Annotated in this window: 86 protein-coding genes, 2 tRNA genes and 3 pseudogenes (1 of these 91 only partly in view); 58 read left to right on the top strand and 33 right to left on the bottom strand. The window is 55.8% G+C overall.

What is annotated here, in order from left to right:
* A protein-coding gene (locus tag C7476_RS11740; RefSeq protein ID WP_425373968.1) for a mechanosensitive ion channel family protein crosses the window boundary here: on the bottom strand, nucleotides 1-2189 show its 5' portion. Its footprint begins 259 nt before the window's first position; only the first 2189 of its 2448 coding nucleotides appear in the window; it begins with the start codon at nucleotides 2187-2189; the stop codon falls past the left edge of the window.
* A 186-nt stretch (nucleotides 2190-2375) separates the two neighbouring features.
* A complete protein-coding gene (locus C7476_RS11745; RefSeq protein WP_114430106.1) occupies nucleotides 2376-2843 on the bottom strand; it encodes a DUF992 domain-containing protein in 468 nt (155 codons plus the stop codon).
* A 239-nt stretch (nucleotides 2844-3082) separates the two neighbouring features.
* Here C7476_RS11745 and C7476_RS11750 point away from each other — a divergent pair, with 239 nt between their 5' ends.
* The 15 genes from C7476_RS11750 (at nucleotide 3083) to C7476_RS11820 (ending at nucleotide 20592) form a co-directional block, all read left to right on the top strand.
* A complete protein-coding gene (locus C7476_RS11750; protein WP_114430107.1) occupies nucleotides 3083-3592 on the top strand; it encodes a two pore domain potassium channel family protein in 510 nt (169 codons plus the stop codon).
* Nucleotides 3593-3901: 309 nt separating this feature from the next.
* Nucleotides 3902-5572: an arylsulfatase gene (locus C7476_RS11755; RefSeq protein ID WP_114430108.1), complete on the top strand. Its 1671-nt coding sequence runs from the start codon at nucleotides 3902-3904 to the stop codon at nucleotides 5570-5572.
* A 96-nt stretch (nucleotides 5573-5668) separates the two neighbouring features.
* Entirely contained in the window at nucleotides 5669-6676 is a 1008-nt protein-coding gene (locus C7476_RS11760) for an HAD family hydrolase (RefSeq protein WP_114430109.1), read from the top strand.
* Nucleotides 6677-6733: 57 nt separating this feature from the next.
* On the top strand, nucleotides 6734-9031 hold the full coding sequence (locus tag C7476_RS11765; RefSeq protein ID WP_114430198.1) for a tetratricopeptide repeat protein: 2298 nt from the start codon (nucleotides 6734-6736) through the stop codon (nucleotides 9029-9031).
* Between the two features lie 150 nt (nucleotides 9032-9181).
* Nucleotides 9182-9271, top strand: a tRNA-Ser gene (locus tag C7476_RS11770).
* A gap of 296 nt (nucleotides 9272-9567) precedes the next feature.
* The gene (locus tag C7476_RS11775; RefSeq protein WP_147274645.1) at nucleotides 9568-10356 is read left to right on the top strand and encodes a hypothetical protein; all 789 of its coding nucleotides are present in this window, start codon (nucleotides 9568-9570) and stop codon (nucleotides 10354-10356) included.
* A gap of 254 nt (nucleotides 10357-10610) precedes the next feature.
* Nucleotides 10611-11678, top strand: a complete 1068-nt coding sequence (locus C7476_RS11780; RefSeq protein WP_210207790.1) for an LCP family protein — start codon at nucleotides 10611-10613, stop codon at nucleotides 11676-11678.
* 203 nt (nucleotides 11679-11881) lie between these two features.
* Entirely contained in the window at nucleotides 11882-12694 is an 813-nt protein-coding gene (locus tag C7476_RS11785; protein ID WP_245426281.1) for an ABC transporter permease, read from the top strand.
* Nucleotides 12695-12725: 31 nt separating this feature from the next.
* Nucleotides 12726-13475 carry an ABC transporter ATP-binding protein gene (locus C7476_RS11790; protein WP_114430112.1) on the top strand — a complete coding sequence of 250 codons (750 nt, stop codon included), beginning with the start codon at nucleotides 12726-12728 and terminating at the stop codon, nucleotides 13473-13475.
* 359 nt (nucleotides 13476-13834) lie between these two features.
* Nucleotides 13835-15664, top strand: coding sequence for an SARP family transcriptional regulator (locus C7476_RS11795; protein ID WP_114430113.1), 1830 nt, complete (start codon nucleotides 13835-13837; stop codon nucleotides 15662-15664).
* Nucleotides 15665-15700: 36 nt separating this feature from the next.
* Nucleotides 15701-16660: a phosphatase PAP2 family protein gene (locus C7476_RS11800; RefSeq protein WP_425373972.1), complete on the top strand. Its 960-nt coding sequence runs from the start codon at nucleotides 15701-15703 to the stop codon at nucleotides 16658-16660.
* A 52-nt stretch (nucleotides 16661-16712) separates the two neighbouring features.
* A complete protein-coding gene (locus C7476_RS11805) occupies nucleotides 16713-18416 on the top strand; it encodes a S8 family serine peptidase (RefSeq protein ID WP_114430115.1) in 1704 nt (567 codons plus the stop codon).
* A 492-nt stretch (nucleotides 18417-18908) separates the two neighbouring features.
* On the top strand, nucleotides 18909-19145 hold the full coding sequence (locus tag C7476_RS11810) for a hypothetical protein (protein ID WP_147274646.1): 237 nt from the start codon (nucleotides 18909-18911) through the stop codon (nucleotides 19143-19145).
* A gap of 47 nt (nucleotides 19146-19192) precedes the next feature.
* Nucleotides 19193-19948: a response regulator transcription factor gene (locus tag C7476_RS11815; RefSeq protein WP_114430117.1), complete on the top strand. Its 756-nt coding sequence runs from the start codon at nucleotides 19193-19195 to the stop codon at nucleotides 19946-19948.
* A gap of 338 nt (nucleotides 19949-20286) precedes the next feature.
* Nucleotides 20287-20592 carry a hypothetical protein gene (locus C7476_RS11820; RefSeq protein ID WP_114430118.1) on the top strand — a complete coding sequence of 102 codons (306 nt, stop codon included), beginning with the start codon at nucleotides 20287-20289 and terminating at the stop codon, nucleotides 20590-20592.
* Between the two features lie 8 nt (nucleotides 20593-20600).
* Here the strand turns inward: C7476_RS11820 and C7476_RS11825 are convergent, their stop codons facing one another.
* A complete protein-coding gene (locus C7476_RS11825; protein WP_181872419.1) occupies nucleotides 20601-21290 on the bottom strand; it encodes a pentapeptide repeat-containing protein in 690 nt (229 codons plus the stop codon).
* 119 nt (nucleotides 21291-21409) lie between these two features.
* Complete coding sequence (locus tag C7476_RS11830) at nucleotides 21410-22861, bottom strand: DHA2 family efflux MFS transporter permease subunit (RefSeq protein ID WP_114430120.1); 1452 nt, start codon at nucleotides 22859-22861, stop codon at nucleotides 21410-21412.
* 389 nt (nucleotides 22862-23250) lie between these two features.
* On the opposite strand from C7476_RS11830, the gene C7476_RS11835 reads away from it, so the two are divergent.
* The 7 genes from C7476_RS11835 (at nucleotide 23251) to C7476_RS11865 (ending at nucleotide 30159) form a co-directional block, all read left to right on the top strand.
* Nucleotides 23251-23838, top strand: coding sequence for a thioredoxin family protein (locus tag C7476_RS11835; protein ID WP_114430121.1), 588 nt, complete (start codon nucleotides 23251-23253; stop codon nucleotides 23836-23838).
* Between the two features lie 13 nt (nucleotides 23839-23851).
* Nucleotides 23852-25483 (top strand): FAD-dependent oxidoreductase, encoded by a 1632-nt coding sequence (locus C7476_RS11840; RefSeq protein WP_114430122.1) that lies wholly within the window; start codon nucleotides 23852-23854, stop codon nucleotides 25481-25483.
* Nucleotides 25480-25809, top strand: a complete 330-nt coding sequence (locus C7476_RS11845) for a 4Fe-4S binding protein (protein ID WP_112527140.1) — start codon at nucleotides 25480-25482, stop codon at nucleotides 25807-25809. The genes C7476_RS11840 and C7476_RS11845 overlap by 4 nt, the downstream gene beginning before the upstream one ends.
* A gap of 12 nt (nucleotides 25810-25821) precedes the next feature.
* Nucleotides 25822-26658, top strand: coding sequence for an ABC transporter ATP-binding protein (locus tag C7476_RS11850; RefSeq protein ID WP_114430123.1), 837 nt, complete (start codon nucleotides 25822-25824; stop codon nucleotides 26656-26658).
* A 19-nt stretch (nucleotides 26659-26677) separates the two neighbouring features.
* Complete coding sequence (locus C7476_RS11855; RefSeq protein ID WP_114430124.1) at nucleotides 26678-27544, top strand: ABC transporter permease; 867 nt, start codon at nucleotides 26678-26680, stop codon at nucleotides 27542-27544.
* Between the two features lie 34 nt (nucleotides 27545-27578).
* Nucleotides 27579-28607: an aliphatic sulfonate ABC transporter substrate-binding protein gene (locus tag C7476_RS11860; protein ID WP_114430125.1), complete on the top strand. Its 1029-nt coding sequence runs from the start codon at nucleotides 27579-27581 to the stop codon at nucleotides 28605-28607.
* Nucleotides 28608-28722: 115 nt separating this feature from the next.
* On the top strand, nucleotides 28723-30159 hold the full coding sequence (locus C7476_RS11865) for an MFS transporter (protein WP_114430126.1): 1437 nt from the start codon (nucleotides 28723-28725) through the stop codon (nucleotides 30157-30159).
* A gap of 7 nt (nucleotides 30160-30166) precedes the next feature.
* Here C7476_RS11865 and C7476_RS11870 read toward each other — a convergent pair whose 3' ends face one another.
* Complete coding sequence (locus C7476_RS11870) at nucleotides 30167-30592, bottom strand: OsmC family protein (RefSeq protein ID WP_114430127.1); 426 nt, start codon at nucleotides 30590-30592, stop codon at nucleotides 30167-30169.
* Nucleotides 30593-31232: 640 nt separating this feature from the next.
* On the opposite strand from C7476_RS11870, the gene C7476_RS11885 reads away from it, so the two are divergent.
* The 5 genes from C7476_RS11885 (at nucleotide 31233) to C7476_RS11905 (ending at nucleotide 35836) form a co-directional block, all read left to right on the top strand.
* On the top strand, nucleotides 31233-31772 hold the full coding sequence (locus C7476_RS11885; RefSeq protein WP_114430130.1) for a tetratricopeptide repeat protein: 540 nt from the start codon (nucleotides 31233-31235) through the stop codon (nucleotides 31770-31772).
* Between the two features lie 57 nt (nucleotides 31773-31829).
* Nucleotides 31830-32456: an RNA polymerase sigma factor gene (locus C7476_RS11890; RefSeq protein ID WP_425373969.1), complete on the top strand. Its 627-nt coding sequence runs from the start codon at nucleotides 31830-31832 to the stop codon at nucleotides 32454-32456.
* Nucleotides 32456-33250 carry an anti-sigma factor family protein gene (locus tag C7476_RS11895; protein ID WP_245426283.1) on the top strand — a complete coding sequence of 265 codons (795 nt, stop codon included), beginning with the start codon at nucleotides 32456-32458 and terminating at the stop codon, nucleotides 33248-33250. The genes C7476_RS11890 and C7476_RS11895 overlap by 1 nt, the downstream gene beginning before the upstream one ends.
* Nucleotides 33251-33560: 310 nt before the next feature.
* Nucleotides 33561-34313, top strand: coding sequence for a transporter (locus C7476_RS11900; protein WP_245426299.1), 753 nt, complete (start codon nucleotides 33561-33563; stop codon nucleotides 34311-34313).
* A gap of 89 nt (nucleotides 34314-34402) precedes the next feature.
* Nucleotides 34403-35836 (top strand): DUF1254 domain-containing protein, encoded by a 1434-nt coding sequence (locus C7476_RS11905; protein ID WP_114430133.1) that lies wholly within the window; start codon nucleotides 34403-34405, stop codon nucleotides 35834-35836.
* A gap of 190 nt (nucleotides 35837-36026) precedes the next feature.
* Here the strand turns inward: C7476_RS11905 and C7476_RS11910 are convergent, their stop codons facing one another.
* Entirely contained in the window at nucleotides 36027-36875 is an 849-nt protein-coding gene (locus tag C7476_RS11910) for an alpha/beta fold hydrolase (RefSeq protein ID WP_114430134.1), read from the bottom strand.
* 150 nt (nucleotides 36876-37025) lie between these two features.
* Nucleotides 37026-37385, bottom strand: a complete 360-nt coding sequence (locus tag C7476_RS11915; RefSeq protein ID WP_114430135.1) for a COG4315 family predicted lipoprotein — start codon at nucleotides 37383-37385, stop codon at nucleotides 37026-37028.
* A 189-nt stretch (nucleotides 37386-37574) separates the two neighbouring features.
* Between C7476_RS11915 and C7476_RS11920 the strand changes: the two genes are divergently transcribed.
* Entirely contained in the window at nucleotides 37575-38006 is a 432-nt protein-coding gene (locus C7476_RS11920) for a GFA family protein (protein ID WP_114430136.1), read from the top strand.
* 7 nt (nucleotides 38007-38013) lie between these two features.
* On the opposite strand, the gene C7476_RS11925 is transcribed toward C7476_RS11920, so the two are convergent.
* On the bottom strand, nucleotides 38014-40560 hold the full coding sequence (locus C7476_RS11925) for an autotransporter family protein (protein ID WP_114430137.1): 2547 nt from the start codon (nucleotides 40558-40560) through the stop codon (nucleotides 38014-38016).
* A gap of 354 nt (nucleotides 40561-40914) precedes the next feature.
* Here C7476_RS11925 and C7476_RS11930 point away from each other — a divergent pair, with 354 nt between their 5' ends.
* Nucleotides 40915-41160 (top strand): hypothetical protein, encoded by a 246-nt coding sequence (locus C7476_RS11930; protein ID WP_114430138.1) that lies wholly within the window; start codon nucleotides 40915-40917, stop codon nucleotides 41158-41160.
* Nucleotides 41161-41349: 189 nt separating this feature from the next.
* Here C7476_RS11930 and C7476_RS11935 read toward each other — a convergent pair whose 3' ends face one another.
* Complete coding sequence (locus C7476_RS11935) at nucleotides 41350-41883, bottom strand: flavin reductase family protein (RefSeq protein ID WP_114430139.1); 534 nt, start codon at nucleotides 41881-41883, stop codon at nucleotides 41350-41352.
* Between the two features lie 369 nt (nucleotides 41884-42252).
* On the opposite strand from C7476_RS11935, the gene C7476_RS28120 reads away from it, so the two are divergent.
* Complete coding sequence (locus C7476_RS28120) at nucleotides 42253-42396, top strand: hypothetical protein (protein ID WP_181872411.1); 144 nt, start codon at nucleotides 42253-42255, stop codon at nucleotides 42394-42396.
* A 194-nt stretch (nucleotides 42397-42590) separates the two neighbouring features.
* Nucleotides 42591-42749: a hypothetical protein gene (locus tag C7476_RS28125; RefSeq protein WP_181872412.1), complete on the top strand. Its 159-nt coding sequence runs from the start codon at nucleotides 42591-42593 to the stop codon at nucleotides 42747-42749.
* Nucleotides 42750-43022: 273 nt separating this feature from the next.
* On the opposite strand, the gene C7476_RS11950 is transcribed toward C7476_RS28125, so the two are convergent.
* Entirely contained in the window at nucleotides 43023-43472 is a 450-nt protein-coding gene (locus tag C7476_RS11950; RefSeq protein ID WP_114430142.1) for a baeRF12 domain-containing protein, read from the bottom strand.
* 417 nt (nucleotides 43473-43889) lie between these two features.
* Complete coding sequence (locus tag C7476_RS11955; protein ID WP_114430143.1) at nucleotides 43890-44075, bottom strand: hypothetical protein; 186 nt, start codon at nucleotides 44073-44075, stop codon at nucleotides 43890-43892.
* A gap of 143 nt (nucleotides 44076-44218) precedes the next feature.
* Between C7476_RS11955 and C7476_RS11960 the strand changes: the two genes are divergently transcribed.
* From C7476_RS11960 to bfr, 7 genes are all read left to right on the top strand, one after another.
* Nucleotides 44219-44584, top strand: a complete 366-nt coding sequence (locus C7476_RS11960; RefSeq protein WP_114430144.1) for a putative quinol monooxygenase — start codon at nucleotides 44219-44221, stop codon at nucleotides 44582-44584.
* Between the two features lie 243 nt (nucleotides 44585-44827).
* Entirely contained in the window at nucleotides 44828-45058 is a 231-nt protein-coding gene (locus C7476_RS11965) for a hypothetical protein (protein WP_114430145.1), read from the top strand.
* 77 nt (nucleotides 45059-45135) lie between these two features.
* A complete protein-coding gene (locus tag C7476_RS11970) occupies nucleotides 45136-45447 on the top strand; it encodes a hypothetical protein (RefSeq protein WP_114430146.1) in 312 nt (103 codons plus the stop codon).
* Between the two features lie 289 nt (nucleotides 45448-45736).
* A complete protein-coding gene (locus C7476_RS11975; RefSeq protein WP_112527107.1) occupies nucleotides 45737-45982 on the top strand; it encodes a hypothetical protein in 246 nt (81 codons plus the stop codon).
* A gap of 143 nt (nucleotides 45983-46125) precedes the next feature.
* The gene (gene rirA / locus C7476_RS11980; protein WP_114430147.1) at nucleotides 46126-46587 is read left to right on the top strand and encodes an iron-responsive transcriptional regulator RirA; all 462 of its coding nucleotides are present in this window, start codon (nucleotides 46126-46128) and stop codon (nucleotides 46585-46587) included.
* Between the two features lie 661 nt (nucleotides 46588-47248).
* Nucleotides 47249-47560 carry a (2Fe-2S)-binding protein gene (locus C7476_RS11985; protein ID WP_114430148.1) on the top strand — a complete coding sequence of 104 codons (312 nt, stop codon included), beginning with the start codon at nucleotides 47249-47251 and terminating at the stop codon, nucleotides 47558-47560.
* Nucleotides 47526-48011, top strand: coding sequence for a bacterioferritin (gene bfr, locus C7476_RS11990; protein ID WP_114430149.1), 486 nt, complete (start codon nucleotides 47526-47528; stop codon nucleotides 48009-48011). The genes C7476_RS11985 and bfr overlap by 35 nt, the downstream gene beginning before the upstream one ends.
* Before the next feature lie 70 nt (nucleotides 48012-48081).
* On the opposite strand, the gene C7476_RS11995 is transcribed toward bfr, so the two are convergent.
* From C7476_RS11995 to pcsA, 6 genes are all read right to left on the bottom strand, one after another.
* Nucleotides 48082-49149, bottom strand: a complete 1068-nt coding sequence (locus C7476_RS11995) for a BMP family ABC transporter substrate-binding protein (protein ID WP_114430150.1) — start codon at nucleotides 49147-49149, stop codon at nucleotides 48082-48084.
* A gap of 49 nt (nucleotides 49150-49198) precedes the next feature.
* Nucleotides 49199-50119 carry an ABC transporter permease gene (locus C7476_RS12000; RefSeq protein WP_181872413.1) on the bottom strand — a complete coding sequence of 307 codons (921 nt, stop codon included), beginning with the start codon at nucleotides 50117-50119 and terminating at the stop codon, nucleotides 49199-49201.
* A 1-nt stretch (nucleotide 50120) separates the two neighbouring features.
* Nucleotides 50121-51212: an ABC transporter permease gene (locus tag C7476_RS12005; protein WP_114430202.1), complete on the bottom strand. Its 1092-nt coding sequence runs from the start codon at nucleotides 51210-51212 to the stop codon at nucleotides 50121-50123.
* Nucleotides 51212-52765: an ABC transporter ATP-binding protein gene (locus C7476_RS12010; protein ID WP_181872420.1), complete on the bottom strand. Its 1554-nt coding sequence runs from the start codon at nucleotides 52763-52765 to the stop codon at nucleotides 51212-51214. Before C7476_RS12010 ends, C7476_RS12005 begins: the two co-directional genes overlap by 1 nt.
* A gap of 129 nt (nucleotides 52766-52894) precedes the next feature.
* Nucleotides 52895-53872: a quinone oxidoreductase family protein gene (locus C7476_RS12015; protein ID WP_114430152.1), complete on the bottom strand. Its 978-nt coding sequence runs from the start codon at nucleotides 53870-53872 to the stop codon at nucleotides 52895-52897.
* The gene (gene pcsA / locus C7476_RS12020; protein WP_245426285.1) at nucleotides 53872-54624 is read right to left on the bottom strand and encodes a phosphatidylcholine synthase; all 753 of its coding nucleotides are present in this window, start codon (nucleotides 54622-54624) and stop codon (nucleotides 53872-53874) included. Before pcsA ends, C7476_RS12015 begins: the two co-directional genes overlap by 1 nt.
* Nucleotides 54625-54776: 152 nt before the next feature.
* Here pcsA and C7476_RS12025 point away from each other — a divergent pair, with 152 nt between their 5' ends.
* Nucleotides 54777-55976 (top strand): UbiH/UbiF family hydroxylase, encoded by a 1200-nt coding sequence (locus C7476_RS12025; protein WP_114430153.1) that lies wholly within the window; start codon nucleotides 54777-54779, stop codon nucleotides 55974-55976.
* A 37-nt stretch (nucleotides 55977-56013) separates the two neighbouring features.
* On the opposite strand, the gene C7476_RS12030 is transcribed toward C7476_RS12025, so the two are convergent.
* A complete protein-coding gene (locus C7476_RS12030) occupies nucleotides 56014-57360 on the bottom strand; it encodes an Nramp family divalent metal transporter (protein WP_114430154.1) in 1347 nt (448 codons plus the stop codon).
* A gap of 128 nt (nucleotides 57361-57488) precedes the next feature.
* Nucleotides 57489-58433, bottom strand: a complete 945-nt coding sequence (locus C7476_RS12035) for an AEC family transporter (protein ID WP_114430155.1) — start codon at nucleotides 58431-58433, stop codon at nucleotides 57489-57491.
* 98 nt (nucleotides 58434-58531) lie between these two features.
* Here C7476_RS12035 and hspQ point away from each other — a divergent pair, with 98 nt between their 5' ends.
* Nucleotides 58532-58864, top strand: coding sequence for a heat shock protein HspQ (gene hspQ, locus C7476_RS12040; RefSeq protein ID WP_114430204.1), 333 nt, complete (start codon nucleotides 58532-58534; stop codon nucleotides 58862-58864).
* A 69-nt stretch (nucleotides 58865-58933) separates the two neighbouring features.
* On the opposite strand, the gene C7476_RS12045 is transcribed toward hspQ, so the two are convergent.
* The gene (locus C7476_RS12045; protein ID WP_114430156.1) at nucleotides 58934-59557 is read right to left on the bottom strand and encodes an invasion associated locus B family protein; all 624 of its coding nucleotides are present in this window, start codon (nucleotides 59555-59557) and stop codon (nucleotides 58934-58936) included.
* Between the two features lie 284 nt (nucleotides 59558-59841).
* Between C7476_RS12045 and C7476_RS12050 the strand changes: the two genes are divergently transcribed.
* Both C7476_RS12050 and C7476_RS12055 read left to right on the top strand, forming a co-directional pair.
* On the top strand, nucleotides 59842-61659 hold the full coding sequence (locus C7476_RS12050) for an extracellular solute-binding protein (RefSeq protein WP_114430157.1): 1818 nt from the start codon (nucleotides 59842-59844) through the stop codon (nucleotides 61657-61659).
* Nucleotides 61660-61667: 8 nt separating this feature from the next.
* Nucleotides 61668-62333 (top strand): DsbA family oxidoreductase, encoded by a 666-nt coding sequence (locus C7476_RS12055; protein ID WP_114430158.1) that lies wholly within the window; start codon nucleotides 61668-61670, stop codon nucleotides 62331-62333.
* On the opposite strand, the gene mfd is transcribed toward C7476_RS12055, so the two are convergent.
* Nucleotides 62334-65834: a transcription-repair coupling factor gene (mfd, locus tag C7476_RS12060; protein ID WP_114430159.1), complete on the bottom strand. Its 3501-nt coding sequence runs from the start codon at nucleotides 65832-65834 to the stop codon at nucleotides 62334-62336.
* 7 nt (nucleotides 65835-65841) lie between these two features.
* Nucleotides 65842-66129, bottom strand: a complete 288-nt coding sequence (locus C7476_RS12065; protein WP_114430160.1) for an FAD assembly factor SdhE — start codon at nucleotides 66127-66129, stop codon at nucleotides 65842-65844.
* A 120-nt stretch (nucleotides 66130-66249) separates the two neighbouring features.
* On the opposite strand from C7476_RS12065, the gene recG reads away from it, so the two are divergent.
* The gene (gene recG, locus C7476_RS12070; protein ID WP_114430161.1) at nucleotides 66250-68358 is read left to right on the top strand and encodes an ATP-dependent DNA helicase RecG; all 2109 of its coding nucleotides are present in this window, start codon (nucleotides 66250-66252) and stop codon (nucleotides 68356-68358) included.
* Here the strand turns inward: recG and glmS are convergent, their stop codons facing one another.
* The 3 genes from glmS to C7476_RS12085 all read right to left on the bottom strand — a co-directional run bounded on the left by glmS (nucleotide 68359) and on the right by C7476_RS12085 (nucleotide 72491).
* Nucleotides 68359-70182 carry a glutamine--fructose-6-phosphate transaminase (isomerizing) gene (glmS, locus tag C7476_RS12075; protein WP_114430162.1) on the bottom strand — a complete coding sequence of 608 codons (1824 nt, stop codon included), beginning with the start codon at nucleotides 70180-70182 and terminating at the stop codon, nucleotides 68359-68361.
* Nucleotides 70183-70288: 106 nt separating this feature from the next.
* Nucleotides 70289-71650 (bottom strand): bifunctional UDP-N-acetylglucosamine diphosphorylase/glucosamine-1-phosphate N-acetyltransferase GlmU, encoded by a 1362-nt coding sequence (gene glmU, locus C7476_RS12080; RefSeq protein ID WP_114430163.1) that lies wholly within the window; start codon nucleotides 71648-71650, stop codon nucleotides 70289-70291.
* Between the two features lie 94 nt (nucleotides 71651-71744).
* Nucleotides 71745-72491, bottom strand: a complete 747-nt coding sequence (locus C7476_RS12085) for a cytochrome c biogenesis CcdA family protein (protein WP_114430164.1) — start codon at nucleotides 72489-72491, stop codon at nucleotides 71745-71747.
* A gap of 272 nt (nucleotides 72492-72763) precedes the next feature.
* Between C7476_RS12085 and C7476_RS12090 the strand changes: the two genes are divergently transcribed.
* Nucleotides 72764-72839, top strand: a tRNA-Lys gene (locus tag C7476_RS12090).
* Nucleotides 72840-72942: 103 nt separating this feature from the next.
* Here C7476_RS12090 and C7476_RS28130 read toward each other — a convergent pair.
* Nucleotides 72943-73404, bottom strand: a complete 462-nt coding sequence (locus C7476_RS28130; protein ID WP_114430165.1) for a hypothetical protein — start codon at nucleotides 73402-73404, stop codon at nucleotides 72943-72945.
* A 331-nt stretch (nucleotides 73405-73735) separates the two neighbouring features.
* On the opposite strand from C7476_RS28130, the gene C7476_RS12100 reads away from it, so the two are divergent.
* The 5 genes and pseudogenes from C7476_RS12100 (at nucleotide 73736) to C7476_RS12120 (ending at nucleotide 77890) form a co-directional block, all read left to right on the top strand.
* Nucleotides 73736-74068 carry a hypothetical protein gene (locus C7476_RS12100; RefSeq protein WP_114430166.1) on the top strand — a complete coding sequence of 111 codons (333 nt, stop codon included), beginning with the start codon at nucleotides 73736-73738 and terminating at the stop codon, nucleotides 74066-74068.
* Between the two features lie 180 nt (nucleotides 74069-74248).
* A pseudogene (locus C7476_RS12105) lies at nucleotides 74249-76165 on the top strand (PAS domain-containing protein); the annotation flags it as partial.
* Nucleotides 76162-76827 (top strand): response regulator transcription factor, encoded by a 666-nt coding sequence (locus C7476_RS12110; RefSeq protein WP_114430168.1) that lies wholly within the window; start codon nucleotides 76162-76164, stop codon nucleotides 76825-76827. The pseudogene C7476_RS12105 and the gene C7476_RS12110, both read left to right, overlap by 4 nt.
* Complete coding sequence (locus tag C7476_RS12115) at nucleotides 76806-77180, top strand: response regulator transcription factor (RefSeq protein WP_114430169.1); 375 nt, start codon at nucleotides 76806-76808, stop codon at nucleotides 77178-77180. Before C7476_RS12110 ends, C7476_RS12115 begins: the two co-directional genes overlap by 22 nt.
* On the top strand, nucleotides 77180-77890 hold the full coding sequence (locus tag C7476_RS12120; RefSeq protein ID WP_114430170.1) for a response regulator transcription factor: 711 nt from the start codon (nucleotides 77180-77182) through the stop codon (nucleotides 77888-77890). Before C7476_RS12115 ends, C7476_RS12120 begins: the two co-directional genes overlap by 1 nt.
* A gap of 65 nt (nucleotides 77891-77955) precedes the next feature.
* Here the strand turns inward: C7476_RS12120 and C7476_RS12125 are convergent, their stop codons facing one another.
* Nucleotides 77956-79176 carry an MFS transporter gene (locus C7476_RS12125; protein WP_114430171.1) on the bottom strand — a complete coding sequence of 407 codons (1221 nt, stop codon included), beginning with the start codon at nucleotides 79174-79176 and terminating at the stop codon, nucleotides 77956-77958.
* An 878-nt stretch (nucleotides 79177-80054) separates the two neighbouring features.
* On the opposite strand from C7476_RS12125, the gene C7476_RS12130 reads away from it, so the two are divergent.
* The 4 genes from C7476_RS12130 to C7476_RS27840 all read left to right on the top strand — a co-directional run bounded on the left by C7476_RS12130 (nucleotide 80055) and on the right by C7476_RS27840 (nucleotide 82755).
* Nucleotides 80055-80876: an alpha/beta fold hydrolase gene (locus C7476_RS12130; RefSeq protein WP_210207792.1), complete on the top strand. Its 822-nt coding sequence runs from the start codon at nucleotides 80055-80057 to the stop codon at nucleotides 80874-80876.
* A 160-nt stretch (nucleotides 80877-81036) separates the two neighbouring features.
* Nucleotides 81037-81789 carry an SDR family NAD(P)-dependent oxidoreductase gene (locus tag C7476_RS12135; RefSeq protein WP_114430172.1) on the top strand — a complete coding sequence of 251 codons (753 nt, stop codon included), beginning with the start codon at nucleotides 81037-81039 and terminating at the stop codon, nucleotides 81787-81789.
* Between the two features lie 51 nt (nucleotides 81790-81840).
* Nucleotides 81841-82044 (top strand): hypothetical protein, encoded by a 204-nt coding sequence (locus C7476_RS12140; protein ID WP_181872415.1) that lies wholly within the window; start codon nucleotides 81841-81843, stop codon nucleotides 82042-82044.
* A 54-nt stretch (nucleotides 82045-82098) separates the two neighbouring features.
* On the top strand, nucleotides 82099-82755 hold the full coding sequence (locus C7476_RS27840) for a hypothetical protein (protein WP_147274647.1): 657 nt from the start codon (nucleotides 82099-82101) through the stop codon (nucleotides 82753-82755).
* Between the two features lie 287 nt (nucleotides 82756-83042).
* On the opposite strand, the gene C7476_RS29220 is transcribed toward C7476_RS27840, so the two are convergent.
* Both C7476_RS29220 and C7476_RS12155 read right to left on the bottom strand, forming a co-directional pair.
* Complete coding sequence (locus C7476_RS29220; protein ID WP_181872416.1) at nucleotides 83043-83336, bottom strand: hypothetical protein; 294 nt, start codon at nucleotides 83334-83336, stop codon at nucleotides 83043-83045.
* A gap of 298 nt (nucleotides 83337-83634) precedes the next feature.
* A pseudogene (locus tag C7476_RS12155) lies at nucleotides 83635-83850 on the bottom strand (sugar transferase); the annotation flags it as partial.
* Nucleotides 83851-84387: 537 nt separating this feature from the next.
* On the opposite strand from C7476_RS12155, the gene C7476_RS12160 reads away from it, so the two are divergent.
* Complete coding sequence (locus C7476_RS12160; protein ID WP_245426287.1) at nucleotides 84388-84828, top strand: hypothetical protein; 441 nt, start codon at nucleotides 84388-84390, stop codon at nucleotides 84826-84828.
* Between the two features lie 96 nt (nucleotides 84829-84924).
* Here the strand turns inward: C7476_RS12160 and C7476_RS12165 are convergent, their stop codons facing one another.
* A complete protein-coding gene (locus tag C7476_RS12165) occupies nucleotides 84925-85146 on the bottom strand; it encodes a hypothetical protein (RefSeq protein ID WP_114430176.1) in 222 nt (73 codons plus the stop codon).
* Nucleotides 85147-85986: 840 nt separating this feature from the next.
* Between C7476_RS12165 and C7476_RS12175 the strand changes: the two are divergent.
* Nucleotides 85987-86199 (top strand): annotated as a pseudogene (locus C7476_RS12175) (DUF982 domain-containing protein); the annotation flags it as partial.
* 467 nt (nucleotides 86200-86666) lie between these two features.
* Here the strand turns inward: C7476_RS12175 and C7476_RS12180 are convergent.
* Entirely contained in the window at nucleotides 86667-87167 is a 501-nt protein-coding gene (locus C7476_RS12180; protein ID WP_114430179.1) for a hypothetical protein, read from the bottom strand.
* A gap of 667 nt (nucleotides 87168-87834) precedes the next feature.
* On the opposite strand from C7476_RS12180, the gene C7476_RS12185 reads away from it, so the two are divergent.
* Together C7476_RS12185 and C7476_RS28665 are read left to right on the top strand one after the other, a co-directional pair.
* On the top strand, nucleotides 87835-88146 hold the full coding sequence (locus C7476_RS12185) for a hypothetical protein (RefSeq protein WP_114430180.1): 312 nt from the start codon (nucleotides 87835-87837) through the stop codon (nucleotides 88144-88146).
* Between the two features lie 346 nt (nucleotides 88147-88492).
* Complete coding sequence (locus C7476_RS28665) at nucleotides 88493-88621, top strand: lipoprotein (RefSeq protein WP_114430181.1); 129 nt, start codon at nucleotides 88493-88495, stop codon at nucleotides 88619-88621.
* 274 nt (nucleotides 88622-88895) lie between these two features.
* On the opposite strand, the gene cax is transcribed toward C7476_RS28665, so the two are convergent.
* Nucleotides 88896-89987 (bottom strand): calcium/proton exchanger, encoded by a 1092-nt coding sequence (gene cax / locus C7476_RS12195; RefSeq protein ID WP_114430182.1) that lies wholly within the window; start codon nucleotides 89985-89987, stop codon nucleotides 88896-88898.
* Between the two features lie 48 nt (nucleotides 89988-90035).
* The gene (locus tag C7476_RS29375; RefSeq protein ID WP_425373973.1) at nucleotides 90036-90110 is read right to left on the bottom strand and encodes an ion channel; all 75 of its coding nucleotides are present in this window, start codon (nucleotides 90108-90110) and stop codon (nucleotides 90036-90038) included.
* Between the two features lie 415 nt (nucleotides 90111-90525).
* Between C7476_RS29375 and C7476_RS12205 the strand changes: the two genes are divergently transcribed.
* Nucleotides 90526-91439 (top strand): AI-2E family transporter (locus tag C7476_RS12205; protein WP_114430183.1); only part of this gene is annotated, 914 nt, incomplete at its 3' end.

A 91439-nucleotide genomic window follows, 5' to 3' on the forward strand; every position in this document is an offset into this window, starting at 1 on the left:
AACGGTTCCGGGTTCTTCAAGACAAGCGGGTGACCGCGGGCAATTTCCGTCAGGATGGCATGCACACGACGGGGGTCGACCTTATGAGAAACGCCGATCGGGATGTCGACGCGGCCGAGCTTGTTGCGATGCGTCCAGTTGCCAACACTGCCGTTGATGAAGGATGAGTTTGGAATGATCAGGGACTGGCGCTGAAAGGTTTCAACCTCCGTTGCCCGGACGCTGATCTTCTTGACAATGCCGCCGACGCCGCCGGTCTCGATCCAGTCGCCGACCTTGAACGGACGTTCCGCAAGCAAGATAAGACCCGAAACAAAGTTCGAGACAATCGCCTGCATACCGAAACCGATACCAAGCGACAGACCGCCGGCGACCAATGCCAGACTGGAAAGGTTGATGCCGGCCGCCGAAATGCCGATGACGCCTGCAATGCCGAGGCCAAGATAGCCAACTGCGGTGCGGATCGAATTGCGTACACCTGAATCGAGCCTGCCGCGCGCCATGACCCGATTGTCAAGCCAGCCCTGGAACCAGCGCGTAAATCCGTAGAAGAGCGCGAACAACAGAACGCCGATTGCAATCGAAACCAGTGAAATATTGACCGAACCAATCTGGAAACCCGTCGCGATCGCCACGAACCAGGCCGACATTTCGCTCCATTGGAATCCCCACAGCAGGAGGATTATCGGAATACCAAGCGCTACGACGAAGATATTGATAACGATGCTCAACACCAGACCGAGCTGGTCGAGAGCAGTCTCATCCAAACCAAAACGGGTCTGCACCGCCCGTCCAAGCTTGGTCCCCGTCAGTGCATTCTCATCGGATACCGCGCGAGCCGTCAGGAAGCCGAGGTACATCGTGACGACCACGGCGCCGTTGATAACAATCTGCTGCGACACGAAGCGTGCCAGTCCGATATAACCGAGAAGCGCCGCGACGATAGGCACAAGACCGATCGTATAGAGGAAGAGCCGCATGGCCCTTGGCCAAGGCTTGATATTTCCGGTCTCTTCGTCTTCCAGCGGCCTCAACGACGCCATGGCGATGATGAGGAGGCCCATCAGAACGGTGGCAAAGAGACTCTTCGCAACGGTCAATGACAATGGTGAACCAGCGATCTGATTGACCGTATCGGCGATGTAGTCGAGCCCGGTGATCGTTGCTGTGGCCGTGATCAGTACCATCAGGATCCGGCCTGGTCGCGGCGCTATCCGCACCAGACGCCAGTTGGGTGCACCCGGACAGATCACCGCCTGCGCCAGGGCGTGGACAAAATACACGATGCCAATAACGCAAAAGAGCATATAGATAAGTGATGCAATATCTGGTCGCAACACGTTGAAATAATTAAGAAATAAGTAGGTAGTGACAAGGAAGACAACCACCGTCAGCGACCGCATGAGCGTCGACCAGAACGCGACAGCGAGGCGGCTGAGATAGGATGGCGATTCAATAGTCGCGTCACGCAGATAAAGATGGCCGAGTGTCCGCTGACCGCCTATCAGCAAAACGAGCGCTGCAATCGCCGCAAAAAAAGCAGCGGCCAGCATGGATTGCCATTTGAAGGAAACGACGAACCGCCACCAGGATGAAACAACCTGATTCATCGTTCGGATTTCCTGGCCGTAGGCTTCGGCGACTTCGCTACCGAGCGAATAATTGATGTTGACGCGCTGCGAAAGCGTGTTCGTGAACAATTCACGCCGTGCATCCACGGTTCGCTCAATCATCTTGTTGGCCGCGATCAACTGATCCTCGGTCTCGCCGAGGACCGCATTGATTTCGGCCTTCTCGGTGATCAGCTTCGCCCGCTCATCGGTGACGATCTGGGCTTCCGGGGGCTGGCCTTGGGCTGGTGGAGGACCGAGCTGATCCAGCCGCGAATTGATTTCCGTGACACGCGGTCTGAATGACACGCCGATATCCAATAGTTTTTTGGCGCTGGCCTCCAGATTGAGGCGCAGATCCGCCAATGCTGCGTCGGTGTCGGCCTTCTCCATTTGTTGGGCATAATCTGTGATTTGCTTCTTCACGGCATCGATTGCCGGGCGCTGTTCCGCGACGATGCCCGTGACAGGAGCTTGTGCAGGCGCAGGCGCTTGCGCCGCCGCCGCATGTACCGCACCGGCGAGAATCAAAACCGTATAAATCGCCAGAAGCATCTGCCGGACGGAGGAAGGAATCACAGGGCCAAATCCACGTAAAAACAATTTTCAGCGCACGATTGCCCGTTCATGTCGGCACAATCAAGGCATTTTACGCTTTATATTGGCAGGCGGACGAGCTGTTGCCGTTCCGATATGGCGCCTGCGCTTGTCCTCCGGCTTTACCAACAAACATTCTCGCCGCCCGGCTGGACGCGCCCATGCCAATCAAGGTGCCGGATTTAAAGTGACAGTCGTAACCCCTCCGGCGAAGTTGATGCCCTCCTGGCCCTCCACCGAAACGGGCTGCAAGGAAAATGCTCTGCCCGTGCCGCCTACAAGTATGTTTGCACCCGCGCCGGGCCCGACCGAGGCGTTTGCCCCGACACCGGCATAGGTACCTGCGAGCGCTCCCGCTGGAAGTCCGCTCGTCGCTGCAACCACACCCCAGACCAGATGCCCCGACGCAACTTCTCCGATTGCAATGCCAAATTCGTCGATTGATCCGGTGTAATTGTCGGTGTTACCCCCTTTGTCTTGCTTGAATGTGCAGGAAAGTTTTTGCTTCTCCACGACAAACATACCTATCCCTTTGGACACATCGCAGGCGAGCATTCCGATCTGGGTGGATTGCGCACCTGCATCAAAAGGAATGAAAACGGCGGCACACCCAAGAATCCTATGGAAAAAAGTCATTCGCAACTCCTATTGTTCGATCCGTTGGAAACAACGTTGGGCGGTTTCGAGCGATACACTGAAACCCCATAGGTTCGCTGCAGACCGAAGAAGTGAAGTACGTAACAGTTACAGGGAGGCTGTCCGAAGAGCATTCGACGCCCGAACGTCGCACCTGACAACACCACCGGGGCTGACAACACCACCGGGGCGGATAGAACCGGGGCTGCAACTCTTCTTGGACTCATAAGGATAAAAGGATGGACGAACTTTCAACCACCACGCCTGTTCTGGAAATTGCGGTTGGCACGCTGATATTGATCATTGTCATTTTCGTCCACGGCGCGGGCATCAGAGTCATAAATCGACGCTTCAGCAGATCCTGGATTCATATGACAAGAAGCACGCCACATTGGCGCCCAAACCTGCTGCTCGCAGTCACCATCGCGTCCCTGGCAACGTTGCATTTTGCCGAGACCCTCATCTGGGCCATTCCGATTTCTGCGCGAGGTTTAATTCCCTCGATGCGGGACAGCTATTATTTCGTATTGGAAAACTACACCACGCTCGGCGAAGGCACCATACGGCTGCCCGATCAGTGGCGGTTGCTCGGACCAGTCATAGCAATATCCGGTTTGTTCACCTTCGGTTGGACAGGTAGCGTGCTTGTAAGCATCATGACAGAGTTTGGCAGGCTGGACAGGGAGCGAGCCAAGGGATTGGATGATGGCGCTTCTTCGGAAGATTCCGGTAACCGGAATAGTTCCTGACGTCCGTACAGAAGTTGAACAATTAAAACTTTAGGGGCCTGCCGAGAATATCCGCGTTTGTAACTGTTACGTACTTCACTGGCAGCTGATCCGACAATAATTTGAAGTAGCAGACATACCTTCGAGTAAAATACTTAGTCGGCGTTTAAACGGAGGACACCTCACGGCTGCGGATCTGCGTAATTTGCTCACCATCGAACACCCAATCAGCATTGCTCGGATCATTGTTTCGTACAGCCGGGAGGGACGTTTCAGCCCTCCGTGATCTCGTTAAGAATGAATACGCAATATCAAACGGAGAAGCTAAAAATGACCGGGAGAACCCTGAAGTTCAGTCTTGGTGCTTTGGTAGCCGGGACGATGTTATGCGGTGTGCTCGCGCCCGCCGAGGCGCAGGACGCGCAAAAGAAGCCCAACATCCTATTCATCGTATCCGACGACACTGGCTATGGCGACCTCGGTCCTTATGGCGGCGGTGAAGGGAGAGGCATGCCAACGCCGAGCATCGACAAACTGGCCAGCGAGGGCATGAGCTTTTTTTCGTTCTACGCGCAGCCCAGTTGCACGCCTGGCCGTGCCGCCATGCAGACAGGCCGCATTCCGAATCGTAGCGGCATGACGACAGTAGCGTTCCAGGGACAGGGCGGAGGACTGCCGGCGGCCGAATGGACGCTTGCCTCGGTGCTGAAGCGAGGTGGTTATCACACCTACTTCACCGGCAAGTGGCATCTCGGTGAAGCCGACTACGCGTTGCCCAATGCCCAGGGCTACGACGAGATGAAATACGCCGGCCTCTATCACCTCAACGCCTATACATACGCGGACCCGACCTGGTTCCCTGACATGTCTCCAGAACTGCGCGCCATGTTCCAAAAGGTGACGAAGGGCGCGCTGTCCGGCAAGGCTGGGGGGCCGGTGACAGAGGAATTCAAGATCAACGGCCAATATGTCGATACCCCGACGATCGACGGCAAGGAAGGCGTGGTCGGCATCCCGTTTTTCGACGGCTACGTCGAGAAGGCAGCGATCGAATTCCTTGATGCAGCATCACAGAAGCCGGACGAACCTTTCTTCATCAACGTTAATTTCATGAAGGTGCATCAGCCGAACATGCCGGCACCGGAGTTCGAGCACAAATCACTGTCAAAGAGCAAATATGCGGATTCGGTTGTCGAACTCGACACCCGCATCGGTCGGATCATGGACAAGCTACGTGAGACGGGCATGGACCGGAACACGCTCGTTTTCTACACGACTGACAATGGCGCGTGGCAGGATGTCTATCCGGATGCCGGCTACACGCCTCTCCGCGGCACCAAGGGCACCTTGCGCGAAGGCGGCAATCGTGTCCCGGCGATTGCGGTATGGCCCGGCAAGATCAAGCCCGATACGAAGAATCATGACATCGTCGGCGGCCTCGATCTCATGGCCACGTTCGCCTCGGTTGCTGGTGTTCCGCTTCCCGACAAGGATCGCGAAGACAAACCCATCATCTTCGACAGCTATGACATGTCGCCTATTTTGTTGGGTACAGGCAAATCCGAACGTAAATCCTGGTTCTATTTCACCGAGAACGAGCTTTCACCCGGCGCTATTCGCGTTAACAACTACAAGTTCGCGTTCAATCTTCGTGGCGATGACGGAGCCTCGACCGGCGGACTGGCAGTCGATTCGAACCTCGGCTGGAAGGGCGCGGAAAAGTATGTCGCCACGGTACCCCAGGTGTTCGACCTGTGGCAGGACCCGCAGGAACGCTATGATATCTTCATGAACAACTTCGCAGAGCGGACCTGGATGGGTGTGGTCATGGGCGAGGAACTTCAGAAAATCATGAAAACTTATGTTGAGTATCCGCCCCGCAAGATGCAGAGCGTCGGCTACACAGGACCCATCACGCTTTCGAATTATCAGAAGTTCGAGTGGGTGCGGGACTCGCTCGCGAAGGAAGGCGTCACTATTCCACTGCCAACCGGCAACTAATACTCAAATGAAGCCCCTGGTTTTGAACCGGGGGCTCTCTCACTCGCTCTGCCTGCACGTTGGGCGCGCGTAGTTGGCATTGGAGGATTTTGCATCATGCTTGCAGCATATCTTGTTAAAGTCGCCCGCGTTGCTGTGGTGAGCATCGCGACCGTATTGCTCGGCACGGTCCAGGCGTTGGCGCAAAACGATCCGCTGCCGTCGTGGAACGATACGGCCCCGAAGGCGGCCATCGTCGCTTTCGTCGAGAAGGTGACTAGGGAGGGCTCAACCGACTTCGTCGCGGAACCAGAACGCATCGCCGTTTTCGACAATGACGGCACTTTGTGGGTCGAGCATCCGATGTACACCCAACTTGCCTTCGTCCTCGATCGCGTCAAGGCCGAAGCCGCATCCCACCCGGAATGGAAGGACACCCAGCCATTCAAGGCGGTGCTCGAGAGTGATATGAAGACGCTGGCCGCCCTTGGAGAAAAGGGTCTGGTGGAACTCCTGATGACCACACACTCCGGAATGACGGCCGAAGAATTTCAAACGATAGTGACCGACTGGATTGCAACGGCGCGTGACCCGCGGTTCAAGAAACCTTACACCGAGCTTGTCTACCAGCCGATGCTCGAACTGCTTGCTTATCTGCGCGCCAACGGCTTCAAAACCTTCATCGTATCGGGTGGCGGCATCGAGTTCATGCGGCCGTGGACGGAGAAAGTCTATGGCGTTCCGCCCGAACAGGTCGTCGGCTCATCGATCAAAACACAGTTTGAGATGAAGGATGGCGCGCCAACGCTGATGCGCCTGCCGCAAGTCAACTTCATTGATGACAAAAGCGGCAAGCCGGTGGGAATCAATGAACACATTGGCCGCCGCCCGATCGCGGCGTTCGGCAATTCCGACGGCGACCTCGAGATGCTGCAGTGGACGACTTTGGGCGAAAAACCGGGATTCGGGCTGATCGTCCACCACACGGATGCCGAGCGCGAATATGCCTACGACCGGAACACGGAATTCGGCCGCCTAGATACGGCGCTCGATGCGGCGGCTGTGAACCAGTGGACCGTCGTCGATATGAAGGCCGACTGGAAGCAGATCTTTCCAGAGAAATAGGACGGACAGCCGGGTAAACGATTGGATGCGGGTGCGGGTAAAGTTGTGCTGACTGAAATGCGAAACATCCGGTTGCGCGCTCGTCATACCGCGCTTTGGACGGCACTTTCGCTTACCGTTCTGCTCGTGTTCGCCGGGCAGGCTATTACCGCCGAGAATGTCCCTGCTCCCAATACTGATCCCATGATCTCCATACATGAGGGATTCGTAGACGAGAAAACCTGCACATCATGCCATGCCAATGAGGCGGCGGCATTCGCCAAATCGAATCACGCCAAGGCGATGGCCCTCGCCAACGACAAGACGGTGCGGGCGGATTTCAACAATGTCCGCTTCGAGCACGATGGCCTTGTTTCAACGTTTTTTCAGCGAGACAAGCGCTTCTTTGTTGGCACCGAAGGACCTGACGGCAAGCAGGCGGAGTTTGAGGTCAAGTATACTTTTGCCTACGAACCGCTGCAGCAGTATCTCGCCGACACTGGCAGCGGCAAGCTGCAGGCGCTCGACATTGCCTGGGACACGGAAAAACAGCAATGGTTCTGGCTGGGCGAAGGCAAGCCGGCAAAACCGGGTTCCACCTATCACTGGACGGGCTCGTTCTATCGCTGGAACCGCACCTGCATCGACTGTCATTCAACCGATCCCCAGACCAACTTCCAGCCAGGGACGAAGGAATACCGGTCAACCTATGTCGCGACCAGCATCGGCTGCCAGTCCTGTCATGGCGGCGGCGCGAAACACGTCGAATGGGCCGAGGCTAAGGCGCGACCTGCTCTGACGACCGTGGGCCCTGATCCAGGACTTTCGAGGCCTGACGCGAGCGCTTGCTTTGGCTGTCACTCGCGGCGGACCAGGCTTCTCGGCGGCCAACGGGCCGGGCAGCCGTTTCTCGACCAGTTCTCGCCGGCGCTACTCCGGCCTGACCTCTATTTCCCCGACGGGCAGATACTCGACGAGGTGTTCGAGTACGGCTCCTTCCAGCAGAGCAAGATGGCAAAAGCAGGCGTCACCTGCCTCGACTGCCATACGCAACATGAAGCCAAACTCAAGGCGCAGGGCAACGCCTTGTGCACGCAATGCCATACGAAATTGGCGCCGGAGCGCTTTGTGAAATACAATCCTGGTGGCGACTTCGACACTCCCGCCCACACGCATCACCCGGTGGGGTCGACCGGAGCGCAGTGCACCAACTGCCATATGCCAGAGCGTACTTATATGAAAGTCGACCCTCGGCGCGACCACTCCTTCGTCATTCCACGTCCTGACCTGTCGGCCGCCTATGGTACGCCGAATGCCTGCACAACCTGTCATGAAGGCAAGACCAACGTCTGGGCGACCGACACCATGGACAGGTGGTATGGCAGGGCCTGGCGTGAGCGCAAAACAACTGCCCATGCTTTTGCAGGGGCAGCACAGAACCATCCGGAATCGATCGAGGCATTGCGCAAGATCGTCGCCGACAGCGAACAGACGGGCATCGTCCGAGGCAGCGCGGTTGCCGCCATGAGCCGCGTCGGCGGCCAAAATATCGGTGCTGACATAAGGACAGCAGCGGAAGATCCCGAGCCACTCGTCCGGCTTGGGGCAGCAGAGGGGGCCGCTAATCTGCCACCGGAACAACGGCTGGATGCAATAGGGCGGCTTCTTGCCGACGACACGCGCGCCGTGCGCGTTGCCGCTGTCACCGCTCTCGGCAGCACCCCCTCGCTCGATTTACTTGGCGATGCGAGAAAGAACTTCGACAAAGCCGTCGAAGATCTGCGTGCCTATGTCCAGGCCAATGCCGACGTTGCCGAGACACAGAACAATTTTGGCACGTTCCTGTTCGGCCAGCAACGTGCGGGCGAAGCCGAAGAAGCCCTCCGCCAGGCAATCGACCTCGATCCGGCGCTTTCAGGTGCACGCATCAACCTGGCCGAACTCTACCGTGCGACGGGCCAGAACGAAAAGTCCGAACAGGCCTATGCCGAGGCGATCGCAGCGTCACCCGATCAGGCTGATCTTCGCTATGGTCACGCTCTGTCGCTGGTTCGCCAGAAAGCCCTGCCACAAGCAATCGGGGAGCTGGACGAGGCTGTCCGGCTTGATCCTGGCAACAGCCGGTACAAGACAACGCTCGCCATCGCACTCGATTCGGCCGGGCGTACAGGGGACGCCCTCGCGTTGCTCGATCTTGCGGTTGCAGGTGGAGAAACCGATGTCAGTCTTCTTGGCACTGCCATCCAGTATGGGCTGAAGCTTCGCCGCTATCCCGAAACGTTGAGATATGCCGGTGCACTGGCTCGGCAGCGCCCGGATGACCCGCAACTAGCCGAGCTGATCAAGCAGTTGCGCGCTGCAACTGGCGCCAACTGAGATCAACAACAATGAATGCAGGCGAACGCAGCAGAACAGGTTGACGCTGCAATCCGAAAGGCTATAAAGGCCTCCGAATAAACATTCGGTAGCAAACCGCTTATTGCCGAAATGATCATGAACCGGATCATCAAGTTTTTTCAACAGGTTGGAGGGGTGGCCGAGCGGTTTAAGGCACCGGTCTTGAAAACCGGCGTAGGTGAGAGCCTACCGTGGGTTCGAATCCCACCCCCTCCGCCATTTCATCACCCATCTACCTGATTTTTAACAATAGAATATATGCCCCAATCTCTAGTACATTTGTACCTACGATGAGCAAACGCCCCATCGGAGCAAATCACAGCAGGGCGCGCTATTGCCGAGCTCAAACTGCCGGTGCCGCGTTGATTTGCCTCTACTCAATCAGCTCCGGGCATATCCACTCCCCCTATCCGCCAGACGGCTATCGCGTGGCGTCCAGCGAATAACCGCCGGGTCTCTATATTTGCCAGGTTCCGCTATTTGTGAGCTTATGTGCATTAGTCGGGGGGCTAGCTATGAAAACGATAACGCGCGGATCGTTCGTGTTTATTCTCGTATTAGGAGGATGCGGCACCCTACCAATACTCCCAGTGAAATATCCGGTAGAAGTTTCCGATGTTGTCAATCACGTTCGATGTGAGTTGCAAGAAGCGTCGCGAGCGTCAAATTTTGTGACAGACGGACCTGGCTGGAGTGTCGCTATAGGGCTCAATCTGAAGGTTCTCACGGACGCGGGCATTGGCGCTGATGCCTCAATTGAATCACCCGTCTCGTCAGGAAGTGTGATCGTTGGTGGAAAAGCTAGTCTGGCCTCAACTGCTAGTCGTGAGGCCGCGCTATCAATTGTTGAAAACCTTGATGAGCCGGACAAAATGTCCTGTGTAGTGCGGCCAACGGGAGTTCGGCTTTTAGGAGATCTAGGCGTCAAAGAGTGGATTAGTGATCTCCAAACTGCGATCTCCAGCACTAAAATGGATATGGAAGGTTTTAGCTATACCGTAGAGTTCACGATCGAAAAGAGACTGTCAGACGTCGGTCCAGATTTCTCACTTATACCCTTCCGCAGAAATACTATCGGCGGAGGCTTTGGTTTGTCGGGGGGACGGAAGGACACCCACTCGTTGGTACTCACATTCACGAAGAACGAAGTGATCAAAGTGGTAAAATTCAAAAAGGTCATAGGAAAAGATGGAGTACCGGTGAGAGTCCCCAGTGTGGTACGTGGCGCGACCAATGTTCCAGAATTATTGAACAAACTCGATAGCCTGAGACTTCAGAATGCTCTCCAGCGAAGTCTTCGGTGAGGCTTGGCGTTTCCAATCCGTTTTTGAAGTAGGAAGTTCCGCTTCGTCTCCACTCGATCTATGCATCGGCGTTGGTTCGATGTCTCTTGGCCAAAATGATGCCTGGACGAGCTGTAACCGCCTGCTTCGAGCTACGGCTGCGTCGCCCCTTGCGTTCTGGATGAGTATGAATAGAATCTTTTCTGGCAGGATATATCGGGTTCGGGCAGGCCCCGCCAGGAGCGGTTATCGTCCAACCCATCCCGGAGAAACATGTGAGCGGTGGGTTGATCGACGAGCAGCCGGCAACCGGGGACAAGCCCCCACGCCGCCCCTACCTGCGGTGGCCATTCATTGTCATCATCGTCGGGCTGGCCCTGCCTGCCGCCATTTACGCGAAGCTCACCAGCAATGTCAGGCACATCGAAGTCACCCGCGAGGATCTCGGCGACGCCCGCCCTGCCAAGGCACCAACCGCTGCGCTTAATATCCTGGTCGTCGGGTCGGACCAGCGAGACGACAAGTACGCCGGGAAACGTGCGGACATTATTATGCTCGTGCACATGTCCCCCACACGCAACGAGGCGGCCGTGATCAGCTTTCCGCGCGACTCGTTGGTGGAGCTTCCAGCCTGCCGCTCCCGGGAAAGGCGGCCGGGTCAGCAGCGGCGCATCGGCATGATAAACTCGTCATTCAGCTCCGGCGGTATCGGCTGCACCTGGAAGACCGTGGAAACGCTCACCGGCATCCATATCGACCATTTCGTCACGGTTGATTTCATCGGTTTCAAGGGCATGGTGGATGCGATTGGCGGCGTCAACCTCTGCATCCCTGAGCCTATCCGCGACGAATACGTCCAGTTAGACCTGCCCACCGGGTGGCAAACGCTGCTGGGAGAACAGGCGTTGGGATACGTCCGGACCCGCCATAGTATCGGCGACAGGTCCGACATCGGCCGGATCCAGCGCCAGCAGGATTTCGTCGCGGCCATGGCGAAGAAGACGCTGAGCAGCTGGACGCTGATCAACCCGGTGCGGTTGTTTGGCTTCCTCAACACGGCCACCAAGTCTATCACCGCCGACCCCGGCCTTACACTCGGCGTGATGTTGGACCTCGCGCTTACTACCCGCAGGCTGTCGTCCGACAAGGTTCACTTCGTCATCACGCCATGGCGTTACTCCACGACCTACCCCGGCCGGGTGGAATGGCTTCAGGGGCCGGCCAAGAAACTGTTCCGGTTGATCGCCGCCGACAAGCCCCTCACCGGGACCAAGATCAGGCCCAGCTCACCCGAGGCGCCGCCGGCAACGGCACCCTGCCCGCCAGTGAATTCCGTCCTGTAAGCCAAACTCCCGCGCCAAACACAGCGGCATGACGGCCTTCCCGCTATTATCGAGTGCTTGAGGGCTTTCAGAGACTGCCCTCTTCATGCTACCGCCACTTTTCGTTGTTGTTGGTGGAACTTGATGCCGCATAGAACCCCCGGGGCATTAAGTATATAGCCCATCGTTCAACACCACCTTGTTACGATCCAGAGAAAGACCACATGCCCATGACGATAGCGAACTCCCAAAAAATAACCGCGTGGGAAGACGTCACGGCCGCGGTGGGTAATTTCCGTCTCGCTGCGCTTCTCGGTTGGCAAGATGTGGCGCAGCGCTATCGCAGATCGAGTGTGGGAGCTTTCTGGCTCACTATCAACATGGGTGTCCTCATCGGTGCACTGGGTCTCATTTTTGGAACGATTTTCAGGTCGCCGATGTCTGAGTTCCTGCCGTTCATCTGTGTCGGCCTGATAATGTGGGGCTATTATTCCCAGTTGATCAATGAGGGCTGCCTAAGCTTCATTTCCAATACGGAAACCATGCTTCAACTGCCCTTGCCGTTTTTCACATACATTCTCAGGACATGGTGGAGAAACTCGATAATATTATTCCATAATATCGTCATTTTTCCCGTAGTTCTTTTGATATTCGGTAAGTTTATAAGCTTCAATTCCTTGCTTGTTATTCCAGCATTCTTTCTGGTTTCTCTGAATATGCTGTGGATGATGGTTATTTTGTCTGTCATATGCACTCGTTATCGCGATTTGACACAAATCATACAGAACATTATGCAAGTTGGTATGTACGTTACACCGATCATGTGGCAGCCTCATCAACTACCCGCCGACAAATCAATTTTGATACTTGATTTCAACCCGTTTTATCATCTGATCAGCGTCATTAGAGATCCCTTGCTTGGCGGGACTGGTACACTTCTCAATTGGGGTGTCGTCGTCGTCATGGCACTTGCCGGATGGACCGCTGCTCTCCTCTTCCTCAACCGCTTTCGCTCACGCGTTACCTATTGGTTATAAAAAACAGCCCAACGATTTCGCGAAGGTGATCATGACTTCAATGACTCTCGAAGATGTCACTGTAGATTTTCCTATCTACAATGCAAAAAGCCGCTCCCTCAAGAATCAGGTGATGAGCCTGGCAACCGGAGGGACGATTGGGTCCAACGCTGACGGTCATGTCGTCATCAGAGGGCTGGAATCGATCAATATCTCTCTCAACGATGGCGACAGGCTGGGGCTGATAGGTCACAACGGCTCTGGAAAGACCACGCTTTTGCGGGTGATGAGCGGTGTTTATTATCCTTCGGGCGGACGCATATCGATTCAAGGAAAATGCACATCCTTGATCAATATTTCGCTGGGAATCGATGCCGAGGCGACGGGCCGCGAAAATATTGGGATTCGCGGCGCTCTCCTCGGGTTCACCAAACGCGAGATGGCGGAAAAGCAGGCCGAAATCGAAGAATTCTCGGAACTGGGCAACTTCCTCGACATGCCCGTCAGGACATACTCGACGGGTATGCAACTTCGCCTGGCATTTTCTATCTCGACCGTCATACAACCGGAAATCCTGATCATGGATGAATGGCTGGCCGCGGGTGATGAAGGATTTCAGCACAAAGCAAACGAACGCCTGCACGAGCTCGTCAACAAAACCAAGATTTTGATTATCGCCAGCCATTCTAAAGACCTGCTTGTAAAGAACTGCACCCGGATCGTTTGGCTCGAGCACGGAAAAGTCAAAATGGATGGCGACGCCGAGACGGTTGCCAACGCCTATTTCGGCCATCATAGCTAGGACTGGCGCGCGCTTCGCCGTCGAAGGTCCGGCAGGGGTAGCCGGTTCGCGCCGGACCGGCCGTTCAGGATTGTTCCGAAAATCCGCGCCTACCTATTTTTTTGACCATAATTCACGCTGGTTTCACGCTGGAATGACACACGGGTTGTATGTCCCTGTAATCCAGCCAGCCCATCTGGCTCCAAATTGGGAGCAGAATAGTGTACAACTTCCCGGGAATAAGCGTTCCTGTTTACCCGCGAGGGCTGCCAATACACGCAGACATGTTGCCAAAGTTGCTTTTTGTGCCAAACTTGGAACGGGAGCCTAAGCGTAAACAAGATAAAGCAACTCACGAGGCTCCTCGGGGACTAACTCTGATGGACCGCAGTCAGCAGAGCGAAGCGGCTTATCGCATGTACCTTATTGGACCCTTCGCGATCACTGATCCGGAGGGGAAGGTTCTGACGCCTAAATCCCAGAAGTCTCAAGCGATCCTTGCTATGCTGGCTGTCTCCCTGAGGGGATCCCGTTCAAGAGTATGGCTCCGTGACAAACTTTGGAGCGACCGCCCGGAGGACCAAGCGTCCGCCAGTCTTCGCCAGGCGCTGCTCGATATCCGTAAATGTCTGGGTAATGCACGCGATATCCTCGTGGCTGACAAGAACACCGTCTCGCTTCGCATGGACTGCATACGGCTGGATATCGATGACATCCTTTCCGAGCGCCACACAGCGGGAGATGACGAGGTCGCAGCAGAACATTTTCTCGAAGGCGTCGACGTCAGAGACCCTGAATTCGAGGAGTGGCTGACATTGGAACGTCAGGTCTGGCAGCGTCGTTGCGATGAAGGGCAGCTTCAGCATAAATTCGAACCAAAGCTGGAGTTTGCGCGTGAACAGCGGGCACCAACTCCCCTCGTTCCTTTGACGGCCAGCAATCGGGGTAAGGATAGTGGGGCTGCCAATGGGCCGTCGGACGATGCGACTGGTGGTTCGGGTTCCAACGTCAGTTCGAGACAATGGGTGGTCGCGATCTTGCCCTCGCGCATCGCCGGACAAGGCGAAAATGGGCCGATTCTGGCATCGGAGGTTACGAGTCTCATCGCAAAATCACTCGTCGAGGGAACCGATATCCGTGTCACTGACTTTTCCTTCGGCGGCGGGCCTTGGGCGAACTCGTCGAACGGTGTTGGACCGGGCAGCGAAATTGCACTGGCAACGCCCATCGGCATACAGCTTGAACTGACGCTCACCAATCAAACTGTTCTTATCGTGGCGAGTATCCTGCGTTTGGCTGATCATAGTCTGATCTGGAAAGATAGTTGCGTTGTCGATAAGCGACTGCTCGAAAGAGGCGAAAGCAACCAGTTACATGCGCTCATCAATCACCTGATCGATGAAGTCCATGGCAGCTTTCTCTTCCGGGCTGAAGGCGGGAGACTGGAGCGCGAAACAACTTTGGTCGAGGCGGTCAACTCTATTTTTCGATTGTCCCGGGAGGATCTTGATAGAGCGGAACGCATCCTTCATAAAATTGCTGCTGATCGGCCCTCTTCCTCTGTCTATGCATGGCTTGCCTTTATCAGGACCTTTCGTGTTGGGCAGCGTTTCAGCCCTTATGACTCGACAATAATCGAAGAAGCCGAATTTTACGCCCGCAAGGCATTGGAGCTGGATGTCAACAATTCCGTTGCGCTTGCTCTCGTTGGGCACGTCCATTCATTCTTGTTTTGCGAATACGATTATGCGGCCGGACTGTTCGAAAGAGCGATAAGGATCAACCCCGCTCAACCACTCGGTTGGGATCTTTACTCGATGTTGCATTGTTACGCTGGGCAGCCTGAAAAGGCGATGGCCATGGCAAACTGGGTCCAGAACCTGGGGTTCTACAGCGTGCACAAATATTATTTCGACACGACCAAGTGCATCAGTGCGGCTCTGGCCGGCGATCACGCAGCCGCCATTGCTGCTGGTGAAGACGCGCTTAGGATGCGTCCGGATTTCAATTCTCTCTTGCGCTATATGGCGGCAAGCCATGCACATCGGGGTGAGATGGAATTGGCGGGAAGGTATGTAGAACGCCTCGAGGCTGTCGAACCGAATTTCTCGATCGAGTCCCTCAAGGACAATCGCTACCCGCTGTTAAAAACTGGGGGAGGCAAAATGCTGATCGCCGGGCTTACCAAGGCCGGTGTCAAGCTCCGGTAGTTCTTCCTCAATCAGAATTCGGTTCGAAGATGAAGGATACGCGAAATGGTCGACGTTGCTAAGCAATCACCGCTGATACAGTTCCTGAACAGTTTTCGATTTGAGGTCGATGCCGATCACGTATCGCCCTGCCCTCCTTTGCCGTCCATCACAATTGACCCGCAATCGCGCCAGCCTGCAGCAGTTGGAGCGGGTGTCGCTAGCCCGCAGACGCCGTTGGCAGGAGCCGCTTTTGGGAGCGGCGGCGTTGCCAACAAGACGGTGTTGAACAAGTCCTCGCTGAACAAGAACAAAAACAAGAACAAAACCTCATTCGGCGGAATCAGCACCGGCAATGCACAGTTGATACCGGCGTTCCAGTTGCGCAGGTTGCACCAGCAACCTTCCCGGAACGCCTTTACTGCTGCCGCTCGGTTCACATGGGAAATGCTCGACATTACGCCGCCACCGGGACCGGATTTCAGTCGCCTGGAAACCAAAGTGCTTCTGTCGATGCAGAAGCGCGACCGCGAACGAGCCAGACGACTTCCGGATATTCAACAGGAAGCCTCGCTATCGGTCGCCGAGTTTACGCGGCCTCTTTCTATCGAGAACATAGCCGGGTTCGAACAGACCGAGGGGCTTTTTCAGAATATCCTGACCGCGTGCGAGTATGTTGGGCTCATTTACAAGAATAAGTTCAATCGGTTGCGGCCCAGTCAGTTTGAACCGCGCCTGCGGCCGCTCCTGCCAGTTCCAGCGCACGAATCCTTCCAAAGCAATCATGCATTCCAATCCTTTTCTATTGTGTTTGCATTCAACACCATCCTTCCCGAGCATCCCGCGACCGAAGAATTGGCGCGAATTGCCCAAAATGTCGCAGAAAATCGTGAATGGGCCGGCCTTCATTATCCGAGCGATACGAAAGCAGGACGTGATCTGGCCCGCCGATTCGCTCCCTATCTGAGAGATGCGTTCGCCGCGACGTATAATGCGGTGCACAAGGAATGGGTGTGAAGAAGGTGCATTCAGCTTCAGTGATTTCTCTAGAGTGTAAATGAGGTTACAGATGGCGCTCCTCCAATCAGACAACACAAAGCCTGCACCCGTCGGCTATTATTATCTCTGGCATTTGGCTGCTTTGGGCGTGATTACCGCGGACTTCGGATCCTCGAGTAGTCCGATACCATCCAATAATGAGAGTGCCCTGCGCGCCACGCCTTCTCCTGTTATTTCCGGTTCAGTTTGGGACACAATTGCCAACCTGGCTGCGGTTTCACCCGCGAGAGTGGCTCTCATTGACGTCGGGATATCTCCAGATCATCCGAACCTGACAACTCGAATCGATCAAACTGCTTCCATCGACCTGGCAACGCACAAGTACGGTGCGCGTGCGTTGGACATCCTCGACGATACAGACAGTACCTACAAGGAGGAGAAAGAGGCATTCTTCGCCGAACTGGATATATCCGGACTCGGAAACCTTGGACTGTCAGTTGATGACAAGGAATATCTCGACGATATTGTGGCCGAGTATGCCGCCTCGTACGGCGTCTTGCGCCGGATACTGGATTCGAGCACGATGTTCGCAGCTCACGGCACCGCCTGTGCCGGTTTGATCGTGGCCGAGCCTGCCGCCTTGCCATCGGAGGGCGGCACAAACCCATCTCCACCAGAAGACATCTTTACGAATACCGATTCGACCGAAACCCATCCCAACAAAAATCCCAACCTGTTACCTTACTTTGGCGCTGATCCTTTTTCGCGCCTCGTTAACATTACGACGTCGTTCGAAGAAAATGCTGTACAGTTCATAGCTGCGTTCCTTTATGCATATTCGCAGAACGTTGACGTCATCGTCATGCCCCGCGGCATACCCGATCCGAAACGAAGCGCCATTGAGCCGAAGAACGAATTGAAGGCCGACCTGGAGCGCTGGGCCAATCGTGATGCTGCGGACCTATTTGCGCGTATCGCCTTGGCGGAACAGGGACCAGTGGAACTCGAGCCCAGGGCAACGCAGTTGGGTTCCAACCCGGACCGCATGTGGAATATCCTGAAACAGCTGATTATCGGTGTGAGCCGAAAGATTCCGGTGATTTGCGCTGCCGGCAATAGCGGCGAAAGCCAGCTAATCTATCCAGCGAGCCTCGCGGCTCCCGACAACGGGATTATCGCCGTCGGTGCAGTCACGGCTGAAGGCTTCCGGTCCGGCTACAGCAACTATGGCGAAGGCCTGACTCTAGTTGCACCTTCTGATGACGGCGAGGTATTCAATCGCCATCAATTGCGGATCAATCGTCTATCGCCCTTGATCGCCAAGCATCAGTATAGCCCGGATACCGGGAAAGAATATTGCTATTCCCACCTCAGTCTATTGAGCACGGATCTTCCAGGAGTTTTTGGTTATGATGAGGGAAAGGCCCCTTGGTCCACACTGCTCCCCTCCGCAAATAATCCCGGCGTTGGGGGTGGTTACTACACCAGCTTTGGCGGCACGTCTGGAGCTGCAGCCTTGGTCGGGGGCGTTGCAGCTCTCGTTCAACGGGCCCATCGTGCCGTTCACGGTGGATCAGGTAAATTAGACGGCATAGCCGTCAAGTCCATCCTCGAGGAGGCGTCCAGCCGAAGCAGCGATGTCGGCCCGGGTATTCGTCCTCTGACACCTGACTGCATGAATGGGGACCACGAAGATGTCATCGATCCCAGATACTTTTTTGGAGCGGGACTGCTCAATGCAGCCAAGGCCGTCGGTGCAGTGCTGAACAGTTAACGCGAGCTCGACAAAAACACCCAAAAAGGACCCGCTCGCGGGTCCTTTTTACGTTTTGCCCTGCATTTTTGACGGTGCCTTGACGGTCAGACAGCGCTCTGGAGACGCCTCCCCGGTAATATTCTCTCAATACTCCGGCAACCCAATCGATCCGGAGATCAAAGACTGCAGGAGGGAAAACCGATGTCAACAATTCTTACAAGAAAATACCGGTGGCCATCGTTTGCCAGATTGATCAAGCGACCGAGACTGCCGACCGGTCTTCGCCTTTCTTACACGAGGCTGAAAGCAACAGTGGAGCAGGAGATCCGTATTATTCATCTTTCGATCTTAGCTCCGGTGCACAAGCCTGCTTTTCAACCGTGTCCGATTGTCAATGACCCGAAGGGACAATCCCGTTCGCAGCGGACCTGCCGCGGCAGTTCCCGCTATTTTCGATGAGATCGTAACGGCGGCAAGGTATCGCCGGACAATTCATGGAGCTCGACGAACATGGTTTTAATGAGTGAGCTATCGACAGACGAATGGGAAGCACTGAAACGCCTGTCGCAAGGCGAAACCGCCCGGCGAATAAACGAAAAGACGGTAAAACGCCTTGCAGCCATCGGCGCCCTGCAAAGTAAGAGGGGTGAAATGGAACTCTCTTACGCTGCAATACAGCTCTTGATCGAACGCATGGCGCGCATCAGCCGCGCGCGAACCAGCAACAGTCAAACGTGGTGCAATTGAGATTCAATGTTGCGAACCTGTGTCAATGAGAAACTGGGGATAAGAAAATGTCAGGAATTATGTATGAACGAATACCGGAAGCTGATCATGCCGTTTACAATCGGCATGCGGCGGCCCGCCGTGCAGCGTTCCACATTGCATCGACAGAACTCCGTCCACAACGGACCCTTGCCATCATTGACGGACGTACCGTTGCTCGAGAGCACCTTTCGCGAGGACTTCTATCCAATGGGCTCGGACTGCGCATGGCCGCATATAGCTCGGTCGAAGATATAGAGATATATGAAGCCGAGGCTTTTTCGGTCATCCTTCTATGCGTCGGCGACTCCCGATTCATGGATAATTCCATCGTGCTCGAAATCGGCGCGCTTGTTCGCAGATTTCCGAAGGTCCCGGTCATTGTGCAGGCAGAACTCTGCGGACTGCAGCAAATCTTGGGCGTTCTCCAGCAAGGTGCACGTGGCTACCTTCCGGGCAACGCCGGAATATCCGTGTGCATTGAAGCAATATCGATGGCGTTGGCAGGAGGTGTTTTCGTCGCGGCTGAAAACCTGAACGATATTCAACGCATCTTCGGGGCCAGACGTCATCAGTCCAAGCGTCTGGAAATGTTCACGCGACGGGAACATCAGGTCATTGACGTCCTGCGGCAGGGAAAAGCAAACAAGACGATTGCTTATGCCCTTGGGCTTGCTCCAAACACGGTGAAAGTTCACATGCGCAATATCCTAAGAAAGGTTCGGGCGACGAACCGGGCAGAAGCGATCTACAAAATCAACGCCCTGTTTGAGGAAATTTCTTAAAGCGTCGTTTAGCAAATAGAACGCTGTTAGGGGCGACGGGGGCCGCTCCTACAACTGACCCTCCCTCTTGTGGAGGGTCCTTTTTTGAATCTCGCACGGATGGGCAAATTTCATAATATTTTGGAACCATCGGGAGCGGTACGCGTTGTATCTCTGCCAGGATGGCATTGGACAAGTTCCAAAAAGTATCCTGACACGAGGCTCAGTATAGTCCACCAAAATGGGCTACCTGGGCCTCACCTGTCATCACGGGCAATGTGGTTAGGATTAATTCCTCTAAAATTGGATCGAACAGCGCTTCCAGACGTTGAGCGAATTCAACCAGAAGGACGTCAGCTATGAACGCAGCCAATCTGCAGATCGAAGGTCTCTGTCTCGCCATTGCATCGATAAACCGGTTGCTCGTGGCCAAGGGGCTTGTTTCGCAAGACGAGTTGGACGTCGCGTTTCAGAAAGCCGAGGCGACTGCCCATGGAGATAATCGTTTTGCCGAAGACCTGTCCCCGTCCAACCGGGACGCTGTATGTTTTCCCATCAGGGTCCTCCAGGTCGCCAACGATACCGGAGCGGAAAAACCTTGGTCCTTCTCGGAATTGGCCAAACTCGTTGGGGAAACCAAAGAACCTTACAATGATCAGCTCTAGGTAAGTTCTTAATCGGCCGTACAGGGCCAACTGCCGGGCGTAGATAAACCGGCCGGTAGTCTCGTTGACGTGTCACCACACGCAAGATCGATTTGAGACTGCTGCAGGCCTTGCGCCGCGGACAAGTCCACCCCCTCTATTCTGGTGCGGAACATGAATGCACCTTCGAACACTGGCTTGCCCCCCATCGTGGCCCCTGTCAGGTCCGCGCGCGAAAGGTTGGCAAGGAAAAACCGTGCGTCTGTCAATACTGCCTTTTGGAAATTTGCGCGCCCAAGCTCTGCCTTCTCAAAGTTTGCTTTCTTCAAGCTTGCTCCGCTGAAATCGCCGCGCTGAAATTCCGCACTGGCGAAAGATGCGCCATCGGCAGAAACATTGGTGAAATTTGATCGATAGGCTTCAACCCTGGAAAAATTGGCATTCTCGGCTTTGGCACCCGCCAAGGACGCCCGCATCAAACTGGCCTTTTCGAAATTTGCTGAGTTGACGTTGGAATTGCCCAGATCCGTTGCATTGAAATCGGTTCCGGTCAGATTAGCTCCTTCCAGATTGCTCCCCGGAATGATGATGCTTTTCTTGTTGCACTCACTCCAGTCAAGGCCTGGCGAGGCCATGCTGCCGCAATCCGCTGCCGCGGCCGCCCCACACCCATATGTAGACGCGGCGGTTGAAACAACCAACACGAAAGCCAGGGACATAATTGTTCGCATTGCTGAAAAGACTCCTCGTTAATCGGGAGAATGGCGCCTTGCCGACTGAAATTCAATTCGGATAATTGCGCGGCGCAGATATTGTGTGATGCGGCTCGACTGAACCCCTAGGCCTGATGCCCGCTTATGTCAGAGCCCGCGTTGGGCGAGAAGCGCCTGTTCCAGATCGTCGCGGTGAGCGAGATTGCAGTCACGACGAGAAACGCCACGGAAAAGTCGCCAAGCTTGGGGTCGGTGTGATCTTGCACAAGCATCGATGTGTTCAGGGCCAATGCGCCGACGCAGATGCCGAGCGAAAGCATCAATTGCTGGAAGGTCGTATAGAAGCTCGTTGCCGAACTCATTCGTTCCCGATCGATCTGGTCATAGGCGACGATATTGTAGGCCGTGAACTGGAACGACATGAAGAACCCGCAAAAGAACAGGATCGTGAAGATGAGCCAGATTGGCCAATCCGGACGAAAGAACGCACAGAGCGCGTAGCCGAGCGTCGAAATCCAGCCAATGACAGTCAGACTGTTGCGGAAACCGTATCGTCTCAGGATTTTGCCGGCTGTCGCCTTCATCAGCATCGATCCCAGCGCCGTTGCAACCACGATGCCACCAGCCGAAGCGGCCGAAAGCCCGAACTGCAGTTGCAGCATGAGTGGCAATAGAAATGGTTGTGCGCCCTGCGTGATACGGGTCAGCGAACCAGCCATGACCGACTCCTTGAAACTTGGAACCCGCATCAGGGAAAAATCGAGGATCGGTGACGGGTGGTTGCGCGCATGGCGCAGGTAGGCGGCACCGAAGACGAGACCGATGGCGATCAGAAGAATGGACGTCCCCGCCTCGCCGCTTCGACTGGACATTTCGAATCCGAACAGCAGCGAACCGAGCGAGACACCGGAAAGAAACAGTCCGAAGGTGTCGAACTTGCCCTTCGATTCACCCTTGAACTCCTCGATGTATATCGAAACCAGGATGAACCCGAGAATGCCGATGGGAACGTTGATGTAGAAAATCCAGCGCCAATCGAGATAAGTGACGATCAAGCCGCCAACTGGCGGTCCGAGGATCGGGCCTATAAGCGCGGGCACAAGCAGCCATGACATGGCCGCAACGAAGTCCTTGCGCTGGACGCTGCGCATGAGGACGAGACGCCCGACCGGCATCATCATGGCGCCGCCAAGCCCCTGGATGAGCCGGGCAAATACCAGAAATGTCAGGTTCGGCGCTTGGGCACAGAGAATCGATCCAAGCGTGAATACGGCGATCGCCGTGCGAAAAACCGTGCGGGATCCAAACCGGTCTGCCACCCGGCCGCTGGCAGGAATAAAGATCGCCAGGCTCAGGAGATACGACGTCAGCGCGATACTCATCGATGGCGGGCTGACGCCGAAATCCCGCGCCATTGTCGGCAGCGCGGTCGCAAGGACTGTTGCGTCGAGCTGCTCCATGAACATGGCGCTGGCGATGATCAGGGCGATCAGTCGAAAATTTGGAGCCGGTTTTAGAGTCGTCCCAATGGGAGCGCTCGGCTGGCCGGTAGCGACCTGACAAGTCTGGTCTGACATCGCTGGAATAGCTCTCGATGGCACGGTTGGATCGAGATGGACGCAACCGTAGATAGTAAGCACTTAGTGGCTTGGATGAGGGGGATATAATCCTCGACGCTGGCCATGGCCATATGTCTTTTCGCTTTTCTGCATGGCGCGACAAAAAAGCCTCAGGTTGAATCAAGCTCGTTGTCACAACCCCCGAGCCCAGTTCGCGGGAAATTTCGCTTACGGATATTTTCTGGTCTCTCATTTTCATCGGGTCCGGTGCCGGCAGGACAATAATTTTCAAAAATCCGCCATCTCCAAAATAATATGCCTCTTAATACACGACCAATTCAGTAGAGTATTGGTGCCAGGCAGCCATATGAGCTCTGCCGACAAGTCTTGATCAATGGGAGCGCACAATGCCTAAGACAGAATCAAACGCCATTACGCTCGGCACAAAAGCCGCTGACTTCATTTTGCCGGATGCGGACGGCAAGCTCTACGAGCTTTCGAGCTTCTCCGAAAAACCCGCTTTGCTCGTCGCTTTCATCTCCAACCGCTGTACGTTCGTTGTGTTGCTGCGCGAAGCGCTGGCAGAGTTTGCGCTCGAATATGCGCCGAAAGGATTGCAGATCGTCGCCATCAACAGCAATGACGCGAAGGCGCATCCGGAAGAAACGCTCGCGCGCATCGGTGAGGAAGCCGCCAACTTCGGCTATTCATTCCCGTATTTGAAGGACGAGTCACAGACCGTCGCCAAGGCCTATCGCGCCGTCTGTACGCCCGATCTGTTCCTTTTCGATGCGGAGCGCCGCCTGGCCTATCACGGCCAGTTCGATGATGCGCGTCCCGGCAATGGCAAGCCTGTCACAGGCGCGGATATCAGAGCTGCGGTCGATGCTGTCCTCCTTGGCCAGAAGCCATCTGATAAGCAGGTCGCATCCATCGGCTGCAACATCAAATGGCTGGAAGGCAATGAGCCGGCCCCCCTCTCCCACGCTGCCTGAGAATTCCGAACGCATGTCATCTGATCGGGTAAAATCCACCAGCAATGATCCACTGCATTTGCAAGCGGATGTGCTGGTCCTTGGCGGCGGCCCTTCCGGCGCGTGGGCGGCGCTGGCTGCTGCCGAAGATGGAGCTCGTGTTGTCCTTGCTGACAAGGGCTATCTTGGTACGAGCGGCGCCACGGCTCCGTCCAACACCGGAACCTGGTGCGTACCGCCGGGTGAAAATCGTGCTCAGGCTGTCGAGCGGCGCTGGCAGCGTACCGGCGGGCTTGCCGATCAGCGCTGGATGCTGCGCTGCGTCGATCAGGCTTACGAAAATCTGGTGAAGCTCTCCGAATGGGGCTACCTGTTTCCGCAAGAAGATGACGGCCGGCTCTATATCGCCAACCTTCGCGGTCCGGACTACATGCGTTTCATGCGACGGCGGGTGCTGAAGGCGGGCGTTACCGTGCTTGACCATCACCCTGCCCTTGAACTTCTGTCGAATGGCGATGCGATCACAGGGGCTTCCGGCGTTGACCGGCAGCGCAACCGCGACTGGAGCATAGAGGCAAAAGCCGTTGTCCTCGCAACCGGCGGATGTGCTTTCCACGAGCGTATCCTCGGAGCAACCGGCCTCACCGGGGATGGCTACCTGATGGCTGCGGAAGCCGGGGCGCATCTTTCCGGCATGGAGTTCACCGGGAAATACACGCTTGCCCCTTATGAAACGTCGCTCAACAAGGGACTGCCCTACAGATGGGCCACATTCTACCGCGAGGACGGCTCACCTCTCCTTGACGCAAATGGCGAGCAAGTTTCCAACGGCATTGGCGAGCGCGAGAGGGATATTGCGAAGGCACTGATAGACGGTCCGGTTTTTGCCCGTCTCGACCATGCCGAGCCCGCCTTGCAGGATTGGCTACGCCGCGGCCAGCCTAATTGCTTCGTGCCACATGACCGCGCTGGCATCGATCCGTTCAAGGACTTGTTCCGCATCACATTGCGGGCTGAAGGCACGGTACGAGGCACAGGCGGCATCATGCTCGCGACCGCCGATTGCGGCACCGGTGTTCCCGGGCTCTACGTCGCAGGGGACGCAGCCAGCCGCGAGAACATGACAGGTGCGGTGTCGGGCGGCGGCGCGGTCAATTCATCCTGGGCTATCGCCAGCGGCTGGTGGTCAGGCAAAGGGGCTTCGACCCACGCGCGCAAATCGGCACGGAACGCCTTCCGTTCCATCTCGAAACCGCTTGGCGAAGCGGGACTGCGACCGGCTGGAAACGCTCGCGCGAACCTGCGCACCGCTGAAATCATCGAAGCTGTTCGCGCCGAAGTCATACCGCTCGAAAAGAACTATTTTCGCGACGGTACGACCTTGCACACCAGTAGCGAGCGGCTGGAGAGCCTGTGGAATGATGTGCGTCAACACCTTCACGCAGAAGGTGTGGACCGCGTGCGCAGTCGCGAGACCGCATCGATCACAGCCTCGGCGCGCTGGTCGCTTGCCTCCGCGCTCGCGCGCAATGAAAGCCGCGGCATGCACCGGCGTGGCGACCGTCCCGGTAATGATCCAGCATTCGCCCGGCGCATCCTCGTGAGCGGGGTCGATGCTATCACCATTGGCGAAGCGCAAATCAGTCGCGAGGGCATCGCGTCATGATTGAGATTGTCTCCGCAAGCCGTTGTATTGAATGCGATATATGCGTCAAGGTTTGCCCAGCGAATGTGTTCGACGCGGTGCCGGATTCAGCACCCATTATAGCGCGCCAAGACGATTGCCAGACTTGCTACCTCTGCGAAATCTATTGTCCCGTCGATGCGCTCTACGTCGCGCATCGCGCGGAAGGCCACTTTCCGATCACAGAAGCCGAGGTCGAGGAACGCAATCTGTTTGGCAGTTATGCGCGCGCGCTCGGCTGGAAACGCGGCAAGGCTGGTGGAACCGAACATGATCCGACGCATCGCATTCGCGTCGCGGCAGTTTGAAGGAGAATGCAAATGGACCGAATTGTCGTCTCCGGCATCAGAAAAACCTTCCAGCTCAAGCCGGGTCAATATGTGACTGTCGACGGCGAGGAGACTGATCGCGTCACTGTCCTCGATGGCGTCGATCTGAACATCCGCAAGGGCGAGTTCATCACGCTTGTTGGTCCGAGCGGCAGCGGCAAATCCGTACTGCTCGATATCATCGGCGGGTTGACACAGGCGAGCAAGGGCATCGTGCAACTGGATGGCACCACCATCACCAGGCCCGATCCCAAGACGGGTTATGTGTTCCAGCAATATGCGCTGTTTCCTTGGCGCACCGCCCTGTCGAACATCGAATATGCCCTGGAGGTGCGTGGTGTGCCAAAACGCGAACGGACTGATCGCGCGCGATATTTCCTCGCTCTGTTCGGATTGTCCGGCTTCGAAGACCGCTATCCCAATCAGCTTTCCGGTGGAATGCAGCAGCGCGTGGCCATCGCACGCGCCTTGGCAAGCAATCCTGAAGTGCTGTTGATGGATGAACCGTTCGCAGCGCTCGATGCGCAGACGCGCGAAATCCTGCAAAGCGAACTTCTCAAGATCTGGGAGAAGATCAACACGACCGTCATCTTCGTCACGCACTCCATCGATGAGGCGATTTATCTAGCCGACCGCATCGTTGTGATGACCGCTCGTCCCGGCACGGTGAAGGAGATTATCGATATCGATCTGCCGCGCCCGCGCGATGGCGACATTCGATCCAGCACGGAATTCAACGCGCATCGCGCCCGCGTTTGGAAAGCACTGCGCGACGAAGTCAACAAGGCGCAAAAGGATTGGGCGTTGTCGCCTGCCTACGCCAACTAAAGATCCAGGGAACGGAAACATGGCCTACATCAGCGAAAAACCAGGCATCGGCGTCAGGTTGCCATCCATTGCAGCGGGCAGTGCTACCCGGCCCGCCCGCAAGCACAAGACGGCGCGCGGTGATGGCACATTCAGCTATGGCCTGCCCTTGCTCATGCTGTTTTTCCTGCTGTGGGAAATCGCACCGCGTCTCGGCTGGCTTAATCCGATCTTCTTCCCCCCGCTCAGTGATGTCTGCCGCTCATGGTTCGGCTTGGCAGAAAGCGGCGTCCTCGCCAAGCATATCGGCATCAGCCTGCAGCGGGCAGCGATCGGCTTTGGATTGGCGACGATCGTCGCTGTTCCGCTCGGGTTCCTGATGGGGCGTTATTCGCTCTTCGAAAAGATTTCCGATCTGCTGGTTCAGACCCTCCGCAACACATCGCAGTTTGCCCTGTTACCGGTCTTCATTCTGCTCCTCGGTATAGGCGAAGCGTCCAAGATTGCGATCACCTTCTATTCGTCGGTGTTCTTCCTGCTGGTGAACACGATCAGCGGCGTCAAGGCAGTCGATCCGCTGCTGTTGAAAGCGGCCCGCTCGATGGGAACATCAGATGTCGATCTGTTCCGCAAAGTCATCCTTCCGGCGAGCATTCCCTCGATCGTTGCCGGTGCGCGTCTCGCGGTGAAATCATCCATCTTCGCGGTTATCGGTGCCGAGATGCTCGCTGCCAAATCTGGCCTCGGTTACCTCATCCAGCAATCGCAGCTGATGATGGAAACCGGCGATATGTATGCCGGCATTCTGACCATGACACTCATCGGGCTGATCGTGAATTACCTGCTGGTCTGGTTTGAGCGTTGGGCGACCTCGTGGAAGGGCCAATCCGACACCTCACCTCACTGAAACCTCTGCTAAACGCCAATGAAGGAACCATATTATGACAATTTCAAACAACGGCGTTTTGCGCCGGACTCTGATAAAGACCATCGCCGCCGCGCTGCTTGGTTTGACAAGCTTCGCCCTGCCCGCCATCGCACAGGAAAAGCCGGATGTCATTCGCATCGGCAGTACCGCACCTGGCCATCTGAAATTCATTCTCGCCCAGCATGATGGCTGGCTGGAAAAGGAATTCGCCAAGGACGGCATCAAGGTTGAGCTCGTGAGCTTTACTGGCGGCGGCTCTGAGGCAACCACCGCCCTCGCCACTGGCGCTATCGAGGTCACCTACACTGGCAACAACCCTGCCCTGCGCGTCGCTGCATCGGGTGCTGATGTCAAGCTGATCGGCATTTCCAGTTTCGTTAAAACAGGCGGCTCGGCCATCATCGTTCCAACGAACTCGCCGCTGAAGACCGTCGCCGACTTGAAGGGCAAGAAGGTTGCATATCTTGCCGGCACAGTGCGTCACTCGAACTTCAGCAAGGCGCTGAAAGCCGCCGGCTTGAAGACCGACGATGTGGAATCACTCAATCTGCCGTTCGAGGCGTCAGGCCCTGCGCTGCTGCGCGGTGATATCGACGCAATCGTGGAGACGGACAGCACGGCGGCAAAACTCGTCGACACCGGCCAGGCTCGCATTCTTCTCGATGGATCGGAGCACCCCGAATGGGCCGTGCCGAACGTCATTTCGGTCAATGGCGCCTTTGCGGAAAAATATCCCGATCTGGTCAAACGCCTGCTGAAGGTAGATATCCAGATTTCGCGCTGGGCCGACGCGCACCCGGAAGACACGATCAAGATTTTTGTCGACGAAACAAAGTCCTCGGAAAAATCCGTACGCAAGACCTATAAGGATGGTGTGTTCTATCAGGACCCGAAGATTACCGACGAAGCGCTCAATTCGCTCAAGGAAGAAGAGAAGTTCATGGCAGAGGCAAAGCTTCTGAAAGGAACGATCGATTACAGCAAATGGGTCGATACCAGCTATCTCGACGCTGCCTACAAGCAACTCGACGCCAATCAATAATCCGCGAGTGACGTTGACAAATCCGGTTGCCGGGCCTGAATTGCGGGCCCGGCACTTTGATATTGGGCTGCGCAGCGCCGCGGCCATCCTGCATGAAATATACTGAGGTTATGAAATGACGACTGCACTATCGGACGGCGAGGAAACAGCCGTCACAGCGCGGCAACCGCGTCTTGTCGCTCTCGTTGTTGCAGTCGCCTTCTTCATGCAGATGCTCGACGGGACGATCATCACCACCTCCCTGCCCCAGATGGCGCTTTCATTTGGCATCGAGCCCGTGGCGATGAGCATCGGCATCACCGTCTACATGCTATCCATGGCCGTTTTCATCCCGATTTCGGGCTGGATGGGTGATCGCTTCGGCGCTCGCAATGTCTTCATTGCTGCCATCGCCATTTTCACGATCGCCTCGCTTGTCTGCGGTCTCTCGGAAACGCTTTGGCAGTTCGTCGGCGCGCGTGCCGTTCAGGGCGTGGGCAGCGCCCTGATGACGCCGGTCGGGCGCATGATCGTGCTACGCAATGCGGAGAAATCCGAGCTTGTCTCAGCTATCGCGCTCATCACATGGCCTGCGCTGTTCGCGCCGGTCATCGGCCCTGTCCTTGGCAGCTTCATCACCACCTATTTTAGCTGGCACTGGAACTTTCTCATCAATATACCGCTCGGTATCCTTGGTATTCTACTGGTCCTCAAATTCGTTCCGGACCAGCGTGAAATATCGGTTCCGCAGTTTGATTTCAAAGGTTTCGGGCTCTCTGCGGCCGGTTTGGCGCTTGTCCTCTCCAGCCTTGAATCCTTCACGCACGGTATCCACGAGTTCTACATTGCCGCCGCCATGCTTGTCGGCGGTTCGCTGTTGTCGGTCGTGGCGGCAAGACATTTTCTGCGCGTCAAAAACCCGCTGCTCGATCTGTCAGTCTTCAAGGTCCACACATTTGCCATCGCCACGGCAGCATCCGGAACGGCAGGGCGCGTCTCGATAAACTCCGCCCCATTCCTGTTGCCGCTGCTGTTTCAGGTTGGCTTCGGCTTCAGCGCCATCAGGACGGGCACTTTCATCCTCGTGTATTTCATCGGCAATCTCGGCATGAAGGTCGTCACGACGCCGCTACTCAGGCGGTTTGGCTTTCGCACGATCCTTTGTTTCAACGGTTTGATCGCAGCGCTGTCCCTCGCTGCCTGTTCGCTTCTATCCGCTGAAACGCCCGAGATCATCTCGTTTGCGCTCCTGCTCGTCGCGGGCCTCTCGCGTTCGATGCAGTTCACGGCGCTCAATACATTGACCTTCGCAGACATCAACGCCTCACAGCGCAGTTCTGCCTCGACGCTTTCCAGCATGCTTCAGCAGATGTCGATGCTGCTTGGCGTTGCCATCGCCGCAATAGTCCTCAACGTTTCGCAAATGGTTCACGGCAATGTCACCACATCATTGACGGATTTTCGCATGGCATTCGTCGTCGTCGGTCTTATCGGCGTCGTGTCTGCACTTCGTTTTCTGGAATTGCCATGGAACGCCGGAGCCGAAGTCTCCGGCCACACAAGAAAGACCTGACGCCGCTTCAGTCGGCCAGCTTCGTGACGAAATCGGCATTGCCGCGCAACGTATTGCTGACGGTACAGATTTCTTCGGCAGCCTCGACGATCTCGTGCTTCGTTGCGCTGTCTAAATCGCCATCGATCTCGATGGAAATATCGAAGCGGGCGATGCGCGACGGCCCGTCATGTGCCTTTTCGCCCGTCACGTGCACCCGGACTTCGCCGAGCCTGTCGGCAACGCCGAGCCGGCTGGCGGCAGTACGAGCGCTCAATGCAATACACGCCGACAGCGAGCTATACAGCAAATCGATCGGGCTGAAGCCGGGTTCGGAAACCGAGGTAACAACCCCGATCTTGCCTCCCGTCTCCGACGTGACGAGTGGCAATTCCTTTGGCTGGAGTACGGACGTAGCGCCCACGGGGCGGGTCCTGATCTTGAGTTCCGACATTGGATGATTCCCGACAACATATGCCCTGACCCTAGTCAGCGCGCGTGCGAAACGCTACCGCTTTGTTCTTTCTCGAGGGCTCTCATCGCCGCGAATAGCACTTCCCGATCCCGCTGATGCGCCTCAAACAGAGCTACGAAGGCAGGATTGGTGATCTCGTGCGGTTTCGGAGCTGCCTTTGCACGAAGCAAACTATTGTCAGCGGCAAGCCTTGCGGCTGCAACGCGCTGCTTCGCCAAGTCAACTGGAGAGCCGAGCTGCGGCTTTCGACGCGACGGCGCGGTTGATCGAGCTTCGGGTTCTGCAACTAATGATTGCAAGAACTGTCCGCTGTGCTTATCAACTGGCTCCACTTGTCTGTCCATTTTAGGTTACGCTTTTCGTGGCAGATATTGTCTCAAGCATAAATCCTTGTTCCTCCAGGCAGAACGTACCGGGACTCAAAATTCTTGCCGATATGAGTAAACAATTCCAGTTTTTGGCCGCTTGTAGAAAACCAATTGCGGCAACGCTGTTCAGTGCTTGCTGCAGGGCGATTCTCCTCCCGATCAGCCGTCTCGAAATATTCGGCCCGATCTTCGAATAAATCGCCGTGCGGCGTGTTCTCCACATGTCAGATTGTCATTCGGAGACAGAACTCATGAAACATTCGATCACATCCACCCTGCTTGGCGCCAGCTTCGTCCTTGCTGCTTTTTCCATGCCGGCTTTTGCCGCAGGCGGCGGCGGTAGCGACGATTCCGCCACGACGCCCACCTGTCCCAAGGGCCAGGTCTGGAGTTCCAAGGCCAAGAAATGCGTCAAGAAGACCAGCAGCGCCGTTCCGGACAAGGACCGCACCGAGTACGCCTACACCTTGGCCAAGGCCGGACGCTACCAGGAAGCACTGGAAATGCTCGATACGTTGAAGGACCCCAACACCAAGGAAGCGCTCAACTATCGCGGTTATGCCACGCGCAAGCTCGGCCGCACTGATGAAGGCATCTCCTGGTACAAGAAGTCGCTCGCGCTCGATCCGAAATACGCAAAGGTTCGCGAATATCTCGGCGAAGCCTATGTCATCAAGGGCCAGCTCGATCTCGCCAAGGACCAGTTGATGACGATCAAGTCGATCTGTGGAACCACTTGCGAAGAATATCGCGATCTCCACGAGGCGATTGAAAAGCCCTCGAAGATCTGACGCGGCTATCGCCCGGCTGAAAAGCGGTTGTGATTTGTTCACAAAGAAGGGATCAAGGTGACCATCGCTCATCACCAACTTTCTGCTTATAGTCGGGCGACATCAGAAGCGTCGTCAGCACCGGATGTCCGCAGTGGACTTGTCTGGATGGAGGCAATCATCGCGAGCGAACACGAAATCCGGGCGAGCCTTGCCCAGTATCTCGGCCGGCTCTGGCGGTACGGTATTGTACTGTCCCGCCAGCGCGACGTTGCCGATGATCTCGTGCAGGCGACCTGTGTTCGCGCTCTCGAGCGCGCGAGCCAATTCATGAGCGGGACAAGGCTTGATCGGTGGCTGTTCTCGATCATGCATTCGATCTGGCTCAATGAGATCCGCTCGCGCCGCATACGCATGGGTAACGGTTTCGTCGATGCCGACGTAACACTTTCCTTCGACGGCGAGCATGAAACCGAAACGCACGTCATGGCCAATCAGGTCTTGCGGCAGGTGAATGAATTGCCTGAGGCGCAGAGAACCGCGGTGTTCCTCGCCTATGTAGAGGGTCTGTCCTATCGCGAAGTCGCGGAGGTTCTCGACGTACCAATCGGCACGGTCATGAGTCGCCTTGCAACGGCCCGCGCTAGGCTCGCCGAACACGCCGATCCGGACGTGAAGGCCAAACAGATGAAAGGAGGGAAATAATGGTTGATCTGAAACACGCCGAAATGCCCTCCGACGAAATGTTGGTCGCGTTTCTCGATGGCGAACTCAATGGCGAGGATCGCGCACGGATCGACAGGCTGATCAAGATCGATGAAGCTATCGCCGCACGATATGAATTTCTTTCACGCAGCGAAATGGCCTTTTACGATGCGTTCCAGCCGCTGCTTGAAAACGCTCCTACGGCAAAGCTGGAAGCTATTCTTAACGACCTCCCCGCTTCGATCACCAGTGAACCCGCTTCAAGGGGCATGAGCCGCCGCGGTTTCATGGCCGCTGCCATCGGGCTCGTTTTCGTCGGCGTCGCTGCCGATCGAGGCTTCATGGCGTTCAAGCAAGCTTCCAGCGATCATGAGGACGACTGGCGGGCGGTTGTTGCCCAATACCTGTCGCTTTACACGCCCGACACACTCGCCAATCTCGATAGCAACGAGCAATCGCAGAGCGCGCAATTACAGAACGTAGGTGACGCGCTTGGCCTCTCCCTTCCCCTGCGGGCGGTGTCGTTGCCGGGCATCCCGTTCAAACGCGCGCAAGTTCTGCAGTATGATGGCAAGCCGCTTGGGCAGATCGCCTATCTCGATCCCGAGCACGGACCGATGGCTCTGTGCATCGTTCAGTCGTCGACTGGTCCACGGTCACCGCTGACCGAGCGGCGACACGGTATGAACGTTGTCTATTGGTCGGATCAGGCCCATGGGTACATGCTGATCGGCCGCAACCCAGCGGATAAATTGAACGATTTGGCAGAAGGCGTGCGAACCGCGCTCGCATGAGCCTCTATAAAAGCCGGTGACCGTTCCACAGCGACTGGAAGGCAGTAGCGCGGCTCAGCGATGGCGCGAAACCGGTCTGAAAACGTTGGGGGTTGATTCAGATCGCTGTTGGATCATGGTGCGCGGGCGGCCGAATTCCCGATGTTACAGTAACGTACTTCTTTCCGTCAGAAGGTCTTGCGACCATCTGAAATGCGGGAGTGTGGGGAACCTCTCGCCGATCAGAAGTAGTGAAACTGTTTTGGGGAACACAGTTATGGCCATACGTCGTACTGCATTTGTGTCCGCTTCAATAGCGGTCGTTGCGTCCATGTCTTGCGCGCATGCTCAGGAGAGTGCCGAGGACCTGGCCAAAAAGCTTTCCAATCCCATTGCTTCGCTCATCAGCGTACCATTTCAAGGCAACTATGATGGCGGCTACGGCCCGGATGATGGCAGCAAATACACCATCAATGTGCAACCCGTCATTCCGTTCACCCTGAATGAGGACTGGAATATCATCTCTCGCACCATCGTGCCGATCGTCTGGCAGAACGACATTGCCGGGCCATCCGGAGATCAGTTTGGTCTGGGGGATACAACGCAAAGCTTGTTCTTCTCGCCAAAGAAGCCGACCGCTTCAGGCATTATCTGGGGCGTGGGACCTGTCTTCCTTCTGCCGACCGCAACGGACGATTTGCTTGGCGGCGAGAAGTGGGGCGCGGGACCGACGGCCGTTTTCCTCAAGCAATCCGGCCCCTGGACCTATGGTGCATTGGCCAACCACATCTGGTCGTTCGCGGGTGACAAGGATCGTCAGGACGTGAATTCAACGTTCCTGCAACCCTTCATTTCCTACACGACACCGAAAGCGTGGACGTTCGCGCTGAACACCGAGAGCACCTACAATTGGGAGACCGAAGACTGGTCCGTTCCCATCAACTTCACGGTCGCAAAGCTGGTGAAAGTCAACAAGCAGCCAATTCAGTTGACTGCAGGTGTGCGTTATTGGGCCGAGAGCCCTGCCAACGGCCCTGACGGTTTTGGAGCACGCCTGGCCGTAACATTCCTGTTTCCAAAATGAGAAAGACAAGCGCCCGCCTGCAAGCACCAAACTTGAGCAGACAACCCTGACACGCACGAATTTGACAACTCATCCTGGGGGTACGACAAATGTTGACGAAACGAGACTTACTTCGCTCCGCCGCGGTGATCGCCGCGGGCGCCGCGATTGCGAGACCAAGCCTGCTGATGGCGCAGAGCTATCCCGGCATCATCGAGGCCAAGGACATTGCCGAGGAAGGCTTAATCTACGGCCTGCCGCTGGTGATGTACTATGCGGTTATGCAAGAGTTCGCCGTTGACAAAAACTCTGGCCAGTTCAAGGCACCGTTCAACGAAATCAACAATCAGCACCATGTTGCCACTCCCGAGGATACGGCAGTCATTACGCCGAACAGCGACACCCCTTACTCGTTCGTCTGGCTAGACCTGCGGGCGGAGCCGGTGGTCCTTTCGGTACCGGTGGTCGATCCGAAGCGCTACTACTCCGTCCAGCTCATCGACGGCAATACGTACAATTTTGGCTATATCGGCACGCGCGCCACTGGGAGCGACCAGGGCGACTACCTGGTGGTTGGTCCCGATTGGAAAGGTGACACGCCCATTGGGGTCAAGAAGATCTTTCAATCAACGACGCCGTTCCCACTCGCACTTATCCGCACTCAACTCTTTGACCCCAAAGATATGCCGAACGTTGAGGAAATTCAGGCCGGCTATAAGGCGCAACCGCTTTCTGGCTTCCTTAAACAACCCGCCGCGCCCGCCGCGCCTAAGATCGAGTTCCTTCCTGCCACCACTGCCGGGATCAAGGACAACTTCTTTCAATACCTCGACGCAGCTCTGGAATTCGTCCCCGAGACGTCAAGGGACATGGCGATTCGCGCGAAATTTGCGAAGATTGGCATCGGTCCCGGCAAGACCTTCGAGTTTAAGGATCTATCGCTCGAACATAAAGCCGAAATCCTGGTGGCCATGAAGCAGGGTGATGACAAGGTCGACAAATGGCTGGCCAGCGGAAACAAAAACATCCACGGCTGGAACGTCGGCTCGTTCTTTGGCGACGAGGGCTTCTACAATGGCGATTGGGTGATGCGGGCAGGCGCCGCCAAGGGCGGTCTCCTGGGCAACGATGCCGGAGAAGCAATGTACCCCTATACCCGAACGGACGCAAAAGGCGAAACACTCGACGCCAGCAAGCACAACTACACCATCACGTTTCCCGCCGGGCAACTCCCGCCGGTGAACTCCTTCTGGTCGGTGACGATGTACGACGGCAAGAGCCAGCTCCTGATCAAGAACCCGATCAATCGCTACCTCATCAACTCGCCGATGCTGCCGGGTATGAAGAAGAACGAGGATGGTTCGCTCACCCTCTATATCCAGAAAGACACCCCCGGCGCGGACAAGGAGGCAAATTGGTTGCCTGCGCCCAACGGCACAGTCTATCTCGTGATGCGCCTGTACTGGCCGAAGAACGAAGCGCCTTCCATACTGCCGGCGGGCGAAGGGACGTGGCAGCCGCCAGCGATCGTGGCGGCGAATTAGCGTTTTGCCGACCGCCGGAGACGCGATGCTCGACACGCCGAAGCTATCCGCGCGCCGACAGCCAGGGTTATCCGTCTCCCGCCGCCGAAGCCGCACGGACGGCTCGGCGACGGTCTATTTCAGCCCGACGCAGCCTGATGGTGTTGGGCGTGCCCGGTGAATCTCGAGTAACATTCCGCAACCTGCTGGATCAGTTGTCGATGAAGTCACGCACGGCTTTGTTGTAACCTTCCGGGTCCTGCAGCATGGCGAAATGACTGGCGTTGTCGAGGATGACCAACTTGGCCCCCGGGATCGTCTTTGCCATGTATTCCGTATGCTCCCGGGTAATGGCTTCATCATGATCGCCGAGAACGATTGCCACTGGCGTCTTGATCTTCTTCAGATCGTCATCGCTCCAGTTCGGTTGGCTTGCCCACATGGCACCGATCTGCTCGACGAAGGCATCATACTGGTCCGGCGTCGGCGAAATCTTCTTGTACACCTCTCCTGATTTATCAATATATGCTGAGAAAACCTTGTTTTTCATTACATCCGGATTGACGCCATCGACCTTGGAGTTGGCTGCTTGCGCGAAGAGCTTCGTCAGCCTTTCCGGGTGCTTCATGGCAATGTCGAGACCAATTATCCCGCCGTCGCTCCATCCAACCAGTGCCGTCCTGTCGACCTTGAGGAAATCGAGGAGCGCCAGATAATCAGACGACATCAAATCATAGCTGTAAGGGTCGGCGTTGCGGGTCGACCGCCCATGGCCACGGCTGTCAGCAACGATCACCATATGGTCTTTTGCAAGGTCGGCCACCTGCGCACCCCAGACGTCAGCGTAGCCGAGGCCGCCATGTATGAGAAGCACAGGCGCACCCTTGCCATAGACCGCATAATACATCTTGATGCCGTTGACTGGAGCCATGCCGCTTTTCTCTGCCGCGGGCATTGGTTCGGGCGGGGGAAGCTTTTCCCAGCGTTCGGCTGCATGCACACCTGTACCAGCCAATGCGAGTATCAGGACAAGAGAGTAAGCCAAAGACTTGAGGACCATGATGTCTTCCTCCGAAAGACGCGGAATGCGCCATCCGGCATCCTAGTCAAAATCATCATGGTTGGCGAATGTTCGCGACGTTTTCAATCATGCAGGTGCAATAGAAAAGGCGGCCCGGAAGCCGCCCTCATAAAACATCCTGCTGTGGTTTCATTTGGCAACGTGCCAGACACCGCCGACGCCATCTCCGGTCATATCCCCGGCTTTCTTGTCCTTGACGTACGTATAGAGCGGCTTGCCTTCATAGGCCCACATTTCCTTGCCCGTCGTGTCCTTGACCAGCGTCCATTCACCTTCGGCCTTGGCCCCTTTGCTGGCGTGGAATGCCGGCCAGTTCTTCAGGCATTTTTCATCGCAGTTCGATTTGCCGTCCTTGTCCTTGTCGAATGTGTAAAGGGTCATGCCCTCCTCCGTGGTCCACATGTCGCCCATCTTTTTCGCAGGTTCTGCGGCGAAAGCAGACAGGCTGGTGGCGGCGAGAAATCCGATTGCAATCAACATTGCCTTCATTGTTTTCACTCCCTCTTCGGGATTGCCAGCGGGGCGCTGACAGTGCCCGTTCTTTAGCGAACCAAGGCGCTCGCATCGGGGAACAATGTACCATATTCTGATCTGAATTGAGGCGAATTCAACGCTCTGATTTGATACATCTGGACCTGATTGCTAGGAATTCGACAACCAGCATTCAGGAGCGGACAAATGGATATCGATATCAGCGAAATTGACGGCGCCTGCCACTGCGGATCAGTACGCTTCCATGTCAGACTATCGAATGGTCTCCACACGGCGCGCCGTTGCACCTGCAGCCTTTGCCGGATGCGTGGTGCTGTGGCGGTATCGGCGAAAGTCGGTGATCTTGATATTCTGGCTGGTGAAGAGAAGCTCAGCGTCTATCAATTCAACACGATGACGGCCAAACATTACTTCTGTTCAGAATGCGGTATCTACACGCATCATCAACGCCGCTCAAATCCGGAGGAATACGGCGTCAATGTTGCCTGTCTCGAAGGGATCAGCCCTTTCGATTTTGACGAAGTACCCGTGAGCGACGGAATCCACCATCCGTCGGACAGCAAAAAAGCCAACAAGACTGGTCCTGTCGGCTTTTTGCGATTTGTGCGCGCGGACTAGATCCCGTTCACCACTTGACGGTCAGGCCGATATTGCCCTCGAATATCTTCTGCTCGGCACCCTCGACATCGAACGTGTAGTCCGCCACGGCAAACGCGCTGACCTTTTCGGTAAAGTCGTGCACGATACCCGCGCCGAGTTCCAGCGAAGTCGACTCACTTTCGGTGGTGATTGCATCCGGCCCGAAGAGCACTGAGTCCGTGGTGCTGAAACCGTGCCACAGATTGGCCTTGACGTAGGGTTGGAACAAACCGGCCGAGGTCTGATATTTTCCCTGCACCCGGAAACCGAGCCGGCCCGTGAAGCCGTCATCATTGTCGAATCCGACATCGGAAAAGGCGTCCGATTGATCGTCCAGCGAGACGTTCTGCCATATGATCTGTGCCTGCGGTTCGATAGTCCAGCTTTCCGACAGCGGGATCGGGTAACCGCCTTCCAGCGACGCGGTAAAGCCCGTGCCGTCGATATCGATGCCGGTACCGCGTTCGGAGGTCGCATCGCCGCCAAACCACGATCCCATCAAAACGCCATCCAGGTACCATCCGCCGGGGCCGATATGCGTCCAGTAGCCGCCGAAGCTCGTCGTATCAAGATTGAGGCTGCCGACATTGACACCATTCCACCCGACCGCCTGGCCTTTGACATCCGCGTCGAGATTCGAATAGCCGAAGAACAGACCGGCTATATCGCGATGTCCGTTGTCGTGCTCCCAGCCGATAACATCGAGACCGGCCTGTATGCCGTAGAGGTTTCCATCAATGGATGGATCAACGGTTCCATCCCAGCTTTGCTCTGTCGATTGCCCGAAAGCACGGCCCCAGGCGGCGGAGAAGTTCTCGCGCGAATTGACAACGCCCTGCTCGCCCCGTCTTTCGTGGAATGTCCCGAGCGTTGCCAGCGCGGTTTGACGCGCAGCCGGCGGCAAAGCCGAATAGAGAGGAACCTCTTCACGGTAGAGCGGGATCGATTCACCCGGATCAGCCTCGACAGCTGTTGCGCCAGTATTGGGTGGTTCCACACCCGGTCCGGGCGGTGAGATGATCTCTTCAGGTCCGGACTCGCTTACTGCAGCAGGAATGCTGCCTGGTAAAAGCGATGACCGAAGATACCAGTTCTCCGCCGATCCCGCGGACACACCGCCCTTGAAGAGCGCGTATTCGAAGGCACCTGCCGCTACCGAATTGCTCAGGCTGAATGCAGATGCATCGGTGGTTGCGCCGTTGACAGCCTCAACAACGAGAATGCCGTCCTGTACGGTGCTGGCGCCGGCTCCGTCTAGATTGGTTATCGCTAGTCCGGTCGTCCCGGCCGCCGTGCCGCCGGAAATCACGAATTTGTCGGAAGCTGATGAATCATCGCCAAGCACCGTCTGCAGCCGGATCGCGCCGCCACTGCCCGTATAATTGCCAAGGACTGTAAACGTGTCGGTTGCGCCGCTCGAACCATTGGTGAGATCGATCGTCCCTGCATTCGTCACATTGACGAGTTGCCCTGCCGCGAAAGGCGCAATTGCGGCATTGACGCCGTTGCCCGCCAACAGGGTGCTTGTTCCATCGATCGAAAAGCTGCCGGTTCCAGTTCCGCTGTCGCCAACCACGAAATTGCTGTCGAGCGTGAAGGCGGAACTGTCCGTGAGCGCTACGTTTTCCCAGTTCACATAACGGCCGGACGCGGTAGCAGTCGTATTGGCGAAGGTCAGCGTGTCGGTGCCGGCTTCGCCGTTGATTGATGGTGTCGTGGAAAGCGTTGCCTCGGTCAGACTCTGCAATGTACCGGTATCATTGCCAGCACCGAGATTGATCGCTCCCGCGATCGTGCCCGCTGCATCCCAGGTAAATTGGTCATTGCCGCCTGTCGTCGTCACGGTGCTGCCGATTGAGCCGCCGCTGATAAAGATTCGGTTGTCGCCACTGCCGAGGTTGACAAACCCGCCAATCTGGCCGCCGGTGAGGATGAAAAGATCACGCCCCTGCGTCGCAATGACAAAGCTGTCGACGACACCGCCGGACATGCGCATTTCGTTGTTGGCCTGCTCGAGGTTGACTTCGCCGATCTGCCCGCCCGTCATCGTGAAGAAATCGCCGGCAAAGAACTGACCGATGATCCGGCCGCCGCTGACTGTTGCCGTGTCGAGTTCGCTGCCCTGCTCCACTCTTTGAACCACGCCGCCGGTCATGACGAAATTGTCGACGCCACCATTCTGGAAAATCGTGCCGTTGACCGTACCGCCGTTCACCTCAAGGCTGTCGTTGCCGCCGCCTTCGATGAGGTTGCCGTTGATTGTGCCGGAATTGATGACGACTGCATCGACGCCGGTACCGAATGTGACCGGCCCCGTGATCGTGCCCGTGCCCCCCGTGGGAAGTGTAAGCGAATTGTTTCCGCCGGTATCCGTCAACGGTCCGCCGGTCCCGCTGTCGCAAATATAAACATCGTTTCCTGCTGTAGGGACGAGGTTGCAAGCTGCAGATGCGGGTTGATTGGTTATGGAGAGTGTTATGAAGGAAACAGAAGAAAGCCAGAAGATACGTGCATAAAGCTTGGACGACTTCATGTAATTCCCCCTATAGCGAGCATGTGATAAGGGATTGCCAATTACCCAAAGCAGTCCCCGCGACCAAACAACGATATCGGCAAGTGCAAGCTAGTTTCACATCGAAGGAGGTGCAACCCACGGTTTAATGTAAACGCACCGAACTTTATCAGTGTGGTAAATTGGCCTCACTTTTGTACACCAGAAGACTTTAATCTTGGCATTCGGCAACAAAATATTCTTTTTGTATTACGAATTTTGGCTCCGATCAGATCAGCTCGAGTGCAAGTTGGCGCTTTTGTTTCCGATTTGACTGCCTGTTGATATTCCGTTGTAATCGAAATAGAAGCGCATGGACTGACCGGAGAGCACACGATGGACCGCTACGAAACCTTCGCGACCTGGATCTTCATCGTCTTCGGTGCACTCATCATTGCCGGGCTGATGGCCTTCGCGATTACTACCACTGACAAACCTGCTTTTCTTTTCGCGCTGGCTTCCGCATGCGCTGCTTTTTTCCTTGGCTTCGCCGTGATTTTCGATCAGCCCCGGCTTTACGGATTGATTTTGTTTGTGTCGGTGGCGTTGATCGCGGCCTCAATCACGGCGATCGTGACCTGACGCACTGGGAAGCAATTACCTCAAGCGTCATTTCTACAAGATTTGAGTCTACGACCCAGGAGCTGTTAAAATTCGAGCTCTGACGCGGCGAAAATGGTGGTTTTCGAGTACCGGAGCGCAGCGTACTTCAAGGTACGTGAGCACCGGAACGCAGAAAAACGCCATTTGCAGGCCGTCAGAGTGTGAATCTCAACAGCCCCTAATCTGGCGATAGGCGCCATGCCAGTAGATCAGCGGTTCGGCATTGCGGCGCAGCGTCACCGCCCTGACCCTGCCGATCAGGATGCCATGCGAATGCCGCTCTATAGCATCGTCGAGTTCGCAATCGAGCACTGCCAGCGCATCGACCAGCGCCATCGTCCCTGTGCTGAGTTCCCGCCACTCCGCACCCTGATAGCGCTCCGCCCCCTTTTGACCGTCCCTTCCAGAAAAACTGTCGGCCACATGGCGCTGATCGTGCGCCAGCATATTGACGCAGAAGCTGCCATGCCGCTGCAGGACTGGCCAAGAGGAGGAGGCGCGATTGAGGCTGACGATCACCGAGGGCGGATCTATGGCCAATGACGAGACTGACGTTGCAGTGAACCCCGTCCGGTCGGCGCCACGTCCAACTGTAATGACGCTCACAGCTGCCGCCAGGTGCCGCATCGAATCCTTGAACAGGTCGGCGTCTACGGTCAGCTCGTGGTGGGCCAAACGCGCCACGCTTGGAAAAATGGACATTCATTTCCTCGTTCATTGGATTGCCGCAAACCGGCGGCATGCGAAGCAAGACTCTTGTCCTGCATTGCAACACATCAGGCGTGCCTCGAACCAGACCGCTTTTTGCTCCGGATCGCCGCATTTGGCGATTTTGTTTTGCGCTTTTTGCACATTTCCAGAAATCGAATTCAACTGAGGCGAGCGCTGGATATCATTTGCAGCTAACTGGGGAGCCGTCGTGTTTCGTAATTGAGCAGCTTGTGGAAAATTGTTCCGTGTCCTCTTGCTTCAGCGCAAAACTTTACCTGTTAGGCATTGAGAATTGTAATCTCTATAGTGTTAATCGTGTATGGAATGTCGGAAGATGATCCCTCAACGAGGATAATCCTGATGGCTTCAGCAGATTACACCAGCACGCGCAATTCGCCCGAGGGTATTCGCCGTTCCATGAGGGGTCGCGCCCTTGGTGTGGTACTGTTTTTGACCGCCTTTGGGTTTCATGTAGCGGTCCTTTTCAATCTGCTGCCATCATAGTTCCCGCCCCCTGGTAATCCCTGTCCTAATAATCTTGCTGGCAACCGGAACCAACGTACACTTGAAACATTTCTGTATGACTGGTCCCAAACCAGTCTTGGCTTAACCCACAAGCCAACATGACCCAATCCTCATGCCCCTTGAGGATTGGGTTTTCTGCATGAGCCGAACAGCAATCGTGAGTGGAGAAAACAATGTCGATTGAAGATGCCAAACATGCGATCGAAGCAGCCATTCATAGCGGTGATTTCAAAAGTATGGGCGTGGCTGTCTTCAAGGCAATCAATGCTTTGGAGGCAAGAATCAAACGGCTTGAGGAAGATAACGAACGCAACAAGGCGAAGCTTCGCTAGACTTTTGCCATCTGAACCTTGAAATTTTCGCGATATGTGCTAGCATTTTTACAGGTTGAGTGTAGCGGTACCTTGAGCCTGCGCCGCACTGAAACGATGCGCGATATTCTTATCCAGAGTCCAGTTTGTTAGAGCCAAATCAAGCCTCAACTCGCGAAACCCCTACCGGTCCCGGCAGGGGTTTTGCTTGTGTGCTGTGCAGCGGTTATCAAGGATATTTACCCGACTAATCAATCTTTGCTCGTGCCACGGCCGATATTGTCGCTCCAGGCTCTAACTTGCTGTCAGCATCGCCTGGATATCGGTGATCGGGTGATTGGTCAGGGTTTTCGGGATTTCGCTCACGATCCTGTCGGAGACTTCCTTGTGGAACTCCTGGCGCATTTCTCCGAGCACCGTCGGTGGAGCGATCACGACCAGCCGTTCAAAACCTCCCTTATGTGCGTAACCATAGAGTGCGTCGGCCACTTCCTTGGCAAATCGTTTCTTGGAAATCTCATGCCAATCGGTGTCCTCGACAGCACTGCGGTGCGGGCTTGGTCCGTCACTGAAACGGCCGGGCCTGTCGCTCCCCTGTTCTCGTGTCGCGGGATTCGAGTGATGCATTTCATGGATGGTGCTGAGTTGGACATGCTTCATATCGTTTTCATTACGGAGAAACAGCGCCTTTTCCCCATCGGCGACGATTACCCATGTCTTTTTGTTCAAGACGATGTTGGCCATCTCAAGCTCCCCTCGCCACACGTATATCAAAGGCTTTTTTCATGGGAGCTTCCTTTCATTTTCAACTTGTCGTTCAGCGACAATCAGATCGCAATTGCTGCGACCACGATAAAAAAACAACGCTGGCGAATACGAGAGGTTCCGATTTTCATGGGGATCGTGACCCCCTAGGGCCAGGACTCATTAATCTGGTCGAATGGTATGAGGCTTTTCGTTCGGATGCGAGGAGCAGAGGCGATGGAAATGTTTATCAATTTTCGAGCCTTTGCGACAAAGTAGCCGGGCGAAAAGACCATATCCTCCGGACGCCGAAACGGCTGCAAGCTGCAGGGTCGAACCGCTCGGCCGGGGGAAAGACCCCGCCCTTCACGCTTCTCCTCGCATCTTCGTGCCGTTTCAGGCGCCATTTCGATCATATTAATGAGTCCTGACCCTAACATAATAAAGAAGTCCCGCGCCAATCGCGATGGTCAGCAGCCCTATGACGGTCCATCGTGTTTGACCGACCATGAAACTACCGCCGAGAACATTGAGACCCTGCAGCGCCCAGATTGCTCCCATGATGATAAGAAGGACGGCAACGACAGACAGGACGCTTTTCATGGGTCAACCTCTTTTTCAGTTGCTGCGGGATGGTTTCATTCTCGCACCATCAAGGCGGGATTAAAACACTTATGAAACAGGCGCTGGATTTGTCGATTGGCGACTGTTAGACCTCGTTGCAAAAGCAGGGAGTTTGAATTTCTATGACTGCATTGACGATCATCGTTGAATTCGAAACGCATGAAGGCCGCGAAGCGGAATTCATTGCACTAATCCGCGAGCATGCCCGCAAGACGCTAGAGGAAGAACCCGGTTGCCTGCGGTTCGAGGTCATCAAACCCATCGAGCGCAATGGAACACCCATTGCCAACAAGGTCATGGTCAACGAACTCTACGCAAATGAAGCGGCAGTCACGGCCCATGAGAACAACCCGCGCCTCGTTAGGGTGCGGGCTGCCAATGCGCCTTTGCTCAAGTCCAGCAGGTTGATCCTGGCACAATCATTGACCGGCAAGGCAATCGAGGAAGGCTTGACGCCGCAGCAGCTGAACGCCAGCAATGACGACTAGGTTTGGACGAAAGTTCAATGACATCATCGTGCAAAATGTGCGATGACTGTTCAGCGCCATTCAACAGCAACCCTTGGAGCTTGACTGAAAATTCGTCAGGGCGTGGCGAAAATGGTAATTTGCGAGCACCGAAGCGGAGCGTACGTTGCGTACGTGAGCATCGGAGCGCAGCAAAGCGCCATTTGCAGCCGTCCTTGGCACATTTTCGATCGGCTCTATCAAGCCGGACCGGAAGAATAGAAGATGAAGAGATTGGCTCTGGCTTTCCTGCTGCCTTGCATCCTTGGGATGTCTGGTTGCGGCGCAATGCGCTGGATGAGCGAAGCGCCGCAAAACGCGTCCAGCTGTGCCGGCTGGAACAAGATCAGGATCAAGCCGGAAACCGCAGTCTATCTTGTGAAGAACGATTTTTCCGCCAGCATAGATATCGATTCGCACAATCTCAATGGCCAGAGAAACGGCTGTTGGAAGTAGCCCGCACGGCGTGTAATCGGAACAAAATCCCATAAACCACGTTCCTCCTTTCTCCACTCAAGGAAAGGATTACTGAAATGGCAACGAATACAACCAAAGTTCAGGCTATGGCTGAAAAGGATCTGGAAAATCAGGTCGCTGCGTTGCGCAAGCAGCTGGCAACAATCAGCAAATCGCTTTCCGAGCACGGCTATGAACTTTATGAAAATGGCGGTAGCTCTGCCTACGAGGCGGTGAAGAAGAACAGCCGAAAAGCAGCTCGCTTCGTTGGCGAGGAAGCGCACATGGTTAGTGAAAAAGCCAGAGAGAACCCGATGACCGCGGTCGCAATCGTTTCCGCCGTCGCTGGCATAGGTCTCCTTGCAGGCTTAAGCGCGTATCGGCGTTAGAGAGACAGGCCTTGAAATCCAGCGGCACGCTTCATATATCAGTTTCAGAAATTCGTTTCCGCTTTTGACCACGGATGTACTGGCACTGGCGTTTGAGGCGAATTCGGAAAGGTCGGGAATTCCCGGCCTTTTTGTTGCCTATAGCACACATGGGCCTGCCAATCGCGGTGCGGCAGTGTCTCAGGTTGCTTTCCGGGGCGCGAACAGTCTATGTAGGGCTCACTATCTGCCTGATCATTCATCAGGTTACGGACATTCTGTTATGCGTTCTGAGAGTGAGCTGCCCCGAATGGATAATTTTGAGAAGTACGCCCTGGCTCTGATGGTCGTATTCGGCGCCCTTATCATTGGCGGTCTTATGGCCGTCAATATTGCATGGGCCCACAAAGCAGGCTTTCTCTATGCTCTCGGCGCGGCCGTGGTGGTTTGGTCTGCCGGTTTCGCGGTCCTTTTTGACAAGCCCCGGGTCTACGGTCTCCTGTTGCTGTGCGCGATCGCTCTCATTACGGCCTCTATCGTTGTTATCGTTCGATAAAAAATCGGATCGACATTTAAGCGTGAGATCTGGATAATATGAAACTGGCTTTCATATTATCGTTTACTTTATCAAGAATAATTCTAAACTGCGCCCAGATTTGAATATGCAGGCCTGGTTTTCAGGTTGAAAGAGATATTCCCATGCGACTGACCAGACAGACGAACTACGCCATCCGAATTCTTATGTACTGTGCCGCCAATGACGGCAATCTCAGCAGAATCGGTGAAATTGCCCAAGCCTATACGGTCTCGGAACTTTTCCTGTTCAAGATCCTTCAACCATTGGTCGAGAACGGTTTCATCGAAACCGTGCGCGGTCGCAATGGCGGCGTGAAGCTTGGCAAACCGGCCAAGGACATTACCCTCTTCGACGTAGTGCGCGTGACTGAAGAGAACTTCGCCATGGCGGAGTGCTTCGAAAACGATGCCGCCGATTGCCCGCTGATCGATAGCTGTGGATTGAATTCAGCATTGCGCAAGGCACTCAATGCATTCTTCGAGGTGCTCGCCCAGTTCACGATCGAGGACATCGTCGATAAGCGCGATGTGCGTGCTCTGCTGGGGATCGACATACTCACTCCGCGCCTCGCGACCGCCAGCTGAAGCGAGTTTACCGTACTGCACAGTACGGTAAATTGCCGTGATTTCGCCGATACAAAAAACGCAACGATTCTTGAATCGAGCCGTCTTTTCCGGCGGAGTTCTCAAACGAAAATACGCGAATCTTGCACACAAAGCATCGAATCTCATGCAGGAAGTGCCGATTCCGGGATGCTTTTCTGCACCCTGCGTTGCAAATTGGTTGTTCTCAGTTGTGAAAAACGCTGAACCCCTCGACCTCAACATGTCCATCACGAGCTTGTGAGACGTTTTGACACATGTTGAGCCGGCACTATTTTTTTGCTTTCAACATGCCTGCGAGGGCAAACATGATTGAAATGGTTATGTTATTTGCCTAGTTTAGAATTATTCTAACTAGTTGAAATCATGACATAATATCACCATATGCATTTGACAGGTTCTCAACAAACCGGCTTTATAGCTGGAGCGTTGAATGAACGCATGACCTTTAATGTTTGGGCCTTGAACCCTTGCGATTGGAGGAACCATTGTCTGGTTCGAAAGTATCACCCGGTTTCGGGATAGTATTTTGTGGGTCTAGCGTACACAACGCAGTCGGATCAGCAATTGATTCAAGTTTAGGTGCCTTCCCGGCATTAGATGTCGCGGATGCGTGTTCTTGTGAGTACGGCGCCTATATAAAATGCTAGTTTGCCATTGCAACATAATTACCCAAAAAGAGATCGAGAGTTCCATTATTGAACTTCTCGATGCTGACCCGTGGCAGCTCGTTGTTCCTGCCAAAGTTTACCATGCCATGAAGAAACGCGGCCGCTGCTGCGGTTGCTTCCCAAATGTCGTTGAAACCATCATAAAGGTGACGGAAGAATATCATCTCCGGCATCGTTCAGACGATTCTGATGCAGTTTCGTTCATCGACCGTGTCCGGTCACTGCGTCACGAATACGGGAGTTCACGACATGAAGGGCGAACCAAAGGTCATCGAGCGGCTTAACGAGGCATTGTTTCTCGAATTAGGCGCCGTCAATCAATATTGGCTGCATTATCGCCTTCTGGACGATTGGGGCTTCACGAAGCTGGCCAAGAAGGAACGCGCGGAATCCATCGAAGAGATGCATCACGCCGACAAGATCATCCAGCGCATCATCTTCCTCGAAGGTCATCCAAATCTGCAATCCGTCGGCGCGCTGCGCATCGGCCAGAACGTCAAGGAAGTGCTCGAGGCGGATCTTGCCGGTGAATACGATGCGGTGAAATCCTACAAACTTTCCCGCGAGATTTGCGATCAGCTTGGTGATTATGTCTCCAAGGAATTGTTCGACGAACTGCTCAAGGACGAAGAAGGACATGTCGACTTCCTCGAGACGCAGATCGATCTGCTTAATTCAATCGGTGCAGAACGTTATGGGCTGTTGAATGCGGGGGCTGCTGACGAAGCAGAGTGATCCATTTCAATAGTGACAGCAAAAAGGGCGCCAGTGGCGCCCTTTCCTTTTCAACATAGGTCGCTTGTTGTCATTTCGGCAGCTTGTCGTCCACACCGGCGACGTAGAAGTTCATGCTCAGAATGGTCTTGTCGTCCGCTGTCTCGCCAGCTTTCAGCCATTCGGAACCATCCTGCTTCTTGATCGGGCCGGTGAAAGGCTTGAGTTCCCCTGACGTGATCTTGGCCTGGGTTTCTTCGGCCAGCTTCTTCACATCGTCCGGCATGTTCGTGTAGGGCGCCATCACGACAAGCCCTTCTTTCATGCCTTCGAACACATTGTGCGATTTCCAGGTTCCATCCAGCACCGCCTTGGCGCGTTCGATATAGTACGGGCCCCAGTTGTCGACGATCGACGTCATCTGGGTTTCCGGGCCAAACTTGATCATGTCCGAAGCCTGGCCGAAAGCCTTGATCTTGCGTTCCGCCGCAACCTGCATCGCAGCAGTCGAGTCCGTGTGCTGGGTGATAATATCCACGCCCTGATCGATCAGTGCCTTGGCAGCATCAGCTTCCTTGGCCGGGTCAAACCATGAGTTCGCCCAGATCACCTTGATCTTGAAGTTCGGATTGACGGTTTGAGCACCCAGGATGAACGAATTAATGCCTTGGACAACCTCGGGAATGGGAAACGACCCGATGTAACCAGCGACGCCGGTCTTGGACATTTTTGCAGCGATCACGCCCTGCACATAGCGGCCTTCGTAGAAGCGCGAATTATAGACCGAGACGTTTTCAGCGGTCTTGTAGCCCGTCGCATGTTCGAATTTGACGTCCGGAAATTTCTGCGCAACCTTGATCGTCGCGTCCATATAGCCGAACGATGTGGTGAAGATCAGCTTGTTGCCAGCACGAGCAAGACGCTCGATTGAGCGTTCCGCATCGGCACCTTCAGGCACGTTTTCAAGAAAAGTTGTCTCGACCTTGTCGCCCAGCTCTTTCTCGAGCTCCTTGCGGCCTTGATCATGCTGGTAAGTCCAGCCGAAGTCACCCGGCGGTCCGATATAAATAAAGCCGACCTTCAATTTTTCGGCGGCCAAGACGGGCCCTGCCACAGCAAAGCTGGCGGCTACCGTTAGCGCCATCATCAGTTTTTTCATTGCGTTCACCTCTTCTGTTAAAGCGTTCAAATTGTCTTTGTGTCGTATTCTAGCGGTCAGGCACGAAGGGTTTGCCGAGCGATGTCGGGGTGTTCATCAATGTCAGGCGCTTGTTGCGTGAAATCAGTACCAGTACGACAATTGTCGCAAGATAGGGCAGCGACGACATGAATTGGGATGGAACGCCGATGCCGAGCGCCTGCGCGTGCAGCTGGCCGATGGTTACAGCACCAAAAAGATAGGCCCCGGCAAGGATACGCCACGGGCGCCAGGACGCGAAAACCACCAGCGCCAGCGCAATCCAGCCCCTGCCCGAAGTCATGTTCTCCACCCATTGCGGCACGTAGACGAGTGAGAGTTGCGCGCCAGCCAAGCCAGCACAGGCACCGCCGAATATCACGGCAAGGTAGCGAATGCGAACGACGGGCACACCAAGAGCGTGCGCCGATGTGTGATTGTCGCCGACTGCGCGCAACGTCAAACCGGCACGCGTCCTGAACAAAAACCAAGCCACGCCAATCGTCAGCAGGATGGAAATGTAAAAAATGGGGTCTTGTCCAAACAAAAACCTTCCGACATAAGGAATGTCCGTAAGCCCTTGTATATAAAACGAATTCATCCGTATGCCGGGTAGACCGACAAAGCTTTCACCAATCATCGCGGAAGCCCCAAGCCCAAGCAGCGTGAGTGCGAGGCCTGTCGCCACCTGGTTGGTGATCAGCGTCAGGGTCAGGAAACCAAACAGCAATGAAAAGGCAGCTCCGGCAAGGATCGCCGCAAACATGCCCAGCCAGGCCGAACCGGTGTATTGCGCAACCGCAAACCCGGTCACGGCACCCATCACCATCATGCCTTCAACACCCAGATTGAGCACCCCGGACCGCTCGACGACGAGTTCGCCCAACGCGGCAATGAGCAGCGGCGTCGCCGCTGTTGCCACTGTCAGGAGTATGGCTTCGAACATCGTCATTTCACGCGCCCTTCAACGCTGTGTCGCTCAAGCGCGACACAATCCGGATGCGATAATAAATCAGACTGTCACTGGCGAGGACAAAAAACAGGATGATGCCCTGAAAGATACGGGCCGATTTTTCCGAAATACCCAATGAAATCTGTGCTGCCTCGCCTCCCAAATAAGACAAAGCGAGCACCAGTCCCGCGGCAATTATCCCCAACGGATTGAGCCTTCCGAGGAACGCGACGATAATTGCAGTGAATCCATAGCCCGGTGAAATACTCGTCCGCAGCTGCCCCACGGCGCCCGAGACCTCGGCGATGCCAGCCAGGCCGGCTAATGCTCCCGACACGAGAAAAGCAAAGAAAGTAAGCCGGCCGGCGCTGAAACCGGCAAACCTCCCTGCCCTGGAACTACGGCCAAGCACCTTGATCTCGAAGCCATTCAACGTGCGTGACAGCATGAACCAGACAAGCACCGCAGCGATTATGGCGAGAGCAAAACCCCAATGCGCGCGACCCGAATCTGGCCATATCGCCGGCAGAACGGCACTATCGCTGAACTGTACCGTCTCGGGGAAATTATACCCTTGAGGATTGCGCCACGGGCCCCGCACCAGCCAGTCGAGAAAGAGCTGCGCCACGTAAACCAGCATCAGGCTGGTGAGAATTTCATTCGTATTGAAGCGGACCTTCAGGTACGCCGGTATTGTCGCATAGGCCATGCCTCCCGCCATTCCCAGCAGCAGCATGATCGGCAATACGTACCAGCCTTGGAAATCCGGGAAAACAACCGGCAGGATTGACCCTGCAATACCGCCTGCGATGAACTGTCCCTCAGCGCCGATATTCCAGTTATTTGAAAGAAAACAAACGGAAAGCCCTACCGCAATGAGGATCAGCGGTGCCGCTTTCACCAGCAATTCGTGGATCGACCAGACCTCGGTCAAAGGCTCAACGAAATAGGAATCGAGCGCTGAAATCGGGTTCTTGCCGAGTATGGAAAACAGGATCGCGCCAGCAATCAAAGTCAGGAACAGCGCGATGAATGGCGACAAGGCGCTGAACAAAGCTGAATGCTGCGGACGTTTGACGATTTCGATCCGCATCATGCCGCCCCTGCAGCAGCGTCCGCGCCGCCCATCATCAGTCCGACGCGCTCCATCGTCATTGCCTCGATTGGCACGGATTCGGAAAGACGGCCATGCACCATTGCGGCGATGCGGTCGGAGATTTCGAACAATTCATCGAGGTCCTGGCTGATCACGATCACAGCGGAACCGCTGCGGGCAAGGTCGACCAATGCCTGGCGGATATGCGCTGCCGCCCCCGCATCGACGCCCCACGTTGGCTGGTTGACGACGATCACGGATGGGTTGCGATCCAGCTCCCGCCCGATGAGAAACTTCTGCAGGTTGCCCCCAGAAAGGGCTGATGCATCAGGGTTTTCTGCACTCTTGCGCACATCCATTTGCGTGACGATACGTTTCGCCGCTGATGCAAGGCTGGATTCCGATACAAGCTTCAGCACGCCGCCGGTCAGGAACATTTTACGATCCGTTGAATGGCGTGACAGGAGCAAATTGTTGGTTAGAGACATATCCGGCACTGCGCCGTGCCCAAGCCGCTCCTCAGGCACAAAAGCTGCGCCAAGCTTGCGCCGGGCCGATATACCGATTCTCCCGGCATCTGTGCCGCGGATGCGTACGACTTGTGGACGTTCCTGCAGTACTTCGCCGGAAATCGCCTCGAAGAGTTCACCTTGGCCATTGCCGGCAACCCCGGCGATACCAAGAATTTCTCCGCCATTGATCGACAGAGAGATATCATGAAGCGCTACCGAAAACGGCCCGCGCGGTCTCTGTGACAGGCCGTTCACCTCAATAAGCGGTATCCGGTCCGTCCATTCTGCCGGAAGCCTTTCAATGACATGGATGTCATTGCCGACCATCATTCGCGCCAATGAAGCTGCAGTCTGCGTGCGTGGATCACATTGACCGACAACCTTACCGTGCCGGAGTACCGTTGCGCGGTCGCAAAGCCTGCGCACTTCCTCGAGCCTGTGACTGATGTAAAGGATGGATTTTCCTTCCGAGCGCAAACGCTCCAGTGTCACAAACAGAAGATCGGCTTCCTGCGGAGTGAGCACCGATGTCGGCTCGTCAAGGATGATCAGATCAGGGTTTTGCAACAGGCACCGAATGATCTCGATACGTTGCCGCTCGCCAACCGAAAGATCACCGACAAGCGCGTCAGGATCGACCGGCAGGCCATAGGTCTGGCCGATCTCGCGGGCGCGTGCGGCGATCGTGTCGAGCGGCGACTTCTCGTCCAGCGACAGGGCAATATTCTCGGCAGCGGTCAGCGCATCGAACAAAGAAAAATGCTGGAAAACCATACCGATACCCAGCGATCTTCCCATAGCAGGGCTGGCAACGTTAACACCCTCACCCTTCCATGCGATATCCCCGGAAGTTGGCTGCAATGCACCGAATAACATTTTGACGAGGGTGGATTTGCCCGCGCCATTCTCGCCCAGGAGCGCGTGAATCTCGCCGGTTCCGATCTTCAGATCAATCCCGTCACAAGCCTTGAGTGTCCCGAAAATTTTGGTGAGCTTTTCGGCTTCCAGTAACGGTATTTCAGAGCCGTCTTTTGTTATTGTGCCTGTCATAATTCCCCGCGGCCAAGACCGTTTCTCGATCCTATGTCAGGCCCACCAAATTTGGAAAGTGCAAAACGTATGGTAGCGGCCATTTGCGCACAATATTCGGGCATCGGTGACGGTGGCTTAAGGAATGAGCACTGTCGTACCGGTGGTTCTCCGCCCTTCCAGGGCACGATGAGCCGTTGCAACGTCCTTCAGCGCGTAGGTCTGGCCGATCTCTATGCGGATGATGCCTTTCGAGACCAGATCGAAGAGTTCGCTTGCTCCGTCCACCAGAGCCTCGCGCGCGGCAATGTATACAAACAAGGTAGGCCGCGTCAGATAAAGCGATCCCTTGCGCGACAGAATACCAAGGTCAAACGGCGGAACCGGTCCGGAAGACTGACCGAAACATACGATCATCCCGCGCGGGCGCAGACAATCCAGCGAGCCGTCAAATGTATCCTTGCCGACCGAATCGTAAACGACATCGACGCCTTTGCCGCCGGTAAGTTCTTTCACCCGTTCGACAAAATTCTCGGTCTTGTAGTTGATGACGTGATCGTAGCCATTGTCCAGCGCCAGCTTGACCTTTTCGTCAGACCCGGCGGTGCCGATGACCGTCGCACCAAGATGTTTTGCCCACTGCCCAGCGATCAGGCCAACGCCGCCAGCCGCAGCGTGAAAGAGGACAGTATCACCTTGCTTGACCGGAAACGTCTGCCGCAGCAGATATTGCGCGGTCAGGCCTTTCAGCATCATCGAGGCTGCCTGTTTCAACGGAATGCCATCAGGCACTTTGACAAGCCGATTTGCCGGAATGAGCCGTTCTTCGGCATAAGCGCCGATCGGATTGGTATAGGCGACACGGTCGCCAACCTTAATGTCCTTGACGTCAGGCCCCACTGCCAGCACGACGCCAGCACCTTCGTGGCCAACAATGAGCGGCAGTCCGCTTGGCGACGGATAGAGGCCAGTCCGGTAATAAACGTCAAGGAAATTGAGCCCGATGGCTTCATTACGGATGCGCACTTCCCCGGGTCCGGGGGCGCCGAGGGAGATGTCTTCATAGGTCAACACTTCAGGCCCGCCGACCTGATGAATGCGAACAGCTTTGACCATCAAACTTTCTCCCTACGACCGAGATTGGGGAACGCCTGCATCACGGCGCCAATGAAGAAAAGATAGATGCCCGTCACCGAAATGCCAATCCGCACCCAGAGCGGCGAATCTAGTTCCTGAAACAGTGAATATGCGCCAAAGGCACACCACAGGAAGAATATCGCAAGATTGAGTGGTCGCAAGCGCTGCACACGAACTGGGTGCAGGAAATAGATCGGCAGGAACGAGACGATCGCCGCAACGAGAACGATGGCGAAGGCCACCCATTCTCCGGGGCGCACGATGAACAACGTAAAGACGATCATGTTCCAGACGACCGGAAAGCCCTTGAAGAAGTTCTCCTTGGTCTTCATGCCAGTGTCCGCATAGTAGATTGCGCTGGAAACCACGATGATCGCTGCTGCCAGGAAGGAAAGCCCCTCGCCCATAAAGCCGCGCTGATACAGCGCAAAGGCTGGAATGAGCACGTAGGTCATATAGTCGATAATGTTGTCCAGAAGTTCGCCAGACCAGTTCGGCAGGACATATTTGACGTCCAGCTTACGTGCAATCGGCCCGTCGATACCGTCGACAAAAAGCGCCAGTCCAAGCCACCAGAACATCGCTGTCCAGCTTTCCTCACTGGCCGCAACCACAGAAAGAAACGCCAGAAAGGAGCCGGACGCCGTGAGAAGATGGACGGAAAATGCTTTGGCTTGCGGTGCCGTTACCTTCTTGGGCGTTATGGCCTTGGGCAATATCGGTTTTTTCACGGTCCGTGCCAATCTGCTGCATGATGTTAATGCGTTCGCTGTTGTACCTTAGCGATAGCGAACGATTTGTGAGCAGCTTTTCTTGAAAAATGCCCAAAGTGCAAGCAATTAGGCTAATATAAACTGTTGAAAGCGCGAAGCGGAGACAAACGATGACCAGTACCAGAACCGATCCGATTATTGTTGCGGGTGCAGGTCATGTGGGGCTGATTGCTGCTATTGCACTTGCGCAAAGTTTCGACAATGTCATCAGCCTTGGGGTTCTCCCGGAGGGTTCCGACAAACGCACAACTGCGCTGATGGTGCCTGCAATCAAGTTTCTCGAAAGGATTGGCTTGTGGGCAAGCATCGAGCCACATGCTGCGCCTATTGCCACAATGCGCATCCTCGATGGAACAAGCCGGCTTATCAGGAGCCCGGCGGTAACCTTCGAGGCGAGCGAAATTGACGAGCCGGCCTTCGGCTACAATATTCCCAATGTCACTTTGACGTCAGTCCTGAGCGACGCGCTGAAGAATTCGAAGGTGAACCATGTCGCTGCCTCGGCCACCCACTATCACCCGGCTGAAAATGCGATTGCTGTCGAAGGCAGCGACGGTTCTATGTACACCGCCAATATCGTCATCGCTGCCGATGGCCGCTCCTCGCTGGCGCGCGAAGCCGCTGGAATATCGGCGCGAACCTGGAGCTACAATCAGACTGCCATCGTTCTGAGCTTTAGCCATACGCGTGATCATCATGATATTTCAACGGAATTTCATACGGAGCATGGTCCTTTCACGCAGGTGCCCTTGCCCGGCAAGCGTTCAAGTCTTGTCTGGGTGACAACCCCGGCTCAGGCTGTGGAGTTGCTTGAACTTTCCCGCGACCAACTGGCGACGCGGGTTGAAGAGCGCATGCAATCCATGCTCGGCGCCATAACCATCAATGTCGATCCTCAGAGCTGGCCACTATCCGGCCTGGTACCCAGTTCATTCGCTCGCAACCGCGTGTTCCTGGCTGGCGAGTCGGCCCATGTCTTCCCGCCGATCGGTGCACAGGGTCTCAATCTCGGTGTTCGTGATGTCGAGACCTTGCTGGACACTCTGCCGGTCGATGGTATGGATCTGGGCGCAGCCAGCGTTTTGACAACCTATAATCGCAAGCGAAGCCCGGACATTCTTGCACGGACGGGTGCTGTTGACGCGCTGAACCGTTCGCTCCTGTCGGATTTTCTGCCGGTTCAGATGGTTCGCAGCGGCGGCCTTGAGCTCTTGCGAGCCTTTTCGCCGCTGCGTGGCTTTGTCATGCGCGAGGGCCTGCGCCCAGGCAGCGGCTGGCGATTTTCGCACAAGGAGGCCGGCAGACATTAGCGCCTCGGGCAACAATATTGGTGCCCGAAGCTCTAATTCACGCCAGCACGAAGTCGCTTAGCAATTTCACGTTCAGCAGCGCAATGACCACTGCTATAAACATCGCGAATGCCGAGAGCCAGCGCGGTGAAACGAGGGCGCCCATCTTTGCCTTGCTTGCCGTAAACATGACCAGCGGGAATACGGCAAACGATAGCTGAAGGCTGAGAACCACCTGCGTCAGAACCAGCAGCTTTGCCGTGCCGCTTTCACCATACCAGACCGTAACGATGGATGCCGGAATGATGGCGATACCGCGTGTGATCAGCCGCCGCAGCCACGGCGCAAGCTTGATATGGAGGAACCCCTCCATGACGATCTGCCCGGCCAGCGTTGCCGTTACGGTCGAATTTATACCGCAGCAAAGCAAGGCGATGCCGAACAGCGTCGGTGCTATCGCCAAGCCCAGAAGCGGCGCGAGCAGCGAATGCGCCTCCCCGAGTTCCGCGACGTCCGTCTGACCCGTCTTGTGGAATGTTGCAGCAGCAAGAATGAGGATCGACGCGTTGATCAGGAGCGCGAACATGAGAGCCAAAGTGGAATCGATCGTTGCATATTTCAGTGCAGAACGTTTTTCCGGCAACGTATTTCCGTAATCGCGGGTCTGCACAATACCAGAATGCAAATACAGATTGTGCGGCATCACCGTCGCCCCGAGAATACCCAGCGCAAGATACAACATCTCCGGATTGGTCACGATCTCAGTGGTTGGTGCAAAACCCTTGATGACAGCGCCCCATTCCGGATCCGCCATGAAAATCTGGATCGCGAAACAAACGGCTATGACCCCGAGTAGCGTAATAATGAGCGCCTCGACCCAGCGGAAGCCAAGCTTCTGCAGATAAAGAATGAGGAATACGTCGAGCGCTGTGATGAGTACGCCAATTTCAAGCGGAATACCGAAAATCAGGTTGAGGCCGATGGCCGTGCCGATAACTTCGGCGATATCGGTAGCGATGATGGCAATTTCCGCGAGAAACCATAGCGTATAGGCAACCGGTTTCGGAAAAGCATCGCGGCATGCCTGTGCCAGATCCCTGCCCGAACCTATGGCGAGCCGCGCGCAAAGAGCCTGCAAGACAATCGCCATGATATTGGAAACGAGCGCCACGACAAGAAGCGTGTAACCGAATTTCGATCCCCCGGCGAGCGATGTCGCCCAGTTGCCCGGGTCCATGTAGCCCACGGCGACGAGATAACCTGGACCGACGAAAGCCGCCGCACGACGCCAACCCGGTCCACTCGTCCGCACGGCAATCGAACGATGCACATCCGACAGCGATGCCTCGCCCCTTGCGTGTCGCCAGCCCTTAGGCGTGTCGACCGCCCGCCCTAGTTGATCCATGGAATACCCCAATCGCAATTGCAAATCATTCGCAACTATATATACAGAAAATCGACAGCCGCAAGGGCTCAGCTGATCGAAAGAGCCAAGCGGGCGATTATCTTGGTAACAAAGACGTTGACGGCGTGTCAGGGAATGAGACCATGCGTCATGAAGTAGAGCCACAAGGTCAGGGTCGCGATTGAAAACAAAGTGGTCGCCAGAATGCTGCTGGAGGCCCGCTCGACCCACACGCCATAATGTTGAGCGATGACAAAGACATTGGTTGCTGTGGGCAATGCGGCCATGAGCATGGCCGTATAAATCCACACAGGCGGAAAATTCCCCGCAAGATTCAGTACCCAATAAATCAGTAACGGCTGAACCAGCAGCTTGATCGGGACAATGAGATAAAGTTCCTTCGGTACGCGCCTCAGTGGACGTAGTGCAAGCGTTGCGCCCATAGCGAAAAGCGCACAAGGCGCTGCCGCCTTGGCTAGGAGATCGATCATGCGGTCGATTGCGACAGGTGGCTCGACACCGAGGATCGCGGCACCAACACCCATGATCGTCGCGATGATGAAAGGATGGCCGAAGATTTTGCGAAGGACGCTGATAGTGACATCGCGCGTAGAACGCTTGTCATTGCCTGAAAGCGCCATCAACAGCGGCGCCATGACGAAGTGCAGCGTGTTGTCGAAGCAGAATATCAACGCTACAGGCACGGCTGCCGACGCACCGAAGGCGAGAATCGCCAGTGCCGGCCCCATGTAACCGATATTGCCATAGGCTCCAGCAAGCCCTTGAATTGTGCTTTCATCGATCTTCCGCGTCCGCGCGAAGGCGATCAGAAATATCGTCAGGAAAATAGCAAATGTTGACAAAGTGCACCCGAGGATAAAGTTCCACTGGGTTAATTCCGCCACGGGCGTTTTCGAAAGTATCTGGAAAAACAAAGCCGGCAGCGCCACATAAATGATGAACGTATTCATCCATCCCAGCGCCTCTAAAGGCTGGTGGTTAATTCGTGCCACGAAAAAGCCAAGGAAAATCAGTCCAAAGAATGGAAGTACGAGATTGAAGACACTGAGCATGACGGACTTTTTGAATTTATGGCGGGATAGAGTGATCGCAGGAACCATTTAGGCTCGCGAGCTTTGATAGAAACAGATACCTACTACGAATGACGATGATGACACAGATACGCCATGCAAAATTTCAGATCGGCCAGGTGGTGAGCCACAGGATCTTCGCATTCCGGGGCGTTATCTTCGACGTGGATCCGGAATTCAACAATACGGAAGAATGGTATAGATCCATTCCCGAGGATATAAGGCCGCGCCGCGACCAGCCCTTCTATCACCTTTTTGCTGAAAACTCCGAGAGCGAATATGTCGCCTATGTTTCGGAACAGAACCTTGTTGCCGATACGACCGGTGTGCCCCTGAGGCATCCGCAGATCGGGAACATGTTTGAAACGCCGGAAAACGGCGTCTATCGCGTGAAGAAGCCTCACATAAACTAGTGCACCAACTTCGTGCGCAATAAAAAAGGACGCTCGAAGCGTCCTTTTTTGCTTTTCGGTGCCGGTTGATCAGTTGCCGGTTTTGGCCTTTTGTTGCTCAGCCTTCATCTTCTCCTCGAATTCCTTCTGACGCTTCTGGACTTCGTCCTGAAGCGTCTTCTGACGCTGTTCGAGCTCGTTCTGCTGCAGGCCGGGACCGTCATAAGCCTGGGTGAAACCGGTTAGCGCGACGTTGATCGGATTTGGCTTGTTCTGGAAGTTGACTGAAGTCATCGTCAGCTGATTGCCTTTCTTGAAGGCAGCAAGCAGGTCATCGGACAAGGCAACTTCGGAGATGCAACGATCCGGGAAGCAGATGGCGTAATCAACCTTCTGTGTCTTGCCGCCATTGATCTGGAGGCCAACACCCGGAGCGATGAGACGGCCGGTCGGGACGGAAACCTGGAAGATCTTGCGATTGATCTTACCCTTGATCTCGATGAGATTGACGGCGGTCAGAAGCTGGCCGCTATCGGCCGTCACGATATTCTGCGTATTGCAGATGTCATTGTCTTCCTGTTTCGAGCAAACCTTGAACCAACCCTGAGGCGCTCTTTGCTGTTGCTGGGCGGAGGCTGGTACTGCCGCGGCGGCAAGTAATGCAACGGCGCCTGCGAGAGATGCGGTTGCAGCGAAAGTCTTTCGGGTGGACATGGTCAACTTGTTCCTTTCAGCGCACTTATCCGAAGTGTGGCTTGGTCACTTGTATTTGCTTGTCTGGCTTTGGTCACTAAATGCGGCAACAGAGTGACCCTAGCGCCAGATGCAATATCGAACGCCGTGTTACACTGCATGCCGATGCAAATCCAGACTACTTTTGGCTGGTCTATGAATTCAGATGCCACATAACGCGTCTTCCGCCGCAGAATCGTCTTCAAATGATAGTCTTTGGCACGAATCAGGGTAAATCGCGTCCCTAAAGGCGCAAGGTTGAGACGATGTTGAAGAAAAGTTTGCAGATTCTGGCGCTCATGATCGCCGCATGTTCGGCAACGGACGCTTCTTATGCAGAACCAACCTATGGAATCGCCATGCACGGCGAGCCAGCCCTGCCCGCGGACTACAAGAACTTCCCCTATGTCAATCCGGCCGCGCCAAAGGAAGGTTCCATTACCTATGGTGTGGTCGGCACATTCGACAGCCTCAATCCCTTCCTGATCAAGAGCATGCGGACGACCGCACGCGGCATGTTCGGCGATTCCGAATTTGGCAACCTGGTCTACGAATCGCTGATGCAGCGAAGCACCGACGAACCATTCACCATGTATGGTTTGCTCGCTGAAAAGGTTGAAACCAATGACGAGCGAACCTGGGTCGAATTCACGCTCAATCCGAAGGCGAAATGGTCTGACGGGCAGCCGGTGACGCCCGATGATGTAATCTTCACGTTCGATGTTCTTACCAAAAAGGGACGACCGCCCTTTAGCAGCCGCATGAAATTGATCTCAAAGATCGAAAAGGTTGGAGAACGCGGCGTAAGATTTACGTTCAACGAGCAGGCGAACAGGGAGTTTCCGCTCGTCCTGGCACTTATGCCGGTCCTTCCGAAACATGCGATCGACATCGACAAATTCGACGCTTCGCCCCTGGCCATCCCGGTCGGCAGCGGGCCCTACATCGTTTCGAAGGTTCAGCCGGGCCAACGTATCGTTTTCAAACGAAACCCCGACTACTGGGGCGCTGACCTGCCGAGCAGGGTCGGGTTCAACAATTTTGAAACGGTAACTGTCGAGTATTTCCGCAACGATCAGGCGCAGTTCGAAGCATTCAAGAAAGGCGTGTTCGACGTCTTCATGGAAGGCGATCCGAACAAATGGGCGACGTCCTACGATTTTCCTGCGGTCAAGGATGGCCGGGTCATCAGGGAGACGTTCCGGTCAAGATCACCGGCAAATATGTTCGGCTTTGTCTTCAACACGCGGCGCCCCTTGTTTCAGGACAAGGCCGTGCGGGAAGCACTCGCACTCATGTTCGATTTCGAGTGGACCAATCGCAATCTCTACGCCGGCCGCTACCAGCGACTGGGCAGCTACTGGCAGGGCTCGGAGTTGTCGGCCCTTGGCAGACCCGCAGATGCGACAGAACGCGCGCTAGTAGCTCCTTATCCCGGTGCGGTGCTGCCGGAAGTGATGGACGGAACCTACGAGCCTGCCAAAACGGATGGAACAGGGCGCGATCGCAAGGAAATGAAGCGCGCCTATGACATTCTCGTCAGCCGGGGCTACAAGATCGAGAACGAACAGATGCTCGACCCGCATGGAACGCCCCTCACATTCGAAATTCTGACGCGCTCCGTTGGCGAAGAGCGTCTTGGCCTCGCCTATAAACGCACACTTGAACGTCTTGGCATTGGGGCAAGCATCCGTACGGTCGACGATGCACAGTATCAAAAGCGCCTGCAGACATTCGACTACGACGTTATCCTGGGCGCCTATTCGAACTCTCTTTCGCCAGGATATGAGCAATTCAGCCGTTGGGGCAGCCAGTCAAAAGTAGTTGAAGGCAGCTTCAATTATGCGGGGGTGGCCGACCCCGTCATCGACGCGCTACTGGACAAGATGCTGGCCGCCCGCGGCGACGAGGAATTTACCAGCGTTGTGCGTGCCCTCGACAGAGTCCTGATCTCCGGCCATTATATGGTCCCGATCTATTACCAGCCCGAACAATGGGTTGCCCGCTGGGCGCATGTGCAACATCCGGACAAGACGTCCATGGTCGGTAACCAGCTGTCCACGTGGTGGTCCGATAAACGATAGGAATAGCCATGACCGATAAGAAGTTCACGATCGACGTGGTGTCGGATGTCGTTTGTCCCTGGTGTTTTCTCGGACGAAAGCGTTTGGAAAGCGCGCTCGCGCTAAATCCCGACCTGGACGTAATTGTGAATTGGCGACCATTTCAACTCGATCCGACGATTCCACCGCAGGGAAAAGATCGCAATCGATACATGCAGGAAAAGTTCGGCAGTTCCGACAAGATCTTTGAAATTCATCAACAATTGACTGAACTCGGCAAGGAAGCTGGCATCGAGTTTGACTTCGAGGCCATCGAAGTAAGCCCTAATACGCTAGACGCACATCGTCTTATCCGCTGGGCATCTCAGGCCACGCCCAACGTTCAGGATGAGATGGTTGGTATCCTTTTTTCCTACTATTTCGAGCAGGGAAAGAACATCGGCGATCACCAGATATTGCTGGAGGCCGCGCAAGAGGCCGGCATGGACGTTGCCATCGTTGCCAGCCTGCTTCCAACCGACGCCGATACACTCGGTGTGCGGCAGGAAATCGACACCGCCAATCAGATCGGGGTGCGCGGCGTTCCCTGCTTCATCCTCGATCAGAAATACGCCGTCATGGGCGCGCAATCTGCAGAGGCTCTGGCAGATGCCATCCGCCAGGCCGCAGATGGGTTTGAGCCGCGCCCCGTCTGACTATGCGGCCTCAGCGAGCTTCGCCAACTGTGTCATGACGACCGCAGCACCGTTCAACCGTTTCTCCGCCGTCGGCCAGTCGCGCACAAAGACGATACTCTGATCGGGCCTGATCTTCGCCATCGAACCCTGCTCGCCGATCATCTGGACCAGTGCAGCGGGATTGTTGAACGTCTTATTGCGGAACTGGATGACAATGCCCTTTGGACCTGCGTCGAGCTTGTCCACATTGGCGCGGCGGCACAACGCCTTGATGTAGACGATCTTCAACAGGTGCTGAACTTCTTCCGGCAGCGGTCCAAAGCGATCGATCATTTCGGCACCAAAGCCGTCGATGTCCTGCAACTCCTCCAGATCGGCCAGACGGCGATAGAGGCCGAGGCGCAATTGCAGGTCCGGCACATAGGTTTCAGGGATCATGACGGCGGTGCCGATCGCAATCTGCGGCGACCAGTGCCCGTCCTCGACTTCGCCAGTACCCTTGATCTCCGCAACCGCTTCTTCCAGCATCTGCTGATAAAGCTCGAAGCCGACCTCGCGAATATGCCCCGACTGTTCCTCCCCGAGCAGATTGCCCGCGCCGCGGATATCCATGTCATGGCTTGCCAGCTGGAAACCGGCACCTAGCGTGTCGAGCGATTGCAAGACCTTGAGCCTGCGTTCTGCCGTCTGCGTCAGCAGCTTGTTGGCTGGTAGTGTGAATAGCGCATAGGCACGCTGCTTCGATCGCCCGACGCGTCCGCGCAACTGATACAACTGCGACAGGCCAAACATATCAGCGCGATGGATGATCAGCGTGTTGGCGGTCGGGATATCGAGCCCGGATTCAACGATCGTCGTCGACAGCAGCACGTCGTACTGCCCGTCATAGAAAGCATTCATGATGTCGTCGAGCTCACCAGGCGCCATCTGGCCATGGGCAGTCGCAACTTTCAGTTCTGGCACCTGAGCATCAAGGAACTCCTTGATGTCGCTCAAATCGGAAATGCGCGGGCAAACATAGAAACTCTGCCCGCCGCGGTAGCGCTCGCGCAACAGCGTTTCGCGGATGACAAGTGCATCAAACGGCGAGACGAAGGTTCGCACAGCCATACGATCCACGGGTGGTGTGGTAATCAAGGAAAGCTCGCGAACACCCGTCAAGGCAAGTTGCAGGGTGCGCGGTATCGGCGTCGCGGACAGGGTTAGCACATGCACATCCGATTTCAGTTCTTTCAGCCGCTCCTTGTGCTTGACGCCGAAATGCTGCTCTTCGTCGATGATCAGCAGGCCGAGATTCTTGAACTTGATGCCGTTTCCGAGCAGCGCATGCGTGCCGACGGCAATATCCACCTGTCCCTCGGCAATGCCCTTCTTGTTTTCAGCCAGCTCCTTCGAGCCCACGAGCCGCGATGCTTGCGCCACATTGACAGGCAGGCCCTGAAAACGCTGGGTGAAGGTCTTGAAGTGCTGGCGCGACAACAGCGTCGTCGGCACCACAACGGCAACCTGGACGCCATTTAGCGCCGCAACGAACGCGGCGCGCAGCGCTACTTCAGTCTTGCCGAAACCGACATCGCCGCAAATCAGGCGGTCCATGGGTTTGCCGAGCGATAGGTCGTCAATAACCGCGTCGATGGCGCGATCCTGATCTTCCGTCTCGTCATAGGGGAATCGTGCTGCGAACTCGCCATAGAGGCCGTCTGGTGGCAACAGGATCGGCGCGCCGCGCATCTGCCGCTCGGCTGCAATGCGTATGAGATGGCCGGCAATGTCGAGCAGGCGTTTCTTCAGCTTGGCCTTGCGGGCTTGCCAGGCGCCGCCACCGAGCTTGTCCAACACGGCAGTCGAAGTTTCCGAGCCAAACCTGGATAAAAGCTCGATATTTTCTACCGGCAGGAACAGCCGGTCATCACCCGCATAGTGCAGTTCAAGACAGTCATGTGGTGCACCGGCGGCCGTGATTGTCCTCAGACCGATGAAGCGGCCAATACCATGATCCACGTGCACGACGATGTCGCCGGCGTTCAGCGCAGCAACCTCGCTGATGAAATCCCGGTCGCGCTTGCGGCGCTTGGAATGGCGGATCAGCCGGTCACCAAGGATGTCCTGCTCTGCAACAACGACGAGTTCGCCAGCATCGAAGCCTGTTTCCAGCGAAAGGATGCCCGCAGTAATTTTGTCGCGAGCGAGCGCCTTGACCGTTCTTAGGTCATCGACAAACTCGATCTTTTCGAGACCATGTTCATTCAGAACCTGCATCAGCCGGTCGCGTGTACCTTCGCTCCATGCAGCAAGCAGCACCTTCTTGCCTGCAGCGCGCTCATCGGCAATGTGTTTTACAACACTGTCGAAGACATTCGTGTCCTTGGCGGTCCTCTCCTCAACGAATGTGCGCCCCCGATGTGCACCGGCATGGATAACCGCTCGCCCTGTGACGAACGGCGCATCGAAAGGCGTGAAATCGATGCGCATGCCTGAGTTGATTGCCGACGCCTCGACCTGTTCAGGTGTCAGATACAGCGAACCCGGCTCGACCGGCTTGTAAGGGATAGTATCGCCCGGCTCTTTGCCATCGGATTGCCTCCTGCGCGCCTCATAGTGGTCCAGGACCATCTTGTGGCGTTCAGCCATGGATTCGTGCGCGAGGTGATCGAAGACCACCGGCATGTCGCCGGCATGCTCAAATATCGTCTCAAGCTTGTCATAGAACAGTGGCAACCAATGTTCCATGCCGGCAAAGCGGCGCCCCTCCGAGATGGACTGATAAAGCGCATCATCGCGCGATGGTGCCCCGAACTTCTGCACATATTGCGAACGGAAATGGCTGATGAGTTCGGGCGAGAGCGTGATTTCGCTCATCGGCTGCATCGAGAATTCTTTCTTTTGGCTCGACGTTCGCTGCGACGCCGGATCAAACGTCCGGATCGTCTCCAGGGTGTCGCCAAAGAAATCCAGGCGCAGCGGCTCCTCAGCACCTGGAGCAAATAAATCGAGAATACCGCCGCGCACCGCATATTCGCCGACATCACGCACTGTTGGAACACGCTCAAAGCCATTGTTTTCAAGGCGTTGCACCAGCGCATTCATGTCGATTCTATTGCCCGGCTTCGCCATGAATAGCTGCTCTGCGAGGATTTTTCGCGGCGGCAGTTTTTGCAGAACGGCATTGGCCGTCGCCAAAATAACGCCCGGGTGCTTATGTTCGCGTAAGGCTGCAAGACCGGCGAGCGCCGCCAGGCGGCGTGCAGAGGTATCGGCTCCGGGCGAGACGCGATCATAAGGAAGACAGTCCCACGCCGGCAATTGCAGCACCGGCAAATCCGGCTGGACGAAATTCAGCACCTGTTCGATATCGGCAACGCGATTACCATCACGCGCGATGAACAGCACGGGACCACCTGCCCCGGCTTCAGCTACCACTTTTGCCAAAGCAAAAGCTTCATAGCCATCGACAACACCGTCGATGACCACGTGTCCATTGACGTCAGATTTCAGTCCGAGTTTGGTAAAGGCAGTCATTTCGATTTCAGAATTTCATTCTCTGGCGGGATGCGACGACCCTGTGGAAGATCGGCGTATCGAATTCGGCGGGAACGGCAGCCTCCCCGGTGACCCATTTCAACAGGTCCCGGTCGAGTGCTTCCATCAGTGCTTCATATTGGTCAAGTTCATCATCGGACAAGGTGTCGATGTTGACGTCGGCAAACTGCCCAAGGATCAAATCCATTTCACGCATACCGCGATGCCAGGAGCGAAACAGGATTTTTCGCTGTCTCGGCTGCAGATCGGCAGTGGTGCGACTGCTTCCAGTCATGAACGAGCTCCGTTTATATATCGATGAAATGGTTCTGACGTGATTGATGCGGCTGGGTATAGCCTGCCTTGTAACGTCTGTCAGCCTTGCAACGCACATCGAACGCGTTAAACGTTGCGTATGCGTCCGTCATTGCTCGATCCCCTCTTTGCCTCCGTTCGTTCGCTTTCCGGCATAGGTCCGAAAGTGTCGGGCCTGCTTGGCACATTGCTCGGCACGCAGCCGCCGGGCACGGAGCCACGCGTCGGCAATCTGGTCTACCTGCCGCCGCACAGTGTGATCGACCGGCGCAACCGGCCGGGTATCGCCTACGCCCCGGAAGGCGCGATCGTCACGCTGGAAGTGCGCATCGACCGCCATCAGCCATCGCCCAGTGGGCGAAGCAACGTTCCTTACCGTGTCTTCGCGCATGACGATACCGGGGAAATCGGTCTCACCTTTTTCCACGCAAAACAGGCCTGGCTTGAAAAAGTCATGCCGGTTGGCGAAACAGTTATCGTCTCCGGCACCATGGAGTGGTTCAATGGCCGTCCGACGATGGTTCACCCAGATCATATCGCCAGTATCGAAGATGCCTCATCGCTGCCACTGGTCGAACCTGTTTATCCGCTGACAGCAGGCCTGTCTCCAAAAGTGCTGGCGCGGGGTATTCAGGAAGCGCTGGCCAAAGCACCGGATATGCCGGAATGGATCGAACAGCCAGTACTCGAAAAGTATGACCTGCCATCGCATCGTCAGGCACTGCAGGTCCTGCACAGTCCTCAAGATCCTAGTGACATTGCACTTGATCATCCTGCCAGACAGCGGCTTGCCTATGATGAATTTCTCGCCGGTCAACTGGCACTGGCGCTGGTGCGCTTGAAAACACGTCGTCTTTCCGGCCGCAAGCTCGAAGGCGACGGCCATCTCATGGCGAAAATCATCGCAGCCCTGCCCTATTCGCTGACGAATAGCCAAAGCCAAACGATCAAGGAAATCATCGCCGATTTGCGGGAACCAGACCGGATGTTGCGCCTGTTGCAAGGCGATGTCGGCTCCGGCAAGACCGTCGTCGGTCTCCTCGCCATGGCGCATGCCGCCGAGGCTGGCGGACAATCTGCCCTGATGGTGCCGACAGAAGTGCTGGCGCGCCAGCACTTCGCCACAATCGCCCCTCTGGCCGAGAAGGCAGGGTTGCGCACGGCGTTGCTCACTGGACGCGAAAAGGGCCGCGAGCGCGAAGATATCCTGGAGGGTCTGCGGACGGGCGCCATCCACATTATTGTTGGCACGCACGCGCTCTTTCAGGAGAAGGTCAGCTATCACGATCTGGTGCTGGTTATTGTCGATGAGCAACATCGCTTTGGGGTACATCAACGCCTGCTTTTAACCTCCAAAGGCACGGCGCCGGATATGCTCGTCATGACTGCAACACCCATCCCGCGCACGCTCGTATTGACCGCGTTCGGCGATATGGATGTTTCGAAGCTGACGGAAAAACCTGCCGGCCGCCGGCCGATCACCACCGCGATCCTGCCGATGGAACGGTTGAGCGAGCTCGTTGATCGCATGCGTACTGCAATCACCGATGGGCAGAAAATCTATTGGATTTGCCCTCTGGTCGAGGAATCTGAACTGGTCGATCTCGTTTCGGCCGAAGAACGGTTCGAATCGCTGAAACCTCTGCTCGGCGACAGGATCGGGCTGGTTCATGGCCGTATGAATGGACCGGAGAAAGATGCTGCCATGCTGGCGTTCAAGAACGGCGAGACACGATTGCTAGTGGCTACCACAGTCATTGAAGTCGGCGTCGACGTTCCGGATGCGACGATCATTGTCATCGAACATGCCGAACGCTTTGGTCTTGCGCAATTGCACCAGCTGCGCGGGCGTGTCGGGCGTGGGGACAAACCTTCAACTTGTCTCCTGATCTACAAGGGACCACTTGGCGAAATCGCGCAGGCGCGGCTCAAGATCATGCGAGAAACTGAGGATGGTTTCAGGATCGCCGAAGAGGACCTGAAGTTGCGGGGCGAAGGCGAGTTGCTTGGCACTCGGCAATCCGGCACGCCTGGTTTCCGGCTCGCCAGCATCGAGGCGCATCAAGAGTTTCTGGAGATCGCCCGCAAGGACGCCCGGTATATTCTGACGCGGGATCCCGAATTGCAGAGCACGCGTGGCGAAGCGTTGCGCATCCTGCTTTATCTGTTCGAACGTGACGAAGCTGTGCGACTGCTTCGCGCTGGTTGATTATTCCACAGTCACAGACTTTGCCAGATTGCGCGGCTGATCGACGTCCGTGCCCATGAAAACTGCTGTGTGATAGGCTAGCATCTGGATCGGCAGCGTGTAGACGATCGGTGTAATGACCTCAGGCATCTCCGGCAGAACGATCGTATGCCACGTCTTCAATGTGCTGGCTGCTGCGCCTTTCTCGTCGGTGATGAGAATGATCTTGCCGCCACGCGCCGCCGCTTCCTGCATATTCGATATGGTTTTCTCGAACCAGCGGTCATGCGGAGCAATGACAATGACCGGCATGGATTCATCGATCAATGCAATTGGCCCGTGCTTCAACTCGCCGGCCGCATAACCCTCCGCGTGAATATAGGAAATTTCCTTGAGTTTGAGCGCGCCCTCGAGCGCGAGCGGATAACTTGTGCCACGCCCCAGATAAAGCACGTGCTTGACCTGGCTGAGTTCCCGGCTGATGCCTTCGATCTGGGCTTCGAGCTTCAACGCCTGCGTTGCATAGCGCGGAATTTCGGATAGTTCGCGCACAAGCCGGCGCTCTTCTTCGTCAGTGATCGTACCGCGCATTTTGCCGGCCGCTACAGCCAACGATGCCAGAACCGATAATTGGCAGGTGAAAGCCTTGGTCGAGGCAACACCCACTTCTGGACCCGCAAGGGTCGGAAATACGGTGTTGGATTCGCGCGCCATCGTCGATTCCTTGACGTTGACGATAGTTCCGATGCTCAGGCCCTGCTGCTTGCAATAGCGCAAGGAAGCCAACGTATCCGCGGTCTCGCCAGACTGCGAGACAAAGAGCGCAAGGCTATTTTTGGAAAGCGGCATTTCCCGATAGCGAAATTCGGACGCTACATCGATATCGACTGGCAGCCGGGCAATGTGCTCGAACCAGTACTTTCCAACGAGCCCTGCATAATAGGCCGTGCCGCAGGCCGAAGCGGCGATACGGTCTACCTTGGAGAAGTCGACCGGCGCTGCACCGGCGCGGATCATTCCCTTGGAAAAATCGAGATAGTTTGCCAGGGTGTGCGAGATGACTTCCGGCTGTTCATGGATCTCCTTCTCCATGAAATGCCGGTGGTTGCCCTTGCTGACCAGAAACGCGGTGCCCGCCGATTTCTGAACGGGGCGGTCTACGATTTCGCCGCTTTCATCATAAATGATCACGCCACTACGAGTGAGCACCGCCCAATCCCCATCTTCGAGATAAGACAAATTATCGGTGAACGGAGCGAGAGCGATCGCGTCGGAGCCCAGATACATCTCGCCTTCGCCATAGCCGACAGCAAGAGGTGGACCATTGCGGGCGGCGATCAACAGATTGTCTTCGCCTTTGAACATGATCGCGATGGCAAAAGCACCGCGCAATTGCGGCAGCGTCTGGCGAACTGCCTCGACCGGCGCAAGGCCGCGATCGAGCGCGCGTGTGACCAGATGCGCGACCGTCTCCGTATCGGTTTCCGTCTCGAAGACGTATCCATCCTTTTCAAGCATTGCGCGCAATTCGGCAAAATTCTCGATGATGCCATTGTGGATCACCGCAAGCCGAGGCGTGGTATGCGGGTGTGCATTGCGGACGGTAGGCGCGCCGTGAGTCGCCCAACGTGTGTGGCCGAGACCGATGGTGCCGCCGAGTGGATTTTCCTTCAGCAGCTTGTCGAGATTGCCAAGCTTGCCCTCGGCCCGTCGGCGATCGAGCACGCCAAAATCGAGGGTAGCAACGCCGGCTGAGTCATAACCGCGGTATTCCAGCCGCTTCAGTGCATCCACAAGCAGCGGCGCTACCTGCTCACGCCCGATAATTCCAACGATCCCGCACATAAACGACTCCAATACCCCGAATAGTTTCCAGCTCTTGGCTAGCTCAGATTCATTGACACAGAAAAACACTTTCTGTGTCAGAATCCCACACGAACAAAAGACGTGCCTAGTCAGCCTTCTTGGCTAATTTCTGCGCCGCATAGCGTGCCCGCAATTGCACCGCCCGTCCTTCTTTTACCTCCTGCCGCGCCCTGCCGAATGCAAGCGCGTCCGCTGGCACATTGGCTGTGATCACACTACCGGAGGCGACATAAGCATTGTCACCAATGGAAACCGGGGCCACCAGCGAACTATTGGAGCCGATGAATACGTTGGCACCGATCTCGGTCAAATGCTTGTTGTAGCCGTCATAGTTGCAGGTGATGGCACCGGCACCGATATTCGCCGCCGGACCCACGATCGCGTCACCGATATAGGTCAGGTGATTTACCTTCGCGCCGACCCCGACCTTCGCGTTTTTCACCTCAACGAAGTTCCCAACCTTGGATTTTGCTGCCAGATCCGCACCGGGACGAAGCCGGGCAAAGGGGCCGACATTGGCGTTCGCGCCAATCTTCGCGCCTTCAAAATAGGAGAAAGCGTGAATGACGGCTCCGCTCGCGATCGAAACGCCCGGGCCGAAAATGATATTCGGTTCGAGAATTGCATCTGCTTCCACCAATGTATCATGCGCGAAGAAAACAGTTTCCGGCGCCTGCATGGTAACGCCCGCCAGCATCGTGTCGCGGCGTTTGCGCGTCTGCCAGATGGCCTCGGCCTCGGCGAGTTCAACGCGCGTATTGATGCCGATCACATTGTCGGGTGAAATCTCGATGGCAACGACGGATTTTCCATCCGCATTGGCGATCTCCACGACATCGGTGAGATAGAATTCACTGTTGGCATTGTCGTTCGTGATCTTGTCCAGCAACGCAAGCGCGGACTGCCCGCGCAGCGCCATCAGCCCGCCATTGCAGAAGCCGATTTTTTTCTCGGCCTCACTGGCGTCCTTCTCCTCGCGGATCGCGATCAAACGGCCATCTTGCTCGATCAGGCGGCCATAACCATTCGGCACTGCCGGCCGGAACCCCATGACCACGACATCCGCACCGTCTGCGAGCTTGGCGCGCGCCTGATCGAGAGCGGCGGTTTCGATCAGCGGCGTATCGCCAAAGACAACGAGAATATCGTCATAACCGCGTGCAATGCTGTCGCGCGCCGCAAGCACGGCGTGGGCAGTCCCAAGCCGTTCTGTCTGTTCATGCACGTTCACGTTGGAAACGATCGAACGGACGGCTGCCTCTACCTGATCGCCCCCTTTGCCAACGACCAGCGCGATGTCGCGGACGCCTGCGCCATGCACGGCCTTGGCGACGTGGGCGACGATCGGGAGACCCGCAATATTGTGGAGTACTTTCGGCAGGGAGGATTTCATGCGCGTGCCCTCACCGGCAGCGAGAATAACCGTGAGGCAGGAACGTGGTGTCATGTCGGACTTCCGGATCAGTTGGGCTAAAGGTAAAGGCAACATCGTGCCTAATCGTGACACGCTATTGGTTTCCAATATGGAAACTTCCGTCTGTTTAGCCGAGTTGGCCGAGGATGGGAAATGTTTCGAGAAGCCAGAACGAGAATGTCTGCAAGCCGCCTGTCAGAAACAGGATGCCGGTCAGCACCAGCAGGCCGCCCATCAGCTTTTCCACCTTGCCGAGGTGCATGCGGAATCGCGCTAGAAAACGCATGAACATCCCGGAAAACAACGCGGCGACGATGAACGGTATCCCGAGACCGAGCGAATAGACGGCGAGCAGCAGTGCACCATCGGCAACGGTGTCGCGAGCCCCAGCCAGCGCCAGTATAGGTCCGAGCACCGGCCCGATGCATGGCGTCCATCCGAATGCAAAGGCCAGCCCCATGACATAGGCAGCAAACGGGTTGGCTGGCGCTCCCTGGGTCTGGAACCTCGCCTCCCGCGAGAGAAATGCAAGGCGGAATACGCCGAGAAAGTTCAACCCCATGAGAATGATGACGATGCCTGCGGCGATGGCGATTTCCTGTTGCCACATGCGCAGGAAGCCGCCGATGGTGGATGCGCCTGCGCCGAGCAGCACGAAAACGGTCGAAAAGCCGAGAACAAAACAGAAGGATGACAGAAGCAGCGCCTGCCGGACCGGCGAGATTCGCGCCGCGGCTTTATCCGAGCGGAAATCCTCAACCGTCACACCGGCCATATAACAGAGATAGGGCGGGACGAGTGGCAGGACGCAAGGAGAAAGGAAAGACAGAGCGCCGGCGCCGGCAGCAGTCAGGTATGAAACATCAAGCGCCATCCGCGCTCCTTCACTGGCATTTTTACTTGTGGCGGTGGATTAAGCCGAATCTCCCCGAAATTCCAATCACCTTTTCGCCAGTTTGGCAGCAAAGCCTATCCTGTTTATACTCTTTTCCGCCCAGCCGAACGTGCTTTCGGCCAAAAATTACAAGAACGGCGGAAAACAAGGCTTTTTGTTGCGAAAATCGTGCACATTAGTTGTTGACCGATTAGCAAGTCGCACCTATGTTCCGCCGCACTTCCCGAGGCCACCGAGCTGGCTTCGTTTGGGAGCGCGTAGCTCAGCCGGTAGAGCAACTGACTTTTAATCAGTAGGTCCGGGGTTCGAACCCCCGCGCGCTCACCATAATACCCAATTAGAACAAGGATTTAGCGAAACGCCAAACGGCGATTTTGCTTTTTTTGGATTGGGGGAGGTAAGGGGGAATCGCCCTTCCCCCGAAATTCACTCAGTTCTCAATCCTTCGCTGCCATGCTGGCGGCATGACTGACAAACCGCCCCACTTTGCATTGCCTTCCTCCGCCCGTTTAAATCGACGCGGCGGCAGCAGCGGCTGGGATCGCGACCACCATCCTTGCTTGTGCGCTACAGCTCTGGGCATTTCCGGAGCCCCCACCGACTTCGGCATCATCGCCATCCTTGCTAGCACTGGAGCGACGTTCTTTTGCTTTCCGCTTAGTACTGCACAATCGCCCAGCGTCGCTATCGATCCAACCGCACCTCCATCGTCCGTTCTTTTGGGCAGCCTTAGCGGGTACGTGTTCGGAAGCGGTTTTGTTCTTGAGATAAGCTTCCAGATCATCTTTTTCAGCGCGGAGCTTGCCGCGTTCAGGATATCGCGGCCTGCACACAAAAGGTGGTGATCGCTAAACCTTTCCACCGTTGGAAAGGTTTTCACAAATGGAATCATTCACGACCTTAACGGCGACGGCCCGATCTTCGCTTTGACAAATCTTCAATACGCTGGATGGTCAAGATCGGCGCTGTGACCTCGCCGGCGATACACCTTGCGTGGGCGCGTGATAGTCCGCACTGATTCGCGATCTCATTTCGCGCGACACTGCGGCTTGCAGGCAATCAACGAGGCGAATTGATCGGCGTTGGAGGGCATGGTTTCTTGGATGCACCCGGAAGCGCTGCAGTTGCAAGGGCCCCTGCCCGATAATGAACTGATTGTTCTGCCACAACCTGAGGCAGAGGAAGAACAGCAATCGCTGCCGCTCTGATCGGAGGATTGAGCCATGCCATGGAAAGTCAGGTTCCGCGACAAGGATTTCATTGGAATTGAAGGCTGGGATCCGGAGTTTGAATTTGAGGTCAGGGAGGCGTTGACGGATGCGCAGGAGCTTTCAGGTTCTGCAGAAATAATTATCCATGTGAAGGGCGAATCTGTTGACGACGTGACCGTTCACGAATCCTCAGATCCTAACGAGTTCCCGTTTAATGGCGTCCACGGTTATCATCCTGAACTTGGTGGAAATGGGAGGCATCGACTGAGCCTCCTGCTAGTCCTCTTGTACAGGTCGCAAGTTTTGCCCTCCCCATGGTACTCCGCTCCAGCTCGCCACATCTAAACGCCATCATGGATTTCCATGAGATGCGGCAAGGGCATCGCTGGATTAAGCTATAGTATGATTTCGCCAACCCAGACATCGATTGAGAGTGGTATAAGAAGCGTCGAGGATCCCCAACTTTGCTTTGTCGGGCAGGAGCAGCCGATTATGCCGATAGAAATCCAAGATCACAAACCCGTCGTGGAGGCGCTGCGCGATCGGGAGCAGGAGCTGTCGCAGCTCATCAACATGGTTCCCAGCCACCTGTGGCGCCTGACTCCAGAAGGGGAGCCGACTTTCTTCAACAAGCGCATGGTCGATTTTCTCGGCCTCGACGTGCCGGACATGGATAGACGAGGAAAAAGCCGATTGGAGATGCTCGTAGAGACCGTCCATCCGGACGATGCAGCTGAGTTCCGGGACACGCTTAATCGATGCCTTGTCAGCGGCGAGCACTTCACGATGAGGTATCGCTTGCGACGGGCCGACGGCCTCTATCGTTGGATGTCGAGTCGCGCTGAGCCGATGCGCAATCACGCGGGACGCATCGTCCATTGGTACGGCCTCTGCCACGACATCGACGACCAGATGCACGCCGAAGAAGCACTACGACGGAGCCAGCAGCAGCTTCAGCAGATGATCGACGCCGTGCCGGTCCGCATCTGGAGCATAACGTCCTTGGATGACCCGGTCTATTTCAACAAGCGATACCAGGACCATTTCCGCGCCGTGATAGCCGACTTCGAAGCTATTGAGGATCCCCGCATCGAAACATTGCTGCAGGAACTGATCTATCCCGAAGATGCACCCGAAGTGCAGCGAACATTGCTGAACTGTTTTGAATCTGGCCGCGGCACCGTCATGCGGTTTCGTTGGCTTGAGAAAGATGGCGCCTATCGGTGGGCGGAGTGCAGGGTGGAGCCCCGGCGTGATCAAGACGGAACGATTGTGCAATGGTACGGCGTTTCTCTCGACATTGACGATGAGGTGCGCGCGCAGGAGGCGCTGCGCAATCGGGAGCGAGAACTGTCGTTGCTCGTGGACATGGTTCCGAGTAACCTTTGGCGTCTGACCCCGGAAGGGGAGACCACCCTTGCCAACAAGCATATGGCAGACTTTCTTGGTGTGGATCTGCAAGACAAGCGCCAGTTGGCGGTGGTATTCGATACCATCTTCCATCCGGACGATGTGGACGCGGTGTCGGATGTTTTGGGGCGCTGTCTCAAGACAGGCGAGCTCTTCTCGATGAAATATCGTCTGCGTCGGCATGACGGCGTCTATCGCTGGATGTCGGGCCGGGCCGAGCCGCTGCGTGCTCCCGACGGAGGCATCGTCCAGTGGTTCGGCCTCTGTCACGACATAGACGATCAGGTGCATGCCGAAGAGGCCCTGCGCCGCGCCTCCGAGCAACTCGCGCGGGCGACTCAGGCAGCCAGCCTGGCCGAGCTTTCCGCCTCGATCGCACACGAAGTGAACCAGCCGCTAGCGGCTATCGTCGCTAATTCGCAAGCATGTCACCGTTGGCTGTCCGCCGCCCCTCCGAACGTCGAGCGCGCGAAGATTACGGCCGAGCGTATCACCCGTGACGCCAACTCGGCGGCGGATGTCGTCAGCCGCATCCGCGCCCTCTTCCGTCAGGCACCACAGACCAGGTCGTCGGAAGACGTCAACCACTTGATTGGTGAAGTCTGCCGACTGATGGCTGATGGGATCGCGGCAAAAGGCATTCGTGTTGAGACGGATCTCGAGCCCAACCTGCCGCCCGTTGCGCTCGATCGCGTCCAGGTGCAGCAGGTGTTTTTGAACTTGGTGCGCAATGGGGTTGAGGCGATGGACGGCGCTATGGTCGACGGCGCGCGGACGCTCCAGATAAGCTCACGCCGTGACGCTATCGATGCGATCCGTATCGAGGTTCGTGACGCTGGAACGGGATTTGAGCATGCGGAGCGCGTTTTCGAGCCGTTCTTCACAACAAAGCAGAACGGGATGGGCATGGGGCTCGCCATCTGCCGTTCGATCATCGAATCGCATGGGGGCCGACTCTGGATGGCCAACAATGAGACTCGTGGGGCGACCGTCGCTTTCACGCTTCCGTTGAAGGCAAGCGAGTCGTCATGAGCCAGCGTGAGGAGATGGTCTTCGTGGTGGATGATGATGCCAGGGTGCGCGAGGCAATCAGCGAACTATTGGAGTCCTTAGGATGGCAGGCCGAGACGTTCGCCGCGGCGGCGGACTATGTCGCCTATGCGAAACCCGATTTTCCTGCCTGCCTTATCCTTGATGTCGAGCTGCCGGACATCAACGGTCTGGAGTTCCAGAAGCAGCTATCCGACGATGTCCATCCTCCGATCGTATTCATCACGGGGCATGGTGATATTCCATCATCGGTACGGGCCATTCAGCGTGGTGCTGTCGATTTTCTGACCAAGCCAGTTGGGGAGAACGACCTGATTCCGGCGGTTCGGGCGGCGATCGATCGGGACCGCATTCAACGATCGGCGCGTGCTGAGCTGGCCGAGCTTGTGCGCCGCTTGGAAACGCTTACGCCGCGAGAACGCGAAGTGCTGCCGCTCGTAGTCAGCGGCCTGCTGAACAAGCAGGCCGCTGCCGAACTCGGCATCAGTAAGATTACCCTTGAAATCCATCGCAGCAAGATCATGCACAAAATGCAGGCGGAATCGCTTGCCGACCTGGTGCGGATTGCCGAAAAGTTACAGATTCCAATCACTCATTCCAGACGTTCAGGAAGCTTGCAAGAATGCCCAACTCGCAGTCCGTGATAGCCATCGTTGATGACGACCAGCGCCTGCTTGAATCGCTTGAGGATCTTCTCGAGTCAGCGGGGCACTCCGTGCGGGTATTCTCGTCGGCCCAGATGCTGCTCAACAGCTATACTCTGCCTGAGATAGATTGTCTGATCACAGACATCGGCATGTCCGGCATGGACGGCGTCGAGTTGCAGCGCTTGGTGAGCAAAAAACGCCCCGACCTGCCAGTGATCCTGATCACGGGCCGCCACGAGATCGCTGACCTGCTACAGGCCAAGCATAACTGGTTGTTCCGAAAGCCTTTCGACGGGCAAGCATTGCTCGCGGCGATCGGTAACGCGCTGACTGGAAAGGAGAATTCATAATGAGTGTGAGCTATCATGTGAGTGAGGGTTATGAGAGCAGAGTGGTCAACCGATCTCAGCCAACTGGCAATTGGGTCGATGCGGATCGCCCGCTGGTCATCCTCGTGGACGACGAAGCCAATCTTCGCGAGGCGCTCCAAGAGCTCATGCATTCGGTGGGCATCGACACGATCAGCTTCGCCTCCACGCGCGACTTGCTCGACGCCGAACTCCCGGATCAGCCAGGCTGCCTGGTCGTCGATGTACGGATGCCTGGCCTAAGCGGCCTGGATCTCCAACACCGGCTAGCCGAGAGCGGTAACGCCAAGCCAATCGTCTTTCTCACGGCCCATGGCGATATCCCCATGTCGGTGCAGGCGATGAAAGCTGGGGCGGTCGACTTCCTTACCAAGCCAGTGCGCGATCAGACGCTGCTTGATGCGATCGCCGCAGGCATCGAGATTGATATCCAGCAGCGGGCACACTCACGGATTCTGAAGGGATACTTAAGCAAGTTCGCGCTGCTCACTCCGCGGGAACGTCAGGTGATGCGCGAAGCCGCAACCGGCCGTCTGAACAAGCAGATCGCTTTTCACCTTGGCATCAGCGATATCACTGTCAAGCTCCACCGCAGCAACGTCATGCGCAAGATGCAGCTGACTTCAGTCGGCGAGCTCGTTCGCGTTTGGGAGGCGCTGCCTGCTAAGGCGCGGAACATAGTGGAGGTTTAGATCCGTTCGATTGGCCAATTCATATTGAGTCCGCCAGAGGACTATGTCTATCGAAACCGATACGATCACTCGTTGGAGGTCACGATTCGCATGACAATCTCATGCCGTAACGTCGGTGGGGCGCCCGACCAGCTGAGGCGCTGAATGACGACCACGGCGAGCCCCCAGGCGGCGGCTGTTATCGCGACGCAGACCCCGGCGAGGCCAGCGTACCCCGCTGTCGCAATCACGCTGCCTGCGACAAGAGGGCCAGCGGCAAATCCGAGCAAATAAGCCGATCCCGCAGCAGCGGCCCAACGCCCGTTGCGGTCGAGCGCTGCTGCAAGCCCGAAAAGATACGGAATCGAGAAGTAGTAAATGACGACCGATGCGATGACCGCGACGATGTAAACCGTTGGACTGCGCCAGAGACAGAGCGCGAGCGCGACAAGTACGAATCCGACGCTGAACCCCAAGATGGGGATTGCCCGTCCCCAGCGCACATTGACCACAGTAGCGACTCCTGCTCCTGCGAGACCGATCAGGGACGCGATGGTCAGAACATAACCGACCGCGGTCGTATCAAGACCTGCGCGCTCGCCCAAAGGCGCGCTGAACGCGTAGATCGCAGCTGAGGCGGTAAGGTACAGCACGATCGCAGCGAATGTCATGATTCCGAGTGAAGGTGAGGCTTGCGCCATGTCCGCTTCGGTTCGGAAGCCGCTTTTGGCCCGGTCGTCCGGAATGAGAAGCAGGATTGGGGCGAGTACTAGGGTCACACCCGCTATCAACGCTAGGATGCCGCGATGTGCGAAGGCAGCGGTGAGCTGACCGCCGATTGTGAACAGCGCAACACTGACCAAGGCCCATACGACCTGAAAGTAACCATAAACTTTGTCCGGATTTTTGCAGTGGGAGGCGACGACGGAAAGCGACACGGCGTAAAGCGCGCCTTCGCCAGCGCCCGCGAGGGCGCGGAATACAGCTAGCCATCCTAGCGAGACACTGAAGATTGAACCGCCTTGGGCGACCAAAGCCAGTACTACAGCGACGAGGCTGACACGCCGATAGGAAAACCTGGGCAGGATAGGTGCGATTGTCGTCGCGGTGACGGCGAGGGCAAGCAACTCGATGGAGACAATGAAGCCGGAGTCACGTTCCGACAGTGAAAGACCATCCATCAACCCGCCAATCACAAAAGGCGACATTTGCGGAACCATCCCGCCGATCACCTGCGCGGCGGTCGCGCCGACAACGAAGGACACAGGATCGCGGGGCATCGAAGAATGGCGAGCAGTTTCCGTCATGGTTCGGCTACGGTCCCCTGCAGTCTAGTGATCATTTAATGTTGAGCAACGCATGGGCTAAGCGGCAGCGTTTGGGCGCGTTACAGCCAGAATGGTATCACTGGTTGTTCAGCTACGTCGAGTGTCATTAAGATTGATAGGAACACGAAGGCAATGCGCGAAACTAGCCGCTCACTGCGAATGTCGTCCGGACTGCTACCCGACCCGCTCTTATCCAGGACTGCTTCGGTTATCGAGTTCGGCAACCACAGCGTAAAATCGTCCGAAAAGCTGTCGCGTCCCGTCAGCGGGAGTCGCTGTGTCACCCCACCTTTGCCATACTTCAAGGTGCGGGCCACCCTGCTGAGGATGGTGCACCCAATAACATAGTATGTGGCTTCCTGAGTAAGGGACTATAGCGAACTGGCATTGCCGCTGAAAGAAACCATCGATCGGTCTCACTGGATCACCCTCGCTGATTATGAAAAGCACCATCCAAGATCCCCCGTTCCTCTCGCCTTCATTTCAATTGCGTGTTTTGTCTTTCGGTATGTGTTCCCCCAACCAATGGGTGGGATGTCTGAGTTCGACATCGGAGTTAATTCTAATGTGCGAGCCGTGTTAACCGGACGCGACAGAGATGGTGAATGCAGGAGTTTTTCCGGTTTCTTCCTGCAGCCAACGAATTGGCAGACGAGCGTCCTACCTGTCCGGCTCCAACTCAAGGAGATCTCCGCATGAACGGACATACACCGTTTGAAACGATCGATGCGTCTCGCCGCAACCTTCTTCTGCTTGGGGCGAGTGCGACGGTTTTCGCTGCAATGCCTTCACTGGCGTTCGGCGCCCCACCTCTTTCACCAACCAATTCCAACAACCGAAGCGAAAGGCCTAATGACATGGGCATACTTAAAATCAAGGACGGTACGGAGATCTTTTACAAGGATTGGGGAACGGGGCAGCCGATCGTCTTCCATCACGGCTGGCCCCTCTCCAGCGACGATTGGGATACGCAAATGCTCTTCTTCCTGGATAAAGGCTACCGCGTCATCGCTCACGACCGTCGCGGCCACGGGCGCTCAACCCAAACCGCAACTGGCAACGACATGGACACCTATGCCGCCGACTTTGCCGAACTGGCGGCGGCGCTCGACCTGCGGGACGCCATACACGTGGGACATTCGACCGGCGGCGGCGAAGCTGCTCACTACGTCGCACGTCATGGCAAGGACCGCGTGGCCAAACTGGTCTTGATCAGCGCCGTTCCGCCGATCATGGTGAAAACCGCCGCAAACACTGGTGGCTTGCCCATCGAAGTCTTGGATGGCTTGCGTGCTCAGCTCGGTGCAAACCGCGCAGAGTTCTATTGGAATTTCCCGATCCCGTTCTACGGTTTTAATCGCGAGGGCGCAGCCATATCCGACCCAATCCGTACCAACTGGTGGCGGCAGGGCATGATGGGGGGCGCGAAGGCACACTATGACTGTATCAAAGCCTTCTCGGAAACGGATTTTACGGAAGACCTGAAAGCGATCGATGTCCCGACGCTTGTGATGCACGGCGATGATGATCAGATCGTTCCCATTGCGGACTCCGCGCTCCTGTCAGTGAAACTTTTGAAGAATGGGACGTTGAAGGTCTACGAGACGTATCCGCATGGCATGTGCACGACCCATGCCGACGTCATCAATGCCGATCTTCTTGCGTTCATAAAAAGCTGAGAGACGCCTGCGGCCGGTGACTATCATGCCATCGGCAACAGCCCGAATTATATCGAACCGGAGCGGCGACTTCCGACAGTCCTTCTTGTCCACGACTCCGGAACATTCTGAAGATCGATGACAATGCATCGTCAAATACAGTGAGATGAGGCGAACCACTATGGAAAACTTCCAAGAAAAAGTTGTCATCATTACGGGTGGCAGCAGCGGCATAGGCTTGGCTGCCGCCCAGCAATTTGCATCGCAGGGTGCGAAGGTCCTTGTCACAGGACGGCGCGCTGGAGTACTGGCAGAGATTGCCGCCGCAAATCCCAACATCCATGGCTTTGTCGCGGACGCAGCCAATCCGGAAGCAGCGCGTGACACAATTGATGCTGCCATCAAACTTTGGGGCCGTCTCGACATCCTGGTCAACAATGCCGGGGGTGGTGCGATCAAGTCGCTGATGGAGAGCGATGCGAATACCATCTCGAGTGTATATGCGGTGAACGTGACTGGACCAATCCTTCTCGCAGCGGCAGCCGTTCCGCATCTTGCAACGACGCGGGGCACCATCGTCAATATGTCGAGTACATTCGGCAGCAAGGCTGCCGCAGGGCTTTCAGTTTACGGTTCGAGCAAGGCTGCAGTGGAGCACCTAACACGCTGCTGGGCGTTGGAACTTGCGCCGCAGAGAATTCGAGTTAATGCCATAGCGCCTGGACCTGTGGAGACAGATTTTTTGCGCGACCGTATGGGCTTGTCTCCGGATCAGATTGCCGCTGTGACAGAGCACGAGCGTAAGCTTATCCCGTTAGGTCGCCGTGGTGTACCGGAAGACATTGCCACGTGGATTTTGAAAGTCGCCGATTCCCGCGCGACGTGGATCACAGGACAGGTCATTGCCGTTGACGGAGGGCTCGCCACCGCTTAATTGCGACGGCGGCACTGATAGCCAACGGCCAAGCGACCTCTGAAATGCGTGATGGTCAACCCCACGCGCCTTATCGTCGTTATCGCATTCGGCCGAGCAGACAATGGGCAACTCGTGCCTGCTTACGATCCGATACAGTTCGATACCGCAGAAGACGGCACGCGAATGGCACGCAATCTCGCGGTAAAATGCGCTGGCGTATTGGCGTGGCTCGCGATGCACGGCCTGGGGTCGGAGGCTACGGGCGTCCGATGATTCTGTTTCAATCTGGCGACGTACCGGAGCTGGAGCAGCCATCAAGCGATCAATATGACGTGGGAAGCAAACATTCAAAACCTCGTCAAAATTGGCGCGGTTAAAATCACCCGGCGTGATGAAGCGGTCATTCACCAGCGCCTGGCAGACGCCGAGGCATATTTAGTGGACACCAGAAATGTTACCACCACTCAATCCCGCTTCTTGCTGGCGTTTGAAGGTGTGCGCCAGGCAAGCCTTGCAGTCGCCAACCATGCCGGGATCAAAGTTATTCCCAGTGCCCAGCACAAGGTTGACGTGTCGCAGCTGGCTGTAATGGTTACCCAGCTTGAAAGCGTCGTTTCCGGGTGCAGCAAAAACCTTGGGAGTTTTCCGCAATATCCGCATACAACGCAAGAGCGTGTCGCCTGCCCCACCAATCTCGCCGGAGCAAGCGGTCAAGGCAGTGTATATTCTGGAGCAGCTTCTCGCCCGTGCCCGAGTTCTAACAAATGTCCGAAACACCCGAAAAGCCCGCGCACCCTTCCCAGATGGAGAAGGCTCCAGCCGGACTTGTTCGAGCATTGCTGCATGCACGATAGCTGCAAGTCGTGGGGATCGTTCGCTTTGACAAGCGCTACGGACTGGAGTGGTATTGCGGCGAGCACAAAGCTAGTGACTGACGTGAGGGCGACATGGCGAAGGATGGCGGCAGGCTACATTATTATCTGAGATGAAGCACCGGAGGCTTCTGGGAAGGCCCCTTAGACGCATCAGCCGTGCAATGAGAAGATTGCTGTACACCCGAAGGCAACACCATTTCATCTAGTAAATAGTGGTTATCTCTCCTGCACGAACCCAATCCCCAAGAGCCGATTTCGCACCTCAAAGACGACAACCACAGCTTGGACCCTCACATCGATTGAGGTACCGGCGAAGCCATCTTGAAACTTGCTATAAAAATAATATCTTCGCGAAATCTTGGCTCAAATTGCGGGGCGGGACCATGGCACAGCAATTCAACGGTAAGCTTGAATGTTCGCAATGCCGATATGTTCGCGTTTCTGACTACCTTCCCGAATGCCGTCGTCGAACCGATCCATGAACAGGCGATGCCGGTCATCTTGCGCACCTCTGAGGAAATCGACATTTGGATGAAGGCGCCCGCCGAAGAAGCGCTGCAACTGCAAAGCCCCCTGCCCGACACTGAGCTGTTGTTTTGCCACAACCGAAGGCAGAGGAAGAACAACCGCTGCTGCTGCTCTAATCGGAGGATTGAGCCAGTGCGCTATGAAACCGATGAACATCTGCACTGTGTCGAAGAATCCGCAGCAATGCTGGTTCCTATTTCACAACCGAGCGCATGCCCTGTCACCCTCTCGGCAGCGCAATCTCGATGTCTAGAGCCACGACGAGCACGGCAAGTACCATCAGCGTCGCCAACACGGCTACACCGACCGCCAAATTTATATGTCCTCCGAGGGGAGCCATTGTTGCCTCCATGCGGGACGGCTGACCGCCGTCCCTGACTAGAGTTCTTTTCATTCTTTCACGCGATAATGACGACGATCTCAAACGAGTCTGGGATCGACGATGACCAGCCACGCCGGCTCAGTACGAACCGCGAGACGCGCATACCGCCGGAATGGTCTTGAGAAGAATGATGATATCCTTCTGAAAGGACCAGTTTTCGACGTAGTGCCTGTCGAAAGCAACGCGCTCGTCATAGTTGACGTCATTGCGTCCGCTGATCTGCCACATGCCAGTCAAGCCGGGGCGAGACTTGAAATAGTACGTTGCGGCGGAACCGTAGCGTTCGATTTCGTCCTATTCACGAGAAGTTCCTTTCGAGTCAAATCATCCGCGAAGCTCGGCTCGTCTGTGGGCTTCGTGGCAAGTCTAGGCCTGCAGCGCTATATGCCGAATGGAATTTGACCTTGCAGATGTCCCTCCCGAGTTTCGATGGCTGTGCCGACCCAATGCAATCGGACTAATCGCGCTGCCGCACGCCCAAACGTGGAACAGAGCCACCCGTTCCACGTTTGGACTTCAGACCTATGGGGTTGGGACGTATGGCCGTTCAGGAATAAGACCAAAGTCTTGTCGTAAAGCAGCAATGGTTTTGATCTGGATCATATCGGCATGGAACTGTTGACAGTCGCGCATCGGGCTGTTTATGCCACCTTACTAGGTTCGAAGCGATCTCGATGAGACCACTCCAATTCCCACGGTATGTAGGAGGCGTCGATGCTCATCCATATAAAGCCGGTTTCAATTCTTTGCAGCGCCCTCGTAACGGCGGCTCTTGTCGCGACGCCCTATAAAATCACCTTAGATAACCAATCTCTTCACTTGGAGGCCCAAATGGTCTGGGCGAAAGATGGCGGTAACAGCGGCGGGAACGGCAACGGCAATGCCGGTGGAAACGGCAACGGCAATGCCGGTGGGAACGACGGCGGCAATGCCGGTGGGAACGGCGGCGGCAATGCCGGTGGAAACGGCAATGGCAATGGCAATGGTAGTGGCAATGCCGGTGGTAAGGGTGGAGACAAAGGCCACACCGGAAAAACCGATGATGCTGGTAACAGCACCAACGTAAATGGTGGTACAATCAGTCAATCCGCACCCCAAACCCGCGAAAGCGTACAAACTGGCGCACCGGCGATGGAGGTTCGCCACGCGAACGGAATGAGTGAAAAGATTGTCGGCGGACGCTATGTAATGAAGGATGCTAAGGGCCGCACAATCATCAACCGCACCGCGACATCATCGGATCAGTCAAGATTGCAATCATTCGCACGCTGAATGTTCGATTTGGGAGTGCCGTTGCTATTTTCCTGGCAGACTATGACAAGGTTCCAAACTTTCCCTCGTCACGTGGATTTGCCTATAGGCTAGGCTCTAATCAATCAACCACGCAGCAACAGCGAAGCCGAATAAGGTTCCCCAGACAAATCCGGCCCATGCCGGCATCCGGAACTCGTCCCGCTCCTTCACGGCGTTGATTTGCTTGCGAAGGGCACCTGAACCGCGGACGACAGAAATTCGTCCCTTTCCATTTTTCCTCCTCATTTTTCTTTTTTTGGGAAACGAGATCGCAACAGATCCGTTCCAAAGCGCCATTTGTCCACCGGCAGACACACGATTGTAGCACGCGAAATTAAGCGTAAAATTCTATTGGGTGGCGTTGGCAGGTCGTCAGATGAACAAACGTCTTGATCACAAACTCGAATGCCCAAAATGCGGAACGATCTATCTGCGAATTCCGGATGACGTGCAGGACGACACTCTGATTCAATGCAGTTCGTGTGGCAGAGTGCTTGGTAGATGGAGGGAACTGGAAATAGATTTCCATTCTCAAGGGGGTGGCAGCGGCGTCTTCGAAATGCACGACGGGAAAATCATTCGAAGGGAATAAATTCTATGCGTGTACCTTTTGATGACGACCCAAACGATGAGCGGGATACCCCGCCTTCCTCACATTACGGCCTGATATTCTGCATGGGTATTGCTCTCGCAATCGTCGGCAGCTGGCTAATTCACTTGGAACGCTCAGACCCAATGTTTTGGTAATTAGCGGATTTGCAACTGAGGCTGAATAGGGCTTTTGATTTTCGCTAATGGGCCTTTGGTCCGATCTCTCGTCGACTAATTAAGGCTATACTATTTTGGCGCCGACGTTGCCCCGTCGGCAAGGGCCCGCCATGGCCCAAACAGCCCGGTCAGCTGTAACTGAGACTCCAGTTGACCGGGCTTTTTGAAGAAGAGCAACTAAAGCACATTATATTTGTTGATGACCCAATATTCACATTGATACCAAATGGCGGTGGTCGAAAAGGCCACCGCCTTTTTCGTGCACGGTCTCACGTAGTAAATATTGACTATTCCGCTGCGTGAAACGGACGCCGATTGGTTGCCGTTCCAATGTGATGGAAGAAAGGCCCTTCAAAGAAGTTCGCATCGCGTGTCATCACATCAGCACTTCAGGCCGCAGAGCAAATCCTGACAGATTGGCCGATTGAAGAAAGCGAGATATTGACCGCTGCCAAACACGCCCTGCTGTCCTGTCTGGAAGGAAATCTCTCCCCCGGATCGGCGCGCTTTGCATTTATCCAGGCAGCCAAGGAGGCCGGCAACTACGTCGGACGACCCGGAACGTGGACCGCCGACAGGTAAGTCCTTCCGGTGGCACAAGAGCAAGCCGCGGCGCCGAGCTTAATGAGTTCGTTTTTGTGGATTTGGCAGTATAATTGAGGCGCTGATCTAAGGGGCCTCACCGGCCTAGGAACTTTTCTCGCTTACTGCTGTTCATAGCGTGTCGTTGAGGGTGGCGCCCTTCGGCACGAGGTCTGGCGACCGACTACCCTCTCCGGGTCAAAGCGTCAGGCCTCACCTTTTGTTAACCATACGTGGCGCACGCTTTGGATGCTGACTATAGTGCCCACTGGGTCGGCACCCGGCCTGCCCTTTGTAGTGTGCATTTCGGCAGGTCGGGACATTAGACGCGTTTTATTGGTACTATAGTCAGAACCTCACCTTGAAGCCGGTCGTTCCATTGACGCTGTAGCTGTCGGCAAAGTTGCTGAGGCTGGTTGAAGCAGGAAGCTTTGACCGACCCCTCTTTTCCCTTCAGACGGACGCCGCTACTTCTTCTGAGCGGCTTGACACTCGCGCAATGCCTTGAACGCAGCATCGGTACCAGTAAGATCAACCACTAATTCCTTACGCCCTTTGGCGGTGATCGTCAGCTTTTTCTTCTTGGCAAGACCATAGATAAAATCGAGGTCGTTGAAAGGAACGGTTGCACCGTCGAACCCTTCAATCTCCTGGCCGGTAGCCACACCCGTGAACTTCTCACCATCGACGTCGAATACGACCGAGAGCTGTTCACCTGCGGTAATCTTTTCAGGTTTTTTGGAGTAAAGCGCCAGATAGCCGCGCAGATCTGCGGTTGCATCGATACCGATCTCCACCTGTGCGCCAGCGTCTGGGTTTTGCCGGGCGATAAGGCAGCCAGGGCCCATCTTCTCATTGACAAAAATATCCCAACCGGCCGCCTTGCCATATTTCTTGATCATGTCCTGGGCCTCACATGGAATGGTAAGGACAGCGATTGCGAGGGCAGTCTGAACTAATAAATGCATGATCTCCTCCTGCGTTCTGCTTTCAATGAAAAACACGACGATGTGTGCAACGCTTCAAAATCTCTGCGATGTTTGGGTACGTCACAAGAATCCAATCGCCGAGAGCGTTCTTCCCGACATCAGCACCAAGAACCAACGGAACCCCAGCTTGTGAGCAGCGGTACCGTTCGATCGTGAGCATTTCCGGCCAGTGAAATCCTACGGTGCGCAATTAACAAGTACGTAACTGTAACTTTGCGGGAAGTGGTGGATTTGGCAGCGGCAAGAGCTGTCGAACTGGTCGCGGCGCTCGGCCAGCTGGCAGCAACCATTACGTGCAGAATGCAACCTTAACCCGACACCAGATCTTCATCGAGATGATCACGGGCCTGCTCCTCTTGAGGCCCGGCCACTCTCCAGAGGCGCCCTGCCCTGCCCACGGTTGGGCCTCTCTTTCAGCATAGGACGGGAAGCGTCGGGCCCCGATTTACCCCGTGGGAACTTCAAGCACGCCGGACAGTTTAGTTACATCGGAGAGCATCGCCGATTCTCCGAGGACGTTTGAAGAGGGCCACCCACTTGAGACCGAGCTTCGCCTGGTGGCTCGCGTCAAATTGAACGTGAAGACGATCGCGGAAGAGGCCATGGAACAGGCGGGGTTAAGAACGCCTGATAGCGAGGTGAGGCCATGAGAGAACGCAAGGCGTCTTATGTTCCGAATCATGCCCGATACGAAATAACGCCGCCCAAGGAGGACGGCCCCTATCTTCGGCGCGGCGCTGAATGTGCAGGCGCGATCGAGGAGATGTTCAAGGATCAGATTCCCCTTCCTTTCAAGCACCTCGCCTATATCCGGGTGTACGAGAAGGCCAGGGAAGCCGGTTGGCAGGATCAGGAGATACGTAAGGCCATCCTCTTTTGGACCGACCAGATGATGCTTAGCCGGGTCGCAGGATCTAACGGCGAGGTCATCGACTATCTGGACGAGTTCTGGCGCTGAAAAGTGAGGCCCGAGCGGGGCTTCTGATTGCCCAATGACCCAATACAGATCATACGCCTTTCGGTGGATGACCAGATGGCCATTTTGCCCATTCTAGTTGACCCCAAAAGTCCCAATAGTTCGCCTCTTTGCGCCCTTGATCTATTTTTTCGAAAGCGACTACCGCCTCCTCGAAGCGGTCCATTGAGAAGTAAGCCGACATAAGTCCGCGCAGCCTCGACAGAACTAAGGTGTGGCTATCGGGGCACTACCCATATGTTCCTCGATTCCAACGCCTACCGCTTAAAACTATCTATGTTAGCCTCGAGTCGTTGGCCTACTTCAACTTGATGAAAAGGATCTTCGAATGAACAGAGTTCTGATCACCGTCGTTGCCGTACTAACAGTGACAAGTTTAAGTGCCTGCGGATCAATCGGGAAAGGAAAAGCTCCTCCGCCAATGGCGGAACCGACTGCAGCGCCAGTCTATAAATAAAGGCGCTTCTCTGCTGTGGGAAGGTGAGTACACCTTCCCATTCCATCGAACAGAAGGTAACCCATTGGCACGTTCGGCGGTGCGTTTGATGAAAGTAGAAATGCCTGGCGAGTGCTGATATTTTCGAGCGCATTCCGCCAGTTGAGTTTGATCCGGTGCCACTATCGCCGGCTGCATAAGATCAACAGACGATTTCTCCGCTCTGAGCCGTCCATTGCGGCCAACCTTCCACAATGCATCAAGATGGTCATTCAAGAGCTGTGGAAGACGTCTGCTACTGCCCGCCAGGCGGCAGTAAATACAGCGTCATCGCAAGAATAAGGTAGACCATCAACATCAATACACCCACGAACCATGTCGAGTGCCCGCCGTTGGTGACGATGGTGGCCGTCATCGTAGCGATGAGCACCATGACGACCGCACCCGGCCAGAATTGCAGATCCATCGGGCTCGGCCCGATGACGTAACTCAGTAGCACAAGGACTGGTGCAACGAATAGGGCGATTTGCGCAGCACTCCCCAGAGCAATGCCAACGCTCAGATCGAGCCTGTTCTTGCGAGCGCCGGAAAACGCTGATGCCATTTCCGCCGCACCGCCTACCAATGCCACGACGATAAAGCCCACGAATGCGGCCGTCATTCCAAATGTCACCGCCGCCTCCTGAACCGATTCGACAAAGATTTCGCTGACGAGCGCCACCAGGACCGTCACGCCCGCCAGCGTTACAAGGGCCACATTGAGTGGCCAAGGCTGCTCCTGCGAAGCCTCTTCTGTGCTGCCGAAGAGTTCGCTGTGGCTCTTGAGTGAGAATACAAGACCCAGTCCATAGACGATGATCAGGACGACTGACAGGCCGACGCTGAGTTTTTGCATGAACTCCGACGGCACTTCATAATCGGCAGAGGCTACTGCTGAGGGGATGATCAGGGCGACGGTGGCCAGAAACAGCAGGCTTGTTTGCAGACGCGCATTGACGCGATTGTAGTCCTGAATGTGGTATTTCAGTCCCCCGAGCAGGAACGACGCTCCCAACATAAACAGGGTGTTGGCAACAATTGCTCCGGCCACGGAAGCCTTGACAAGTGTGAACTGGCCAAGGCGCAGTGCGGCCAGCGCGATGATGAGTTCGGTGAGATTACCGAGCGTTGCATTGAGGAGGCCACCGACCGCATCGCCCGTTTTGGCTGCTACGGACTCGGTAGCGTGACTGAGCAAAGTTGCCAACGGAATGATGGCCAACACCGCGAGCAGAAAAAGCAGCGTGTGCGCTTCCGGGCTGGTCATCTTCGCCGCAAAAACGAAGGGCACGAGGGCAAGGAGCCAAAGGATCGGGTTATGCCGGATTTCTTGCCACAGATGATTCATGACCCCTCCATTCCAAATAAAGGCTCAATCGATGAAAAATGTGCAATGTCAATCGCCATAGCCAATAGTAAGGTCTATAACGAAGGTAAAATAGACTGTGTCGGTTACGCGCCAGCCTTCAATTCACCCAGCCAGAAGCCCCACGCGCCACCATTACCACGATGATCCCCGATAAGATCGGCCATCCTACCCGAACTTGCCGATACAACGCTTCGAAAAAATTGCGTCTAATCTGCCCTGTATCCCAATCGCTCCTCGCGCGACAGGTGGACCACGATGATCATAGGCATCCGGGCGCGCGCAGCAGAAGTACGTTACGGTAAAACGTTGCGTAAATTGATCAAATGGCGATGGCGGCCAAGGAACCCGCCCACATGACTGCGCCAGGCTGAGACTGCATCGGGCTTCCCGGATGGCTGTTCAAGGCGCGTCCAGCGAGCACTATTGCATCTGCCTTGCAGAAAGGCCGAAACAGGTAAATAGTCAGCAGGAGGACCGAGCTATCTGAAACCCAGATTGGCTCGGAAGGGGCAGCAAAATGCAGCCGAACGTCATCATTCCTGAGCGTGCGCCATCGCTCTTGAGACTGCTTGATTCAGCGCTTCAGATCGGACTCGTGGGCCTACTGATCTATGCCTGTAGCCGTATCATGTTGCCGTTTGCTGGCATCCTGCTCTGGTCGGTGATCCTCGCGGTCATGCTCTACCCTCTGCACCAACGCTTGGTTGTCCGGGTCGGCAACCGCTGGTCGGCGACGTTGATAGGGTTGGTCAGCGTTTTGCTGATGCTGGTGCCATTGGTCATGGTGGTGACGTCGCTTGGATCTTCCATACTTGTGTTCGTCTCGGACTTGCAAGACAGCAGCCTCATGGTATCGCCGCCGCCGCCATGGCTTGCCGACCTGCCTGTGGTCGGCCAGAAACTGACCGACACATGGGCGCTCGTCGCGACAAACATCCCGGCGGCGCTTGCCAAGTACGGCAAGATGCTCGGCGGCGTTGCCTCATGGCTGGCAGCGTTCGCGGGTGGTTTGGCCGCCGGTCAGCTTTCATTCGTACTTTCGTTCGCAGTCGCTGCCGTGCTCATCGCCTATGGCGAAGGGTGCACCGAGTTCGCAAGTCGCCTGTTGGAACGTATCACCGGCAGCAAGGCGCAAGGCTCCCGGCTGGTTGCGATGACCGCCGCTACGATCCGAGGTGTGGCGGTCGGCGTAGTTGGTGTCGCGGTCATTCAGTCGCTGCTGATCGGGATAGGCTTTTTCGCCATAGGTCTTTCATCGGCCGGCGTTTTGACGCTCGTGGTGCTGTTGTTTGCCATCGTGCAGGTGCCGGCGTTGCTGGTGACGCTACCTGTCATAGCCTATGTTCTTGCGACGGAAGCGACCACGCCGGCGATCATCTTTTCGATCTGGACCGTCATTGCCGGGCTCAGCGACAACTTCCTCAAGCCATT

Origin of the sequence: Phyllobacterium bourgognense, from assembly GCF_003337575.1 — a bacterium.
Lineage (GTDB): Bacteria > Pseudomonadota > Alphaproteobacteria > Rhizobiales > Rhizobiaceae > Phyllobacterium > Phyllobacterium bourgognense.

Bases quoted from the DNA above. Each gene is read 5' to 3' on its own strand.
- C7476_RS12030 (WP_114430154.1), bottom strand. From the start codon at position 57,360: ATGGATCAACTAGGGCGGGCGGTCGACACGCCTAAGGGCTGGCGACAC.
- C7476_RS11785 (WP_245426281.1), top strand. From the start codon at position 11,882: ATGCCCATGACGATAGCGAACTCCCAAAAAATAACCGCGTGGGAAGAC.
- C7476_RS11790 (WP_114430112.1), top strand. From the start codon at position 12,726: ATGACTTCAATGACTCTCGAAGATGTCACTGTAGATTTTCCTATCTAC.
- C7476_RS11995 (WP_114430150.1), bottom strand. From the start codon at position 49,149: ATGAAAAAACTGATGATGGCGCTAACGGTAGCCGCCAGCTTTGCTGTG.
- C7476_RS27840 (WP_147274647.1), top strand. From the start codon at position 82,099: ATGACGTGGGAAGCAAACATTCAAAACCTCGTCAAAATTGGCGCGGTT.
- C7476_RS11820 (WP_114430118.1), top strand. From the start codon at position 20,287: ATGAACGCAGCCAATCTGCAGATCGAAGGTCTCTGTCTCGCCATTGCA.
- C7476_RS11900 (WP_245426299.1), top strand. From the start codon at position 33,561: ATGTCTTGCGCGCATGCTCAGGAGAGTGCCGAGGACCTGGCCAAAAAG.
- C7476_RS11910 (WP_114430134.1), bottom strand. From the start codon at position 36,875: ATGGTCCTCAAGTCTTTGGCTTACTCTCTTGTCCTGATACTCGCATTG.
- C7476_RS12140 (WP_181872415.1), top strand. From the start codon at position 81,841: ATGGTCAACCCCACGCGCCTTATCGTCGTTATCGCATTCGGCCGAGCA.
- C7476_RS12130 (WP_210207792.1), top strand. From the start codon at position 80,055: ATGGGCATACTTAAAATCAAGGACGGTACGGAGATCTTTTACAAGGAT.
- C7476_RS11805 (WP_114430115.1), top strand. From the start codon at position 16,713: ATGGCGCTCCTCCAATCAGACAACACAAAGCCTGCACCCGTCGGCTAT.
- C7476_RS11965 (WP_114430145.1), top strand. From the start codon at position 44,828: ATGAAGAGATTGGCTCTGGCTTTCCTGCTGCCTTGCATCCTTGGGATG.
- mfd (WP_114430159.1), bottom strand. From the start codon at position 65,834: ATGACTGCCTTTACCAAACTCGGACTGAAATCTGACGTCAATGGACAC.
- C7476_RS28665 (WP_114430181.1), top strand. From the start codon at position 88,493: ATGAACAGAGTTCTGATCACCGTCGTTGCCGTACTAACAGTGACAAGT.
- C7476_RS11855 (WP_114430124.1), top strand. From the start codon at position 26,678: ATGGCCTACATCAGCGAAAAACCAGGCATCGGCGTCAGGTTGCCATCC.
- bfr (WP_114430149.1), top strand. From the start codon at position 47,526: ATGAAGGGCGAACCAAAGGTCATCGAGCGGCTTAACGAGGCATTGTTT.
- C7476_RS11915 (WP_114430135.1), bottom strand. From the start codon at position 37,385: ATGAAGGCAATGTTGATTGCAATCGGATTTCTCGCCGCCACCAGCCTG.
- C7476_RS11970 (WP_114430146.1), top strand. From the start codon at position 45,136: ATGGCAACGAATACAACCAAAGTTCAGGCTATGGCTGAAAAGGATCTG.
- C7476_RS11765 (WP_114430198.1), top strand. From the start codon at position 6,734: ATGCGAAACATCCGGTTGCGCGCTCGTCATACCGCGCTTTGGACGGCA.
- C7476_RS12120 (WP_114430170.1), top strand. From the start codon at position 77,180: ATGAGTGTGAGCTATCATGTGAGTGAGGGTTATGAGAGCAGAGTGGTC.
- hspQ (WP_114430204.1), top strand. From the start codon at position 58,532: ATGACACAGATACGCCATGCAAAATTTCAGATCGGCCAGGTGGTGAGC.
- C7476_RS12035 (WP_114430155.1), bottom strand. From the start codon at position 58,433: ATGCTCAGTGTCTTCAATCTCGTACTTCCATTCTTTGGACTGATTTTC.
- C7476_RS12125 (WP_114430171.1), bottom strand. From the start codon at position 79,176: ATGACGGAAACTGCTCGCCATTCTTCGATGCCCCGCGATCCTGTGTCC.
- C7476_RS11825 (WP_181872419.1), bottom strand. From the start codon at position 21,290: ATGTCCCTGGCTTTCGTGTTGGTTGTTTCAACCGCCGCGTCTACATAT.
- C7476_RS11845 (WP_112527140.1), top strand. From the start codon at position 25,480: ATGATTGAGATTGTCTCCGCAAGCCGTTGTATTGAATGCGATATATGC.
- C7476_RS11755 (WP_114430108.1), top strand. From the start codon at position 3,902: ATGACCGGGAGAACCCTGAAGTTCAGTCTTGGTGCTTTGGTAGCCGGG.
- C7476_RS11955 (WP_114430143.1), bottom strand. From the start codon at position 44,075: ATGAAAAGCGTCCTGTCTGTCGTTGCCGTCCTTCTTATCATCATGGGA.
- C7476_RS12180 (WP_114430179.1), bottom strand. From the start codon at position 87,167: ATGCATTTATTAGTTCAGACTGCCCTCGCAATCGCTGTCCTTACCATT.
- C7476_RS11815 (WP_114430117.1), top strand. From the start codon at position 19,193: ATGTCAGGAATTATGTATGAACGAATACCGGAAGCTGATCATGCCGTT.
- C7476_RS11935 (WP_114430139.1), bottom strand. From the start codon at position 41,883: ATGTCCATTTTTCCAAGCGTGGCGCGTTTGGCCCACCACGAGCTGACC.
- C7476_RS11750 (WP_114430107.1), top strand. From the start codon at position 3,083: ATGGACGAACTTTCAACCACCACGCCTGTTCTGGAAATTGCGGTTGGC.
- C7476_RS12165 (WP_114430176.1), bottom strand. From the start codon at position 85,146: ATGGCGCTTTGGAACGGATCTGTTGCGATCTCGTTTCCCAAAAAAAGA.
- C7476_RS12160 (WP_245426287.1), top strand. From the start codon at position 84,388: ATGGTCTGGGCGAAAGATGGCGGTAACAGCGGCGGGAACGGCAACGGC.
- C7476_RS11850 (WP_114430123.1), top strand. From the start codon at position 25,822: ATGGACCGAATTGTCGTCTCCGGCATCAGAAAAACCTTCCAGCTCAAG.
- C7476_RS11865 (WP_114430126.1), top strand. From the start codon at position 28,723: ATGACGACTGCACTATCGGACGGCGAGGAAACAGCCGTCACAGCGCGG.
- C7476_RS12085 (WP_114430164.1), bottom strand. From the start codon at position 72,491: ATGGCGCTTGATGTTTCATACCTGACTGCTGCCGGCGCCGGCGCTCTG.
- C7476_RS11985 (WP_114430148.1), top strand. From the start codon at position 47,249: ATGCTAGTTTGCCATTGCAACATAATTACCCAAAAAGAGATCGAGAGT.
- glmU (WP_114430163.1), bottom strand. From the start codon at position 71,650: ATGACACCACGTTCCTGCCTCACGGTTATTCTCGCTGCCGGTGAGGGC.
- C7476_RS11745 (WP_114430106.1), bottom strand. From the start codon at position 2,843: ATGACTTTTTTCCATAGGATTCTTGGGTGTGCCGCCGTTTTCATTCCT.
- C7476_RS11760 (WP_114430109.1), top strand. From the start codon at position 5,669: ATGCTTGCAGCATATCTTGTTAAAGTCGCCCGCGTTGCTGTGGTGAGC.
- C7476_RS12025 (WP_114430153.1), top strand. From the start codon at position 54,777: ATGACCAGTACCAGAACCGATCCGATTATTGTTGCGGGTGCAGGTCAT.
- cax (WP_114430182.1), bottom strand. From the start codon at position 89,987: ATGAATCATCTGTGGCAAGAAATCCGGCATAACCCGATCCTTTGGCTC.
- C7476_RS11950 (WP_114430142.1), bottom strand. From the start codon at position 43,472: ATGGCCAACATCGTCTTGAACAAAAAGACATGGGTAATCGTCGCCGAT.
- C7476_RS12115 (WP_114430169.1), top strand. From the start codon at position 76,806: ATGCCCAACTCGCAGTCCGTGATAGCCATCGTTGATGACGACCAGCGC.
- C7476_RS11975 (WP_112527107.1), top strand. From the start codon at position 45,737: ATGGATAATTTTGAGAAGTACGCCCTGGCTCTGATGGTCGTATTCGGC.
- C7476_RS11905 (WP_114430133.1), top strand. From the start codon at position 34,403: ATGTTGACGAAACGAGACTTACTTCGCTCCGCCGCGGTGATCGCCGCG.
- C7476_RS12100 (WP_114430166.1), top strand. From the start codon at position 73,736: ATGCCATGGAAAGTCAGGTTCCGCGACAAGGATTTCATTGGAATTGAA.
- C7476_RS11885 (WP_114430130.1), top strand. From the start codon at position 31,233: ATGAAACATTCGATCACATCCACCCTGCTTGGCGCCAGCTTCGTCCTT.
- C7476_RS12015 (WP_114430152.1), bottom strand. From the start codon at position 53,872: ATGGTCAAAGCTGTTCGCATTCATCAGGTCGGCGGGCCTGAAGTGTTG.
- C7476_RS11835 (WP_114430121.1), top strand. From the start codon at position 23,251: ATGCCTAAGACAGAATCAAACGCCATTACGCTCGGCACAAAAGCCGCT.
- C7476_RS12135 (WP_114430172.1), top strand. From the start codon at position 81,037: ATGGAAAACTTCCAAGAAAAAGTTGTCATCATTACGGGTGGCAGCAGC.
- C7476_RS11930 (WP_114430138.1), top strand. From the start codon at position 40,915: ATGGACCGCTACGAAACCTTCGCGACCTGGATCTTCATCGTCTTCGGT.
- C7476_RS12005 (WP_114430202.1), bottom strand. From the start codon at position 51,212: ATGCGGATCGAAATCGTCAAACGTCCGCAGCATTCAGCTTTGTTCAGC.
- glmS (WP_114430162.1), bottom strand. From the start codon at position 70,182: ATGTGCGGGATCGTTGGAATTATCGGGCGTGAGCAGGTAGCGCCGCTG.
- C7476_RS11870 (WP_114430127.1), bottom strand. From the start codon at position 30,592: ATGTCGGAACTCAAGATCAGGACCCGCCCCGTGGGCGCTACGTCCGTA.
- C7476_RS11925 (WP_114430137.1), bottom strand. From the start codon at position 40,560: ATGAAGTCGTCCAAGCTTTATGCACGTATCTTCTGGCTTTCTTCTGTT.
- C7476_RS12055 (WP_114430158.1), top strand. From the start codon at position 61,668: ATGACCGATAAGAAGTTCACGATCGACGTGGTGTCGGATGTCGTTTGT.
- C7476_RS11840 (WP_114430122.1), top strand. From the start codon at position 23,852: ATGTCATCTGATCGGGTAAAATCCACCAGCAATGATCCACTGCATTTG.
- C7476_RS12185 (WP_114430180.1), top strand. From the start codon at position 87,835: ATGAGAGAACGCAAGGCGTCTTATGTTCCGAATCATGCCCGATACGAA.
- C7476_RS12110 (WP_114430168.1), top strand. From the start codon at position 76,162: ATGAGCCAGCGTGAGGAGATGGTCTTCGTGGTGGATGATGATGCCAGG.
- C7476_RS11810 (WP_147274646.1), top strand. From the start codon at position 18,909: ATGGTTTTAATGAGTGAGCTATCGACAGACGAATGGGAAGCACTGAAA.
- rirA (WP_114430147.1), top strand. From the start codon at position 46,126: ATGCGACTGACCAGACAGACGAACTACGCCATCCGAATTCTTATGTAC.
- C7476_RS11860 (WP_114430125.1), top strand. From the start codon at position 27,579: ATGACAATTTCAAACAACGGCGTTTTGCGCCGGACTCTGATAAAGACC.
- C7476_RS11960 (WP_114430144.1), top strand. From the start codon at position 44,219: ATGACTGCATTGACGATCATCGTTGAATTCGAAACGCATGAAGGCCGC.
- C7476_RS12045 (WP_114430156.1), bottom strand. From the start codon at position 59,557: ATGTCCACCCGAAAGACTTTCGCTGCAACCGCATCTCTCGCAGGCGCC.
- C7476_RS28130 (WP_114430165.1), bottom strand. From the start codon at position 73,404: ATGATTCCATTTGTGAAAACCTTTCCAACGGTGGAAAGGTTTAGCGAT.
- C7476_RS11920 (WP_114430136.1), top strand. From the start codon at position 37,575: ATGGATATCGATATCAGCGAAATTGACGGCGCCTGCCACTGCGGATCA.
- C7476_RS11775 (WP_147274645.1), top strand. From the start codon at position 9,568: ATGAAAACGATAACGCGCGGATCGTTCGTGTTTATTCTCGTATTAGGA.
- C7476_RS12065 (WP_114430160.1), bottom strand. From the start codon at position 66,129: ATGACTGGAAGCAGTCGCACCACTGCCGATCTGCAGCCGAGACAGCGA.
- C7476_RS28125 (WP_181872412.1), top strand. From the start codon at position 42,591: ATGTCGATTGAAGATGCCAAACATGCGATCGAAGCAGCCATTCATAGC.
- recG (WP_114430161.1), top strand. From the start codon at position 66,250: ATGCGTCCGTCATTGCTCGATCCCCTCTTTGCCTCCGTTCGTTCGCTT.
- C7476_RS12000 (WP_181872413.1), bottom strand. From the start codon at position 50,119: ATGACGATGTTCGAAGCCATACTCCTGACAGTGGCAACAGCGGCGACG.
- C7476_RS28120 (WP_181872411.1), top strand. From the start codon at position 42,253: ATGGCTTCAGCAGATTACACCAGCACGCGCAATTCGCCCGAGGGTATT.
- C7476_RS11895 (WP_245426283.1), top strand. From the start codon at position 32,456: ATGGTTGATCTGAAACACGCCGAAATGCCCTCCGACGAAATGTTGGTC.
- C7476_RS12050 (WP_114430157.1), top strand. From the start codon at position 59,842: ATGTTGAAGAAAAGTTTGCAGATTCTGGCGCTCATGATCGCCGCATGT.
- C7476_RS11795 (WP_114430113.1), top strand. From the start codon at position 13,835: ATGGACCGCAGTCAGCAGAGCGAAGCGGCTTATCGCATGTACCTTATT.
- C7476_RS11830 (WP_114430120.1), bottom strand. From the start codon at position 22,861: ATGTCAGACCAGACTTGTCAGGTCGCTACCGGCCAGCCGAGCGCTCCC.